Raw genomic sequence first — 112,634 nt, forward strand, 5'->3', positions numbered from 1 at the left:
GCGGCATGGCTGGATCAGGCTTGCGCCCATTGTCCAAAATTCCCCACTGCTGCCTCCCGTAGGAGTCTGGGCCGTGTCTCAGTCCCAGTGTGGCGGATCATCCTCTCAGACCCGCTACGGATCGTCGCCTAGGTGAGCCTTTACCTCACCTACTAGCTAATCCGACATCGGCCGCTCCAATCGCGCGAGGTTCCGAAGAATCCCCCGCTTTCCCCCTCAGGGCGTATGCGGTATTAGCGTAGCTTTCGCTACGTTATCCCCCACGACATGGGCACGTTCCGATGCATTACTCACCCGTTCGCCACTCGCCGGCAGGCCGAAGCCCCCGCTGCCGTTCGACTTGCATGTGTAAAGCATGCCGCCAGCGTTCAATCTGAGCCAGGATCAAACTCTTAAGTTCAATCCAGCAAAGTACTCAAAATACTGACTTACATCAGCATGAGCACCAATCATTGTGATACCTATGCGACCAAAGTCGCCGACCACAACAACCAAGCACCCACACTTATCGGTTGTCCAAGTTTTTAAAGAATCGCTGCGCTGCCGCAGCGAAGAAGCGAGATTATGTAGAACCTACATCACCCTGTCAAGCATCTCGCGAATCTTTTTTGCGCCGCCCCGCCAAAAACACGGAACAACAAGACCCGCAACACCCGACTGCCTCTCCCTTCCCGCCCCGCTGCGCCTGAACTCAAGCACCGCTGCGCTGGAAGAGGTGCGCATTATAGACAACCAAATCCTGACGTCAAGAAAAAAACAACAAAAAACCTCTCCGACCAATCCAGGAACACCCGCACCAGCACACCAGCCGCAAGCACCACGCCGCGCAAAACCACAGGCCATCCACGCCAAGCACACTCGACCTGCGTCGCCCTCGCACGACGCCAACCAAAGAAATCCCCGCCCCCCCCCTTGCATCCGACAACCGCGAACGGCCGGTCGGATCGGCCAAGGAGCGCCTAAGGACTTACAGAACCTGGAACACCTGCAGTTGATAACCGGCTTCGCGCCGGAGAACACCGAGCGAGCGTAGTTTATGGACCGCCCCCGCGGTCTTGACGAAGACCGGCTCGGCGAGCGCAGGCGCATTGGCGGGCATCAAGACGCGCAAGGCCTCGCCCTTGCTCGGGAGATCGCACAGGATGCCGTCCACGCTGGCGCGACCGTCATCGATCACGCCGAGCGTCGGACTGCGAGCCAGCAACTCGATGCCCAGACCCGCGTGCGCAGCCCACATGCGCAACCGGCGCACGATGCCAAGCTGCCAGCCTTCGCCGTCCACGAAATGGATGCCGAGGAGTTCACCGATGTCTGGCCACGCGCGCGTCGGGTCGCTGTTGGCGACAATCTGCAGGCCGCTGCGACTGAAATCGACCACCCTCCAGTTTCGCGGCACCGGCAAGGGCTGCCCGCCGATCACCGCGGCACAGGCGTGCAATCCCCGCGCGATATCTGCGCTCGCCTCCTGGGCGTAACGGCGTCGTGTGCGCACCGGAGGGGTATGCGACCACTGCATGCGCAGGTATTCGACGGCTGCGCGGGCATGCTCGAGTGGCAGGCGCCCGAACGGAGCGGGCACGATCGAGCGCGCGAGCTGCCTCGAGAACTCGGTCAGCAACTCCCCCGCCGCCCACGGGGCGAAACGCCACTCGCCATCCCGGTGCTTGCCCATCTGGCGCACCGGGATGGTTCCCTCCTCGGGGATGACCACATACTGCGGAACATCCGCCGCGCGCCGATCGAGGGAGAGAAACGGAAGGCAAATATCCACCACGTGCCCGAGCGCGACGCCCATCTCGAGCTCGACCTGATCGAGGTTGATGCTGTAGTGGGCGACCGCGCGCAGGTATTCGCGCCCGATGCTGTGCAAGTCTCCGCCGACGACGCTGTCGCGGGCCTGCGGCGAGGAAGAGAACAACTGGCCGATGCGCCCCCAGAGCACCTCCTCGGGGCCGAAGCGATCGCAGGCGGACCACTTCAGCGCCTCGACCACGCTGCTCGCGAGACGCAACCGGATCTCTTCGGAGGCGGCCACCGAGTTCGACGGCGAGAGACACCAATAGCCATCGCACACTGCCATCCAGGCATCCCGGACCCCTGCGAGCCAACGCACCCACCACGCGTGGTCACGCTCGGGCGCGGCGCCTGCCAGAGCGCGCACCCCGACCGGCGCCGAGCGCTCGACTGCTTCACGCAAGGCGTCGTCGAAGCTGGACACCACATGCAAGCCCGCGACCTCCGTCTTCTGGCTTCCCGGTTTGTACAATGCCCGCAGCGTCGCAGTCGCCGCCTCCAGGCCCGCGACCGGGTTGCCTCCACCAGCGAGCACACCGGCAGGCGTGTAGTCGAGCGTCCTGGGCTGGTCCAAAGGGCTTTCTCCGCACAAACCGCGCCCTGCCTGTGTTCCCCAGGGAAAACAGGCGTCGCACGAAAGATTTCGTCACATTCTGAACCAGCGTCCACGGCGATGTCCACCGCATACACGCCGGGACGAAGCGATCGTATCGCCACCGCCATCACAGATCCTTCGCCCTGCACAGTAGAATCTCGCCTTTTCCGGGAGCGACGATGCGACAGTACCTCGACCTGATGCGCCATGTGCTCGAGCACGGCGACCCCAAGACCGACCGCACCGGCACCGGAACCCTGTCGGTGTTCGGCTGGCAGATGCGCTTCCGCCTGCAGGACGGTTTTCCGCTCCTGACCACCAAGAAGCTGCACACGCGCTCGATCATCCACGAGTTGCTGTGGTTCCTGCAGGGCGACACCAACATCCGCTACCTGAGAGAAAACGGCGTGTCGATCTGGGACGAATGGGCGGACGCCGACGGCGAGCTTGGCCCGGTGTACGGCAAGCAGTGGCGGCGCTGGGAGACCGCAGACGGGCGCAGCGTCGACCAGATCGCACGCGTCGTCGAAAGCATCCGGCGCACCCCGGATTCGCGCCGCCATCTCGTCTCGGCATGGAATCCGGGCGAAGTCGACGCCATGGCCCTGCCGCCCTGCCACGCGCTCTTCCAGTTCTACGTCGCCGGCGGTCGCCTGTCGTGCCAGCTCTACCAGCGCAGCGCGGACATCTTCCTCGGCGTGCCCTTCAACATCGCCTCCTATGCCCTGCTCACCCACATGGTGGCGCAGGTGTGCGAGCTCGAAGCGGGCGATTTCGTGTGGACCGGTGGCGACTGCCACCTCTACAGCAACCACCTGAGGCAGGCGCGGGAGCAGCTCGAGCGCGCCCCGCGCCCCCTGCCGACGCTGCGCCTGAACCCCGCAGTGCGCGACCTCTTCGGCTTCCGCTTCGAGGACATCGCGCTCGAAGGCTACGACCCGCATCCGCACATCAAGGCCCCGGTGGCGGTATGAAGAAGCCCGAGATCGTCCTCATCGCCGCGGTCGCGCGCAACGGCACGATCGGCCGCGATAACGAGCTGCCCTGGCGGCTGAAGGCCGACCTGCAGCATTTCCGTGCCCTCACCCTGGGGCACCCGATCCTGATGGGGCGCAAGACCTGGCAATCGCTCGGCCGCCCGCTGCCAGGACGGCGCAACCTCGTGGTGAGCCGTACGCCGGATTACCGTGCCGAAGGCGCCGAATGCTTCGCCGACCCCGCGGCCGCGATCGCCGCGGCCGGCGAGGCCCAGACACTGTTCGTGATCGGCGGCGCCCAACTTTACGCCCAGCTGCTTCCCCTCGCCGACCGCCTCGAGCTCACCGAGGTGAAAGCCGACGTCGAGGGCGATGCGCACTTCCCCGCCGTCGATCCGGCGCGGTTCGTCGAGGAGCGTCGCGAGACACACCACGCCGACGCCGACAACGCCTTCGACTTCGATTTCGTGCGCTACTGCCGGCGCTGAGCCCGACGGCCGCGCCGACTGCCCTGCCGCAGAAACGACAAGGGCCGCATCGCGCGACCCTCGTCATTCGACACCCCCTGCGGCGGGAGCGGCTCAGCCCTTCACGCAATCCACGTGGTAGCGCCCGTCCTCGCCCTTGACCAGGCCGTGGATGTCGGTCTCGAAGCCGGGGAAGCGGGCGTTGAAGTCGCGCGCGAACTTGAGGTAGCGCACGATCGTCGCGTTGAAGCGCTCGCCCGGGATCAGCAGCGGGATGCCCGGCGGATAGGGCGTGACCAGCATCGCGGTGACGCGGCCCTCGAGCTCGTCGAGCGCCACGCGCTCGATCTCGCGGTGCGCCATCTTGGCGAAGGCGTCGGCGGGCTTCATCGCCGGCACCATGTCCGACAGATACATCTCGGTGGTCAGTCGGGCGACGTCGTTGGCCTTGTAGAAGCTGTGGATCTGGTCGCACAGATCCTTGAGCCCGACGCGCTCGTAGCGCGGATGCTTGGCGATGAATTCGGGCATCACGCGCCACAGCGGCTGGTTGCGGTCGTAGTCGTCCTTGAACTGCTGCAGCTCGGTCACCATCGTATTCCAGCGGCCCTTGGTGATGCCGATGGTGAACATGATGAAGAAGGAGTACAGGCCGGTCTTCTCGACGATGATGCCGTGCTCCGCGAGGTACTTGGTGACGATCGCCGCCGGGATGCCGGTGTGTTCGGCGAAGTCGCCGTCCATGTTCAGGCCCGGGGTGATGATCGTTGCCTTGATCGGGTCGAGGATGTTGAAGCCCTCGGCCAGGTTGCCGAAGCCATGCCAGCGCTCGCCGGCCTTCAGCGTCCAGTCGTCGCGCTCGCCGATGCCCTCCTCGGCCAGGTACTCCGGCCCCCAGACCTGGAACCACCATTCGTCGTCGCCGAATTCGGCGTCCACCTTGCGCATCGCGCGACGGAACTCCACCGCCTCGGAGAGCGATTCATTGACCAGTGCGGTGCCGCCCGGCGCCTCCATCATCGCCGCCGCCACGTCACAGGACGCGATGATCGCGTACTGCGGCGAGGTCGAGGTATGCATGAGGTAGGCCTCGTTGAAGATGTCGCGGTCGAGCCTGCGGGTCTGCGAGTCCTGCACCAGGATCTGCGAGGCCTGGCTGAGTCCGGCGAGCAGCTTGTGGGTGGACTGGGTGGCGAACACCATCGACTCGCGGCAGCGCGGACGATCGGCGCCGATCGCGTGATAGTCGCCGTAGAAGTCGTGGAAGGCGGCGTGCGGCAGCCAGGCTTCATCGAAGTGCAGGGTGTCGATCTCGCCGTCGAGCAGCTCCTTGATGGCCTCGACGTTGTACACCACGCCGTCGTAGGTCGACTGGGTGATGGTGAGGATGCGCGGCTTCTTGTTCTTCGCCTCGCGCGCGAAGGGGTTGGCCTCGATCTTCTTGCGGATGTTCTCCATTGAGAACTCCTCCAGCGGGATCGGGCCGATGATGCCGTAGTGGTTGCGCGTCGGCGTCAGGAACACCGGCACCGCGCCGGTCATGATGATCGAGTGGAGGATGGACTTGTGGCAGTTGCGGTCGACGACCACGATGTCGCCGGGCGCCACCGTGGTGTGCCAGACCATCTTGTTCGACGTCGACGTGCCGTTGGTGACGAAGTACAGGTGGTCGCAGTTGAAGATGCGCGCCGCGTTGCGCTCCGAGGCCGCCACCGGCCCGGTGTGGTCGAGCAGCTGGCCGAGTTCGTCGACCGCATTGCACACGTCCGCGCGCAGCATGTTCTCGCCGAAGAACTGGTGGAACATCTGCCCCACCGGGCTTTTCAGAAAAGCAACGCCACCCGAGTGCCCCGGGCAGTGCCACGAGTACGAGCTGTCGGCCGCGTAGTGCACCAGCGCGCGGAAGAAGGGCGGCGCCAGCGAATCGAGATAGTTCTTCGCCTCGCGCACCACGTAGCGCGCGATGAACTCCGGCGTGTCCTCGAACATGTGGATGAAGCCGTGCATCTCGCGCAGCACGTCGTTGGGGATGTGGCGCGTGGTGCGCGTCTCGCCGTGCAGGAAGATCGGGATGTCGGCGTTGCGGAAGCGGATCTCGACGACAAACGCGCGCAGGTCGGCGATCGCCTTGGCCGAGGCCTCGGGCGAGGAGAACTCCTCGTCGTCGATCGACAGGATGAAGGTCGAGCCACGGCTCTGCTGCTGCGCGAAGGACGTCAGGTCGCCGTAGCTGGTGACGCCGAGCACTTCCATGCCCTCTTCCTCGATCGCCTTGGCGAGCGCGCGGATCCCCAGTCCCGAGGTGTTCTCCGAGCGGAAGTCCTCGTCGATGATGATGATGGGGAAGTGGAATCTCATCCTGGTCGTCTCCAGCGGGTCCGTGCGGGCCGGGTAAAGCCGGCAGTGTACTCCGGCGAAGATTGCCCGCGCGTTACCGAAATTGGTTCGAAAAAGCACAAGGGGCCGTCAGGCGGCCCCGTGGAGGAAGGTCGGCGAAGCGAAGGCGCTCAGATCTTGGGCAGGGTGACGCCGGTCTGCCCGAGGTACTTGCCGCCGCGATCCCTGTACGAGGTCTCGCACACCTCGTCCGACTCGAAGAACAGCATCTGCGCCACGCCCTCGTTGGCGTAGATCTTCGCCGGCAGCGGCGTGGTGTTGGAGAACTCGAGGGTCACGTGGCCTTCCCACTCGGGCTCGAGCGGGGTGACGTTCACGATGATGCCGCAGCGCGCGTAGGTGCTTTTGCCCAGGCACACGGTCAGCACGCTGCGCGGAATGCGGAAGTACTCGACCGTGCGCGCGAGTGCAAAGGAGTTCGGCGGGATGATGCACACGTCGCCGGTGAAGTCGACGAAGTTGCGCGCATCGAAGTCCTTGGGGTCGACGATGGTCGAGTTGATGTTGGTGAAAATCTTGAATTCGTTCGCCACGCGCACGTCGTAGCCATAGCTCGAGGTGCCGTAGGACACGATGCGGCCGGTGTCGTTGCTGCGCACCAGTTCCGGCGCGAAGGGCTCGATCATGCGGGCCTGTTCGGCCATGCGGCGGATCCACTTGTCGGACTTGATGGACATGGGCGCGTCTTCCGGCGGGTTGCGGTGCGGGCGGCGGAGGCCGTCCGTGAAAAGCCGCGTAGTGTAAGGCAGGCAAGCGGCGGACGAAAGGCGGAGGGAAAACGAATCGCGGCCGGATCGCGCGAAGTTGGCGCACGGCGGGCACGCTCGACGTGCGCGCCCGCCGCTACGGACGGGCGCGGCCTGCGCAATCAGGCGGACTTGAACACGATGTTGGGGAACTTGTGCGTCATGTCCTTCGAGCGCTCGGCGATGCGCACCGCCACCTTGCGCGCGATCTGCTTGTAGATCGAGGCGATGCGGCCATCCGGATCGGCGACCACGGTGGGCGCGCCGCTGTCGGCCTCGGTGCGGATCTGGATGTCGAGCGGCAGCGCACCGAGGAAGGGCACCTTGAAGTCCGCGCACATCTTCTCGCCGCCACCCTGGCCGAAGATGTGCTCCTCGTGGCCGCACTTCGAGCAGATGTGGATGCTCATGTTCTCGACCACGCCGAGGATGGGCACGCCCACCTTCTCGAACATCTTCACGCCCTTGCGCGCGTCAAGCAGCGCGATGTCCTGCGGCGTGGTGACGATCACCGCGCCGGTCACCGGCACGCTCTGCGACAGGGTGAGCTGGATGTCGCCGGTGCCCGGGGGCATGTCGATGACGAGGTAGTCGAGGTCGTCCCAGGCGGTGTCCTTGAGCATCTGGTTGAGCGCCTGCGTGGCCATCGGGCCGCGCCACACCATCGGCGTATCGGGGTCGATCAGGAAGCCGATCGACATCGCCTGCAGCCCGAAGGCCTGCAGCGGGGTCATGGTCTTGCCGTCCTCCGACACCGGGCGCTGGTCGCCGATGCCCAGCATCTGTGGCTGCGAGGGACCGTAGATGTCGGCGTCGAGCAGGCCGACGCGGGCACCTTCGGCCGACAACGCGAGCGCGAGGTTCACCGCGGTCGTGCTCTTGCCCACGCCGCCCTTGCCCGAGGCCACCGCGATGATGTTGCGCACGCCCGGCAGCAGCTTGACGCCCTGCTGCACCGCGTGCGCGACCACCTTGCTAGACACCGTCACGGCGACGCGCTCCACGCCCGGCAGCTTGGCCACGGCCTCGCTCAGCAGCGCGCGGATCGGATCGTGCTGGCTCTTCGCCGGGTAGCCGAGCTCGACGTCGAAGCGGACCTCGCCACCCTGCACCGACAGGTTGCGGATGCTGCGCCCCGCCACGAAATCCTTGCCGGTGTTGGGATCGATCACCTGCTTGAGCGCTTCGGTTACGGTTTGCTGATCAAGACTCATCGCGTTTTCCTCGAAAATCGGTGCACCCGCCGCCGGGTGGAAGCGGCAGAATCATACCGGAGCGCAGCGCCGGACTCATCCGCGTTCTGCGCAGGGTTTCTCGCCCGCCCCCGCACCCGACCCCGTTCGACGAATTTCCCGCGCGCCGCATGCAGGCGCCACATGCACATGACTTTGCGCAATTCCCGCCACAGACCCGGCTTCCCGACGGCCCTCGTGTCCGCCACCCTGCTCGCCGGCCTCCTCGCCGCCTGCGCCAGCCCTGGCGGCAATGGCACGGCCACCGACGCGATCCACCGCCATGCGCTGGTGCGGACCGCACCGCCCGAACCGTCCTGGGCCGCACTTCGCGAGCAGCTCGCCAAGGCCACCACCGGCCTCGCGGGAGTCGAGATCGGCAGCGCCGGCGACACGGGCTTCCGCGTGCAGATCCCGGTCGCCGACGGCTTCGCCAGCGGCAGTCCGGCAATCCGTCCGACGCTCGGACGCGCGCTCGACGCGCTCGCGCCCGCGCTCGCGGCCGAGGCCGGAGTGGCGGTGCGGGTGGTCGGCCACACCGACAGCCAAGGCAGCGAGATGGTCAACCTGCGCCTGTCGATCGCGCGCGCGGAGGCAGTGGTGGCGTGGCTGCGCGAGCGCGGCATCGCCCTCGACCGCCTCGCCGCCGACGGTCGCGGCGAGGCCGATCCGCTCACGTCCAACGCCACCGAGGAAGGCCGCGTGCGCAACCGCCGCATCGAGCTGATCCTCTCGCGCATGCCCTGAGCGCGCGCCACGGCGCGGCATCGCGTGCCGCTTTGCTAAACTCTCGACTTTATCCGGCACCGGTTCCCGCACCCATCATGTCCCGCAAGCTCCTCGTCACCAACGCCCTGCCCTACGCCAACGGCGACATCCACCTCGGCCACCTCGTGGGCTACATCCAGGCCGACATCTGGGTGCGCTACCAGCGCATGCGCGGCCACTCGGTGCACTACGTGTGCGCGGACGACACCCACGGCACGCCGGTCATGCTGCGCGCCGAAAAGGAAGGGCTCACGCCCGAGCAGCTCATCGAGCGCGTGCACGGCGAGCACCTGCGCGACTTCACCGCCTTCGGCGTCGCATTCGACAATTACCACTCGACGCACAGCGCCGAGAACCGTTTCTATGCCGAGGACATCTACGCCAGACTGAAGGCGGGCGGCCTGATCGACACACGCTCGATCGAGCAGTACTACGACCCGGTCAAGGAGATGTTCCTCCCCGACCGCTTCATCAAGGGCGAGTGCCCGAAGTGCGGCGCCCCCGACCAGTACGGCGACAACTGCGAGGCCTGCGGCGCGGCCTACGCCCCCACCGAGCTCAAGAACCCCTATTCCGCGGTGTCCGGCGCCAAGCCGGTGCTGAAGACCTCGGAGCACTACTTCTTCCGTCTGTCGGACGAACGCGCGGTCGCCTTCCTGCGCGAATGGACGCGCGGAACCAACGCCGCCGGCGAGCGCCGCCTGCAGATGGAAGCCGCCAACAAGATGAAGGAGTGGCTCGGAGAAAACGCAACTGAGGAAGGCGAGAACACGCTCTCCGACTGGGACATCTCGCGCGACGCACCCTACTTCGGCTTCGAGATTCCGGGTGCGCCGGGCAAGTACTTCTATGTGTGGCTGGACGCACCGATCGGCTACCTCGCCAGCTTCCGCAACCTCGCTGCCAAGCGCGCCGCCGCGGGCGAGACGATCGCCGTCGAGGACTACACCGACGCCGCCCGCGCCGCCGCGGCCGGCACCGAGATGGTGCACTTCATCGGCAAGGACATCCTCTACTTCCACGCCCTGTTCTGGCCCGCGATGCTGAAGTTCGCCGGCTACGCCACGCCCAGCCGGCTGTGCGTGAACGGCTTCCTCACCGTCGACGGCGCCAAGATGAGCAAGAGCCGCGGCACCTTCATCACCGCGCACTCCTACATCGCGCAGAAGCTCGACCCCGAGTGGCTGCGCTACTACTTCGCCGGCAAGTCGAACGGCACCATGGAGGACGTCGACCTCAACCTCGACGACATGATCGCCAAGGTCAATTCCGAGCTCGTGGGCAAGTTCGTGAACATCGCCAGCCGCTGCGCCGGCTTCATCGGCAAGCGCTTCGACGGCCGCCTGGGTGAGGCCGACGCCGCCGCCTGTGCCGAGTTCGCCGCCGCCTGGAGCGAGGGCCGAGTCGCCACCGCGTTCGAGGAGCGCGACTACAGCCGCGCGCTGCGCGAGGTCATGCGCCTGGCCGACCTCGCCAACCAGTACGTGAACGACCACAAGCCCTGGGAACTCGCCAGGCAGGAAGGCCAGGAAGCCCGCCTGCACACGGTGTGCAGCACCGCGCTGACCATGTTCCGCGACCTCACCCGCTACCTGAAGCCGGTGCTGCCGGCGCTCGCCGCGCAGGTCGAAACCTTCCTCGCCATCCCGGCCATGGACTGGCAGGGCGACTGGGCGGCGCTGCCTGCCGGCCATGCCATCCAGGCCTACAGCCACCTGATGACCCGCGTCGAGCGCAAGCAGATCGACGCCCTGCTCGAGGCCAACCGCGAGTCGCTCGCCCCGGCGACGGCGGTGCCCGCGAAGACAGACGAGCCTGCCAAGGACACCGAGGCGGCGTCCTCGCAGCAGCGCCACGCCGAGAAACAGCAGCATTCGGCCCAGGCTGCGGAGACCGCCTCGCCGCATATCACGATCGACGATTTCACCAAGGTCGAGCTGCGCATCGCGAGGATCGTCGATGCCCAGCACGTCGAAGGCGCCGACAAACTGATCCGGCTTGCGCTCGACATCGGCGAGGCCGACGAGTCCGGCAACCCGAAACCGCGCCAGGTCTTCGCGGGCATCAAGTCGGCCTACGACCCGGCGACGCTCATCGGGCGCCTGACGGTGATGGTCGCCAACCTCGCACCGCGCAAGATGAAGTTCGGCATGAGCGAGGGCATGGTGCTCGCCGCCTCCGACGCTGCCGGCAACACGCCAGGGATCTTCCTGCTCTCACCCGACGCCGGCGCGCACCCCGGCATGAAGGTGAAGTAAGCCGCACCGAGTCGCCGTCATGCCGCTCACACCCTCGAAACGCTGGATCGTCCTGCATCACGCCGGCCGAGGGTGACCGTCTCCGCGCTCCGCGCCGCCTGCCTGCCCTCGATGGCGGCGGCGCCGCCCGGGCCTCGCGCCCCGTCCTGAACCAGTACGCAGCGGAGACAACATGAAACTCGACTTCCGTCCCAAGCTCTTCGACACCCTGCCCGGCTACAGCCGTGCGACCTTCGTCGGCGACCTCTCCTCGGGCATCACCGTGGGCGTGCTCGCGCTGCCGCTCGCGATGGCGTTCGCGATCGCCAGTGGCATGTCGCCTACCGCGGGCATCTGGACCGCGATCGTCGCCGGCTTCCTGATCGCCTTCCTTGGTGGCTCCAAGGTGCAGATCGGCGGGCCCACCGGCGCCTTCATCCCGATCATCTACGCCATCGTCGCCGACCTCGGCGTGCAGAACCTGCTCATCGCCACCATGATGTCGGGCGTGCTGCTGTTCGCCATGGGCGCGCTGCGCCTGGGCAACATGATCCGCTTCATCCCGCTGTCGGTCGTGATCGGCTTCACCAACGGCATCGCGGTGGTGATCTTCATCTCGCAGATCAAGGACTTCCTCGGCCTGCAGATCGCCGACCTGCCGGGCGAGTTCTTCGCCAAGATGGGGGCGCTCGCCGCGGCGCTGCCCACGCTGCACCTGCCCACGGTGGCGGTGGCGCTCGTGTCGCTCGCGATCCTGGTGGCGTGGAACCGCCAGGCCGTGAAGACCGCGTGGATGCGCCGCCTGCCCGGCCCGCTCGCGGTACTGATCATCCTGACCGCGATCAACGCCCTGATCGCGCTCCCGGTCGACACCATCGGCAGCCGCTTCGGCGGCATCCCGCAGGAAATTCCGCCCTTCGGCCTGCCGGAACTGAGCCTGTCCACGCTCGGCAAGCTGATCGCGCCGGCGATCACGATCGCGCTGCTCGGCGCGATCGAGTCGCTCCTCTCGGCGCGCGTCGCCGACAGCCAGATCGACGACCGCCACGACCCCAACCAGGAGCTGATGGCGCAGGGCATCGCCAACGTCGCCGCGCCGCTCTTCGGCGGCTTCGCCGCCACCGGCGCGATCGCGCGCACCGCGACCAACATCCGCACCGGCGGACGCACCCCGATCGCCGGCATGATCCACGCCGGCGTGCTGCTCGCGATCGTGCTCGCGCTCGCCCCGCTCGCCAGCCACATCCCGCTCGCCACGCTGTCGGCGATCGTGGTCATCGTGTCGATCAACATGGGAGAGTGGCACGCCTTCGCGCCGAAGGAGCTCGCGCGCTACTCGCTCAACTACCGCACCATCCTGCTCGGCACCTTCTTCATCACCGTGGTGTTCGACCTCACCCTGGCGGTCGAGATCGGGATGGCGCTCGCGAGCCTATTCTTCATCTACCGCATGTCCGACCTCACCCGCATCGACCGCGTGCCGCTGGAAGACTTCTATGGCGTCGAAGCCTTGTCCCACCCCGACGGCACGCCGCGCATCGTCGCCTACAAGCTCAAGGGCAGCCTCTTCTTCGGCGCCGCCAACAAGCTCGAGAACCTGCTGCTCGGGCTGCCCGGCCACCCCGAGGTGGTCGTGCTGGACCTCGACAAGGTGATCAACATCGACACCACCGGCCTGGACATCCTGCAGACCCTGCACCGCAACCTGCAGAAGCGCGGCGCCCACCTCGTGCTGTGCGGACTCAACTCGCAACCCGGCTCGATCGTGTTCCGCTCGGGCTTCAGCGACAAGCTCGGCGACGACAACATCGCCGCCAACCTCACCGAGGCGCTGATCCGCGCCCAGCGCCTGAGCGGGCGCGAGCCGGAGATCGCCTATGCCTGAGCGGAAATCGCCCACGCCTGAACAGCACTCGAGCATGCCCGACGGGAAATCACCGCTGCCCGCTGCAAGCGCGCCGGCGGCGGACGCCATCGCCCGCCGCCTGCGCATCCACGGCAGGGTGCAGGGCGTCTGGTATCGCGGCAGCGCGACCGCCGAGGCGGCGCGCCTCGGCCTCTCGGGCTGGGTGCGCAACCGCAGCGACGGAACGGTCGAGGCGCTCGCGATCGGCCCGCTCGTCAAGGTCGAAACCTTCGTCGCCTGGGCCCACCGGGGCCCGGAGAATGCGCGCGTGTCGCGGGTGGAGGTGTTCGAGGCCGAACTCGAGCGCCTCACCGGCTTCGAGCAGCGTCCGACGGTTTGAGCACAGCCCGACCCGAACGAAGCGCCCTCGACTTCCGCGACGGCGACGCGGCGCGCCCGTTGCGCGCCGTGGGAGTTCATGCGCTGTGATCGCGACTTGCGTCGCTCCTACGAAAACCCGCAGACCCCCAGCGCATGTTCGATTCCCGTGGGAGCGACGCAAGTCGCGATTGCAGCGCCTCCATTCCACGCCGCAGTCGTCACCGCACCGGGCGGCGCCTCAGGGGTACACCACCTCGACCGCCTCGCCCGGCAGCCATTCGCGCAGGCTCTCCAGCAGCGCGTCGTCCAGGCGCACGCGCCAGCCGTCGCCGAGCGGGAGCTCGGCTTCGGCGGCGGCGTTGCGATAGCGGACGCGGATCGGGCAGCCGCCCTCGCGGAAGGGCTCGAGCAGGGTCTGCAGCTTGCCGGCCGCGCCCGCCGCACCGCCGCTGGCGGCAAGCTCGCCGTCGATGCGTAGCGACAGCGCGCGTGCGAAACGGCTGCGCGCCTCGCCGAGGGTGAGCAGGCGGTCGGCGTTGATGCGCAGGCCACCGGAGAAATCGTCGTTGCTCACCTTGGCCTCCACCACCAGCACCTCGTCGGTGACGATCTTGCCGCGGCTCGCCTCCAGCACCTCGGAATACACCGTGACCTCGCGCGGCTCGGTACCGTCGTCGAGCAGCACGAAGGCCATCTTGCCGCGGTTGCCGACCTTGGTGCGCTGCTCCATCACCACGCCGGCCAGCATGGTGATGTCGCGCGAGGGCTCGAGCTGCGCCAGCGTGCGGCGCACGAAGCGGCGCACCTCGGGCTTGAAGGCGTTGAAGGGATGGCCGGAGAGGAAGAAGCCGATCGCGAGCTTCTCTTCCTTGAGGCGCTCGCGCTCGGTCCACGCACGCACCTTGGCGAACTCGGGCGCCGCGCCCGCGGCCTCCGGCATCAGGTCGAAGAGCCCACCCTGCATCGCGTTGGCCGCCGCCTGTTCGGCCGCCTCCATCGCCAGCGCGACGGTCGCCATCAGCTGCGCGCGGTCCAGGCCCTTGTGGCCCGGCAGGGTGTCCATCGCGCCGGCGCGGATCAGCGCCTCGATGACGCGGCGGTTTACCATGCGGCGATCGACGCGCTCGCAGAAATCGAACAGGTCGCGGAAGTCTCCGCCCTTCTCGTGCGCGGCGAGGATCGCGCGCACCGCAGGCTCGCCCACGCCCTTCACCGCGCCCAGGCCGTAGCGGATGATCTTGCGATCCACCGGCACGAAGCGGTAGTCGGAGGCGTTGACATCCGGCGGCAGCACCTTGATGCCGTTGGCGAGCGTGTCTTCGTAGAAGATCTTGACGGTATCGGTGTTGTCCAGGTCGGACGACATCGTCGCCGCCATGAAGGCCGCGCAGTGGTGCGCCTTGAGCCAGGCGGTGTGGTAGGTGACCACCGCGTAGGCCGCGGTGTGCGACTTGTTGAAGCCGTACTCCGCGAACTTGGTCATCAGGTCGAAGAGCTGCTCGGCGAGCGCCGGGTCATAGCCCTTCTGCTTCGCACCCTCGGCGATGGTGGCGCGGTGCTTGGCCATCTCGTCGGCCTTCTTCTTGCCCATCGCGCGGCGCAGCATGTCGGCACCGCCAAGCGTGTAGCCCCCGATGATCTGGGAGATCTGCATCACCTGTTCCTGGTACACGATCACGCCGTAGGTCGGCTCCAGGCAGGCCTTGAGGTCGGGGTGGAAGTAGTCGATCTCCTGCTGGCCCTTCTTGCGCAGGATGAAGTCGTCCACCATGCCCGAGCCGAGCGGGCCGGGACGGTAGAGCGCGAGCACCGCGATGATGTCCTCGAAGCGGTCGGGCGCGAGCTTCTTGAGCAGCTTCTTCATGCCGTCCGATTCGACCTGGAAGATCGCCGTGGTGTTGGCGTCCTTGAGGATCTGGTAGGCGGCGGGATCCTCGAAGCCCAGGCTCATCAGGTCCGGACGGCTGCCCTCCAGGCGCGCCACGTACTCCAGCGCGAGCTCGATGATGGTCAGGTTGCGCAGGCCGAGGAAGTCGAACTTGACCAGGCCCACGGCTTCGACGTCGTCCTTGTCGAACTGCGACACCGGCGTGGCGTCGTCGCCGTCGGCGATGTAGAGCGGACAGAAGTCGGTGAGCTTGCCGGGCGCGATCAGCACGCCGCCGGCGTGCATGCCGACGTTGCGGCTCAAGCCCTCCAGCGGCTGCGCCAGGCTCCACAGGTCGCGCACCGACTCGCCGTCGTTGCCGTCGGCCATCATCTCGCCGATCTGCGGCTCCATCTCGTAGGCCTTGTTCAGCGAGACGGGCTTGGCGCCCTCGATCGGGATCAGCTTGGAGAGGCGGTCGCACAGGCCGTAAGGCAGATCCAGCACGCGGCCGACGTCGCGCACCACCGCCTTCGAGGCCATGGTGCCGAAGGTGGCGATCTGGCTCACCGCGTCCTTGCCGTAGCGCTCGCGCACGTACTCGATGACGCGGTAGCGGTTGTCCTGGCAGAAGTCGATGTCGAAGTCGGGCATCGACACCCGCTCGGGGTTGAGGAAGCGCTCGAACAGCAGCGCGTACTCGAGGGGGTCGATGTCGGTGATCTTGAGCGAGTAGGCCACCAGCGAGCCCGCGCCGGAGCCCCGCCCCGGTCCGACCGGCACGCCGTTGTTCTTGCCCCACTGGATGAAGTCGGCCACGATCAGGAAGTAGCCGGGGAAGCCCATCTGGATGATGGTGTCGGTCTCGAACTTCAGCCGCTGCTCGTAGCGCGGGCGCTGACGCTCGCGCTCCTCCGGGTGCGGGTAGAGCTGGGCGAGGCGCTCCTCCAGCCCCTTCTTCGCCTCCGCGACGAGGAAGTCGTCGAGCGTCATGCCCTCGGGCGTCGGGAACAAGGGCAGGAAGTTCTTGCCGAGTTGCACGGTGAGCGAGCAGCGGCGCGCGATCTCGACCGCGTTCTCGAGCGCCTCGGGCAGATCGGCGAAGAGCTCGCACATCTCCGCCTGGCTCTTGAGGTACTGCTCCTCGGTGAAGTCGCGCGGCCGGCGCTTGTCGGCGAGCACGTAGCCCTGCGCGATGCAGACGCGCGCCTCGTGTGCCTTGAAATCCTCGCGCTTGAGGAACTGCACCGGGTGGGTCGCCACCACCGGCAGGCCGAGCCGGCCGGCGAGTTCCACCGCGTGGCGGATGTAGGACTCGGTGCCGGGATGCCCGGCGCGCTGGATCTCGATGTAGAAGGCGTCCGGAAACAGCCGCGCCCAGTCGGCCGCGAGCTGTTCGGCGAGCGCGAGGTTGCCGGCCGCGATCGCCGCGCCGATGTCGCCGCTCATCGCACCCGACAGGCACAGCAGCGCGCTTGCGGCACCATTCTCGAACCACTCGCGGCGCATCTCGGCGCGGCCGCGGTGCTTGTTCTCGAGGTAGGCGCGCGTCAGCAGCTCGCACAGCTGACCATAGCCCGCGCGGTTCTTGCAGATGAGCAGCACGCGCTGCGGCTTGTCGCGCTCGGCCTCGTTGCGGATCCAGGCGTCGACGCCGACGATGGGCTTGATGCCCTTGCCGCGCGCGCCCTTGTAAAACTTGACCATGCCGAACAGGTTGGCGAGATCGGAGACGCCGAGCGCCGGCATGCCGTCGGCCGCGGCGGCGGCGATCGCCTGGTCGAGCTGGACGATGCCGTCGGTGATCGAATATTCGGAGTGCAGGCGGAGATGCACGAAGCGCGGAGCGCTCGGCACGATGGGCGCTTCGGCCATGGAGGGGGCAGCAGGATTCATGGCGCGGATTTTACCCGACGCCGCCCGCCCCCGCCGCCGACACTCAGGGCAACAGCACCGTCGAGCCGGTGGTCTTGCGCGCCTCGAGGTCGCGGTGTGCCTGGGCCGCGTCCTTCAGCGCATAGCGCTGCAGGATCTCGATCCTCACCTGGCCGCTGCGCACCACCTCGAACAGCGCCGCGGCGCGTTCGACGAGCTCCGCGCGGCTGGCGATGTAGTCGGGCAGGCCGGGCCGAGTGACGTAGACCGAGCCCGCCTTGTGCAGCAAGGCGCAATCGAAGGCGGCGACCGGACCGGTGGCGTTGCCGTAGCTCACCATGGTGCCGCGGCGGCGCAGACAGGCGACCGAATCGAGGAAGGTGTCGCGCCCGACCGAATCGTACACCACCGCGACGCCTTCGCCGCCAGTGAGCGCGCGCACGCGCTCGGGGAAGTTCTCGCGCGAGTACACGATGACGTGGTCGCAGCCGAGCACGCGCGCGCGCTGCGCCTTGTCATCGTTGCCCACGGTGCCGATCACGGTTGCGCCGAGCTGCTTCGCCCACTGCACCAGGATCGAGCCGACCCCACCCGCCGCCGCATGCACCAGGATGGTCTCGCCCGCCTTGACCGGGTAGGTGGCGTGCAACAGGTATTGTGCGGTAATGCCCTGCAGCATCATCGCCGCGCCCTGCTCGAAGGAGATGTCGTCCGGCAACGGCACCAGGTGGCGCGCCTCGATGTTGCGCGCCTCGGCATAGGCATCGAGCGGGCCGCTGGTATAGGCCACGCGGTCGCCCACCTTCAGCTCGGCGACACCGTCGCCGACCGCCTCCACCACGCCCGCCCCCTCCATGCCCAGCCCGGACGGCAGCGTCAGCGGGTACAGGCCACTGCGGTGATAGGTGTCGATGAAGTTGAGCCCCACCGCATGGTGGCGCAGGCGCACCTCGCCGGTCGCGGGTGGCGGCAGCTCGACGGCCTCCCACTGCAGGACTTCGGGGCCGCCGGTGCGGTGGATTCGGATCGCATGGGTCATCGGATTCTCCTCGGGATTCCTTGCGCGCAGCGTCGGAGGGAGCCCGGCCACGCGGCGTCGGGTGATCTTAGCGTACCAGCGAGACCCCGATGCGGTACTGCGCTTCCTTGTTCTCGTCGTACTCGAGCAGGGTCTCGCCATAGCCCTTGAAGGCCTGCAGATGGACGAAGGCGCCCACCCCGGAGAACACGCTGCGCCGGATCGGATAGGACAGGTCGTACTGGGTGCCCATCTTGCCCTCGGTGCCGCGCCGGATCAGCGTGGAGAACAGCCAGCCGTCGTCGCGGCCGAGGCGCAGGCCGAGCTCGGCGTGGCCGCGGTAGCGCGCGATGTCGGGATTGTCCTCCCGATCGAGGTAGGTCCACGCCTTGGGCACGACGCCGAGGTAGGAGCCGGACTCGTCCAGGCGCAGGCGCGCGTCGGCGCGCACGAAGAGCGTGTCGATGCTGCGCGAGGGCATGTCCTCCTTGCCGTTCGATTCGTGCTCGTAACCGCCGGAGAGTGCCAGCGAACCGCGCTTTTGCGGGTCGTCGAGCGCGAAGCGGTAGAACAGCGAAGGGCGGAAGCTCGAATCGCGGAATGGCTTGGATTCCGACTGCAGGTCCCACAGCGAGGTCTGGGTGAAGCCGAAGTAGAGCCCGCTCGCCACCGGGATCGTCTCCGCCACCACGCCCTGCTCGTCGAAGATGCGGTAACGGAAGCTGAACTGGAAGCGCGCAGATACCGGGTCGCGTCCGCCGATGAGGAAGTACATCGGCTCGTGGAAGCCGAAGCCCGACGGCTCGACCGGCGCCGCATCGGACGGCACCGCCGCCACCGGCGCCATCGGCGCCACCGCGGCCGCTGGGGCGACCGCCGTCGTGCCGGCCGCGGCGACCGGCGGGATGGCGGTCGACGCGGTGGCCGCCGTAGCCACATCGGCCGCCGTCCCGGCGTCGAGCAGCACGCGGGCCGAAGGCCGCCCGACGAGCGCGAGCGCCGCCACCCCGGTGACCTCCATCGGCCAGCGTGCGAAATAGCGGCGCTGGCCGCCCCCCGCCGCGGGCCTGCCGATCGCCACCAGCTCGACCGCGATGCGCGGCCCGCCACCCGACAGCTCGATGCTCGCCGGCAGCCGCGCCGGCCAATCCGCCGCGCGGCCCTCGCCGATCACCACGACTTCGAAGCGCTGGCCCGGCACGACCTGCGGGCTGGAGGTGGCGAGCAGCCAGTCGGCGGCGAACGCGGCCGGCGCGGCCAGGGCGAGCGCGCCGGCGAGCAGCAGCGGGCGCGGGGAGGAAGTTTTCGGCATGGCGATCGCCTGGCGGGAACGAAGGAAACAAAGCGGGGCAGCCCCTCGCAGGACTGCCCCCGGGAAAACGCCGCGCGAACCTCCTCGTGCGAGGCTCGTGCGGAGGCGGCGCCGAGCGGCGCCGCCGGCAGGCATCAGGCCCCGGCGTTGCGCGACTCCTTGGCATCGACCACGGCGAGCGCGGTCATGTTGACCAGGCGGCGCACGGTGGCCGAGGGGGTCACGATGTGCACCGGTTTGGCCGCGCCCAGCAGGATCGGACCCACCGAGACGCCGTCGCCATTGGCCACCTTCATCAGGTTGAACGAGATGTTGGCGGCGTCCAGGTTGGGCATCACCAGCAGGTTGGCCTCGCCCTTCAGGCCCGAATCCGGATGCAGCTTGTCGCGGATCTCCTCGGAGAGCGCGGCATCGCCGTGCATCTCGCCATCGACGTTGAGGTCGGGCGAGGTCTCGCGCAGGATCTCGCAGGCGCGGCGCATCTTGCGCGCCGAAGCCGAGTTCGAGCTGCCGAAGTTGGAATGCGACAACAGCGCCACGCTCGGCTCGATACCGAAGCGGCGCAGTTCGTCGGACGCCATGCGGGCGATCTCGGCGACTTCCTCCGCACTCGGGTTCTCATTCACATAGGTGTCGGTGATCGCCAGCATGCGCTTGGTGAGCAGCAGCAGGTTCATCGCCGCGAACTGCTTGGCGCCCGGCGCCAGCCCGATCACGTCCGCCACCTGCTTGAGGTGGTAGTCGTAGGAGCCGAAGGTGCCGCACACCAGCGCATCGGCATCGCCGCGGCGCAGCATCATGACCCCGATCAGGGTGGTGTCGCGGCGGATCTTGGCTTTGGCCAGGTCGGGGGTGACCCCGTCGCGCTTCATGAGCTTGTAGTACTCGGTCCACAGCTCGCGATAGCGCGGGTCGAACTCCGGATTCACGATCTCGAAGTCGCGCTCGGGCTTGAGGTTGAGGCCGATCTTCTTGATCCGCATCTCGATGACCTCGGGGCGACCGATGAGGATCGGACGCGCCAGGCCTTCGTCCAGCACCACGCGCACCGCGTGCAGCACGCGCTCGTCCTCACCCTCGGCGTAGATAACGCGCTTCTGCTCCAGCGGCACCGCCTTGGCGGCCGAGAACACCGGCTTCATGACGATGCCGGACTGGTAGACGAAGGCGTTGAGGCTGGAGGCGTAGGCCTCGAGGTCGGCGATCGGCTTGGTCGCCACGCCCGAATCCATCGCCGCCTTCGCCACCGCGGGCGCGATCTTGACGATCAGGCGCGGATCGAAGGGCTTCGGGATGATGTACTCGGAACCGAAGCTGAGCTCCTGGCCGCCGTAGGCGCTGGCGACGATGTCGCTCGCCTCGGCCTCGGCCAGCTCGGCGATCGCCTTCACGCAGGCGAGCTTCATCTCCTCGTTGATCGTGGTCGCGCCGACGTCGAGCGCACCCCGGAAGATGAAGGGGAAGCACAGCACGTTATTGACCTGGTTCGGGAAGTCCGAACGGCCCGTGGCCACGATGCAGTCCGGACGCACGGCCTTGGCGTCGGCAGGCAGGATCTCGGGGTTCGGGTTGGCGAGCGCGAAGATCAGCGGCTTGGCAGCCATCTTCGCCACCATCTCGGGCTTGAGCACACCCGCGGTCGACAAGCCCAGGAAGACGTCGGCGCCGGCGATCACGTCGCCCAGCGCGCGGCCCTCGGTCTTCTGCGCGTAGCGCGCCTTGGTCGGCTCCATGTTGGGCTCGCGGCCCTCGTAGATGACGCCCTTGGAGTCGCACACATAGATGTTCTCGCGGCGCAGGCCCACGCTGACCATCATGTCGAGGCAGGCGATCGCCGCGGCACCGGCGCCGGAGCACACCAGCTTGACGTCGGCGATGTTCTTGCCGACCACCTTGAGACCGTTGACCAGGCCGGCAGCCGAAATGATCGCGGTGCCGTGCTGGTCGTCGTGGAAGACGGGGATCTTCATGCGCTCGCGCAGCTTCTTCTCGATGTAGAAGCACTCGGGCGCCTTGATGTCCTCGAGGTTGATGCCGCCGAGCGTGGGCTCGAGCGCGGCGATGATCTCGATCAGCTTGTCGGGGTCGTTCTCGGCCAGCTCGATGTCGAAGACGTCGATGTTGGCGAACTTCTTGAACAGGCAACCCTTGCCTTCCATGACCGGCTTGGAGGCGAGCGGGCCGATGTTGCCCAGGCCGAGCACCGCGGTGCCGTTGGTGACCACGGCGACGAGGTTGCCGCGACTGGTGAGCTCGAAGGCTTCGGCAGGGTCGGCGACGATCGCGTCGCAGGCCGCGGCCACGCCGGGCGAATAGGCGAGCGCGAGATCGCGCTGGTTGGTGAGGCCCTTGGTGGGCACCACCGAGATCTTGCCGCGCGTCGGCGAGCGGTGATAGTCGAGCGCTGCGGTGATGAAATCCTGATCCATGTTCTCCCCTCTCGTGTCTATGAGGTAATCGATATGAGGTCGTCGAGGCCGGGCCGGAATCGCGACGCAGCACCCGCCCGCCCGGGGCTTGCAGCCCGGGACGGAGGACCTGCTCGGGAATCGAACGCAGACCTGCTTGTTCTTGTTGGCGTCGTCCGGCTCGGGATCGCCAGCGACCGACGCCCCCGAAGTGTACTCCAGCACCCCGGCCTTGGACACGCCCGCCGCTTATGCGCAGGATCACCCTGGAATCGGGCTTTGCCGGTGCCTGGCGCGCCGGAGGCGCCGGTTTTTGGCAGAATGCGGGGCCGGCGAGCAGCCGCGCGCACATGACGACAGGGGAGAAGGCGATGCGACGGGTGGTATTCAATCAGAAGGGCGGTGTCGGCAAGTCGACGATCACCTGCAACCTCGCGGCGATCGCCGCCGCCCAGGGCAAGCGCACCCTGGTGGTGGACCTCGACCCGCAGGGCAACTCCACCCAGTACCTGCTCGGTGCCGGCGTGGACGTCCTGGATGCGACGCTCGCCGATTTTTTCGACCAGACGCTCAACTTCAAGCTCAACCCGCGCGGCACCAAGGACTTCGTCGTCGCCACCCCCTTCGAGCGCCTGCACGTGATGCCCTCGCATCCGCAGCTCGAGGAGCTGCAATCCAAGCTCGAGTCGCGCTACAAGATCTACAAGCTGCGCGATGCGCTGGAGGAGCTGGCGAAGGACTTCGACTGCGTCTTCATCGACACCCCCCCGGCGCTCAACTTCTTCACCCGCTCGGCGCTGATCGCCGCCGATGCCTGCCTGATCCCTTTCGACTGCGACGAGTTCTCGCGCAAGGCGCTGTACTCGCTGCTCGCGAACGTGGAAGAGATCAAGGCCGACCACAACCGCGCCCTCGAGGTCGAGGGCATCGTGGTCAACCAGTTCCAGCCGCGCGCGAGCCTGCCGCAAAAGGTGGTCCAGGAACTCATCGACGAGGGTCTGCCGGTGCTGCAGCCCTACCTGTCGGCCTCGATCAGGATCAAGGAATCGCACGAGCAGGCCAAGCCGATGATCCACCTCGACCCCAAGCACAAGCTGTCGCAGGAGTTCGTCGCGCTGCACGACACCCTGGCGCGCAAGTACGGCACCTGAGCCTCGCGCTTTCCGCAGGAGCGACGCGAGTCGCGATCCCGGCGCCGTGCCGACGGAACCGTGGCAATCGCGACTTGCGCCGCCTCCTACGGGGCGACCGCGCGCTTCGACGTTTCCTGTAGGAGCGACGCGAGTCGCGATCCGGGCGCGAACCGGGCGCCGTGCCGACGGAACCGTGGCAATCGCGACTTGCGTCGCTCCTACGGGGCGACCGCGCGCTTCGACGTTTCCTGTAGGAGCGACGCGAGTCGCGATCCCGGCGCGAACCGGGTGCCGTGCCGACGGAACCGTGGCAATCGCGACTTGCGCCGCCTCCTACGGGGCGACCGCGCGCTTCGACGTTTCCTGTAGGAGCGACGCGAGTCGCGATCGGCGGCTCAGGACCGACCGCCGCGCTCCACCTCCTCCCTCGCGCCCGCGGGCGCTCCGATCGCCGCAAGGCGCGCGAACTCCGACTCCTCCAGCCACTCGCCCCACACCGCCATCAGCACTGCCAGCACCACCGGCCCGAGGAACAGGCCGACCAGCCCGAACGCGGCCAGCCCGCCGAGCACGCCGAACATCACCAGCAGGAAGGGGATGCGGGTGGCATTGCTGATCACCAGCGGACGCACCAGGTTATCCACCCAGCTCACCACCAGCGCGCCCCACAGCAGCAGCCCGATGCCCTCGACGGTGTTGCCGGTGAGCAGCAGCCAGGCGCCGATCGAGCCCCACGCGAAGGGCGTGCCGAAGGGGATCATCGCGATCACGGCGGTGATCGCCCCCATCAGCACCGGTGCCGGCACGCCCGCCCACCAGTAGCCCAGCCCGGCGACGAAACCCTGGCCGATCGCGGTCGCGATCAGGCCCCACACCACCGCCTTGGTCATCCCGCCCACCGCGGAGAGATAGGGGTCCAGGCGCTCGCCGAGGAAGCGGCGCAGCACCGCCACCACCTGCTCGAGCACGCGCTCGCCGTCGCGGTAGAGGAAGAACACGGTGATGAGTGCGAAACCCAGCTTGGCCGCGTTGCGCCCGACGTCGCCGATCAGCGTCAGCGCGAGGTCGCTGCCCTGGCGCACCCACTCGGTGAGTTGCGCGCGCAGCGCCTCCGGCTCGCGGGTGAGCTCGCCCACCATCGCCTGCAGGTCGTCGCCGATCCACGGCAGCGTGCGGACGAACTCGGGCAGCACGAAGGCGCCCTCGCGGATCTGCGCGGTCACCGCGGCGATCGCGACACCGACCTCGGTGCGCAGCAGCATGCCGATCCACAGCGCGGGCAGCACGAAGGCGGCGCTCAGCAAAAGCGTCATCAGCAGAGCGCTGATCGTGGGATAGCGCGGTAACCGCGAGCGCAGCTGGCGGTAAGGCGTCCACGTGGCATAGGCGATGATCACCGCCCACGCCACCGGCACGATGAACAGGTGCAGCACCGCATAGCTCAGCAACAGCAGGCCGCCGAGCAGGAAGCCGAGGATGACGCGGCGGACGACCTTCTCCGCGACCTGGTCGATCATGCGGTCTCGCCCCGATCTTCCGGGCTGGCCTCCTGCTCGGCGCCGATCTCGTCGGCCGGCTCGGGCAGGCGGCTCGCCAGCACCTTGTCGATACGCTTGCCGTCGAGGTCGATCACCTCGAAGCGCCAGTTCTCCCAGGTGGCGATGTCGCCGGTGCCCGGCAGGCGGCCGAGCAGCCACATCACCATGCCCGACAGCGTGTGGTAGCGCCCCTTCTCCTCTTCCGGCACGGTCTTGATGCCCAGGCGGTCCTTGAGCTCGACGATCGGGATCAGGCCGTCGAGCAGCCAGGAGCCGTCCTCGCGCTGCACCGCCCAGGCCTCCTCGGTGTCGTGCGGCAGGAACTCGCCGGTCACCGACTCGATCACGTCGTGCAGCGTGACCATGCCCTGGATCTCGCCGTACTCGTCGATCACGAACACGGTGTAGGTGCCGGAAGAGCGGAACTGATCGAGCAGCTCCATGCCGGTCAGCGACTCGGGCACGTACACCGCAGGCTGCAGCTCCCTGGCGAGGTCGATCGGCTCGCCGCGCAGGGACTGGTTGAAGAGCTTCTTGGCGCTGGCAATGCCGAGGATGTCGTCGAGCCCGCCGCGGCACACCGGGAAGCTGGAGTAGGACGAGGACGCCACCAGCTCGAGGTTCTCCTCCAGCGGCCGCTCGAGGTCGAGCGACACGATGTCCGCGCGCGGCACCATCAGCGAGCCGATCTGGCGGTCGTCGAGGCGGAACACGTTGCGCACCATGTCGTGCTCGCTCTTCTCGATCACGCCGGCCTCGGAGCCCTCGACCAGCATGGCGTGGATCTCCTCCTCGGTCACGCTCGGCCCGGTGCTCTCGCGCTGGCCCATGATGCGCAGCAGCAGCGCGGTGGAGCCGGCGAGCAGGTAGACGAAGGGCCGCGAGGCGATCGACAGCACATTCATCGGCCGCGCCACCAGGCGGGCGATCCCCTCGGGGTCGATCTGCCCGATGCGCTTGGGCACCAGCTCGCCGACCACGATCGACACATAGGTGATCACCACCACGACCAGCACGGTGGAGCCGATCTCGCTCACCCGCTGCTCCATGCCGAGCACCTGCAACCAGTCGGAGAGCGGGCCGGCGAGCGCGGCCTCGCCGACGATGCCGTTGAGCACGCCGATCGAGGTGATGCCGATCTGGATCGTCGACAGGAAGCGGGTCGGGTCCTCGCCGAGCTTGATCGCCACCTCGGCCGCGCCGTCGCCCTCCTCGGCGAGCCGCGCGAGCCGTGCCCGACGCGCGGTGACGAGCGCGATCTCGGACATGGCGAAGACGCCGTTGAGGACGATGAGGCCGATCAGAAAGAGGATTTCCATGGGTTCGAGGTGGTTGAGAGAGGGGCGCCGGCGGGCCCCCGGGCATGACGGGCGGGCCGAACGCCGCCGATGATGCCCCAGCGGACACGGGGTGTCGACCGCGCGACCACGCGCCACGCTCGCCCGCTGCTGCAGCGCAACACCACGAACCCCTTGCTCGCGGCGACCCGAAACGCCGGCGTTGACACTCCCGCAGTGCAACAGACACAATCCCGTTCATCAAGGGGAGTAGCTTTTCCGCTCCGGCATCGTCAATACGGCAGATCGGTCTTCAGACCGTCTCCCGGTGCCGGGGGCAACGAACGGATCCATTCGTTCGTTGCAAGCGAGACCTTGCCCGATGGGCAAGGTCCGTGCATCGCAGCGCGCCAGGGTCTGTGTCCGTCGGGAACAGACCTTTTTTGTTTTCTGCGGAGCGCGCGATGGAATCGATCGGAACGTGGTGGATGTGGGCGGCCTTTGCCGCCATCGTGGGAACGATGCTGCTTGTCGACTTGTTCGCCTTCGGTGGCGGCAAGCAACACCGGGTGTCGTTGAAGGAGGCGGCAGGCTGGTCGCTCGCCTGGGTCACCGTGGCGATGCTGTTCGCCGCCGGGCTGTGGTGGTATCTCGACGGCACGCTCGGGCGTGCGGTCGCCAACGAGCAGACGACCGCCTTCGTCACCGGCTACCTGGTCGAGAAGTCGCTGGCGGTCGACAACGTCTTCGTGTGGATGATGATCTTCAGCTTCTTCGCGGTGCCGCTCGAGTTGCAGCGCCGCGTGCTGCTGTACGGCATCGTCGGCGCGATCGTGCTGCGCACGATCATGATCTTCGCAGGCAGCTGGCTGATCAGCGAGTTCCACTGGCTGCTTTACGTCTTCGGCGCCTTCCTGATCGTCACCGGCATCAAGATGGCGTGGTTCTCCGAGCACGACCCCGACCTGGACAAGAACCCGCTCATCCGCTGGATCCGCAATCACTACCCGATCACCGAGAAGCTCGAGGGCGAGCGCTTCTTCGTCGTGCGCGACGGCGTGCGCATGATGACGCCACTCTTTCTCGCCCTGGTGCTGGTCGAAATCTCCGACGTGATCTTCGCGGTCGACAGCATCCCGGCGATCTTCGCGATCACCACCGACCCCTTCATCGTGCTGACCTCGAACCTGTTCGCCATCCTCGGCCTGCGCGCGATGTACTTCCTGCTCGCCGACCTCGGCGACCGCTTCGAGCTGCTCAAGTACGGACTGGCGGCCATCCTGGTCTTCATCGGCACCAAGATGCTGATCGTGGAGTGGGTGAAGATCCCGGTGCTGGTCTCGTTGTCGGTGGTCGCCACCATCCTGGCCTGCTCGGTGTTCGCGAGCCTGTGGTACACGGCGCGCAAGGAGAAGGAAGCCGCCAGGATCAACGCGGGCTGACGCGCAGCGGGCGGGTTGGGGGCGCCGGGCGCCGCGTCGCCGCCCCCATCCCGCCATCGCGACTTGCGTCGCTCCCACGAGAACCAGCCCGAAATGTCGGGCTGCACGGTAGGAGCGACGCAAGTCGCGATCCCGCCGGAAAAGCAGGTGCCGCCCCCCCTGAATCCCCTACCCCTACCGCCCCCCTACCTCCCCCCGACCCGACATGACCGTCACCCTGCAACGCCTCGTCGAATCCGCCGCCTTCCAGCGCTTCATCGTCATGGTGATCGTCATCAACGCGATCACCCTCGGCCTCGAGACCTCGCCCACCGCCATGCAACAGGCGGGCGGACTGCTGCTCGCGCTCGACCGCGCCGCGCTCGCGGTGTTCGTGGTCGAGCTCGCGCTCAAGCTCTACGTCTACCGCCTGCGCTTCTTCCGCAGCGGCTGGAACGTGTTCGACTTCACCATCGTCGCGATCACCCTCGCCCCCACCGGCGAAGGCCTGCAGGTGCTGCGCTCCTTGCGCATCCTGCGCGCGCTGCGCCTGGTGTCGGTGGTGCCCTCGATGCGCAAGGTCGTCAATGCGCTGCTGCGCGCCATCCCCGGCATGAGCTCGGTGCTCACCCTGCTGCTGCTCGTGTTCTACGTCGCCGCGGTGATGAGCACCAAGCTCTTCGGCGCGAGCTTCCCGGAGTGGTTCGGAAGCATCGGCGAATCCTTCTACACCCTGTTCCAGGTCATGACCCTGGAGTCGTGGTCGATGGGCATCGCCCGCCCGGTCATGGAGGCCTATCCCTACGCGTGGATCTTCTTCGTCCTCTTCATCCTGCTCACCACCTTCGCCGTGCTCAACCTCTTCATCGCCATCGTGGTCGATTCGATGAGCGCGGTCGAACACGAGGAGCAGGAGCAGACCCGCGAGCTGGTCGGCGTGGACCACGACGCGGTGGTCGCCGAACTGCGCGCGATCCGCGCCGAGCTGGCCGCGCTGCGGGGGGCCGGTGGCGAGCGCCCACCCACCGCCTGACGCGGCACCGACCGCCTCAGCGCTTGACCTCGAGCAGCTCGATCACGAAGTTCAGCGTGCTGTCGGGCGGGATGCGGCCGGGCACGCCGCGACTGCCGTAGGCGGTCTCCGGCGGACATACGATGCGCACCGCGCCGCCCGGCCTCATCTGCTGCAGCACTTCCTTCCAGCACGGCACCAGCGCCTCCAGCGGCAGCTCGGCCGGGCGGCCGCGGCCGTAGGAGCTGTCGAACTCCTTGCCGTCGGCGAGCGTGCCCTGGTAATGCACCCGCACCACGTCGGCCAGCGTCGGCGGCGCGCCGGTCTCGCCCACGCGGTAGATCTCGACGGTGACGCCCGAGGGCAAGGTCGTGGTCTGCGGCCCGGCTGCGATCGCAGCGGCAAGGGGAAGCAGGGCGAGGAGGGAAAGCAGTCGGCGCATGTCGGACTCCGGAGATTCAGATCTTGATGATGGTGTCGCTGTAGAGCGCCACGAAACGATCGTGCGTGACCAGGCGCATCGGCTCGACCAGTGCTTGTGCCACCAGAAGACGGTCGAAAGGGTCCTGATGATGCGCGGGCAAGGTCTCGACCGCCACGACGTGCTCGGGCTCGATCGCCAGGAGGCGATACCCCGAGGCGGTGAAATAGCACACGGCATCCCGGCTGGACACCGGCATGTCTCCACGCCCGAGCGCATGCTTGATGGCGATCTCCCAGACGCTTGCGACGCTGACCCATACCGTCGTTTTGGGCGACAGGATCAGATCGCGCGCGGCCTGCGGCAGCCTGGGGTGGTCGGTGATGGCCCACAGCGCGACATGCGTATCCAGAAGCAGATTCAAGATCAGCCTCCGGCGAGGAACAGCCTGGCGACGTCCTCGTTGCTGGCGTCGATGTCGTCGGGCACCTCGAACCTGCCCTTGGCCACCCCGATGCGCGGCCCCACGGACGCGCTCTCCATCGGAACGAGCCGCGCGGCAGGACGGCCGTTGCGGGCGATGACGATCTCGCGCTCCCGGCCGGACTCGATCGCCTCCACCAGGCGGGACAAGGATGACTTTGCCTGCAGCATATTTACGGATTGCATGGAGGCCTCCTCAGACACTTGTTTAGTCTAGTCTGGCTAATCTTTTCCTGCAAACGAGCGTTCGCGGGATTCTCCATTGCACCGACGGCACCGCCTGCGCCGGAGCCCGTCTCGAAAAACGACGCCCGGCAATCGCCGGGCGTCGTCCTGCATGCAAGGCCGGATCGCAAACGCGCGCCGCTCGCGCTCGCCGCGCTGAAGATCGCGCTTACAGCTTCCCGGCCACCCAGTCCTTCACCCCCGCCAGCGCCGCCGCCAGGTTCTCCGGCTGGGTGCCGCCGGCCTGGGCCATGTCGGGGCGGCCGCCGCCCTTGCCGCCGACCTGCTGGGCGACGAAGTTGACCAGCTCGCCAGCCTTGACCTTGGCGGTGTGGTCGGCGGTGACGCCCGCGATCAGGCTGACCTTGCCGTCGGCGACCGCGGCGAGCACGATCGCGGCCGACTTGAGCTTATCCTTGAGCTTGTCCATGGTGTCGCGCAGGGTCGGCGCGTCGGCGCCTTCGAGCAGGGCGGCGAGCACCCTGATGCCTTTGATCTCGACCGCCTGACTCACCAGCTCGTCGCCCTGGCTGGCCGCGAGCTTGCTCTTGAGGCGGGCCAGTTCCTTCTCCAGCGCACGAACGTTGTCGAGGATGCCGGCGACGCGCTCGGCGACCTCGTCGGGCTGGACCTTGAGCAGCGCCGACATGCCCTGCACGCGGCGCTCCTGCTCCTGGGCGTAGCGCAGCGCGTTCTCGCCGGTGATCGCCTCGACGCGGCGGATGCCGGCGGCGACACCGCCCTCTCCGACGATCTTGAACAGGCCGATGTCGCCGGTGCGCGCCACGTGGGTGCCGCCGCACAGCTCCTTCGACGTGCCGATCGACAGCACACGCACCTCGTCGGCGTACTTCTCGCCGAACAGCATCATCGCGCCCGACTTCTGCGCCGCCTCCAGCGCCATCACCTCGGCCTGCGTGGCGGCGTTGGCGAGGATCTCGCGGTTGACGATCTCCTCGACCTCGCGGATCTCCTCGGCGCTCATCGGCGCGGTGTGGGCGAAGTCGAAGCGGGTCTTGTCGGGATCGACCAGCGAGCCCTTCTGCTGCACGTGGGCGCCAAGCACTTCCCGCAGCGCCTTGTGCATCAGGTGGGTGACCGAGTGGTTGCGCGCGGTGGCGGCGCGCGCGGCGACGTCCACCCGCGCGACCACGCCCTGCCCGACCGCCAGCTTGCCGGTGCGCACCACGCCGTGATGGCCGAACACCGCGGCCTGGATCTTCTGCGTGTCTTCCACGCCGAAGATGCCGGCGGCGGCGCGCAGCTCGCCGCGGTCGCCGACCTGGCCGCCGGACTCGGCATAGAACGGGGTGTGGTCGAGCACGACCACACCCATCTCGCCCTCGAGCAGCTCATTGACCCGGACGCCGTCCTTGTACAGCGCGAGGATGTTGCCCTTCTCTTCCAGCAGCGTGTAGCCGTGGAAGGTGGTCTCGGGGCCGTCGTATTCCAGGTTGGCCGCCATCTTGAACTTGCCCGCGGCGCGCGCCTGCTCCTTCTGGCGCGCCATCGCGGCGTCGAAGGCGAGCGCGTCGACGGTGACCTCACGCTCGCGGCAGATGTCGGCGGTGAGGTCGAGCGGGAAGCCGAAGGTGTCGTGCAGCTTGAAGGCGGTGTCGCCGTCGAAGACCTTCTTGCCCGCCGCTTCCATCGCGGCGAGCTCGGCCTCGACGATGGCCATGCCGTTCTCGATGGTGGCGAAGAAGCGCTCTTCCTCCTGACGCAGCACGTCCATGATGCGGCGCTCGCCGTCCTTGAGCTCGGGATAGGCGCTGCCCATCTCGGCAACCAGGTCCGGCACCATCTTGTGGAAGAAGGCGGCGCGCGCGCCGAGCTTGTAGCCGTGGCGGATGGCACGGCGGATGATGCGGCGCAGCACATAGCCGCGACCCTCGTTGCCCGGGATCACGCCGTCGGCGATCAGGAAGGAACAGGCGCGGATGTGGTCGGCCAGCACCTTCAGCGAGGGCGAGTCCATGTCGGCACTGGAGGTCTCGCGCGCGGCCGCCTTGATCAGCGCCTGGAAGAGGTCGATCTCGTAGTTGGCGTGCACGTGCTGCAGCACCGCCGAGATGCGCTCCAGGCCCATGCCGGTGTCCACCGAGGGCTTGGGCAGCGGATGCATCACGCCCTGCTCGTCGCGGTTGAACTGCATGAACACGTTGTTCCAGATCTCGATGTAGCGGTCGCCGTCTTCCTCGGGCGATCCCGGGGGGCCGCCCCAGATGTGGTCGCCGTGGTCGTAGAAGATCTCGGTGCACGGGCCGCAAGGGCCGGTGTCGCCCATCATCCAGAAGTTGTCCGAGGCGTAGCGCGCGCCCTTGTTGTCGCCGATGCGGATCACGCGCTCCGCCGGCACGCCGACCTCCTTCGTCCAGATGTCGTAGGCCTCGTCGTCCTCGGCGTACACCGTGACCCAGAGCCTGTCCTTGGGCAGCTTGAAGACCTCGGTCAGCAGCTCCCAGGCGTAGGCGATGGCGTCGCGCTTGAAGTAGTCGCCGAAGCTGAAGTTGCCGAGCATCTCGAAGAAGGTGTGGTGGCGCGCGGTGTAGCCGACGTTCTCGAGGTCGTTGTGCTTGCCGCCGGCGCGCACGCACTTCTGCGAGGTGGTGGCGCGGGTGTAGGCACGCTTGTCGAAGCCGAGGAACACGTCCTTGAACTGGTTCATGCCGGCGTTGGTGAACAGCAGCGTCGGGTCCTCGTGCGGCACGAGCGAGCTGGAGGCCACGATCTGGTGGCCCTTGGATTCGAAGAACTTGAGGAAGGCGTCGCGGATTTCGGCGGATTTCATGTCAGGTCGTGGCCAGGACGTTGTTGAATCGGGAGCGATCGGGGAGACGATAGACGTCGAAGTCCCGGTCGAGTGTCAGGATGTCGCGCACCCCACTTTCGAGCGCGAGCACGATCAGCGACCCGTCGGCGATATCCATCGGCAGGTCGCGGTATTTTTCGGAGAGCTGGCGGATCAGCGAGACGGCGCCCGCGCCGGGGGTCGTCACCTCCACGCCACCACGCTCCACCCATTGCAGGAAGGCGAGCTGGCGATCGACCGAATGACCGAGCATATGACCGACTTCGGTCAGCACCGGCCAGGTGGTCAGCAGCGCCCCCTCGTAGTTCTCGATGAAGCGGCGCACGCGTACGTGGTTGCACTCGGCGGGCTCGAACAGCGCGATCAGCGGCCCGGAGTCAGCGATCGTTCTCAGCACGCAGCCGCTCCACGATGGTGCTACGGACGCGGTCCTTGCTGGTGAGATCGAGCGTCGCCGCCGTGGCGGACGGATCGCCGAACAGGTCCTTGCCGAGCTCGTAGGGCGTCTTGCGCGGCGCAAGCCGGGCGAGGTATTCGCGCAGGCTGGCCTTGACCAGCTCGCTCTTGCTGCGGCCGGTCTGCGCGGCGGCACGCGCGAGTTCGGACTCGAGCTCGGGATCGAGACGGATCGACAGGGTCATGGGGCCGGCCTCCTGTATTACACAACGTAATGCATCGTATGACGCGCTGCGATCGAAGTCAATTTCCGCCCGTGACGCCTATAATTATGCGTTACGACAACCACCCCGGACACGAGGACAACATGGGCAATCGGCTCTCCAAGATCTACACCCGCACCGGCGACGCCGGCACCACCGGCCTGGGCGACGGCAAGCGCGTCTCCAAGAACAGCCTGCGCATCCACGCCCTGGGCGAGGTCGACGAGACCAACGCCATCATCGGCCTGCTGCTGTGCGAGGAGCTGCCCGAGGACGTGCGCGTGCTGCTGACCAACGTGCAGCACGACCTCTTCGACCTCGGCGGCGAGGTGTGCATCCCGGGCATGAGCATGATCACCGGCAAGCAGGTGACACACCTTGAAGAAGAGCTCGACCGCTTCAACGAACCGCTCGAGCCGCTCAAGGACTTCATCCTGCCCGGCGGCACCCGCGCCGCCGCCTACGCCCACCACGCCCGCACGGTGTGCCGCCGCGCCGAGCGCGCGCTGGTGGCGCTGGCACTCGAGGAGTCTGTGAATGACGCCCCGCGCCAGTACCTCAACCGCCTCTCCGACCTCCTCTTCGTGCTCGGCCGCGTGCTCAACCGCGCCGGCGGCCGCGGCGACGTGCTTTGGCAGAAGCGGAAGAATGCCTGAGGGCCGCCTCCCGCAGCCACGTCGTTTCTCGTAGGAGCGACGCGAGTCGCGATTGCGGCGCTTGGAATCCGCGCCTCCGCCCCGGAAGCGCCCGATCGCGACGGGCGTCGCTCATGCCGGCGCGCCCGGACGGGGTGCAGCGCGTGCCGCTCCCCGGCTTCACCCCTGCGACGCCTCCTCTCCGCTCACCGCCTGGGCGGCGAGGAGTTCGCGGAACAAGGCCGAGCTCTGCGCCAGCTCCCAGGCGCGGCCGACCGCCTCGATGCGGCCGGCGCGCATCAGGATGACCTCGTCGAAACGATCGAGCAGGTGCAGGCGGTGCACCGAGGACACCAGCGCCGCGTCCGGGAAATGCGCGAACAGGCGCTGGTAGACGCGCGCCTCGGTCTCCGGGTCCAGGCTGCTGGTGGGTTCGTCGAGCAGCAGCAGGCTGGTGCCTGCGGCGGCGAGCACGCCACGGGCGAGCGCGAGGCGCTGGCGCTGCCCGCCGGACCAGTTCGCGCCCCCCTCCACCACCCGCGTGTCCAGCCCCTGCGCCAGGCCCTCGACCACGGAGTCTGCGCACGCCGCATGCAGCGCGGCCTCGATGCGCTCGGGCGTGCGACCGGCACCGAGCAGCAGGTTCTCGGCCAGCGTGCCGTCGAACATCTCGGCCTGCTGCGGGATCAGGGTGGCGAGATGGCGCAGACGCGCCGGCATCGCCGCCAGCCCCCCGGCGTCGCTCGGCAAGCCGCCAGCGCTGGGAACGCGCTCGCCGACGACCGCCGCGGTGGCGGCTGCGGGCACCGCCTCGCCGTCGATCGACAGGACACCCGCCGTGGGCGCGTCCAGCCCGGCGAGCAGGCGCAGCAGGGTGGTCTTGCCCGCGCCGCTCGGGCCGACCAGGGCATAGCGGCGGCCGCGCACGAGCGCCAGGCGGTCGAGCTCGAGCGCGCTCGCGCGCCCGTCGCCATGGGCGAAGCACACGCCCTCCAGGCTCAGCGTGCGCCAGCCCGAGGCGGCGATGTCCTCGCCGTCGGCCGGACGCGGCGCCGGCGCGGCGGACAACAGCGGCTCGGCTGCGGCGTAGTCGGCACGCTGGCGCGCGAGCGACTGGAAGTGCGCCGCGATCGCGGTGATCACCCCGCCGGCCTGCTGCGAGTACTCGTACACCATGAAGACCTTGCCGAGCGCGATCGTGCCGGCCGCCGCCGCAGCCCCGCCCGCGGCCGCGCCGAAGCCGAACACACCCGCGGCCTCGGCCGCATACACTCCGACCAGCACGCACCACAGCGCGCTCGCGAGCAGATCCACCGCGCACCACTTGGCCTCGTTGAGCACGATGCTCTTCTTCAGCGGCCCGAACACCGCCGCCAGGCGCTCGCCGATCAGCCGCGCCACGCCCTCGCCGCGGCGCAGCGCGAGCACCGACAGCACGTTGCCGAGCACATCGACCAGGGTCGCGGAGTAGGCGCGCTCGGCGCGGTTCTCCTCCACCGCCACGCGCATCATCACGCGGTCGAAGCGGGTGATGAGCAGGCCGATGAGGCCGTAGCCGACCAGGGCCACCGCACCCACCAGCGGCGAGATCAGCCACAGCGCCACGATCGGCCCCACCAGGCGCACGGTGTTCTGCAGGTAGATGAACTGGCTCTGCGCGAAGTCGTAGAGCGCGTGCGTGCTCTGCTGCATGCGGTGGGTGGTCTCGCCGGAGTGGTGGCGCTCGTGCCAGGCCAGCGGCGCGGCGAGCAGGCGCCCCACGAGCAGCGCCGACAGGCGCTCACGCACCTTGAGCGCCACGTTGCGTTCGAGAATGCGCCCCGGCCCGTGCAGCAGCCAGCTCGCGACGATGGCCGCGAACACCATGCCGAGCCAGCGCCCGGCCTCGCTCATGCCCTCCAGCCCGCCGGACTGGATGTGGTTGATCGCGTTGCCCGCCAGCCAGGGCACGGCGAGCTTGAAGAGCTGAGACGCGAGCAGCAGCAGGAAGGCGTAGAGAAGCAACTGGCGCGCGCCTGCGGCGTGCTCCCACAGCGCGCGGTAGAGCGCGCCGATGCCCACCGGCTGCTCGCCGGCGACCGCAGGCGGCTGCGGCGCGGGCGGGGGTTCGGCCGCGGCCGCGCTGGTTTCGAGGTCGGGCATCGCAGGCTCCGCGTCAGTGGGGTTCCGCCGCTGCGCGCGCGGGATCGGGGTTGGGATCGGATTCGGGATCGAATAGCGGGATCTGCGCCGGCCGCTCGCCGCCCTCGTCCTCGGCGAAGCGCACGCCGACGCCGAGCAGGCGCACCGGCAGCGCCTTGCGCGCATGCGCCTCGTCGAGCAGGCGCAGCCAGGTGGCCTGGTCGGGCGCGCTGGCGATGCACTCGGCGGTGGTGCGGCTGAAGTCGGAAAAGCGCACCTTGACGAAGGCCTTGTGCACCGGCGGGCGATCGCGCGCGCGCTCGAAGCGGCGGAGGAAGTCTTCCAGCAGCGCCAGCAAGCCCGCTCGGCAGGCGGCGAGGTCGTGCAGGTCGGGCGTGTAGGTGGTCTCGACCGAAAGCGACTTGCGCACGCGGTCGGGCTGCACCGGGCGCTCGTCGATGCCGCGGCACAGGCGGTGCAGGCTGGCGCCGAAGCTGCCGAACTCGCGTGTGAGCTCCGCCACGCTCCAGGCGCGCAGGTCGGCGCAGGTGTGCGCGCCCAGGCGGGCGAGCCTGGCCGCGGTGACCTTGCCGACGCCGAAGATCTTCTTCACCGGCAACGCGGCGACGAAGGCGTCGACGTCCTGCGGCCGCACCACGAACTGGCCGTCGGGCTTGTTCCAGTCGCTCGCCACCTTGGCGATGAACTTGTTGGGGGCGATGCCCGCCGACGCGGTGATGCCGACCTCGGCGCGGATGCGCGCGCGGATCTCCTGCGCCATCAGCGAGGCCGAGCCGCGGCAGCGCTCGACCCCGGTCACGTCGAGGTAGGCCTCGTCGAGCGAGAGCGGCTCCACCAGCGCCGTGTAGTCGTGGTAGATCGCCAGGATGCGGCGCGAGGCCTCGCGGTAGCGCTCGAAGTCGGGCGCCAGCAGGACGAGCTGCGGGCACAGCTGCAGCGCACGCGCGGTGGGCATCGCCGAATGCACGCCGAAGGCGCGCGCCTCGTAGTTGCAGGTTGCGATGACGCCGCGCGTCTCGGCGCGCCCGCCCACCGCGACCGGCCTGCCGCGCAGCGTGGGGTCGTCGCGCATCTCGACCGACGCGTAGAAGCAGTCGCAATCGCAGTGGATGATCTTGCGCATGCGCCCGCGCGCGTGAGGAGTCGGGAGTGAGGCGCCAGGGGCGGACGGACCCGCCGGGGGCAGGCCGAGCGAACGGCGCCCGCGCTCAGAACTCGGCGGCGCGCTTGACGCGGCGCTGGCGCACACCCTCGGCGAGGATGTCGAGCACGTCGATGCTGTCTTCCCAGCCGATGCAGGCGTCGGTGACGCTCTTGCCGTACTCGAGCTCCTTGCCCGGGACGAGGTCCTGGCGGCCTTCCTTGAGGTGCGACTCGACCATCACGCCCATGATGCGGTCGTCACCGGCGGCAAGCTGGGCGGCGACGTTCTTCGCCACCTCGATCTGCAGGCGGTGCTGCTTGCGGCTGTTGCCGTGGGAGAAGTCGACCATGACCTTGTTGCACACTCCGGCCGCGGCGAGCTCGCGGCTGGCGGCCTCGACGCTGTCGGCGTCGAAGTTGGGCTCCTTGCCGCCGCGCAGGATGGCGTGGCAATCCTCGTTGCCGCGGGTCGACACGATCGCCGAGTGCCCGGCCTTGGTCACCGACAGGAAGTGGTGCGGCGCCTGCGCGGCCTTGATCGCGTCGGCGGCGATGCGCAGGTTGCCGTCGGTGCCGTTCTTGAAGCCTACCGGGCAGGACAGGCCGGAGGCGAGCTCGCGGTGCACCTGGCTCTCGGTGGTGCGCGCGCCGATCGCGCCCCAGGCGATCAGGTCGGCGATGTACTGCGGGGTGATCATGTCGAGGAACTCGGTGCCGGCGGGCAGGCCGATCTCGTTCACCTCCCACAGCAGCTTGCGTGCCAGACGCACGCCGTCGTTGATGCGGAAGCTGTTGTCCAGCCCGGGATCGTTGATCAGGCCCTTCCAGCCCACGGTGGTGCGCGGCTTCTCGAAATACACCCGCATCACGATCAGCAGGTCGTCCTTGACGCGCTCGGCCTCGGCCTTGAGCTTGTGCGCATACTCCAGCGCCGCCTTGGCATCGTGGATCGAGCACGGGCCGATCACCACCAGCAGACGATCGTCGGCGCCGTACAGGATGCGATGGATCGCCTGGCGCGCCTCGTAGGCAACCTCGGCCGCCTTCGGCGTGGCAGGGTATTCACGCAGCACGTGCGCGGGCGGCACGAGCTCCTTGATCTCCTGGATGCGGACGTCGTCGATGTGGAGTTTGATGGAGGCGGACATGCGAGGCTCTTTCTCGGATCTTTGCTGGGATGCCTGATTCTAGCGGAAAGGCGAGCATGGCTGGACGCAATGCAGACTATAGGCCGGATGGGATGAACCGATCGGCGCGGCGCGCGTCTGTTCGTACACTGCCGCCCGCCGCGCACCACCGAATCCTCCGTTCCAGACGAGTCCGCAATCATGCTGATCCACAAGCCCGCCGACGTCCCGCCCTCCGAAATCACCCCGCGCAGCCTGTTCGAGCGCCGTCGCAACTTCCTCGCGCGCAGCGGCACCGGGCTGGTGGCGGGCGCGGCGCTGTGGCACGGCCTGCCCGGCGCCGCGCGCGCATCGACCCGGCTGCAGACCGTGCCCTCGGCACTGAGCACGACCGAACCGCTCAGCGAGCGCGACGCGGTCACCGGCTACAACAACTTCTACGAGTTCGGCACCGACAAGGCCGATCCGGCGCGCAACGCCCACAAGATGGAGGTGCGCCCGTGGACGGTGCGTGTGGAGGGCCTGGTCGGCAAGCCGCGCCGCTTCGACATCGACGAGCTGCTGCGCCTGGCACCGCTGGAAGAACGCATCTACCGCCTGCGCTGCGTCGAAGGCTGGTCCATGGTGGTGCCCTGGGTGGGCTTCCCGCTCGCCGCGCTGCTGAAGGAGGTCGAGCCCCTGGGCAGCGCCAAGTACGTCGAGTTCGTCACCCACTACGATCCGAAGATCATGATCCGCGACGTGCTCGACTGGCCCTACACCGAGGGCCTGCGCCTGGACGAGGCCTTGCACCCGCTGACCCTGCTCGCGGTAGGCGTGTACGGCGAGGCGCTGCCCAAGCAGAACGGCGCGCCGCTGCGCCTGGTGGTGCCGTGGAAATACGGCTTCAAGAGCGCCAAGTCGATCGTCACCATCCGCCTGACCGAGAAGGAGCCGGCGACCGCGTGGAACAAGTTCGCGCCGCAGGAGTACGGGTTCTACTCCAACGTGAACCCCGAGGTGCGCCATCCGCGCTGGAGCCAGGCTACCGAGCGCCGCATCGGCGAGCTGCGCAAGCGCCCGACGCAGATGTTCAACGGCTATGCGGAGCAGGTCGCGAGCCTGTACCAGGGCATGGACCTGAAGAAGTTCTACTGAGCACTGCATCCCGCCGACCGCAACGATGAATCTTTCCCTCAGAAGCCCCTCCGCGGGCACGATCGTCGCCTTCAAGGCGATCGTGTTCGCCCTCTGCCTGCTGCCCGCAGTGAACCTTGCGCTCGGCTGGCAGGCGAACGCGCTCGGCGCCAACCCGATCGAGACGATCACGCGCGCGAGCGGGGAATGGACGCTGCGCCTGCTGCTGATCACACTCGCCGTAACGCCGCTGCGCCGCTTCAGCGGCCTGCACTGGCTGCTGCGCCTGCGCCGCATGCTCGGCCTCTTCGCGTTCGCGTACGCGCTCGGGCACTTCGCGATCTATCTGTGGCTGGACCAGTTCTTCGACTGGAACGCGATCGCCCTCGACATCCTCGACCGCCCCTTCATCACCGTGGGCTTCGCCGCCTTCGTGCTGCTCATTCCGCTCGCCGCGACCTCGAACAGCTTCGCGATCCGACGCCTCGGCGGGCGCCGCTGGCAGTCGCTGCACCGCTCTGTCTATGCGATCGCGATCTTCGCCGTGGTGCACTTCTGGTGGCTGGTGAAGGCGGACATCGGGCGTCCGCTGCTCTACGCGAGCATCCTCGCCGTGCTGCTCGGCCTGCGCGGCTGGTGGCGCGAACTCGAACGCCGGCGGCAGCTCTCGGTGCCGCCGCCGGCGAAGCACCTGGAGAAGAAGGTGATCCGGCTGGTGCCGCGGCAGTAGGCGGCACCGCGGCGCCGTCGGGCCCGGCGGCGCCACGCCTCAGCGCGGAGCCAGGCGCCAGAGCGAGGTCGTTTCCGCCGCGCGCGCCGCATGCAGCGGATCGTCCGCATCGGCCGCCTTGCCGTGGCGCGGACGGATGTCCTCGCGTCCGAGGACGCGCAGTCCCGCGGCCTCGATCCAGCCGAGAAGCTCGGCGCGACTGCGCAGGCCGAGGTGTTCGGCGAGGTCCGACAGGATCAGCCAGCCCTCGCCACCTTCCTCCACGTGTTCCGCCAGGCCGGCGAGGAAGCCGCGCAGCATGCGGCTGTCGGGGTCGTAGACCGCGTACTCGATCGCCGAGCTCGGCTTGGCCGGCACCCAGGGCGGGTTGCACACCACCAGCGGCGCGCGGCCGGGCGGGAAGAGATCGGCCTGGAGCAACTGCACGCGGCCGGCGGAAACCTGAAGTTCGGGCGCAGCGGCGCCCGGGATCGTGCAGGAGGTTGTGCCCGGGGCGCCCTCCTCCGCCGCGGCCCCGGCCAGCAACCCGAGGCGCGCGAGGTTCTGCTGCGCGCAACCCAGCGCACGCGGCGACACGTCGGTGGCCACCACGCGCGCCACCCCGCGGCGCGCGAGCAGCGCGGCGATGACGCCGGTGCCGGTACCGATGTCGAAGGCGAGCGTGGTCGCGGGCAGCGGCGCGCGCGCGATCAGGTCCAGGTATTCGCCGCGGATCGGCGAATAAACGCCGTACCAGGGGTGGATGCGCTCGCCGAGCGCAGGGATGGCGACGCCCTTGCGCCGCCACTCGTGCGCGCCGACGAGGCCGAGCAGCTCGCGCAGCGACATCACGAAGGGTGCCGCAGCGAGGTCCGCATCCGCTGTGCCGGCGACCGCCTCGGCGACGACTTCGGCGACCTCGGGCGCGCGCCGCAGCGGAATGCGCACGCCGGCCTCGAAGGGGATCAGCAGCATGCCCAGGGCGCGCGCGCGCTGCGCCTGCGCCATGCGGTGGAGGTGGAAGGCCTCGGCGGGCGTGGCCGGCGCCTTGCCCGGCTTGGCCGCCCTGCCCGGTTTCCGCGCGCGCGCGTCGGCGCGGCGCGCCATCGCCTGCAGCAGCTGGCGGGCGTTGTGGTAGTCGCCGCGCCACAGCAGGGCGCTGCCCTCGCAGGCCAGGCGCCAGGCCGCATCGGCCTTGGTGGTGTCGTCGGCGATCACCACCCGGCGCGGTGGCGCCTGGCCGCTCTCGGAACGCCAGCGCGCACTGCAGCGGCGCACGCTGCCGTCGTCCGCAAGCTCTTCCCAGGTCAGCGTCGCCGCTGCGCTCGAGGTGCTCACGCCTGCTTCGGCCGCATCGCGTGCTTGGGGCGGAAGGCCTTGATCATCGCGTCGTCGGTCTCGACATACGGACCGCCGACGAGGTCGATGCAGTACGGCACTGCGGCGAAGATGCCGACGTGGCGCACGCTGCCGTCGGCGTCGCGCACGCCTTCGAGGGTTTCGCGGATCGACTTGGGCTGGCCGGGCAGGTTGATGATGAGGCACTTGCCGCGGATCACCGCGACCTGGCGCGACAGGATCGCGGTGGGTACGAAGTTCAGGCTGATGCGGCGCATCTCCTCGCCGAAGCCGGGCATCTCCTTGTCACCGATCGCGAGCGTGGCCTCGGGGGTCACGTCGCGCACCGCCGGACCGGTGCCGCCCGTGGTGAGCACGAGGTTGCAGCCGGCCCGGTCGACCAGCTCCACCAGGGTGCGCTCGATCAACGCACGCTCGTCGGGGATCAGCCGGGTCTCGGCGCTCCACGGCGACGTGAGCGCCCTGCCCAGCCAGTCTTTCAGCGCGGGGATGCCCTGGTCTTCGTAGGTGCCCTCGGAGGCGCGGTCGCTTATCGACACGAGGCCGATGCGGATGTGTTCGCTCATGAGTTCGGTCCCTGTTCTGCGGCGTCCTCGTCGGACGGGGTCTCCGCCGCCTCGGCGGCGGCGTCGCGGGCTTCCTGCAGCTCGCGCAGCACGCGGAAGATCTCGCGGAAGGACTTCGGCGGCTTGGCGGCCTCGCGCTCCTTGAGCGCGTTGCGGCGCAGGGTGCGCAGGTATTGCAGGTCGGCCTCGGGCCAGGTCTCGGCGATGGTGCCGATGGTCTGCTCGTCTTCGAGCAGCTGCTCGCGCAGGCGCTCGAGGCGGTGCATCTTCGCCACCTCGGCGGCGGAGTTGCCGGCGAAGATGTCGAGTTGGGCCTGAATGGGCTCGGGGTCGATCTTGCGCATCAGCTTGCCGATGTACTGCAGCTGGCGGCGGCGCGCCTCCATCTTGAAACCCTGGGCGGCGCGGATGGCCTCGTACAGGGTCTCGGGCAGCGGCACCTTCTTGAGGCGCTCGGGCGAGAGCGCGACGAGCTGCTCGCCGAGGTCCTGCAGCGCCTGCATCTCGCGCTTGCGGCTGCTCTTGCTCGGCGGCTCGGGAAAATCGTCCTCGTCCGCGGGGTCGGAATGGTGGTGGCGCATTGCTTGCATGGGGGGCTGGCTCGATCGGGGTAAGATTATAGCCTTTGCACGCACCCGGCCCGCCCATGTCCAGCCAAGGCTTCTCCTTCTCGCAGGCGCATCTCGCCGAGATCGCCACCGACATCCTGAAATACGCCCGCAAGCACGGCGCCTCGTCGTGCGAGACCGACGTCTCCGAGGGCTTCGGCCAGTCGGTCGCGGTGCGCCGCGGCGAGGTCGACACCATCGAGTACAACCGCGACAAGGGGGTGGGCGTCACGGTGTACCTCGGCCAGCAGCGCGGCTACGCGAGCACCTCCGACTTCTCGAAGAAGGCGCTCAAGGCCACGGTGGACGCCGCGCTCTCGATCGCGCGCTTCACCGCGCCCGACCCCTGCGCCGGGCTGGCCGACGCGGCGCTGATGGCGAAGGCGAAGGACATGCCCGAGCTCGACCTCTTCCATCCGTGGAACATCGACGTCGCGCAGGCCATCGAACTCGCCCGCCGCTGCGAGGACGCCGCCTTCGCGGTCAGCCCGAAGATCGGCAACTCGGAGGGCGCCAACACCTCGATCCAGCAGTCGCACTTCGTGTCGGCGAACAGCCACGGCTTCCTCGGCGGCTACGCCACCACCCGCCACGGTCTGTCGTGCTCGGTGATCGCCGGCGAGGGCGACGCCATGCAGCGCGAATACTGGTACGACTCGCGGCGCGACCCTGCCGAGCTGATGGTGGCCGAGGAGGTTGGCCGGCGCGCCGGCGAGCGCGCGCTGGCGCGCCTGGGTGCGAAGAAGATCCGCACCTGCGAGGTGCCGGTGCTGTTCGAGGCGCAGCTCGCGGTGGCGCTCGTCGGCAACTTCGTGCAGGCGGTGAGCGGCGGCTCGCTCTACCGCAAGTCGAGCTTCCTGCTCGACAGCCTCGGCAAGCAGGTGTTCTCGCCGGTGGTGAGCATCGCCGAGCGCCCGCACCTGAAGAAGGCCTTCGGCTCCAGCCCCTTCGACGGCGACGGCGTGGCCACCCGCGACCGCGAGGTGGTCACCGACGGGGTGCTGAACGGCTACTTCCTCTCCGCCTATTCGGCGCGCAAGCTCGGCCTGCAGACCACCGCCAACGCCGGCGGCTCGCACAACCTGATCGTGAAGCCCGGCGAGCAGGACCTCGCCGGACTGATCCGGCAGATGGACCGCGGCCTGCTCGTGACCGAGCTGCTCGGCCACGGCGTGAACTACGTCACGGGCGATTACTCGCGCGGTGCGGCAGGCTTCTGGGTGGAGAAGGGCCGCATCAAGCACGCTGTCGAGGAGATCACCATCGCCGGCAACCTGCGCGACATGTTCCGCGGCATCGTCGCGGTGGGTAACGACGCCCTGCCGCGCGGCGCCAAGCTGTGCGGCTCGGTGCTGATCGAGCGCATGAAGGTCGCCGGGCGCTGAGCCGGTGTCCGGACTTCATCCCGCCAGCGCGGTACCTTTCCGTCCCGTTGCGCGAGCGGCGTCTATAATCGTTCGCTGAATTCGCTGGAATCCACCCCCGAACACAAGGAGAAATCGTGGAACGTCGTTCATTCCTCAAGAAGGCCAGCGTCGGCCTTGCCGCCGGTGCCGCCGCAGGCGTCGCCTCCACCGCGGCCGTCGCCGCCCCCGCCGTCCAGACCGGCCTGCCCGAGATCAAGTGGCGCATGACCTCGAGCTTCCCCAAGAGCATCGACACCCTGTACGGCAGCGCCGAACTGCTCGCCAACCGCCTGCGCGAGATCACCGGCGGCAAGTTCGACATCCGCATCTTCCCGGCCGGCGAGATCGTCCCCGGCCTGCAGGCGCTCGACGCGGTGCAGCAGGGCACGGTCGAGATGTGCCACTCGTGCTCCTACTACTACGTCGGCAAGGACAAGACCTTCGCCTTCGGCACCGCCGTGCCCTTCGGCATGAACGCGCGCCAGATGGACGCCTGGATCATCGGCGGCGGCGGCCAGGAGCTGCTCGACGAGTTCTACGGCACTTACAACGTGTATTCCTTCCTCGGCGGCAACACCGGCGTGCAGATGGGCGGCTGGTACCGCAAGCAGATCAACACCCTGGAGGACATCAAGGGCCTGAAGATCCGCATCGCCGGCATCGCCGGCGAGATCATGTCGCGCATGGGCGCGATCCCGCAGCAGATCGCCGGCTCGGACATCTACCCCTCGCTCGAGAAGGGCACCATCGACGCCGCCGAGTGGGTCGCCCCCTACGACGACGAGAAGCTCGGCTTCTACAAGGTCGCGCCCCACTACTACTCGCCGGGCTGGTGGGAGCCGGGCCCGGTGGTGCACTTCTATGTGAACAAGGCCGAGTGGGACAAGCTGCCCAAGGAATACCAGGCCGCCTTCCGCGCCGCCTCGCGCGAGGCGCACATCCAGATGACCGCGATGTACGACCACAAGAACCCGCAGGCGCTCGCCCGCCTGCTCGCGCAGGGCGTCAAGCTGCAGAACTTCTCCAACGAGATCATGAAGAAGGCCTTCGACATCTCGCGCGAGCTGTACGCCGAGGAGGCCGCGAAGAACCCGGCGTGGGCCAAGATCTACGCCGAGTTCGAGAAGTACCGCAAGTCGCAGAACGCGTGGTTCAGCGTCGCCGAGGCGGGCTTCGACCGCTTCATGCAGTCGGTGCGCTGACGGGCTTCAGGCTTCAGGCGCAAAAAAAGCCGGGCATGCCCGGCTTTTTTCATGGTGCGCGCACTCAGTCGCCCTGCAGTTTCCGCATCAGGTCGGCGTTCGAATCGCCCGCCGCTGCGGCCCCGCCGCCGCCCTGCAGCAGTTGCTCGAGGTCGAGTTCCTGCTGCTGCGCCGGCTTGGCGCCCGCGTCGCCGTAGGACACCAGGCCGGGGAAGGCGATGATGAGGCCGACCATGACAAGCTGGATGATCACGAAGGGCACCGCACCCCAGTAGATCGACGCCGTCTTCACCTTCTCCGACGCCACCGAGCGCAGGAAGAAGAGCGCGAAGCCGAAGGGCGGATGCAGGAAGGAGGTCTGCATGTTCACCGCCAGCAGCACGCCGAACCAGATCAGGTCGATGCCGAGCTTGTCCGCCACCGGCGCGAGCAGGGGCACGATGATGAAGGCGAGCTCGAAGTAGTCGAGGAAGAAGGCGAGCACGAAGACGAGCAGGTTCACCGCGACCAGGAAGCCGGTCTGCCCGCCGGGCAGCGAGGTCATCAGGTGCTCGACCCAGAGGTCGCCGTTGACACCGCGGAAGGTGAGGCCGAACACGCTGGAGCCGATCAGGATGAAGACCACGAAGCACGACAGCTTGGTGGTCGAATCCATCGCCTGCCTGAGCAGCGGCAGCGACAGGCGCCGGCGCGCGAGCGCCATCAGCACCGCGCCGAGGGCCCCCATCGCACCGCCCTCGGTCGGCGTCGCGACGCCGATGAAGATGGTGCCGAGGACGAGGAAGATCAGCCCGAGCGGCGGGATCAGCACGAAGGTCACGCGCTCGGCCATGCGCGACAGCAGGCCGATGCCGAAGATGCGGTTGACCATCGCTGCCACGAACGCGATGCCGATCCCGGCCATCGCCGACACCACCACCACCTCGTCGCGCGGTGCATCGGCGCGATAGATCTGGCTGGCGAAGAGCCAGGCGCCGGCGCCCGCGACCACGGTCAGCAGGGCCAGCGAGCGCAACCCGCTGGCGCCATCGGGCTCGCGCAGCGTCCGCGCCTCGGGCGGCATCGCCGGCGCGAGCGACGGCCGGAAGATCGCCACCACCGCGACATAGACCACATACAGGCCGGTGAGGACCAAGCCCGGGACCAGCGCGCCTTGATACATGTCGCCGACGCTGCGGCCGAGCTGGTCGGCCATCACGATCAGCACCAGCGAGGGCGGGATGATCTGCGCCAGCGTCCCGGAGGCGGCGATCACGCCGGTGGCGAGGCGATGGTCGTAGCCGTAGCGCATCATGATCGGCAGCGAGATCAGACCCATCGAGATCACCGAGGCCGCGACCACGCCGGTGGTCGCCGCGAGCAGCGCGCCGACGAAAATCACCGCGAAGGCGAGGCCGCCGCGGATCGGCCCGAACAACTGACCGATGGTGTCGAGCAGATCCTCGGCCATGCCGCTGCGCTCGAGGATCAGCCCCATGAAGGTGAAGAAAGGCACCGCGAGCAGGGTGTCGTTGGCCATGATGCCGAAGATGCGCTCCGGCAGCGCCTGGAACAGCGCACCGTGGAGCAGGCCGAGCTCGATGCCGACGAGGCCGAACAGGATGCCGTTGGCCGCGAGCGCAAACGCCACCGGAAAGCCGAACAGCAGGAAGAGGATCATGGACGCGAACATCAGCGGCGCCATGTTGGCGACGACGAACTCGGTCATGGCTCCACCCTCCCCTCGCGCTGCGCCTTGATCGCTGCGACCAGGTCCGCGGTCGCTGCGCCGGAGGACTTCTTCTGCAACGGGTCGGGGCCGTGGCCGGCGAGGAAGGCGATGCGCTTGACCAGCTCGGAGAAGGCCTGCAGCACGAGCAGGCCGAGACCGAGCGGCAGCATCATCTTGACCGGCCAGCGGATCAGGCCGCCGGAGTTCTGCGACATCTCGCCCGAGGCGAGCGAGGTCATCACGATCGGCCACGACAGCCACAGGATCAGCCCGGCCATCGGCAGCAGGAAGAACAGGATGCCGACGATGTCCACGACGTTCTGCCCACGCGGCGACAGCCGGCTGGTGAGGATGTCGATGCGCACGTGCTCGTTGCGCAGGAAGGTGTAGCCCGCGGCGAGCATGAAGATCGCGGCGAACAGGTACCACTGGATCTCGAGCAGGGCGTTGGAACTTGTGTTAAACAGCTTGCGGACGAGGGCGTTGCCGGCGCTGATCACCACGGCGACCAGCACCAGCCACATCACGGCGCGTCCGACCCGTTCGTTGATCCAGTCGATCAAGCGGGATAAGCGCAGCAAAGAAGACACGGGAAAACTCCGGAAACCGGGGCGGGACGCCGCCCGGTGCCGCTTTGCGAGCCGGCAGGCCTTAAAATCTCGATTATCCCACAAGGGCCGCCCTCGCCGGGCGACAGCTTGCCGATCACGATGAAAACACGAAACTCGACACAATCCGCACTTGCTTGCCGGATCTGCCTCGTACGCCACGGCGAGACCGCCTGGAATGCCGAGCGCCGCCTGCAGGGCCACATCGACGTGCCGCTCAATCCGCGCGGCCTGTCCCAGGCCGAGGCCACCGCGCGCAGCCTCGCGCGCGCCGGCGAACGCTTTGCCGCGCTCTACAGCAGCGACCTGCAGCGCGCGCGCCAGACGGCCGACGCGGTCACGCGCGCGCACGGCCTCGCCGCCACCCACGACGCACGCCTGCGCGAGCGTCACTACGGGGTGCTGCAGGGACTGACCTTCGAGGAAGCGGAACACCAGCAGCCGCAGGCCTGGCAGCACTTCAGGAAGCGCGATCCGCAAGTGGCGCTCGACGGCGGCGGCGAGAGCCTGCACGGGCTCGCCGCGCGCGTGCATGCGGCACTGGAGGAGATCGCCGCACGCCACGCCGGCGAGTCGGTGGTGGTGGTGACCCACGGCGGCGTGCTCGACATCGCCCACCGCCTGGCCACCGGCAAGACGCTCGAGGGCGTGCGCGATTTCGCGATCCCGAACGCCGCGCTCAACTGGATCGAACACACGGCCGGAAGCTGGCGGTTGATCGCATGGGCCGACGAGCGTCACCTCGCCGACGCATTGGACGAACTGCCCGGAACCTGATGCGAAGCGCATCGAAAATGACGTAGACGACCGCCATTAGGGTTTTCCGTGGATTACGGCCCGGAATCGGGTCTTCCTATAATCGCATCGAAGGTTTCGATCACACATCACACCTCACGCGACAAGGAGACACCGTGGAACGTCGTAAATTCCTGCAGGGCGCCGGCATGGCCGGCATTCTCGCCGCCGGCACCGCACCGGCCATCGTCAACGCTCAACAGCAGATCCGCTGGCGCCTGGCCTCCAGCTTTCCGAAGTCCCTGGACACCGTGTTCGGTGCAAGCGAGGCATTCGCCAAGTACGTTTCCGATGCAACCGGCGGCAAGTTCGTGATCTCGGTGCACCCGGCGGGCGAACTCGTACCCGCCTTCGGCGTGGTCGATGCCGTGCAGCAGGGCACCATCGAGTGCGCACACACCGCGCCCTACTACTTCTTCGGCAAGGACGAGACCTTCGCCTTCGACTGCACCATCCCCTTTGGCATGACCTCGCGCGCGATGAGCGCGTGGATGTTCGAAGGCAACGGCCTCAAGCTGATGCGCGAGTTCTACGCCCAGTTCAACATCGTGAACTTCCCCTGCGGCAACACCGGCGCGCAGATGGGCGGCTGGTTCCGCAAGGAGATCAAGTCGGTCAAGGACGTCGAGGGCCTGAAGATGCGCATCGGCGGCTTCGGCGGCCGTGTGCTCGCCAAGCTCGGTGCGGTGCCGCAGAACATCCCCGCCGGCGAGATCTACCAGTCGCTGGAGAAAGGCACGATCGACGCCGCGGAATGGATCGGTCCTTACGACGACCTCAAGCTCGGCCTGCACAAGGTGGCGCAGAACTACTACTTCCCGGCGTGGTGGGAAGGCAGCACCCAGTTCTCGGTATATATCAACGACAAGCAGTGGAATGGCCTGTCGGCCGAGTACAAGGCGATCGTCGAGCAGGCCTCGCGCGCCGCGCACGTCACCTGCCAGGCGCGCTACGACGCCCGCAACCCGAGCGCGCTCAAGCAGCTGATCGCGGAAGGCGCCAAGCTGTCGCGCTTCCCGAAGGACTTCATGGACGCCGCGTTCAAGGCCTCGCGCGAGGTCTATGCAGAACTGAACGAGAAGAACGCCAACTGGAAGAAGGTCTACCCCGACTACAGCCGCTTCCTCGCCGACCAGGTGCAGTGGGAGTCGGTCGCAGAAGGCAACTACGCGCAATACCTGGCTTCGCAGAAGCTGTGACGATCGGATGTCCGGGCGCAGCTGCTTGCGTTCCGGACATCGCTCGCGGCACCCCCGCCCCCTCCCTCACGCCGAGCGAAGCCCTGGCCCCGCTCGGCATTTTTGTGCACGCAAGCCTCGAGGCGAGCCAAATGGACACCCTCCTCCGAATTTCACACGGCATCGATGCCGTGAGCCGCTTCTTCGGCAAGTTCATCATCTGGCTGGTGCTCGCCGCCGCGCTGATCAGCGCCTCCAACGCGGTCGCACGCAAGGCCTTCAACATCGGCTCGAACGCCTTCCTCGAGATCCAGTGGTACCTCTTCGCCGCGGTCTTCCTGCTCGGCGCCGGTTACACCTTCCTGCAGAACGCTCACGTCCGCATCGACGTGCTCGCCGGCAAGCTGTCGATGCGCACGCGCATGTTCATCGACATCGCCGGCATCATCGTGTTCCTGTTGCCGATGTGCTGGTTCATGATCCAGTTCGCCTGGCCGGTGGTGGTGGGCGCCTACGTCTCGGGCGAGATGTCGTCCAACGCCGGCGGCCTGATCCGCTGGCCGGTGTATGCGCTGGTGCCGCTCGGCTTCGGGCTGCTCGGCCTGCAGGGGATATCGGAGCTGATCAAGCGCTTCGCCTTCCTGCAGGGCAAGGCGCCCAATCCGCTGCTGCATGGCGCGCACGAAGGCAACGAGTCGCACGACGCGACGCACGACCACCCCCATCATGATCAGGCCGGCGAGGTGCAGAAATGATCGAACTCTTCACCGCCCACGCCCCCGAACTGATGTTCGGGTCGCTGCTGCTCTTCCTGCTCACCGGCTTCCCGGTCGCGTTCGCCCTCGCCGCCTGCGGCCTGCTGTTCGGCTTCATCGGCGTCGAGATCGGTCTGCTTTCGCCCAGCATCTTCCAGGCACTGCCGCTGCGTGTCTTCGGCATCATCCAGAACGACACCCTGCTGGCGATTCCCTTCTTCACGCTGATGGGCCTGGTGCTCGAGCGCAGCGGCATGGCCGAGGAACTCCTCGACACCGTCGGCCAGGTGTTCGGGCCGGTCCGCGGCGGCCTCGCCCTGGCGGTGATCTTCGTCGGTGCCCTGCTCGCGGCGACCACCGGCGTGGTCGCGGCCGCGGTGATCTCGATGGGCCTGATCTCGCTGCCCATCATGCTGCGTTATGGCTACAGTCCGGCGATCGCCAGCGGCGCGATCACCGCCTCCGGCACGCTGGCGCAGATCGTGCCGCCCTCGCTGGTGCTGATCGTGATCGCCGACCAGCTCGGCCGCAGCGTCGGCGACCTCTACAAGGGCGCCTTCATCCCGGCCTTCATCCTGATCGGCCTCTACGCGCTGTTCATCGTCGGCCTGGCGATCTTCAAGCCGGCCATGGTCCCCGCACTGCCGCCGGAGGCGCGCACCTACCGCGAGCCGGACGGCAGCTCGGGCATGCGCTCGCTCGGGGTGTTCACCCTGTTCGTCACCGTCGTCGCGGTCACCTTCGGCATGTACTACGGCGAGATCCTGTCCGCCCTCAAGGGCGCCGAGGTCAAGCCGGCGATGGACGAGACCATCGTCGTAGCGCTCACCGGCGGCACCCTGTTCGCCTTCGTCGCGGCGATGATCAACAAGCTCACCGGCATGGGCTTGCTGTCGCGCATCACCGAGCGCGTGACCTTCGTGCTGATCCCGCCGCTGGCGCTCATCTTCCTGGTGCTGGGCACGATCTTCCTCGGCGTGGCCACACCGACCGAGGGCGGCGCGATGGGCGCGGTGGGCGGCATGATCATGGCCTACTCGCGCGGCAAGCTCGACATGGCGATGCTCAAGCACGGCCTCGAGGCCACCGCGCGACTGTCGTGCTTCGTGCTGTTCATCCTCATCGGCTCGACGATCTTCAGCTTCACCTTCACCGCAGTCGATGGGCCGATCTGGGTCGAGCACCTGTTCGACAAGCTGCCCGGCGGCGAGATCGGCTTCCTGGTGTTCGTGAACACGGTGATCTTCGTCCTCGGCTTCTTCATCGACTTCTTCGAGATCGCCTTCATCCTGGTCCCGCTGCTCGCGCCGGTGGCCGACAAGCTGGGCATCGACCTGGTGTGGTTCGGCGTGCTGCTGGCGATGAACCTGCAGACCTCCTTCCTGACCCCGCCCTTCGGCTTCGCGCTCTTCTACCTGCGCAGCGTGGCGCCGGCGAAGGACTACCTCGACCGCGTGACGAAGAAGCGCGTGGCCGGCGTCAAGACGATGGACATCTACGCCGGCTCGATCCCCTTCGTGCTGATGCAGATCATCATGGTGGTGGCGCTGATCGCATTCCCGGGCCTGGTGACCTTCACGCTGGACAAGAAGATGGAGGTGGATCTCGACACCATCGAGATCAAGGTCGAGGGCAGCGGGGGCGGCGATGGCGGCGGCTGGGGCGCACAGCAGTCCGACAGCTGGGGTGGCGGGGCATCGCCTGCGGACCCCCCCGGCAGCGCAGCGCCGGAGGGCAGCGGCACGCCCCCTTCAGGAGAGCCCGCAGCGGCCGCAGGCAACGAGGGCTACGGCACGCAGCAGCGCGGCTGGTAAGGCCGCCGCCTCCCTGCCGGCGGCGGGCGTCCGACGGGCGCCCGCCGCTTTTTCGTGCATCGCCGCATGCTAGAATCGCGCGTCCGAATCCCCTCGATTCCGCCCAACCCCATCCGGTAAGCAGACGCCATGTTCTCTTCGCAAGACACCCTCGCCAAAGTCGATCCCGAGCTGTGGTCCGCCATCCAGGCCGAAAACAAGCGCCAGGAAGACCACATCGAACTGATCGCCTCCGAAAACTACGTCTCCCACGCGGTGATGGAAGCCCAAGGCTCCCAGCTCACCAACAAGTACGCCGAGGGTTACCCGGGCAAGCGCTACTACGGCGGCTGCGAACACGTCGACATCGCCGAGCAGCTGGCCATCGACCGCCTCAAGGCGCTGTTCGGCGCCGAGGCCGCCAACGTGCAGCCGAACTCCGGCTCGCAGGCCAACCAGGCCGTGCTGATGGCCTTCGCCAAGCCGGGCGACACCATCATGGGCATGAGCCTGGCCGAAGGCGGCCACCTCACCCACGGCATGCCGCTGAACATGTCCGGCAAGTGGTTCAACGTGGTCGCCTACGGTCTCGACGCCAAGGAAGAGATCGACTACGACAAGATGGAAGCGCTGGCGCGCGAGCACAAGCCGAAGATCATCATCGCGGGCGCCTCGGCCTACGCGCTGCGCATCGACTTCGAGCGCTTCGCGAAGATCGCCAAGGAAGTCGGCGCGATCTTCTGGGTCGACATGGCGCACTACGCCGGCCTCATCGCCGCGGGCTTCTACCCCAACCCGGTGCCGCACGCCGACGTCGTCACCTCGACCACCCACAAGACCCTGCGCGGCCCGCGCGGCGGCATCATCCTGATGAAGGCCGAGCACGAGAAGGCGCTCAACTCGGCGATCTTCCCCGGCCTGCAGGGCGGCCCGCTGATGCACGTCATCGCGGCCAAGGCGGTGGCCTTCAAGGAGGCGGCCTCGCCCGCGTTCCGCGACTACCAGGAGCAGGTGATCGCCAACGCCCGCGTGATGGCACGCGTGCTGTCCGAGGAGCGCGGCCTGCGCATCGTCTCCGGCCGCACCGAGAGCCACGTCTTCCTGGTCGACCTGCGCAACAAGAAGATCACCGGCAAGGCCGCCGAGGCGGTGCTGGGCAGCGCCCACATCACGGTGAACAAGAACTCGATCCCGAATGACCCCGAGAAGCCCTTCACCACCTCGGGCATCCGCCTCGGCTCGCCGGCGATGACCACGCGCGGCTTCACCGAGATCGAGGCCGAGAAGATCGCCCACCTGATCGCCGACGTGCTCGACGCACCGCAGGACGAGACGGTGATCGCGCGCGTGCGCGGCCAGGTGGCCGAGCTGTGCGCGAAGTTCCCGGTCTACGGCAAGTAAGCCGTTCGGCGGAGCGGGCGCCGCAATGGCACCCGCCCCGCCCGGCGCCGCCTTCCGGCCATGAAATGCCCCTTCTGCGCTGACCCCAACACCCAGGTCACCGACACGCGCGAGAACGAGGACGGCGATGTCGTCCGGCGTCGCCGTCGCTGCGTCAAGTGCGACAAGCGCTTCACCACGTATGAGCGCATCGACCTCAAGATGCCTCACATCGTCAAGCGCAACGGCAACCGCACCGAGTTCGACCACGCCAAGCTCGCCGGCAGCATGAAGCTGGCGCTACGCAAGCGCCCGGTCACCATCGAGGCCATCGACGCTGCGGTGGACCGCATCGAGGCGCGCCTGCTCGCCATGGGCGAACAGGAAGTCCCGAGCGAGAAGATCGGCGAGCTGGTCATGAAGGAACTCAAGAAGCTCGACAAGGTGGCCTACATCCGCTTCGCGTCGGTGTATCGCAACTTCGCCGACGTCGACGAGTTCGCCGAGGTGATCCGCGAGGTGCAGACGCGCCCGCGGCGCGGCAAGGCCGACAAGGGCGGAGCGGACCCCGGACATGACCTTTTCGGCGGCTGACCACGCCGCCATGGCGCGCGCGCTGCAGCTCGCCGCCCGCGGCCTCGACACCACCTCGCCCAACCCGCGCGTGGGCTGTGTGATCGTGCGCGACGGCACGACCGTCGGCGAGGGCTGGCACGCGCGCGCCGGCGAGGCCCACGCCGAAGTCCACGCGCTGCGCCAGGCCGGAGCGGCTGCGCGCGGTGCCACCGCCTACGTCACTCTGGAGCCGTGCTCGCACTTCGGCCGCACCCCACCCTGCGCCGACGCGCTGATCGAGGCCGGCGTGGCGCGCGTGATCGCCGCCATGGAAGACCCCAACCCGCTCGTCGCCGGGCGCGGTCTCGCCCGCCTGCGCGCTTCCGGCATCGCCGCCGCGCACGGCCTGCTCGCCGAGGCGGCGCAAGAGCTCAACATCGGCTTCGTTTCACGCATGACGCGCGGTCGGCCCTGGGTGCGGCTCAAGGTCGCCGGCACGCTCGACGGCAAGAGCGCGCTCGACAACGGCGTCAGCCAGTGGATCACCGGCCCGGCCGCACGCCGCGACGGCCACCGCTGGCGCGCGCGCGCATGCGCGATCCTGACCGGCATCGGCACGGTGCGCGAGGACGATCCGCAACTCGGCGTGCGCGACGTGCCCTGCGAACGCCAGCCGCTGCGCATCCTGGTCGATGCGCGCCTGGAGGTGTCGCCGCAGGCCCGCATCCTGCAGGGCGAACCCATCCTGATCGCCACCGGCAGCACGGATCAAGCCCGCATCGACATGCTGCGCGCGGCCGGCCACGAGATCGTCTTCGTGCCCAACGCGGCCGGCAAGGTGGATCTGGGTGCGCTGCTGCGCCTGCTGGGCGAGCGCGGCATCAACGAGCTGCACGTCGAGGCCGGCTTCAAGCTCAACGGCTCGCTGCTGCGCGAGGGCTGCGTGGACGAGCTGCTGATCTACCTGGCGCCGATGCTGGTCGGCGACGCCGCGCAGGGGCTCTTCAACCTGCCCGCGCTCACCCGCCTGGAAGGCGCCACAAGGCTGGACATCCGCGACCTGCGCCGCATCGGCCCCGACCTGCGCCTGATCGCGCGACCGCTAGCGCAGGGCTGATTCCACCGCTCCGGCGCATCGCGCCGTCCCGCACACCGCGCAGCCGGGGTCGCGCCCGAGCGCGACACTGCGCCATTCCATCGACAAGCCGTCGAGCAGCAGCAAGCGGCCGTCGAGCGTGCGCCCGCAACCAATGAGGACCTTGAGCGCCTCGGCAGCCTGGATGGTGCCGACGATGCCGACGATGGGGGCGAACACGCCCATCACCGCACAGCGCACCTCCTCGATGTCCTCGCCTTCCGGGAACAGGCAGTGGTAGCAGCCGCTGTCGGGCTTGCGCAGGTCGAACACCGAGACCTGACCGTCGAAGCGGATCGCCGCGCCCGACACCAGCGGCTTGCGGTGCTTCACGCAGGCGCGATTGATGGCGTGGCGGGTGGCGAAGTTGTCGGTGCAGTCGAGCACCACGTCGGCGCGCCCCACCTCGGCCTCGAGTGCCTCGCCCTCCAGGCGCGCCTGGATCGGCTCGAGCCGGGTCTGCGGGTTGAGCCGGTGCAGCGTGGCACGTGCCGAGGCGACCTTGGGCAGGCCGACCATGTCGGCCGAGTGCATGATCTGGCGCTGCAGGTTGGTGAGATCGACCGTATCGTGGTCGGCGAGCACGAGGGTGCCGACCCCGGCGGCGGCAAGGTACATCGCCGCGGGCGAGCCCAGCCCGCCCGCGCCGACCACCAGCGCGCGCCCATCGAGCAGGGCCTGCTGGCCTTCGACGTCGATCTCGGGCAGCAGGATGTGGCGGCTGTAGCGCAGCAGCTGGTCGTCGTTCATCGCCCGATTACTTGTATTCGCGCAGTTCGAGCGGGGTGTCGTCGTGGTCGCCATGCACGTGGTGGTCCCAGGCCTGGATGTAGACCTCGTTGGACTGCTTGATCAGGCGTTCGGGCGACAGCAGGTTGTGGCGCTGGGTCTCCTCGCTGAAATACACGAGTGCCCGCACCAGCTTGATGTAGAGCGAATTCTCCAGCGCAAAGCCGGCCTCGCGCAGCGCGTCCTCGAGCGACTCGAGCGAATAGTCGAGCACCGAGTAGCGCACCACGATTCCCAGCGGATCGTCGGTGCGCTCGAGCTGCAGGCCCTTGAGCAGTTGCAGCGACTTCCAGGCGCGCTCCACCTGCCCGGGCGGGAGCGGCTTGAAGCGGATCTCGCGATGCTTGTGGATATCGGCGCCCGGCAAGGGCCGGTCGTGATGCCGGCCCGCCAGCTTGTAGGCAGTTTCCCTGCGCATGATCGTCCCCCCGGCCGGACTCCCGGCTTACTGTTTCGCCGCCGCAGGCTGCGCGACCCCGGCCGCCGCGGCCTGTCCCCCGGCCGCTTCGGCCTCGACGGCCGGCGCGGCGTGGGCGATGTCCTCGCCCTTGAGCAGGCGGATCGCCTGCTTGAGCTGGTGGTCGTTGTCGCCCGCGAGCTCGAAGCGCGCGGTCTCGGCCGCGGTTTCTTCTGCCGGCGCGCCGTCCGCCTTGCCGGCAGCGGCCTTCGCGGCCTCCACGGCGCCCTTGTCGTTCTCGAGATGCCCCAGCAGATCGGCCTCGCGCACGCGGCGGCCGGACCCGTTGGCGGTCTCCTCGACGACGATGTCGGGCGCGATGCCCTTGGCCTGGATCGAGCGCCCGCTCGGCGTGTAGTAGCGTGCGGTGGTGAGCTTGATCGCGGTGTTGTTGTTGAGCGGCAGGATGGTCTGCACCGAGCCCTTGCCGAAGGTCTGCGTGCCGATCACCCTGGCGCGCTTGTGATCCTGCAGCGCGCCGGCGACGATCTCCGAGGCCGAGGCCGAGCCCGCGTTCACCAGCACCACCATCGGCACGTCGCGCGCATAGGCCGGCAGGCGGCGCAGGAAGTCGTCGCGGGTGCCGCGCAGGTAGTCGGCCTGGATGGCGCGGTACTCGCGCTTGGCGTCCTCGGTGCGGCCGTCGGTGCTCACCACGAGGGTCTCTTCGGGCAGGAAGGCCGCCGACACGCCCACGGCGCCGTGCAGCAGGCCGCCAGGGTCGTTGCGCAGGTCGAGTACCAGGCCCTGCACCGGGCCCTGAGCGCCGAGCTTGGCCAGGTGCTCGACCACCGACGCGGCGGTGTTCTCCTGGAACTGCGCGATGCGCAGGTAGGCGTAGCCGGGCTCCACCACCTTGGACTTGACGCTCTGCACCTTGATGACTTCGCGCGTCAGCTTGATCACGATCGGCTGCGACTGCCCCTTGCGCATGATCGTGAGGATGATGTCGGTGCGCGGCTTGCCGCGCATGCGCTTGACCGCGTCGTTGAGGCTCATGCCCTTGACCGGGGTGTCGTCCAGCTTGACGATCAGGTCGCCCGCCAGCACACCGGCGCGGAAGGCCGGAGTATCCTCGATCGGCGAGATCACCTTGACGAAGCCGTCTTCCATGCCGACCTCGATGCCGAGACCGCCGAATTCGCCCTGGGTGCCGACCTGGAGGTCCTTGAAGGCCTCGGCGTCGAGATAGGCGGAGTGCGGATCCAGCCCGGAGAGCATGCCGCTGATCGAGTCGGTGATCAGCTTCTTGTCCTCCACCGGCTCGACGTAGCCTTGCTTGATCGCGTTGAAGACGTCGGCATAGGCGCGCAACTCGTCGACCGGCAGCGGCAGGGGCGCGCTGCGGTCGGCGTTGGCGGAGAAATTGAGGCTGATCATGATCCCGGCCACCATGCCGGTCATGACGAGGCCGAACTGTTTCAGCTTGCTGCTGCGCATGAGAACTCCAGTAGTGCGCCGACCGCCCCGGTCGGCCGTCCCGTCTAGTTGAGCCGCATCCATTGCATCGGATCGAGCGGCTGCCCCTGGTGACGGATCTCGAAGTATAAACCCGAATCGTTGCCCACCCCGGCGGCGCCCACGCTGGCGATCGGCTCGCCACCGCCGACGCGATCGCCCACTTCCTTGAGCAGGGAATCGTTGTTGCCGTAGATGGTCAGGTAGTCGCTGCCGTGGTCGACGATGATGAGGTTGCCGTACCCGCGCAACCAGTCCGAGAAGACCACTTCCCCGCCGGCCACCGAACGCACTTCGGCACCGTTGCCGGCGCGGATGAACACGCCCTTCCAGGTGGTTCCACCCTCCGCCCTTGGAGCACCAAAGCGGCCCACGAGTTCTCCGCGCACCGGAAAGCGCAGCTGCCCACGCAGCTGGTTGAAGCGCACGCCGGTGGGCGTGGCACTGGCGGCGTCGCGGACCTCGCCGACCACCGGCTCGGGGCGCTGCGCACGCTCCACCCGTGCCGGCGGCGGCGCCTCGAGGCGTGGCACCGGCGCCGGCTCCGCGCGCGCTGCGGTCTCGCCACGCTGTTCGTGCTCGGCGCGTGCCCGCGCCGCACGGCGCTCCGCCTCGCGCTGCGCGGCTTCGCGACGTTCGGCCTCGCGCTGCGCGGCGGCGCGGCGTTCGGCCTCGCGCTGCTCCGCTTCACGGCGTGCGGCCTCGCGCGCGGCGGCGAGGCGGGCGCGGCGAGCGAGGGTCTCGATGAGCTTGCCGAGACGCTGTTCGTCCTGCTGCAGCGCATCGACCTCGCTCTTCTTCGCCTGCAGCTCGCGGCTCACCTCGGCGAGCGCGGCCTTGCGCCGCGACTGCTCGGTCTGCAGCTGCTGCTGGCGGTCGCGCTGCTCGCTCTCGAGCGTGGCGAGACGATCGCGGCGGGCGCTGATCTCGTCGGCGCGGCGCCGGGTCTCGGAGAGGTCGGTGCGCAGGCCTTCGATGAGCTCCAGGCGGGCGCGACCAAGGTGCTCCAGGTAGTGCGCGTCGCGCGCGAGCTGGTTGGGGTCGCGTGCCGACAGCAGCGGCGCCACACCGTCGGCCGCGCCATGCACGTAGTGGCGACGCACCCAGTCGGCGAGCTCACCGCGGCGGGCGTCGATGCGCGCGGCGGTCTCGCGCTGCTCGCCTTCGAGCACCGCGAGCCGCTTCTCGGCATTCCTGCGCTCGCCCTCGATGCGGGCGAGCTCGCGTACGGCGCGCGACACCGAACGCTCGGAGTCGACCAGCGCCTTCTGCGCGCTGGTGCGATCGGCCTCCGCCTTCGCCATCTCCTCCTGCAACTCGCGGATACGCTGCTTGAGCTCGTCGAGGTCGGAGCGCCGCTCGGCGATCTCGCCGCCGGCCTGGGCGAAGGCCGGGCCGGGCACGACAAGGAGGGCGGCGAGCGCGGCGATGCACGCGCCTGCGATCGGCGACTTCAGGCTTCTGGGCGACAACGGGGTGGGATCCGCGGAGAGTTGCGAGGGGCGAGCAATGCTGGACGGGGGCGAGGACGGAGGGCAGTCGGACAAGGGACCCGATGCGGTGAAGGGTGCGCGAGGCGGCGGCTCGTGACCGGCACGCGGCCGCTCGGACGCGAGATCTCTCATGCATCGGGACAACGCGTTATTTTATACTAGCGCTTTGGTTCTGCCGGCCCCATCGTGGACAAAGACGCAATCACCACCCTGATCGACAAGCACGAACACATCGAGACCGCCGCCCGCGCGCTCAAGGCGATCGCGCATCCCCTGCGCCTGAAGATCCTCTGTGTGCTCGGCAGCGGCGAAGAATGCGTGCAGGACATCGTCGACGCGGTGGGAACCTCGCAGAGCAACATCTCCCAGCATCTCGCCATCCTGCGCGACAAGGGTGTGCTGCAGACGCGCAAGGACGCCAACCGCGTCTATTACCGCGTCGGCGACGAGCGCACCCTGCAGCTGATCGTGCTGATGCGCGAGGTCTTCTGCGCCGACGACGACGCCGAACGCTGACCCCCCAACCCCGCAACCGGAGCATCCCCTTCGTGGAATTCCTGCAACACAACTGGTACTGGGCGGCGCTCGCCGCCGCCTCGGGCACCTGGCTGATGGTCGAACTCGTGCGCAGCCGCGGCGACGACACCCAGCTCTCGCCCGTGGAGGCGACCCTCCTCGTCAACCGCGAGGACGCGATCGTCATCGACGTGCGCGAGCAGGGCGAGTACGCCCAGGGCCACATCCCCAACGCGCGCCACATCCCCGCCGGCGAGATCGAGCGCCGCGGCAAGGAGATGGAAAAGTGGAAGGACCACCCGGTCATCCTTTGCTGCACCACCGGCGCGCGCTCGAACAGCGCCGCAGGCGCGCTGCGCAAGGCCGGATTCAACCGCATCTACAACCTGCGCGGCGGCATGATGGAGTGGCAGAAGGCGGGGCAGCCCGTCAGCCGCAAGAGGAAGTGAGCATGCAGCCTCCGATCCGCATGTACGCGACCGCCACCTGCCCCTACTGCATCCGCGCCGAGCAATTGCTGCTCGACAAGGGCGTGGTCGGGCTGGACAAGATCCGCGTCGATCTCGACCCCTCGCGTCGCGAGGAGATGATGAAGCTGAGCGGACGCCGCACCGTTCCGCAGATCTTCATCGGCGACTACCATGTGGGCGGCTGCGACGATCTCCTCGCCCTCGAGCGCGGCGGCAGGCTCGCTGCGCTGCTGCGCGGCGAGAGCGCCTGAGCGCGGGTTCGTACCCGCGGCACGCGAGACGCCCCCGCCCCCCATCTCCGACGCTCCCCGCCGAGCATCCTTTTTCCCCGCGGCCGCAGGCGCGGCCGTACCCACCCAAACCGGAACCCGATTCATGAGCGAAAACACCCAACCCGTCTTCTCGATCGAAAAACTCTACGTCAAGGACCTCTCGGTCGAGGTGCCGGGTGCCCCGCAGATCTTCCTCGAGCGCGAGACCCCGCAGGTGAACGTGCAACTGCGTACCGAAGGCCAGGTGGTCGAGGAAGGCGTGTACGAAGTCACCCTGACCGTCACCGTCAACGCCCGCATCGGCGAGGAACGCAACCTCTTCCTGGTCGAGGTCGCGCAGGCCGGCATCTTCCAGATCCGCAACCTCCCCGAGGGTGAGCTGGAGCCGGTGATGATGATCGGCTGCCCCAACATCCTCTTCCCCTACGCCCGCGAGGCGGTGTCGGACGCGGTCACCCGTGCCGGTTTCCAGCCGGTGCTGCTTTCGCCGGTCAATTTCGAATCGCTCTACCAGGCGCAACGCCAGCAGGCCATCGAGCAGGCGAACGGCGAAGTTCCCATCCAGTGAGGCGTCCCGCATGAAGCGCGCGCGCCGTCCGTCCCCGCAGATACCTTCGGCGCCGCTCGGCCGCGCGCTCCTGATGCTCGCCGTGTCCGCCCCCCTGAGCGGCGCGGCCTTGCCGGTCGCCGCGCAGGCGATCGAATACCGCTCGGTCGCGGCTTCGACCCTGCTGCGCGAGCAGCCGGCGCCGGATGCCGAGGCGCTGTTCCGCCTGCGCCCGGGCACACCGGTCGAGATCGTCGTGCGCGAGGACGGCTGGATGCGCGTGCGCGACCCTGCCGGCGGGTTCGGCTGGGTCGAGGGCGGCGCCCTCGTCACGCGCCGGACGGTCATCGTCACCGCGGAGCGCGCGATCGTGCGCCGCGCCGCGCAGGAGACCGCCGCGCCCGCCTTCGAAGCCACGCGCAACGTCGTCCTCGAACTGCTCGAACCCGCCAGCGAGGGCTGGGCGCGCGTGCGCCACGTCGAGGGCTTCGAAGGCTACGTGCACGCCAGCGAGGTATGGGGACTGTGAGCCGCCGCCGCATCGCCGTGTTCGGCGCGGGCGCCTGGGGCACCGCGCTCGCCCAAGCCTTTTCCGCCAGCCACGAGGTGGTCCTGTGGGGCCGCGACCGCGGCCAGCTCGAAGAGATCGCCCGCATCCACGAGAACACCCGCTACCTGCGCGGTGTCCGCCTGCGCGACACGCTCGCGGTCGAGGCCGACTTCGCGCGCGCCGCAGCGCAGGCCGAGCTGCATCTGGTCGTCACCCCCCTCGCCGGCCTGCGCACCACGGTGCGCGAGCTGCGTCGGCTCGCTCCCGGGCGTGCGCTGCTGTGGGCCTGCAAGGGCTTCGAGGCCGGCACCGGCAAGCTGCCGCACGAGATCGTCGCCGAGGAGTGCGGCGCCGGGTCCGCGAGTGGCGTACTCACCGGCCCGAGCTTCGCCGCCGAGGTCGCGCGCGGCCTGCCCGCGGCGATCGCGCTGGCGGCACACGACGCCGATTTCGCCCGCCACTGGGTGGGCGTGCTGCACCAGCCCCGCCTGCGCATCTACGCCAACACCGATCTGGTGGGCTGCGAGGTCGGCGGCGCGGTCAAGAACGTCATGGCGATCGCCGCCGGCGTCTCCGACGGCATGGGCTTCGGACTCAATGCGCGCGCCGCCCTGATCACCCGCGGCTTGGCCGAGATCGCCCGCCTCGCGCGTGCGCTCGGCGCGCGCGGCGAGACCCTGATGGGCCTGGCCGGCATGGGCGACCTGATTCTCACCTGCACCGGCGACCTCTCGCGCAACCGCCGCGTCGGCCTGGCGCTGGCCGAGGGCAAGGGCCTCGCCGACATCCTGCGCCAGCTCGGCCACGTTGCCGAGGGCGTGTCGACCGCACGCGAGGTGGTCGGCCTCGCCCGCCGCCATGGCGTCGAGATGCCGATCTGCGAAGCCATCGACGCTCTCCTCCATCACGGACTCGACGCGCGCGGCGCCGTGGAGCGCCTGCTCGCACGCGACCCGCGCGCGGAGTGAGCGCGCGCGGCGCGGCTCGGCTCAGTCGCCCTGCGCGACGGCGCCGGCAAAGTCGTGCTGGCGCCAGCCCTCGTACACCACCACCGCCACCGCGTTCGACAGATTGACGCTGCGGTTGGTCGGGCGCATCGGGATGCGCACCCGCCGCTCGGGCGCGAACTCGCGCAGGATCTCCTCGGGCAGGCCGCGGCTCTCGGGACCGAAGAGCAGCGCATCGCCAGGCTGGAAATCCACACGGTCGTGACGCCGGCTCGCACGCGTGCTCATGGCGAACATGCGCCGCCCGGCGAGCACCTCGCGGCAGTGCGCCCAGTCGGGATGCACGGTCAGGCAGGTGAGATCGTGGTAGTCCAGGCCGGCGCGGGCGAGCTGCTTGTCCGACAGGTCGAAGCCGAGCGGCGCCACCAGATGGAGGCGGCAGCCGGTGTTGGCGGCGAGGCGGATCACGTTGCCGGTGTTGGGCGGGATCTCGGGCTGGTAGAGGACGATCTCGAACATCGCTGGATAGCCAAGGTTGGCCGGGTGCAGGTGCATGGCCGGGCGGAAATCGGCTGCGGCAAGACCGCTCCGCAAGCCGAAGCGAGTGCAGCGGAGCCGCCGGCCGGCGAGTCTAGCAGGCCGCCACCACCGCGGGCTCAAGAGGGCGAAGGCGTGCGCGCCACGACCAGGTTGCCGACCCAGCTCGCCCCTCGCCCCTTGAGGCAGCGCGCAAGCTCGTCGAGCGTGGCGCCGGTGGTCATCACGTCGTCGACCACGATCACCCTGCGCCCGCTCAGGTCCTCCACGCACTCGAAGGCGCCGCGCGGGCTGCGCAGGCGGGCCTCGCGGTCGAGCCCGGCCTGCGCCGGCAGGTCGCGCAGCTTGCGCACGACGGCGAGCCCGAGCGGCAGGTCGCGCGCACGCGCGAATCCGCGCGCCAGCTCCACCGCCTGGTTGAAGCCGCGCTCGGCGAGCCTGCGCGGATGCAGCGGCATCGGCAGCACGAGATCGGCCCCCGCGCCGTCTTCCGCAGCGAAATCGGCGCCGCATCGGGCCAACGCATCGCCAAGGTAACGGCCCACCGCGAGCTGGTGGCGGTACTTGAGGGCATGGATCATCGCGTCGACCGGGAAGGCGAAATCGAACACCGCCCGCGTCGCATCGAAGGCCGGCGCGCTGCGCCGGCAGGCGCCGCAACGGCCACCATCCAGGCCGGGCAGGCCGCATTGCGGGCACGCGGTGGAAGGACGCCGCGGCAGCTCGTCGGCACAGGCGGCACAGACGGCCTCGCCGCCGCTCGTCGCACCGCAGACGAAGCAGTCCTGCGGCGCGAGCACGTCCATCGCATGGTTGAACAGGACGCGGAGGGGATGCAGTGAATTTGACAAGATTTCCACCGATGGAAGAACATGCGGGCCTCGTAATTCGTAATTACAGCCTGGAAAGCATTACATGACAACGACTTCCGCGACGATCGAACGCCCCGCAGCGCCCCCGTCCCGCCACCAGTGGGCGACCGCCGAGGTCGAGGCGCTCTTCGAGCTGCCCCTGCTCGAGCTCGTCTTCCGCGCCCAGCAGGTGCATCGCAGCCACTTCGACCCGCAGGAAGTGCAACGCTCCACCCTGCTCTCGATCAAGACCGGCGGCTGCTCGGAAGACTGCGGCTACTGCTCGCAGTCCGCCCGCCACGACAGCGGTCTCGCCCGCCAGCGCCTGCTCCCGGTCGACGAGGTGCTCGCCAACGCGCGCGCGGCCAAGGCGCGCGGCGCCAGCCGCTTCTGCATGGGTGCCGCCTGGCGCGGGCCGAAGGACCAGGACCTCGCCCCGGTGCTCGAGATGGTGCGCGAGGTGAAGGCGCTCGGCCTGCAGACCTGCGTGACCCTGGGCATGCTGAAGGAAGGCCAGGCCGAGCAGCTCGCCGACGCCGGCCTCGACTACTACAACCACAACCTCGACACCGCACCCGACTTCTACGGCCGGGTGATCACCACCCACACCCTGCAGGACCGCCTCGACACCCTCGACAAGGTGCGCGGCGCCGGCATCAACGTATGCAGCGGCGGCATCGTCGGCATGGGCGAGAACCGCCGCCAGCGCGCCGCGCTGATCGCCCAGCTCGCCAACCTGCCGGCGCCGCCCGAGTCGGTGCCGATCAACAACCTGGTCCAGGTCCCGGGCACGCCGCTCGCGGGCGCCGGGGCGCTCGACCCCTTCGAATTCGTGCGCACGATCGCCGCCGCGCGCATCACCATGCCGAGCAGCTACGTGCGCCTGTCCGCCGGCCGCGGCGAGATGAGCGACGAGCTGCAGGCGCTGTGCTTCCTGGCGGGCGCCAACTCGATGTTCTACGGCGAGCGCCTGCTCACCACCGACAACCCCGACGCCGACCGCGACGACCGCCTGTTCGCGCGCCTCGGCCTGCGCGCAATTTGAGCGGCGAGCGCATGGACACCCCCACCCCCGGCCAGGACGTCAGCGCCCGGGACGCCCCCCCCGGGCAGGCCCCCGCCGCGCCGGGCTTCGCCCTCGACCGCAGCCTGCTGCGCCGCCGCTTCGAGCGCGCCGCGCCGCACTGCGACGGCGCCGACGCGCTGGCGCGCGAGGTCGCGCGGCGCATGGACGAGCGCCTCGACTACATCCGCCTGAGTCCGCAGCGCGTGCTCGACCTCGGCTGTGGCACCGGGGCAGACCTGCCGCGCCTGGCCGAACGCTTCCCCGCGGCCACCCTGCTCGCTGCCGACTTCGCGCCCGCGATGCTCGCCCGCGCGCGCGCGCGCCTGCGCCCGCAGGGCGGCGGGCTGCTGCGCCGCCTGATCGGCGGGCGCCCCGCCGCGGCGCCGCATTTCGTCGCCGACGCGTGTGCGCTGCCGCTGGCGCACGCCAGCCTCGGGCTGGTGTGGTCCAACCTGATGCTGCCGGCGCTCGACGACCCGCTGCCCGCCTTCCGCGAGGTGCACCGCACGCTGCAGGTGGACGGGCTCTTCATGTTCTCGACGCTCGGCCCCGACACCCTGCGCGAGCTGCGCGCCGCGCTGCCCGCCACGGCGGGTGAGCGGGTGCACCGCTTCATCGACATGCACGACCTCGGCGACGCGCTGGTGCAGGCCGGCTTCAGCGACCCGGTCATGGACATGGAGATGCTGACCCTGACCTACGCCGACCTCGACGGCCTCTTCGCCGACCTGCGCGCGAGCGGTGGCAACAACGCCGCCAGCACTCGCCCGCGCGGGCTCTCCGGCCGGACCGGCTGGGAGGCTGCGCGCGCCGCCTACGAGCGCCTGCGCCACGACGGCCGCCTGCCGGCGAGCTTCGAGATCATCCAGGGCCACGCCTGGAAGCCCGCCCCGAAGACCACCGCGGACGGACGCGCCATCATGCGCTTCCAGCCCCGCCCGCCCGCGCGCTGAGCCCCTCCTCCCCGCACGATCCTGCCCCGAGCGAAGAAGATGTCCTCCCGTCCCGTCTGGCTGTTCGACCTCGACAACACCCTGCACAACGCCAGTCCGCACATCTTCCCGCACATCAACCGCAGCATGACGCGCTACCTCGAGCAGCACCTCGGGCTCGCCCTCGACGAGGCCAACGCGCTGCGCATGCAGTACTGGCACCGCTACGGAGCCACCATGCTCGGCCTGATGCGCCACCACGGCACCGACCCCGACCACTTCCTCGTCGAGACCCACCGCTTCGACCGCCTGCACGAGATGATGGTGTTCGAGCGCGCGCTGCGCGGCATGCTGCGCGCCCTGCCGGGGCGGCGCATCGTGTTCTCCAACGCACCGCGCCATTACGCCGAGGCTGTGCTGGAGATCATGGGCGTGCGCCGCCTGTTCGAGGACGTGGTCGGCATCGAGGATCTCGACTACCACCCCAAGCCCGGCATCCGCGCCTACCGCGGCCTGCTCCAGCGCCGGCGCCTGAACGCCGCGCAATGCATCATGCTGGAAGATTCGGCCGTCAACCTGCGCACCGCCAAGCGCCTCGGCATGCGTACCGTGCTGGTGGGCGGCGGGCTGCGCACGCCGGCCTACGTGGACCTGCGCATCCCCAACATCCTCGCGCTGCGCCGCCAGCTCGGGCGGCTGCAGGTGCGCTGAGAAGAAGAACGCGTGCGGCCAGGAGCGCGCGCGACGGCGCTCGAGGCTGGCCGGCACGTCCGCGCTGGCTCAGTCGCGCAGCGCACGCTCCATCAGGCAGGCGTCCTCGCCATAGCCCGCCGGCAGCACCGCCGGCAGCGCGGCGAAGCCTTGGCGTGCCCAGAACGGCACCGCATCGGCGAGCGCCACCAGGCGCAGTCCGCGATGCCCCGCGGCGGCCGACCAGTCGCGCACGCGACCGAACAGCGCTGCCGCCACGCCCAGCCCGCGCGCCGCCGGCACCACCGCGAGGTCATGAACGAAGCCATGCCCGGCGCGTGCCGGCAAGGCTCGCAGCGGCGCATGCAGGGGCGGCGCGTCGGCATCGTCCCAGGGATGGGCGAACACGTAGCCCACCGCCGCACCGTCCGCCTGCGCGAGCCAGCACGCCTGCGGCGCGAGTTCGAGCTTGCGCCCGAGCACCGCGGCCGACTCCTGGTAGCCGTCGCCGTAGGCCGCGCGCTGGATCGCCAGCACGTCCGGCAGGTCGGCCGCGCACAACGGCCGCAGGACCGGCCGCGCCGTCATCAGGCGCCGGCCTTAAGCCAGCGCGCCGCGTCGAGCGCGAAATAGGTCAGGATGCCGTCGGCGCCGGCGCGCTTGAAGGACAGCAGGGCCTCGAGCGCGCACGCCCTCTCGTCCAGCCAGCCGTTGGCCGCGGCGGCCTTGAGCATGGCGTACTCGCCGCTGACCTGGTAGGCGTAGGTCGGCACCTGCAGCTCCTGCTTCACGCGGCGCACGATGTCGAGGTAGGGCATGCCGGGCTTCACCATGAACATGTCGGCACCCTCGGCGATATCGAGCTCGACCTCGCGGAGGGCCTCGTCGCTGTTGCCCGGGTCCATCTGATAGGTGTGCTTGTTGCCCTTGCCGAGGTTGCCGGCCGAGCCCACCGCGTCGCGGAAGGGGCCGTAGAAGCTCGAGGCGTACTTTGCAGAGTAGGCCAGGATGCGGGTGTGGATGTGGCCCGCGCCGTCCAGCTCGGCGCGGATGCGGCCGATGCGGCCATCCATCATGTCGGAAGGCGCCACGACATCGGCGCCGGCCTGGGCGTGGCACAGGGCCTGCTTGGCGAGCGCCTCCAGGGTCTCGTCGTTCATCACGTAGCCGCGCGGGTCGGCGGGGTCGATGAGACCGTCCTGGCCGTGGCTGGTGTAGGGATCGAGCGCCACGTCGGTGATCACGCCCAGGTCGGGGAAGTTCGCCTTGAGCGCCTGCACGGTGCGCGGCACCAAGCCCTCCGGATTCCAGGCCTCCTCGGCGCCGGGGGTCTTGCCGGCGCGGTCGATCACCGGGAACAGCGCGAGCGCCGGCACGCCCAGGCGCATCGCCTCCTCGGCCACGCCCAACAGCCGGTCGATGCTCACACGCTCGACACCGGGCATCGAGGGCACGGCCTCGCTGCGGTCGGTGCCGTCGAGCACGAACACCGGATAGATCAGGTCGTTGGCGGTGAGTACGTGCTCGCGCATCAGACGGCGGGAAAATTCGTCACGGCGCATGCGGCGCATGCGGGTCGCGGGAAAGGCTCCAGTGGGTCGCATCTCGGTCTCTAGCAGGTCGTTGTGGAACGTGCGGCGGGGACGTGCGGCGGCGGGCGCCGACCGCAGGGCGCGCGCGGATCACCTCACGCACGGCCAGCGCAACCGCGCACGCCGGCAGGGCCGTGCGCGCGGCTTGCGGAACTTTCACGTCAGGAGCTCATCTTAGCAGGCAGATGGCGCCGTGCCCCCAGGCCGGCCATCTCCCGCTTCACCTCCCTGAGCGGGTGCCTCACGCCTGGTGAGGCATTTTCGCCCCCGACTACGTCCCCTGGTCGGGGGCTTTTGTTTATGCGCCCGGCGGCGCATCGACCGCGCCGGCAGGCCTGTCGGCGAGGTCGCCGCCCACCGTGCCGGCTGGCACCAGCCAGCCGCCGATCACGCGCTCGACCTCCTCCACCCCGCTCTTCTTCAGGCTGGAAAACAGCTGCACGGTGACCTGCGGCCCGAGCGGCTCGAGCGCGCGACGCACCTCCTGCAGGGTCGCCGCGGCGGCGCCGCGCGAGAGCTTGTCGCTCTTGGTGAGCAGCACGTGCATCGGCCTGCCCGAGGGCGCGAACCAATCGATCATGTTGCGGTCGAGAGGCGTGAGCGGATGGCGGCTGTCCATGATCAGCACGAGTCCGATCAGGCTCTCGCGGGTACGCAGGTAGGTCTCGATCAGCCCCGACCACTGGCGGCGGATCTTCTCGGGCACCGCGGCGTAGCCGTAGCCGGGCAGATCGACGAGCAGCGCGCCGTTGTTGAGACGGAAGAAGTTGATCAGCTGCGTGCGCCCGGGCGTCTTCGACACGTAGGCCAAGCGCACGTGACCGGCGAGGGTGTTGATCGCGCTCGACTTGCCGGCGTTGGAGCGCCCGGCGAAGGCGATCTCCGCGCCCGAGGGCGGTGGCAGGCCCGAAGGCTTGGCGATCGAGATTTCGAATGTTGCGTTGCGGAACAGAGGCATGGAGGAAGATCACTGAAAACCGCGCCTTGCGCGGCGAACAGACCTCATCGCATCGCGCAATCAGGCGTTCGTGTATTAGAATACCGCGTTTGAAACAATCACTCACGGCTTTCCGAGGACATCATGATCAAGCGTTCCCTGCTGCTCTCGTCGCTTCTGCTGGTCGCCGGCGGCCTTCAGGCCCAGGACCAGGCCCCGGACCTCGAAAAGGCCAAGCAGACCGCCGAGACGGTCTGCGCGGCCTGTCACAGCGCCGACGGCAACAGCCAGCTCCCGGCCAACCCCAAGCTTGCCGGCCAGCACGAGGATTACCTCTTCAAGCAGCTGCGCGAGTTCAAGGGCTGGAACGGCAATCCGCCGGTGCGTGAGAACGCGATCATGGGCGCGATGGTCGCCGGCCTCGAGGAAGCCGACATGCGCGGCCTCGCCAAGTACTTCGCCAGCTTCGAGCAGAAGCCTGAGCCGGCCAAGAGCCTCGGCACCATCGACCTCGGCCAGAAGATCTGGCGCGCGGGCATCCCCGCCAAGGGCGTCCCCGCCTGTGCCGCCTGCCACGGCCCCGCCGGAGCGGGCATGCCGGCGCAATATCCGCGCCTGTCCGGCCAGTTCGCCGAATACACCGAAGCGCAGATGAAGGCCTTCCGCGACGGCGTGCGCGCAAACGACCCGAACGGCATGATGCGCACCATCGCGCTCAAGATGACCGATCCGGAGATCAAGGCCGTCGCCGACTACGCGACCGGCCTGCGCTGACCCTGCGCCAGCCCTGCGCAGCCCCCACCGCCGAGCCGCGTGGGGGCGGGCGGGGGCGATCGTCTGCATCGCGCGCCAGCGCCGCACGCCCTGCGACGCTGGCGTCCGTCTTTCTCCGAGGTCCGGATGCATAGCGGCATCGCGCGCGCCCTCTTCGAGCTCTTCAGCTCGATGCGTTTTGCCATCTCCCTGCTGACGATCCTGTCGATCGCGTCGGTGGTGGGAACGGTCGTTCGCCAGAACGAACCCTTCAACGCCTATCTCAACCAGTTCGGTCCGTTCTGGTTCCCCGTCTTCGAGAAGCTCGGCCTGTACTCCGTGTACAACGCCGGCTGGTTCCTCGTCATCCTCGCCTTCCTGGTGCTGTCGACCACGCTGTGCATCGTGCGCCAGACCGCGCCGATGCTGCGCGAGATGCGCAGCTTCCGCGAGCGCGCGCGCGAGGCCTCGCTGCGCAGCTTCGCCCACCGCGTCAGCCTCGTGCCCGCGCAGCCCCTCGCCGACGCGGTGGAGCGCGCGCAGGCCTACCTCGCGCACGCCGGCTTCACCAGCCGGGTCGCCGACAACGGCGAAGGCACCCTGCTCGCCGCCCGCCAGGGCAGCGCCGGACGCATCGGCTACTTCCTCGCCCACGGCGCGATCGTGCTGATCTGCATCGGCGGCCTGCTCGACGGCAACCTGCCGCTGCGCCTGCAGGTGTGGCTGGGCGACAAGCACACCACCGCGGGCGACCAGGTCATCGCAAACATTCCACCGTCGGCCCGTCTCGGCACGGGCAACCCGAGCTTCCGCGGCGACGTCTTCATCCCCGAGGGCCGCAGCACCAGCTTCGCGGTGCTCGGCCTGGCCGACGGCATCCTGCTGCAGGAACTGCCCTTCAACGTCACGCTCGACAAGTTCCACATCGAGCACTACCAGAACGGCATGCCCAAGCGCTTCGCCAGCGACATCCGCATCACCGACCGGTCGAGCGGCCAGACGACGCGGCACACCATCGAGGTCAACCACCCGCTCACCGTCGACGGCATCACCCTCTACCAGTCGAGCTTCGAGGATGGCGGCTCGAAGCTGGCGATCAAGGCGCGCAGCCTGCTGCCTGGCCGTCCCGGGGTGCTGCGCGAGATCGAGGGCGTGGTGGGCGAAAGCCTGGCGTTCGCCGACGGCGCCGCGGGCTTCTCCTATACGCTGGAATTCACCGACTTCCGGGCCTTCAACGTCGAGGACATGCGCGGCAACGAGGGCGGGCAAGGCGACGAAGGCGAGGCCGCGCCGCGCGGCATGGACAAGCTGCAGCGCCACCTCGGCAGCGGCGCCAAAGGCGCGGAGGTGCGCGACCTGCGCAACATCGGCCCCAGCTTCACCTTCAAGCTGCGCGACCCCGCCGGCCAGGCGCGCGAGTTCCACAACTACATGCTGCCGATCGAGCAGGGCGGGCGCTGGTTCCTCTACACCGGCCTGCGCGACGCGCAGGCCGACGCCTTCCGCTACATGCGCATCCCCCTCGACGAGCGCGGCGGAGTGGATGCCTGGTTCGCGATCCGCGACCGCCTGCTCGACCCCGCGCAGCGCGACGCTCTGGTCGCCCGCTTCGCCGCGCGCAGCTTCCCCGCCGGTCGCGGCCAGGACGCGATGCGCGAGGCCCTGGTGCAGTCGGCCCGGCAGACCCTCGGGCTGTTCGCCGAGAAGGGCTACGAGACACTCGGCGGCTTCATCGAGAAGTCCGTGCCCGAGGCCGAACGCGGCCCGGCCGCCGACGTGCTGGTGCGCATCCTGCAGGGGCTCGCCTGGGAGGCATGGATGCTGCACCGCGAGGCCGGTGGCGAACCGCCGCTGCAGCTCGACCCGGCGCGCGCCACCTTCGTCAACGACACCATCGCGGCGATCTCCGACAGCCAGTTCTACGGCGCGCCTGCCTGGCTTCAGCTCGACGGCTTCGAAGAGCGTCACGCCACCGTGCTGCAGGCGACGCGCTCGCCGGGCATGCCGCTCGTCTATCTGGGCGCGCTGCTGTTGGTGCTGGGCGTGTTCGCGATGCTCTACATCCGCGAACGTCGCCTGTTCGTGCTGGTGAAGCCGAACGAGGCGCTGGTCGCGATGTCTTCCAATCGCAGGGCGCTCGACGTCGACGAGGCCTTCCGCCAACACGTCGAAGGCCTCGCCGCCATGCTCGGCGCCCCCGTGCCCGCATCCGAACCCCGAGAAAGTGCATGATGGAAATCGCCCGCCCCTCCCCCGCCACCCCGGCCGGTCCGGCCCCCGCCGCGCTCCGGCCGCACACGCCGCTGCTGCGCCGGCTCGGCGCCTTCGACTGGCTGTACGCGCTCGCGCTGATGCTGGGCGCGGCCTTCGCGCTCGTCCGCTACCACCCGGTGATGGACGTATACGACGATCTCATCCTGGTGCTGCAAGTGCCGGTGCTCGCCGTGATCGGCTGGCAGTGGAAGCCCTTCCGCGCCTTCCTCGCCGCGGTGGCGCTGCTTGCGCTGGCGAGCATCGCGCTCTACCAAGGCGATCTCGCGCGCGCCGAGCAGACCTTCCTGCTCAAGTACCTGATCTCCAGCCAGACCGCGATCATGTGGATGAGCGCGCTGATCTTCATCGCCACGGGCGCGTACTGGCTGGGCCTGCTCGCACGCAGCGACTTCGCCGAGCGCACCGGCTCGGCGCTGACCTGGATCGCCGCGGTCATGGGCACCACCGGCCTCTTCGTGCGCTGGTACGAGTCCTACCTGCTCGGCCCCGAGATCGGCCACATCCCGATCAGCAACCTGTACGAGGTCTTCGTGCTGTTCGCGCTGATGACGGCGCTGCTCTACCTCTACTACGAGGGTCGCTACGCCACGCGGCGCATGGGCGCCTTCGTGATGATCGTGATCTCGGCCGCGGTGGCCTTCCTGCTCTGGTACACCTTCACCCGCGAAGCGCACGAGATCCAGCCGCTGATCCCGGCGCTGCAGTCCTACTGGATGAAGGTGCACGTGCCGACCAACTTCATCGGCTACGGCGCCTTCGCGGTCTCGGCCATGGTCGGCACCGCCTACCTGCTCGCCGAGCGCGGCATCCTCGCCTCCCGCCTGCCGCCCTTGCGCGTGCTCGAGGACGTGATGTACAAGGCGATCGCGATCGGCTTCGCCTTCTTCACCATCGCCACCATCCTCGGCGCGCTGTGGGCGGCCGAGGCCTGGGGCACCTACTGGCAGTGGGACCCGAAGGAGACCTGGGCGCTGATCGTGTGGCTCAACTACGCGACCTGGCTGCACATGCGCCTGACCAAGGGCCTGCGCGGCGCGGTGCTGGCATGGTGGGCGGTGGTGGGCCTGCTCGTCACCACCTTCGCCTTCATCGGCGTCAACATGTTCCTGACCGGCCTGCACTCCTACGGTGCGCTGTGAGCGCGCCGGGGCTCGCAGCGCGGTCGCCCATCGAGGACGGACCCGAAGCATGAATCCCAATCCCGCAGGCGGCGACGACCGCAGCTTCCTCGCCGTCGATGCCGCGCGCGCCGCGATCCTCGGCGCGCTCACCCCGATCGCCGGGCGCGAGCGCGTCGCGGTACGCGCCGCGCTCGGCCGCGTGCTCGCCGAGGACGTGATCGCGCCGTGCAACGTGCCCGCGCACGACAACTCCGCGATGGACGGCTACGCGGTGCGCGCCGCCGACCTCTCGGCCGATGGCGAGAGCGCGCTCGCGGTGGTCGGCACCGCCTTCGCAGGCCGACCCTTCTCGGGCATGGTCAGCGCCGGCCAGGCCGTGCGCATCATGACCGGCGCCACCATCCCTCAGGGCGCCGACACCATCGTCGTGCAGGAAGTCGCCCGTCGCGAGCACGAGCGCGTGTTCATCCCCATCGGGCAGAAGAAGGGCCAGAACCTGCGCCGCGCCGGCGAGGACCTCGCCGAGGGCGGGGTCGCGATCCCCGCGGGCAAGCGCTGCGGTCCCGCCGAACTCGGCCTGATCGCCTCGCTCGGCATCGCCGAGGTGTGCGTGCGCCGCCGCCTGCGCGTGGCGGTGATGTCCACCGGCGACGAGATCGCCTCGATCGGCCGCCCGCTCGGCCCCGGCGAGGTCTACGACAGCAACCGCTACACCCTGCACGGCGTGCTCACCCGCCTGGGCTGCGAGCTCCTCGACCTCGGCGTCGTGCCGGACCGCCCGGAGGCGCTCGAGGAGGCCTTCCGCGAGGCCGCCCAGGCCGCCGACGTGATCATCACCAGCGGCGGCGTGTCGGTCGGCGAGGCCGACTTCATCCGCGAGATGATGAACCGCATGGGGGAGGTGGCGTTCTGGAAGCTCGCGATCAAGCCCGGGCGGCCGATGGCCTTCGGCCGCATCGGCGATGCGGTGCTGTTCGGGCTGCCCGGCAACCCGGTGGCGGTGATGGTCACCTTCTACCAGTTCGTGCAGGACGCGCTGCTCCAGCTCATGGGCGTCGCACCGCTGCCCGCGCCCGAGCGCTTCCCCGTGCGCGCCGCCTTCTCGATGCGCAAGCAGCCGGGTCGCGTCGAGTACCTGCGCGGCCGCCTGCAGCGCAGCGGCGAGGCGCTTGCCGTGGCGCCCGCCGGCGCCCAGGGCTCCGGCGTGCTGAGCTCCATGTCCGAGGCCGACTGCTTCGTCGTGCTGCCGGCCGACTGCACCGCCGTGAGAGAAGGCGACACCGTCCTCGTGCAACCCTTCCACGGCATCGTCTGAGCGGCCGGCTTCCCCCTCCCCCTTTCCCCTTCCCACCTCATCCCTTCCTCGCGCACATGACCCAGGACGAACTCAAGAAAGCCGCCGCCTACGCCGCTCTCGACCACGTGGTCGAAGGCAGCATCGTCGGCGTCGGCACCGGCTCCACCGTCAACCACTTCATCGATGCGCTCGCCGGCATGCGCGATCGCATCCGCGGCGCGGTCTCCAGCTCCGAAGCGAGCACGCAACGCCTGCGCGCGCACGGCATCGAGGTGTTCGACCTCGACGGCATCGAGTCGCTGCCGGTGTATGTAGACGGCGCCGACGAGATCGACGGCGGCTTCGCGATGATCAAGGGCGGCGGCGGCGCACTGACCCGCGAGAAGATCGTCGCCGCAGTGTCCGAGCGCTTCGTGTGCATCTGCGACGCGAGCAAGAAGGTCGAGGTGCTCGGCCGCTTCCCGCTGCCGATCGAGGTGATCCCGATGGCCCGCAGCCACGTCGCCCGCGAGCTGCGCGCGCTCGGCGGCGAGCCCAGGCTGCGCGAGGGCTTCGTCACCGACAACGGCAACCTGATCCTCGACGTGCATGGGCTGTCGATCACCGACCCCGTCACCATCGAGATGCGGATCAACCAGATCGTCGGTGTGGTCACCAACGGGCTCTTCGCCGTGCGCGGCGCCGACGTGCTGCTGCTCGCCGCCCCCGGCGGCGTGCAACGGCTGGACGCACGGTGAGCGACCTGCATGGCAGCCGTGTTGCAGGCAACAAAACCTTAACAATCGCCTGTTAGCCTGCGCGCTTCCCGGACTGGATCGTGGCGAACATGACAGAACACACTCTCAGACAGTACGACATCGAACTCGAAGAAATCCGCCGTGGCGTCCTCAACATGGGCGGCCTGGCGGAGGCGCAGGTCGTCAAGGCGATCGAGGGCCTGCGCAGCGGCCAGCTCGACCTGCTCGACACCGTGATCGAAGGCGACAAGCCGATCAACCTCGCGCAGGTCGAGCTCGACGACGACTGCAGCCACATCATCGCCAAGCGCCAGCCGGCCGCCGGCGACCTGCGCCTGGTGCTGGCGGTGATCAAGATCGCCTCCGACCTCGAGCGCATCGGCGACGAGGCGAAGAAGATCGCCAAGGCGGCGCGCCGCCTGCACAGCGCCGAAACCCCCTTCGTGCCGCGCGTGGGCCTCACCCAGGCGGTGGAGCTCGCGCTCGAACTGCTGCGCGCCTCGCTTGACGCCTTCGCGCGGGTGAATCCGGAAGGCATCGAGGACCTGCGCCGCAAGGACGCGGAGATCGACGCCGGCTTCAAGGGCGTGATGCGCCAGCTCATCACCTACATGATGGAAGACCCGCGCACGATCTCGAGCTGCCTCGAGATGCTCTTCATCGCCAAGGCGATCGAGCGCGTCGGCGACCACGCGATGAACATCGCCGAGCACGTGGTGTTCGTGGCGCGCGGCGAGGACGTGCGCTTCGAGAAGTCGCAGGCGCAGCTCGGCAGGGGCTGAGGCGTCAGGCATGAAAAAGGGGAGCTTGCGGCTCCCCTTTTTTACATCGGCGATCCGGGCTTACGCCTGCGGCGGGACGTAGCCGGCCACCTGGTCGGCGCCACCTTCGAAGAAGTGCTTCTCCATCTGCTCGGCGAGGTACTTGCGCGCGCGCGCGTCCATCAGGTTCAGGCGGTTCTCGTTGATCAGCATGGTCTGGTACTTGACCCACTGCTGCCAGGCTTCCTTCGAGACGTTCTCGAAGATGCGCTTGCCGAGCGCGCCGGGCACCGGTGGCAGGTCCAGGCCTTCGGCCTCGCGACCGAGTTTCACGCAGTTCACCATGCGAGCCATTGTTCAATCCTCTCTGCTTGCGGGTTCATCGGGGTTCGAGGACGGCATTCTAGCCGATTCGTCGGCCCGCCTCCCGGACACCGCGGCGCGATTGCGCCCCTCCGACTTGGCGCGATAGAGCGCCTCGTCGGCGGCGGCGACCAGGGCCTCGCCCTCGCGCGCGTTGTCGGGAAAGCGCGCGATGCCCACGCTGGCGGTGACGCGCGCCGCGCGGCCCTCGAAGACGAAGCGCATCGCGCCCACCGTCTCCACCAGGCGGTGGGCGAGTTCGCACAGGCCCTCCGTGCTGCCCTCGGGCACGAGCAGGGCGAACTCGTCGCCGCCGATGCGGAACAAGGTCTCGTTGCGGCGCACGGTGCGCCCGAGTTCCCGCGCGAGGCGAACGAGCACCTCGTCGCCGGCCTGGTGGCCGAAGGAGTCGTTGATCGGCTTGAAACCGTCCAGATCGAAGGCGAGGAGGCCGAGCCGGCTGCCGCGACGCCCGGCGTCCGCGAGCATGCGACCGAGTTCTTCATGGAAGCGACGGCGATTGTAGAGACCGGTGAGTTCGTCGCGTTCGGCGAGCTCGACGAGCTGCATCGAGGTGCGCCGCGCCACGGTCACGTCCTCGTAGATCCACAGCCGGCCGATGCGCCGCCCGGCTTCCCCGCCCGCGACCACCGCCGAACGGTCGGTGGCGATGCGCCCGTCGGCGAACCGGAACTCGTACTCTTCGCTGATCGACTGCTTGGCCCGCACGGTGCGATGGATGTGGGCGAGATAGCCCGCCGGATCGGCGAGCACGACCGGCGCACGCTCCTTGAGCACCGCGTCGCGGCAGCCGACGAGCACGGTGTCGGGGGGATAGCCCCAGATCGCCAGCATCGCACGGTTGTGGTAGAGCACGCGGCGGTCGTGGTCGATGAACAGGATGCCGAGCCGGATCAGGTTCAGCAGCGCAGCCAGGCGCTGGCGCTCGTCGTTGCTGCGCACGAGGTAGAGCTCGCGCAGCGCCTCCTGGCGGCGCAGCTCGGCCACCGTCTCAAGCAGGGTGAATTCGGTCTCCTTGCGCGCCTGGATGTGCTCGGCCGACAGGCGCAGGCCGCCGTCGGCGCGCGGCCGCCAGTGCGTCTGCACCCAAACCGCCCGCCCATCCCGTGCGCGCAGGCGCAGCTCGAAGGCCTGGGCGGATTCCTCCGCAGCGACCCGCTGCGCCATCCGCCGGCAGAACACGCGATCGTCCTCGAACACCAGGAGTTCGAAGGGGTCGGCCGCCGCGACGCAATCCGCCGCCGTGAAGCCGGTAAGCGCCTCGATCGAGGGGCTGATCCAGCGCAGCGCGAGCCCGGGCAGGAAGATCGCCTCGACGCTGCGCACGCCGAGCGCGATCTCGGCGAGCAGTTCGGCGTCCTCCGCCTTGCCGGGTGCCGGGCAGGCGCTCATAGCGGCTTGACGAACACCTTCGAGCGACGCTGGAAGTTGTAGAGTTCGCGCTTCTGCCGCGGCAGGGCCTCGGGGCCGATCTCGCTGAAGCCGCGCTCGCGGAACCAGTGCGCGGTGCGGGTCGTGAGCACGAACAGGCGCTCGAGCCGCTGCACGCGCGCGCGCCGCTCGATGCGCTTGAGGAGCTGGTCGCCGAGACCGGCGCGGCGATACTCCGGCGTCACCGCCAGGCAGGCGAGCTCGGCGGCGTTGTCCTCGCTGAACGGATACAGCGCCGCGCAGCCCACCAGCACGCCGTCGTGCTCGACGACGGTGAAGCGCTCGATCTCCTGCTCCAGCAGCTCGCGCCCGCGCCGCACCAGGGTGCCGTCGGCCTCCATCGGCGAGATCAGCGCGACGAGAGCGGCAACGTCCTCGACCGTGGCCTCGCGCAGGCGGAACAGCGGGTCGCGCGACACCACCGTGCCGACGCCCGCATGCGTGAAGAACTCGAGCAGCAGGCCGCCGTCGAGGTCGTGATCGATCAGGTGGCAGCGCGCCACCCCCTTCTTCACCGCACGGATCGCGCACGGCAGGAACAGGTGCAGGTCTTCGGTGAGCCCCTCGCCCGTCTCGAGCTTGCCCTGCGCCTCGTCGGCGGTGACCGACTCGACGAGCTGGCCATCCTCGCCGAGCAGGCCGGGCGCATCGCACAGGTAGATCAGCTTCTCGGCCTTGAGCGCCACCGCCACCGCCTCGGCCACCTCCTCCATCGCGAGATTGAAGATCTCGCCCGCGGGCGAGACGCCGAGCGGGGTGATCAGCACCACGTTCTGCTGGTCGAGGTCGGCGTTGATCTCCTCGGCGATGATCTTGCGCACCGCGCCGGTGTATTGGTAATCGACGCCATCGACAACGCCCACCGGCCGCGCGGTGATGAAGTTGCCCCCGGTGACGCGGATGTAGCTGCCCGCCATCGGGGTGTTGGGCAGGCCCTGCGAGAGCAGCGCCTCGACCTCGAAGCGGGTCACCGCCATCGCCGACTTGACGCATTCGAGCGCATCGGCGTCGGTCACGCGCAGGCCGTGGTGGAAACGCGGCTCGAGCCCGCGGCGGGCGAGCTCGGCATCGATCTGCGGTCGCGCGCCATGCACCAGCACCAGGCGGATGCCGAGCGCGGCGAGCAGGTTGCAGTCGTAGGCAAGGCTTTGTGCGCGCTTGCCGGCGGCGACCTCGCCGCCGAAGCCGACGACGAAGGTGCGGCCGCGGAAGGCGTGGATGTAGGGCGCCGCGCCGCGCACCCAGGCCACGAACTGGGCCGTGGCGTCATCCACGCGTGGAACGGCCGGGGAAGGAGAGGAGGTTTCGGGACTGGAACTGCTGTTTTCGGCGCTCACGCATTCACCGCTGTTGGGGCCGGACACACATGGGGCGACCCGGCGGACTGGAATCGACGACGGATTCTAGCCCGGCCGGGCACCGGCGTGGAACGCGGGCGCGCGCGTTCAGCCCTTGTACGGTCCCGCCCCCAAGCCGATCGGCGCCGGCGCGGCGGCGACGAGCCTGGAGAAGATCTGCGCGAAGTCCTCCTCGCCCGCCCGGGCACTGGCGCGCGTGCCGCCGAGGGGATCGTCGGCGATGAAGCCGGCGTTGGCGCGCGCCCAGTCCTCTGCGGTGAAGTGCTTGCGGATCTGCGGCAGCACCTCGCGCTCCTCGGTCATCATGTGGTTGCGATAGAACGCGGCGTAGTCGTTGAAGGCGGTCTTGAAGGCCTCGAAGCCGCCGACGGGGTCCTGCGCGTAGCCCTTGACCGCGGCCTCGAGCACCGCGATGCGGGCGTCGGCCTGGGCGTGTTCGGCCTCGAGCCGGTCGAGCGCGGCGTCCGCGTCGTGCGTGCGGGCACGCAGCGGCCCGAACAGGAAGGCATCTTCCTTGGGGTGGTGGCGCTTCTCGGGGTAGGCGTCGAGGTAATGCACCATCGCCTCGAGCAGCTTGTGATCCGGGCGCAGGCGGCCGGCATCGATCTCGCCGATCATGTGCCGGATGGCGTGGATGATCGCCGCCAGCGACTGGTGTTCGTCCATCAGGATGCGCATCGCGTCCATGGTCTTGTCCTTTTCCGTGGGGAGCTGAGGGCGGGTGGCTCAGGTCGACAGCATCGCCTGGTGCTTGCCGCCGAGCCCGAGGTAGGCCTCGATCACGCGCGGATCGTCCGCGAGCTCGTGCGCCGGGCCCTGCATGGCGATCTGGCCCGTCTCGAGCACGTAGGCGTAGTCGGCCACCTGCAGCGCGGCGCGCGCGTTCTGCTCGACGAGCAGGATCGACACCCCGCGCCGGCGCAGCTCGCTGATGATGCGGAAGATCTCGCGCACGATCAGCGGCGCCAGCCCCAGGCTGGGCTCGTCGAGCATCAGCAGCTTGGGCTTGGCCATCAGCGCGCGGCCCACCGCAAGCATCTGGCGCTCGCCGCCCGACATGGTGCCTGCGGCCTGGCTGCGGCGCTCCTTGAGGCGCGGGAAGAGCGCATAGACCTCCTCGAGCGTCTGCGCGTGATCGCGCTTGCCCATGCGATAGCGCTGGAAGGCGCCCAGCACCAGGTTGTCCTCGACGCTCATCTCGCCGAAGAGCTCGCGCTTCTCGGGCACCAGGGTCATGCCGCGCGCGACCATGCGTTCGACCTCGGGCACGCCTTCCACGCTGCCGTCGAAGGCGACCTGGCCGCGCGAGCCGAGCACGCCCATGATCGCCGACAGCATCGTCGTCTTGCCCGCGCCGTTGGGGCCGATCACGGTGACGATCTGGCCCTCGCCGACGGTGAGGCTGGCATCGGTGAGCGCCTCGACCTTGCCGTAGGACACGCACAGGTCCTTGACCTCGAGCACCGGGTTCTTCGCGTCCGCGTTAGAGGATGCGGCGCTGCCTTGCGTCTGCTTATTCATCGCGTTCTCCCCGCTCATTCCACACCGCCCAGATAGGCCTCGAGCACCGCCGGGTTCTGCTGGATCTCGTCGGGCAGGCCCTCGGCGATCTTCTGGCCGAACTCCATCACCACCACGCGATCGACCAGGCTCATCACGAAGTCCATGTCGTGCTCCACGATCAGGGTCGCCATGCCCTCCGCGCGCAGCTTCCGGAGCAACTCGCCGAGCGCCTCCTTCTCCCTGAAGCGCAGGCCGGCCGCGGGCTCGTCGAGCAGCAGCAGGCAGGGGTCGGCGCACAGCGCACGCGCGATCTCCAGGATGCGCTGCTGGCCCAGGGCGAGGCTGCCGGCCTCCTCGTACATGTACTCGGCCAGGCCCACGCGCTCGATCTGACGGGCGGCTTCCTTGAGGATGCGGGCCTCTTCCGCGCGGTCCAGGCGCCAGGCCGAGCTCAACACGCCCTTGTCGCTCCTGAGGTGGGCGCCGATCGCCACGTTCTCGAGCACGCTCATCGTCGGCAGCAGCTTCACGTGCTGGAAGGTGCGGCTCATGCCCATGCGGGCGATCTCGCGCGAGTCGTGGCCCGCCACCGGCTTGCCCAGGAACAGCACCTCGCCCGAGGTCGGGGTGTCGACGCCCGAGATCTGGTTGAACATCGTGCTCTTGCCCGCGCCGTTGGGGCCGATGAGCGCGAGGATCTCGCCTGCGCGCACCTCCAGGCTCATGTTGTTGTTGGCGATCAGGCCGCCGAACCGGCGCGTGACGTCCTTGGCCTCGAGGATCAGTTCGCCCGCCTTCGGCAGGGTGCGCCGCGGCAGCGGTTCGGCGTCGGGGTCGATGGTCTTGCGGAGCGCACGCACCGGCACCAGTTTCTTGAGGATCGGCCACAGGCCCTCGCGGGCGCGGTGCAACACCAGCACCATCAGCAGGCCGAACACGATGGTCTCGAAGTTGCCGGTGGCGCCGAGCAGGCTGGGCAGCCAGTTCTGCAGCCACTGCTTGAGCACGGTGATGACGCCCGCGCCCACGATCGCTCCCCACACGTAGCCGGCGCCGCCGACCACCGCCATGAAGAGGTACTCGATGCCGATATGCACGCCGAACGGGGTCGGGTTCACGAAGCGCTGCATGTGCGCATACAGCCAGCCCGAGGCGCACGCCAGCAGCGCCGCGATCACGAAGATCACCATGCGCGAGCGCGAGGTGTCCACGCCCATCGCCTCTGCCATCACGCGGCCGCCCTTGAGGGCGCGGATCGCACGCCCCTCGCGCGAGTCGAGCAGGTTGTGGGTGGTGAGCATGGCGACGAGCAGGAAGGCCCAGATCAGGTAATAGATCTCGCCGCCCTCGTCCAGCGTCCAGCCCAGCAGCCCGATGGCCGGAATGCCGCTGATGCCGGTGTGGCCGCCCAGGCTCTCCATGGTGCCGAAGAGGAAGTACAGGCTGATGCCCCACGCGATCGTGCCCAGGGGCAGGAAGTGCCCCGAGAGCTTCAGGGTGAGCGAGCCGATCAGCACCGCGACCAGGGCGGTCAGCAGCAGCCCGACCGCCAGGGTGAGCCAGGGCGAAGTCCCCGCCCAGGCGAGCCATCCCGGCAGGTCGGTCGCGGTGGTGAGCGCCGCGGTGGTGTAGGCGCCCAGACCCACGAAGGCGGCCTGGCCGAAGCTGGTCAGTCCGCCCACCCCGGTGAGCAGCACCAGGCCGAGCGCGACCATCGCATACAGGCCGATGTAGTTCAGCAGCGTCACGTAATACGGCGACAGGATCGCCGGCACCAGCAGCAGCAGGGCGAGAAAGGCCCCCAGGACCAGACGGTCGGTTCTCATTCTTCTTCCTCCACGTGGTGGCTACGCAGCGAGCGCCACAGCAGCACGGGAATGATCAGGGTGAACACGATGACTTCCTTGTAGGCGCTGGCCCAGAACGACGCGAAGGCTTCGAGCAGCCCCACGGCGAGCGCACCCACGGCGGCCAGCGGATAACTCGCCAGGCCGCCGATGATGGCGGCGACGAACCCCTTGAGGCCGATCAGGAAGCCGGTGTCGTAGTAGATCGTGGTGATCGGGGCGATCAGCACGCCCGAAAGCGCACCGATGAAGGCGGCGAGGAAGAACGTCAGCTTGCCGGCGAGCGTGGGCGAGATCCCCATGAGCTGTGCACCGACGCGGTTGATCGCGGTGGCGCGCAAGGCCTTGCCGTAGAGCGTGCGTTCGAAGAACTGGTACAGCGCCACGATCAGCAGCACCGACACCACCACCACCCACAGCGTCTGCGCGGAGACCATCAGCGGGCCGAGCTCGAGGCTGAACTCGCTGAACGCCGGCGTGCGCTGGCCTTCCGCTCCGAAGAACAGCAGTCCCAGGCCCACCATCGCGATATGCAGCGCCACCGAGACGATCAGGAGCACCAGCACCGGCGCCGATGCGATCGGCTGGTACATCAGGCGGTACATCATCGGCCCCATCGGCACCACGATCGCCAGCGTCAGCAGCACCTGCACCGCCAGCGGCAGCTCGTTGACCGCCAGCCCGCCGACCACCGCGGCGAGCGCCAGCGGATAGCCCAGGTTCCAGCCCGCCACGCTCGCGGCACGCCGGCCCTGCCCCGCCTTGAGCGCGAGCCCGCCGTCGAGCACCGTGACCAGCGCTCCCATCGCCACCAGCATCCACACCGTGGCCGGCAACACGCCCGACTGCATCATCGCCAGCGTCAGCGCCCCGTAGGCCACGAACTCGCCCTGCTGGATGAAGATCACCCGCGTGACCGCGAACACCAGCACCAGCGCCAGCGCCAGCAGCGCGTAGATCGCGCCGTTGGTGATCCCGTCCTGCGACAGGATCAATGCAATTGACATATCCATGGAAATGCCTCGTCTCGGCGGTGCCTCGCGGACCGCCGTGATTGATTCGATGTGTCGGAAATCCCCGACAGACGCGCGGCGGGACGCCAGGCGCCCCGCCGCGGAGGGGGATGCTTACTTCAGCAGCGACCAGGTGCCGTTGCGGATCTCGATCATCACGCGCGAGCGGTCGTCCAGGCCGAGGTGATCGTCGGGGCTCATCGTGTAGATGCCGGTGGCGCCGGCGACTTCCTTCACGCCCTCGAGCGCATCGCGCAGCGCCGTGCGGAACTCCGCCGAGCCCGGCTTGGCCGCCTTGAGCGCGGCAGGGACGGCCGCCTGCAGCAACACCCCGGCATCCCACGCATAGGCCCCGAAGCTCGACACCGAGCCCGCGCCGTTGGCGGCCTCGTACTTCTCCACGTAGGCCAGCGCGCTCGCCTTGACGGGGTGGCTGTCGGGCAGGCTGCGCGCCATCTGCACCGGGCCGACCGGCAGCAGCGTGCCTTCGCAGTCCTTGCCGCAGATGCGCAGGAAGTCGTTGTTGGCCACGCCGTGGGTCTGGTAGATCGGCCCCTTGTAGCCGCGCTCGCGCAGCGTCTTCTGCGGCAGCGCCGAGGGCGTGCCCGAGCCGGCGATGAACACCGCGTCCGGCTTCACCGACATCAGCTTGAGCGCCTGGCCGGTCACCGAGGTGTCGGCCGGGTTGAAGCGCTCGCTGGCGGCGATCTCGATGCCCTTGGCTTCGGCCAGCTTCTTGAACTGCTCGTACCAGCCCTCGCCGTAGGCGTTGGCGAAGCCGATGAAGGACACCTTCTTCACCTTGTTGGCGACCATGTGCTCGACGATCGCCGACGCCATCTGCTGGTCGTTCTGGGGGGTCTTGAAAACCCAGCGCTTCTTGTCGTCCATCGGCGCGACGATGCGCGCCGACGCGGCCATCGAGATCATCGGCGTCTTCGTCTCGGCGGCGACGTCGACCATGGCCAGCGAAGCGGGGCTGGTGGTGGAGCCGATGATCACATCGACGCCGTCCTCGACGGTCAGCTTGCGGGCATTCTTGACCGCCGTGGTGGTGTCGGAGGCGTCGTCGAGCACGATGTAGCTCACCTTTTCGCCGCCGATGGTGGCCGGCAGCAGCGCGATCGTGTTCTTTTCCGGGATACCCAGCGAAGCGGCGGGGCCGGTGGCCGAGAGCACGACACCGACCTTGATCTCGGCATGGGCGGCAGTGGCGGCGAAGGCGAGGCCGAGGGCGGCCAGCAGGGTGTTACGCAACTTCATGGTGTCTCCTCCAGTGGTTGTGCGGTGCGAGGGGGCCGGCGCGCCGGGGGCGCAGCGCTCGGGGCGCGCAAGTTCTGCATTGCAGAACGCGTTCTAGTTATTAGAATTGATACAAAAGATCCCGTCAAGCAGAAACTTTGTATCAATTCCAAAAGTATCCGGCTCCTGCTGTGCGCAACCTCCCGCCGCACCCACCCCTCAGGTCGCGTGGTTGCCCGACTCGACACCCGGGAGGAGGGTCGCGCCGAGTCGCCGCGACAGCGCGTCGCAGGCCTCCTTCAGCGCCTGGAGCACGGGACTGTGCGGGAGTAGATCCAGCGTGCCCTCGACGCCCACGAGGGCGATGCTCATGTTGATCTCGTTCTTGAAGTTGAACACCGGGGCCGCCGCAGCCTCGACGCCGCGGGCGAAATAGCCGCTGGAAATCACCGCCACACCCCGCGCGCGGACCTCGGCGAGCAGCCGGCGCGCGTCGTCGAGGGTGGCAATGCCCGCGGGCACCCGACCGGATTCGAGCTCGGCGCGCAGCAGCGCTTCGGTCTGCTGCTCGGGCAGCCATGCGGCGAAGACGCGCCCGGCGGCCGAGCTCAGCAGGCTGAGGCTGGTGCCGGTCAGCACATTGACGGTGATCGGACGACGGGGACGCTCCCAGCGCACGACGACCGGCCCTCGATCGCTCCAGACGGCGAGCGCGACGGTCTCGTTGGTGAGATCGCGCAAATCGCCGATCGCGCTCAAGCCGAGACGGATCCGGTCGACGCGGTCGAGGGCGACCAGGCCGAGGTTGAGGGCGAAGGGACCGAGGTCGTAGCGCGAGGTGAGCCGGTCCTGTTCGACGAGTCCGCTGCGGATCAGGCTGACCAGGTAGCGGTGCGCCTTCGAGGGCGGCATGTCGGCGGCCTGGGCGATGTCCTTGAGCATCATGGAGCGCTTGCCGGTGACCATGGCGCGGAGGATGCTCATGCCCACCTCGAGAGATTGCACGCCGTGCTTGCCGTCGAGTTCGTCGCTCATCGAAGCCCCCTCACCGATAAAATTACTTATTGAAGAAATCTTTCCTTTATATGTAACATAAGTCCGAGCGGAGGAGAACAAGGATGAATCAGCTGAAAGTCTATGCGATCGACGGCATCGTGCCGGTGGTGGATCCGACCGCCTACGTGCACCCGTCGGCCGTGCTGATCGGCGACGTGATCGTGGGCCCGGACTGCTACGTCGGGCCTTGCGCAAGCCTGCGCGGCGACTTCGGGCGACTGATCCTGGAGCGCGGCTCGAACCTGCAGGACACCTGCGTGATGCATGGCTTTCCCGGCACCGATACGGTGGTCGAGGAGGACGGACACATCGGCCACGGCGCCGTGCTGCACGGCTGCAGGGTGGGCCGCAACGCCTTGGTCGGCATGAACGCCGTGATCATGGACAACGCGGTGATCGGCGAGTCATCGATCGTCGCCGCGGCGGCCTTCGTCAAGGCCGGCGTCGAGATGCCGCCGCGCATGTTGATCGCCGGCATGCCGGCCAAGGCGATCCGCGCGCTCTCCGAGGAGGAGATGCGCTGGAAGAGCTCGGGAACCGCGACCTACCAGGACCTCACCCGCCGCAGCCTGGCCACGATGGAAGAGACCGTGCCGCTCGCGGCGGTCGAGCCCGGGCGCAAGCGCATCCACATGCCGGACGTGGTGCCGCTGGTGGAACTGCGCAGGCGGGAAGGCTGAGGCCGGCGGCGCACGCAGGGCGGCACGGCCATGAACGCGTCCCGCACGCCCCCGCCCCGGTCGCCGCGCGCCGACCGGCGGGAAGAGGCTGGCGGCGCTCAGGCGGCGCCGCGCAGCGGGTCGGCGTCCTGGAAGCGCGCGAGAAGGCGGGGCGACGCCTCGGGCGTGCGGCCGTCGGCGAGGCGGAGGTGAGCGTCGATATGGCGCTCGGACGGCACCAGCAGCCGACGGTAGAGTTCGCGGCACAGCAGCCGCGCACGCTGCCCCGGCCAGTCGCTCGCCAGCAGCACGTCGGGCAATCCGGGATCGCGCAGCAGCAGGCGGCGGTAGTCGTGGATCAGCAGCATCCGCATGAGGAAGGCGTTCTCATCCCCGGACTCGCTGGCGCCATCGCGGAGCTGGGCCAGCACGGGCTGGTAGCAGTCGACGAATTCGCGATAGGTCTGCGCCAGGCGCTCGAGATTCCATGCCGCATGCACCAGGTCGGCGTCGCTGGCCGCCGCACCCAGGGCCGCATCCGCAGCCATCAGGGGCTTGAGCCGCGGCAGCAGCCCACCCAACCCCTCCCCGACGAGCGCGTCGAAGGCGGTGATGAGGTCCGCGCTCGGATGCACGAAGCAGTCCCCGTCGAGGGCGCCGAAGCCCTGCCAGAACAGCGCCCTGCGCAGGCGTTCGCGGTCCTTGGCCGCAAGCTCGCCGACGGCGAGGATCAGCCGCCAGCGACGATCCCAGCCCTGCGCAGCGGAAGCGTAGATGCGGCGCGACGCCTCCTCGATACGCTGCAGACCGGAAGGCGTCAGCATATAGTCCGTACGGCGGCCGCAAGGCTCGCTGACCAGCCATTCATCGCGCGCAAGCCGAAACACCGATGTGCGGACGAGACGCTCGTTGAGCCCAAGCGGCTCGAGCAAGCGGATCAGGCTGCCCAGCCAGATGCGTCCGCCTCGGGGCAGCACGGCGTCGCCGAAGACGGAAATGATCAGCGACCCGGCCTGCACGCGATCTTGCTTGCGGAACGCTTCAAGGCGATCTTGGATGGAAGTGGTCACGGACGAGCTTGTTCGCGCTGCGGTTGGGGGCAAGAAGTCTATCGATTCCGGGCAGATGCGCCTAGCGCCGGAGCGCGCTTTCGAGGCCGCCGCACTCGCGTACGCAAGGCTCGAGGACGAGCGCCACGCCGATTCCGCGGGCACGAAGCCTGGATGCGTGCGGGCGAGTGCGCGGGAGGGCAAGGCAGCAAGGAGATTAATACGATACTTATACTAGATTTTTCTATGTCTTCTTGTATCAAATCAAGTCCAGAGCAGCGGACGCCCCGGGTTTTTCGACTGGCTACGGCTGCCGGAACACCCCGATAATTTTCACATATCCAACTGTTTATAAAAGACTTCCTTATATCTAAACGTGTTTCGCCTATCAAAACTTGAGGTGATCACCCCCTCCAGAATAGATACCTAGTATTGACATTTATCAAATCGATTTGTATCGTTTGAAGCACAAGACCACCCACTCGGAGAGACCCATGCCCCACCCCTTGCTCGAAAAGCACCGCGCCACCCTCGAAAGCGCCCTCGACGCCATCGCCACGCGCGGCTACTGGTCTGCCTTCCCCGAGATGCCGAGCCCCAAGCTCTATGGCGAGGCGGCGCCGGACGAGGGCAAGCGCGCCTTCGAGGCGCACCTGGGCAAGCCGTTCGAGCTCGGGCAGCCGGGCCAGACGGGCTGGCATGGCGGCGAGAGCTCGCCCTATGGCGTGGCGCTCGACGTGCGCTATCCGGTGTGCGACCCGGAGACGCTGATCGCCGCCGGGCTCGAGGCGATGAAGGGCTGGCAGGCGGTGGGCGCCGACGGCCGCACCGGCATCTGCCTGGAAATCCTCCAGCGCCTGAACAAGCAGAGCTTCGAGATCGCCCACGCGGTCATGATGACCACCGGCCAGGGCTGGATGATGGCCTTCCAGGCCGGCGGCCCGCACGCCCAGGATCGCGGCCTCGAGGCCGTGACCTACGCCTGGCGCGAGCAGAGCTTCGTGCCGGCCGAGACCACCTGGGAGAAGCCCCAGGGCAAGAACCCGGCGCTGGTCATGAAGAAGCACTTCCAGATCGTCGGCCGCGGCGTGGGCCTGGTGATCGGCTGCGGCACCTTCCCGACCTGGAACACCTACCCGGGCCTGTTCGCCGCGCTCGCCACCGGCAACGCGGTCATCGTCAAGGCGCACAGCAATGCCATCCTGCCGGCGGCGATCACCGTGCGCACGATCCGCACCGTGCTCGCCGAGAACGGCATCGACCCCAACCTGGTGAGCCTGTGCGTGGCCACCCAGCGCAGCGTCACCCAGGCGCTCGCCACCCACCCGGCGGTGCAGTCGGTCGACTTCACCGGCAGCAACGTGTTCGGCCAGTGGCTGATCGACAACTGCCGCCAGGCCCAGGTCTATGCAGAGCTCGCCGGCGTGAACAACATCGTCATCGACTCGACGGACTCCTACAAGGCGATGCTGGGCAACCTCGCCTTCACGCTCTCGCTGTATTCCGGCCAGATGTGCACCACCTCGCAGGCGATCTTCGTGCCCGCGGGCGGGATCGACACCGAGGACGGCCACAAGAGCTACGACGAGGTCTGCGCCGACCTCGCCCGTGCGGTCGAGCGCTTCCTGTCCAAACCCGAGGTCGCCCACGCCGTGCTCGGCGCGATCCAGTCCGCCGACACCGCCGAACGCATCGACATCGCCAACAGCGGCGCGCTGGGCAAGGTCGTGCTGGCCTCGCAGAAGCTCGACAACCCCGAGTTCCCGGGCGCCAAGGTGCGCACCCCGGTGCTGCTCGCCTGCGACGCCGCCGACGAGAAGGCCTACATGGAAGAGCGCTTCGGCCCGATCAGCTTCATCGTCAAGGTCGCCGACACCGCCGCAGGGATCGCGCTCTCCGAGCGTGTGGTCAGGACCCACGGCGCGCTCACCGTCGGGCTCTACTCCACGAGGCAGGACGTCATCGACGCGATGACCGAAGCCACCTGGCGCGGCAAGGTCGCGCTGTCGATCAACCTCACCGGCGGCGTGTTCGTGAACCAGTCGGCGGCCTTCTCCGATTACCACGGCACCGGCGGCAACCCGTCGGCCAACGCCTCGTATTCGGATTCCGCCTTCGTCGCCAACCGCTTCCGCGTCGTCCAGCGCCGCTACCACGTCTGAGGATCCGTCCGTGGAATACAACAACATCCAGTTTGCAGTGGAGGCGGGCGTCGCCCGCCTGACGCTGAACCGCCCCGACAAGCTCAACAGCTTCACCGGCGAGATGCACGCCGAGCTGCGCGACGCGCTCGACCGCGTCCACGCCGACAAGGCCGCGCGCGTGCTGGTGCTCACCGGCGCCGGCCGCGCCTTCTGCGCCGGCCAGGATCTGGCCGATCCCGACATGGCGTCGGTGGGCGGCAAGATGCCCGACATCGGCAACGTCGTCGAAAAGAACTACAAGCCGCTCGTGCTGCGCCTGCAGAACCTGCGCGTGCCCACCATCGCCGCGGTCAACGGCATCGCCGCCGGCGCCGGCGCCAGCGTGGCGCTCGCCTGCGATCTGGTGGTGGCGGCGAAGTCGGCCTCCTTCCTGCAGGCCTTCAGCAAGATCGGACTCGTACCCGACACCGGCGGCACCTGGTTCCTGCCGCAGCGCGTCGGCATGGCGCGCGCGATGGGCCTGGCGATGCTCGCCGACAAGCTGCCCGCCGAGAAGGCCGCCGACTGGGGCCTGATCTGGGCGGCGTACGACGATGCCGAGTTCGCTGCAAAGGTGGACGCGCTCGCCGCGCAGCTCGCCGCCATGCCGACCAAGGCCCTGGTGCGCACCCGCCAGGCCATGCACGCCGCGGCCGGCCATACGCTGGAGCAGCAGCTCTCCTTCGAGGGCGGCTTCATGCGCGAGCTGGGCTGGAGCCCCGACTACGCCGAAGGCGTCGCCGCCTTCATGGAAAAGCGCGCACCGAAGTTCACCGGGGAATGAGCGTGACCGACACCCAGATCTCCAAGTCCGCCGCGCAGCCGCTGCCCGCCTCGGCTGTCGTCGCCGTGGTCGGCACCGGCGCCATGGGCGCCGGCATCGCCCAGGTGGCGGCCGCGGCCGGCCACGTGGTCAAGCTGCTCGACAACCGTCCGGGCGCCGCCGCCAAGGCGATCGAAGGCATCCGTGCCCAGTTCGGCAAGCTCGCCGACAAGGGCAAGATGAGCACCGAAGCCGCGCAGGCGGCCGCTGAACGCCTGATCGCCGTCGACCAGCTGGCCGAGCTCGCCGACGCCGCACTGGTGGTCGAGGCCATCGTCGAGAACCTCGAAGCCAAGCAGAAGCTGTACGGCGACCTGGAGAACATCGTCGGCGCCGACTGCATCTTCGGCACCAACACCTCGTCGATCTCGGTGACCTCGATCGGCGCCGCCCTGCAGCGCCCCGAACGCCTGGCCGGCCTGCACTTCTTCAACCCGGCGCCGCTGATGAAGCTGGTCGAGATCGTCTCCGGCCTCGCCACCGCGCGCGTGGTCGCCGACACCCTGTTCGCCACCGCCGCGGCCTGGGGCAAGACGCCGGTGCATGCGCGCTCGACGCCGGGCTTCATCGTCAACCGCGTCGCCCGTCCCTACTACGCCGAGGCGCTGCGCATCCTCAACGAAGGCGGTGGCGACTGCGCCACACTCGACGCGATCATGCGCGACGCCGGCGGTTTCCGCATGGGGCCGTTCGAGCTGATGGACATGATCGGCCACGACGTCAATTTCGCCGTCACACGCTCGGTGTGGAACGCCTTCTACAACGATGCGCGCTTCACGCCCTCGCTGATCCAGCAGGAGCTGGTCGACGCCGGCTTTTTCGGTCGCAAGTCGGGCCGCGGCTTCTACGACTACCGCGAGGGCGCCGCGCGCCCCGCACCCCAGGTCGCGGTGGCGCAGCACGCACCGGACGAGATCGTGCTGCACGGCCATTCGGCCGCCGTGCATGCGCTCGCCGACCGCCTCTTCGAGCGCAACATCCCCCATACCTGGGGCGAAGCCAACGACGGTCGCATCGCCGAGACGGGGGGCGCGGTGATCTTCGTCACCGACGGCCGCACCGCCACGCAACGCGCCACCGAGATGGGCATCGCCAACGTGGTGCTGATCGACCTCGCACTGGACTACGCCACCGCCGGCCGCATCGCGGTCGGCGCCGCGATCAACTGCTTCGCGCCCGCGGTCGGCGCCGCGATCAGCCTGCTGCAGGCGGCCGGCTTCGAGGTCTGCCGCCTGGGCGACACCCCGGGACTGGCAGTGATGCGCACCGTCGCGATGCTCGCCAACGAAGCGGCCGACGCGGTCAACCAGGGGGTGTGCGATGCCGCCGGCGCCGATGCGGCGATGAAGCTCGGCGTCAATTACCCGCGCGGACCGCTGGAATGGGCCGACCGCGTCGGCCTGCCGGCGATCTGCGCCGTACTCGCCAACCTCGCCCGCTTCTACGGCGAGGACCGCTATCGCGTGTCCCCGCTGATCCAGCAGCGCGTGTTCGCCGGAAAGAAGATCCATGACTGATGCGCAGCCCATCCCGACCGATCCGCAGGCCCTGGCCGAGGCCGTGACCGCGGCGATGTGGTCGCGCGACCGTACCGCCCAGGCGCTCGGCATGCGCATCGAGCACGTCGGTCCCGGCCGCTCCAGGGTCAGCATGACGGTGCGCGGCGACATGGTGAACGGCCACCACATCTGCCACGGCGGCCTCATCTTCACCCTGGCCGACACCGCCTTCGCCTACGCCTGCAACGCCTACAACCGCAACACCGTGGCGTCCGGATGCAACATCGACTTCGTCGCCACCGGGCGCGAAGGCGACACCTTGCAGGCCGAGGCCGTGGAGCGCACGCTGGCCGGTCGCACCGGCGTCTATGACGTCACCGTGCGCGACAGCGCAGGCAACACCATCGCCCTGTTCCGGGGCAAGAGCTACCGTATCTCCGGCGAGGTGATCGCCGGACTCGCCGCAGAGAACGCCTAGACGGGTCCGCGCGGCCCCAAGCACACGTAGAGAGACAGAGGAGACCACACCATGCCCGTGAAGAGCCCCCGCCCCGGCGACCTCGACCCGATCGAGACCGCCAGCCGCGACGAAATTTCCGCCCTGCAGCTGCAGCGCCTGCAGTGGTCGGTGCGCCACACCTACGACAACGTCGCGCCCTACCGCAAGCGCTGCGAGGAAGCGGGCGTGCACCCCGACGACCTCCAGTCGCTGGCCGACCTCGCGAAGTTCCCCTTCATGACGAAGACGGACCTGCGCGACAACTACCCCTTCGGCCTGTTCGCCGTGCCGCGCGACAAGGTCGCCCGCCTGCACGCCTCCAGCGGCACCACCGGCAAGTCGGTCGTCGTCGGCTACACGAAGCGCGACCTCGACAACTGGGCCGACGTGGTCGCCCGCTCGCTGCGCGCGGCCGGCGTGCGTGCCGGCGACATGGTGCACAACGCCTACGGCTACGGCATGTTCACCGGCGGCCTCGGCGCCCACTACGGCATCGAGCGTGCCGGCTGCACCGCGGTGCCGATGTCCGGCGGCCAGACCGAGAAGCAGGTGCAGCAGATCATGGACTTCCGCCCCGACGCGATCATGGTCACGCCGTCCTACTCGCTGGTGATCGCCGAGGAGTTCGAGCGCCTGAACATCAAGCCCGAGGACATCTCGCTGAAGATCGGCATCTTCGGCGCCGAGCCCTGGGGCGAAGGCATGCGCAGCGAGATCGAGCGCAAGCTCGGCATCGACGCCATCGACATCTACGGCCTCACCGAGGTCATGGGCCCGGGCGTGGCCAGCGAGTGCATCGAGACCAAGGACGGCCCGGTGATCTGGGAAGACCACTTCTATCCCGAGATCATCGATCCCGACACCGGCGAAGTGCTGCCCGACGGCGAGGAAGGCGAGCTCGTGTTCACCTCGCTCACCAAGGAAGCCTTCCCGGTCATCCGCTACCGCACCCGCGACCTCACCCGCCTGCTGCCGCCGACCGCGCGCTCGTTCCGCCGCATCGGCAAGATCACCGGGCGCTCGGACGACATGCTGATCGTGCGCGGCGTGAACGTGTTCCCGACCCAGATCGAGGAGCAGATCATGCGCGACCGCCGCCTGTCGGGGAACTACCAGATCGTGCTCACGCGCGACGGCCATCTCGACAACGTCGAGATCCGCGTCGAGGTCCAGCGCGAACTCTCCGGCAAGCTCAGCCGCACCGAGACCGAGAACATCGCACGCGAGCTGCAGCACCACATCAAGACCATCATCGGCATCTCCACCAAGGTGAACGTGATGGAGTTCGAAGCCATTCCGCGCACGCTGACCGGCAAGGCCCGCCGCGTCATCGACCAGCGCCCGAAGCAACTGTAAGGAGCTGGCCATGACTCAAGCATTCATCTGCGACGCCATCCGCACCCCCATCGGCCGCTACGGCGGCACCCTGGCCTCCGTGCGTGCCGACGACCTCGGCGCCGTGCCGCTCAAGGCCCTGATGACCCGCAACCCCCAGGTCGACTGGACCGCGGTCGAAGACATCATCTACGGCTGCGCCAACCAGGCCGGCGAGGACAACCGCAACGTCGCGCGCATGTCCGGCCTGCTCGCCGGGCTGCCGATCGAGGTGCCCGGCACCACGGTCAACCGCCTGTGCGGCTCGGGCATGGACGCCATCGGCCTGGCCGCGCGCTCGATCAAGTCGGGCGAGACCGAGCTGATGATCGCCGGCGGCGTCGAGAGCATGTCGCGCGCGCCCTTCGTGATGGGCAAGGCCGAGTCGGCCTTCTCGCGCAGCGCCGCGATCTACGACACCACCATCGGCTGGCGCTTCATCAACCCGCTGATGAAGAAGCTGTACGAGACGCACTCGATGCCGCAGACCGCGGACAACGTCGCCGCCGACTTCGACATCTCGCGCGCCGATCAGGACGCCTTCGCGCTGCGCTCGCAGCAGCGCTGGGCCGCCGCCCACGCCGCCGGTCGCTTCAAGGACGAGCTGGTGCCGGTGGTGATCCCGCGCAAGAAGGGCGACCCGATCGTCTTCGACACCGACGAGCATCCGCGCCCCGAAACCACGCTGGAGATGCTGGCCAAGCTCAAGGGCGTCAATGGCCCCGAGCTCAGCGTCACCGCCGGCAACGCCTCGGGCGTCAATGACGGCGCCTGCGCGCTGCTGCTGGCCTCCGACGCCGCCGCCGCGAAGCATGGCCTGACCCCGCGCGCCCGCGTCGTCGCCATGGCCACCGCCGGCGTGGCGCCGCGCATCATGGGCTTCGGCCCCGCGCCCGCGGTGCGCAAGGTGCTCGCCAAGGCGGGCCTCACGCTCGATCAGATGGATGTGATCGAACTCAACGAGGCTTTCGCGGCACAAGGCCTCGCCGTGCTGCGCGACCTCGGCCTCGCCGACGACGAAGAACGCGTGAACCCCAATGGCGGCGCCATCGCCCTGGGCCACCCGCTGGGCATGAGCGGCGCCCGCCTGGTCACCACGGCGGCCTACGAGCTGCAGCGCCGCAATGGCCGCTACGCGCTGTGCACGATGTGCATCGGCGTCGGCCAGGGCATCGCGATGATCATCGAGCGCGTCTGAGGCACGGGACAGTCCATGAACTACGAAACCCTCGCCATCGAGCGCCGCGGCGCCGTCGCGACGATCTGGATGGATCGGCCGGCAGTGTTCAACGCCTTCAACGAGCAGCTCATCGCCGAGCTGGCGGCCGCCTGCGCCGAACTCGACGCCGATGCCGGCGTGCGCGTGGTGGTGCTGGCCGGGCGTGGCAAGCACTTCTCGGCCGGTGCCGACCTCAACTGGATGCGCCGCGCCTCGGACAGCACCGAGGCGGAGAACCTCGCCGACTCGCGCAAGTTCGCCGCCATGCTGCGCACGCTGTCGGGGATGTCGAAGCCGACCATCGCGCGCGTGCAGGGCGCGGCGCTCGGTGGCGGCACCGGCCTCACCGCCGCCTGCGACATGGCGATCGCCGCGGACGATGCCAGCTTCGCGACCTCCGAGGTCAAGTTCGGCATCATCCCCGCGGTGATCAGCCCCTACGTGCTGCGCGCCATCGGCCCGCGCCACGCCCTGCGCTACTTCCAGAGCGCCGAACGCTTCGGCGCCGCCGAGGCCAAGGCCATGGGCCTGGTCGGCGAGGTCGTCACGCTGGATGAACTCGACGCCGCGGTCGATCGCCTCGTGCAGGCCCTGCTCGCCTGCGGCCCGCAGGCCCAGCTTGCCGCCAAGCAGCTGATCGCCGCGCTGGCCGGGCGTCCGATCGACGACGCCGTCGCCGAGGAGACCGCCGGCCGCATCGCGCGCCAGCGCGCCACCGCCGAAGCCCGCGAAGGCTTCACGGCCTTCTTCGAGAAGCGCTCGCCGGCGTGGATGCAATGAACACCCGCCGCGCCCCGGGCGTGGCGGACCTTTGAGGAGGAGGCGGGGTCACAGCCATGCGCACCCCGCGTTCCGTGCCGGTATTTCCCGGTGCGGTGTTTGCTAGGAGGAAACACATGTACACCCAGGCAATGGACATTCCGGACGATTCCGGAAAGAAACTCGCAGCGGTCTCCAATGCGACGAGCGAGCAGGAAGCCGCCTTCGAGGCCCGCATCGACGCCGACGGGCGCATCGAGCCGCAGGACTGGATGCCCGAGGCCTACCGCAAGACGCTGGTGCGCCAGATCAGCCAGCACGCCCACAGCGAGATCGTCGGCATGCTGCCGGAGGGCAACTGGATCTCGCGCGCGCCCAGCCTCAAGCGCAAGGCCATCCTGATCGCCAAGGTCCAGGACGAGGGCGGCCACGGCCTCTACCTGTACTCCGCCGCCGAGACGCTGGGCACCAGCCGCGACCAGATGCTCGAAGGCCTGCACTCGGGCAAGGCCAAGTACAGCTCGATCTTCAATTACCCGACGCTCAACTGGGCCGACGTCGGCGTGATCGGCTGGCTGGTCGATGGCGCGGCGATCATGAACCAGGTCCCGCTGTGCCGCTGCTCCTACGGCCCCTACGCGCGCGCCATGGTGCGCGTGTGCAAGGAGGAATCCTTCCACCAGCGCCAGGGCTACGAGGCCCTGCTGGTGATGATGAAGGGCACCGACGAGCAGCGCGCGATGGTGCAGGACGCGGTCAACCGCTACTGGTGGAAGTGCCTGGCCATGTTCGGGCCGCCGGATGCCGACAGCCCGCACAGCGCGCAAGGCATGCGCTGGGGCATCAAGCGCATCAGCAACGACGACCTGCGCCAGAAGTTCATCGACGCCACCGTGCCGCAGGCCAAGGTGCTGGGCGTGACCCTGCCCGACCCCGACCTCAAGTGGAACGAGGCGCGCGGCCACTACGACTACGGCCAGATCGACTGGGCCGAGTTCTGGAACACCGTCGAAGGCAACGGACCGTGCAACAAGGAACGCCTGGCCACCCGGGTCAAGGCACACAACGATGGCCAGTGGGTCCGCGACGCGGCCCAGGCCTATGCCCGCAAGCAAAAAGAACGCGCACTGAAGGAGGCAGCATGAACACCCCCGCACTCAAGGATTGGCCCCTCTGGGAAGTCTTCGTCCGCAGCAAGCAAGGCCTCGAGCACAAGCACTGCGGCAGCCTGCACGCGGCCGACGCGGCCCAGGCCCTGCACATGGCGCGCGACGTGTACACCCGCCGCCAGGAAGGCGTGAGCATCTGGGTGGTGCCCTCGGTCGCCATCACCGCCAGCAACCCGGACGACAAGGGCGAGCTCTTCGACCCCGCCGCCGACAAGATCTACCGCCATCCGACCTTCTACGAGATCCCTGAAGAAGTGGGGCACATGTAATGAGCACGCCGATCGACTACCTGCTGCACCTGGCCGACAACGCCGTCGTGCTCGGCCAGCGCAACGCCGAATGGTGCGGGCACGGCCCCATCCTGGAAGAAGACATGGCGCTGGCCAACGTCAGCCTCGACCTCATCGGCCAGGCGCGCCTGCTGTACCAGCGCGCCGCCGAGCTGAAGGGCGGCGACGCCACCGAGGACAAGCTGGCCTATTTCCGCGGCCCGCACGAGTTCCGCAACTACACGCTGCTGGAGCTCCCGCACCACGGCGCGCTGGTCGGCTACGCCGCGGCCGACCGCGACTACGCCACCACGATCGTGCGCAACTTCCTGTATTCGGCGCTGATGGTGCACGTGTGGGACGGCCTGCAGCAGTCCGCCGACGCCAGCCTCGCCGCGATCGCCGCCAAGTCGCTGAAGGAAACCAGCTACCACCTGCACCACTCGCGTGACTGGCTGGTGCGCATGGGCGACGGCACCGAGGAGTCGCACGCCCGCGCGCAGGCGGCGGTGAACCACCTCATGCCCTACACCGAGGAGTTCTGGACCACCAGCCCGGCCGAAGGCGCCGCGGTGGCGGCCAAGATCGGCATCGACGTATGGGCGCTGCGCCCGGCCTGGGACGCGCTCGTCAACGAGGCGCTGGCCGAAGCCACCCTGACCCGCCCGAACTTCCACGGTTACGTGACCGAGGGCAAGATCGGCCTGCACTCCGAGCATCTGAGCTACCTGCTCGGCGAGATGCAGGGTCTGGCCCGCGCCCACCCGGGCGCCACCTGGTAAGGGCGAAGGCCATGAGCAGCGTCGTGGACAAGGTCTGGGCCACCCTGGAGCCCCTGACGGACCCGGAGATCCCGGTGGTGACCCTGCGCGAGCTGGGCATCCTGCGGGATGTGCGGGAGACGGCGGAGGGCATCGAGGTGGTCATCACCCCGACCTACAGCGGCTGCCCCGCCATGGGGCAGATCGAGGACGACGTGCGTGCGAGCCTGGAACAGGCCGGCATCGCGGCGCGGGTGATCACCCAGCTCGCGCCGGCCTGGACCACCGACTGGATGAGCGACGAGGCCAAGGAAAAGCTGCGCGCCTATGGCATCGCCCCGCCCCACCGCACCTGCGGCAGCAGCGGCGGCGCCGAGGTCAGCGTGCTGAAGTTCGTGCGCCGGCAGCCGACCGCGGCGGTCGCCTGTCCGCAGTGCGGCTCCACCCACACCGTCGTCACCTCCGAGTTCGGCTCCACGGCCTGCAAGGCGCTGTACAAGTGCCTCGACTGCCAGGAGCCCTTCGACTATTTCAAACCCTATTAAGAGCCGGAGCCCAGACGCCATGTCAGCCCCCCGTTTCCAAGAACTCGCCATCAAGCGCGTGAGCCCCGAGGCCGCCGGCGCGGTGGCGATCACCTTCGCCATCCCCGAGGCCGAGCGCGAGCGCTTCGCCTTCGAGCCGGGCCAGTTCCTCACCCTGCGCGCCACCATCGATGGCCAGGACGTGCGCCGCAACTACTCGATCAGCAGCCCGCGCAGCCGCCTGGCACGCGAGGGCGAGCTCGAGATCGGCATCCGCCCGGTGGAAGGCGGCCTGTTCTCGAACTGGGCCACGCGCGCCATCAAGGCCGGCGACACCCTGCAGGTGATGCCGCCCGACGGCCGCTTCGTGGTCAAGAAGAAGCGCGCCATCCACCGCGTCGGCTTCGCCGCCGGCTCGGGCATCACCCCGATCCTGTCGATCGCCGCGAGCACGCTGGAAGAACAGCCGGACTCGAAGTTCACGCTGATCTACGGCAACCGTCGCATGTCCACGGTGATGTTCAACGAGGACCTGCAGGACCTCAAGGACCGCTACCGCGACCGCCTGACCATGATCCACGTGCTGTCGCGCCAGGCCCAGGAAGTGGACCTGCTGCAGGGGCGCATCGACGGTCCCAAGGTGCGCGCGATCATCGACGCCCTGCTGCCGGTAGGCAGCATGGACGAGGTCTTCATCTGCGGCCCCGACGAGATGATCACCGCCACCGAGACCGCGCTGGTCGAGGCCGGCGTGCCCGCCGACCGTATCCGCACCGAGCGCTTCACCGCCAACCTGCCCGCCGGCGCCCACCCGGTCGGCGCCTCGAGCACCGCCGAGGCCGTCGCGGCCGCGACCAAGGACATCACCATGGTCCTGGTGCTCGACGGCAAGGAGCACGAGATCGCGATCGGCCCCGACGAGCACCTGCTCGACGCCGGCCTCAATGCCGGCCTCGACCTCCCTTTCTCGTGCAAGGCCGGCGTGTGCTGCACCTGCCGCGCCAAGGTGACGGAGGGCGAAGTCGTGATGGACAAGAACTTCACCCTCGAGGCCGACGAAGTCGCGCAGGGCTACGTGCTGAGCTGCCAGGCGCGCGCCACCACCAAGCGCCTCAAGATCAGCTTCGACGAGCGCTGACACGATCTGCGGGCCGACGGCGTCCGCGCGCGCAGCAGCTTCCGACGGCCGTCTCGACGGCCGTTTTCCTTCGCGGACGGAGACGCGGCCGCGCGCCCCTGACGCAGGTCAACGCCGAAAGGGCGGCGGCCTGCTATCCCTTTAGACCTCATCCACTTTCCAGCGCGAAGATCATGGCCGGCTCCCACGCTCTCAGCACCGCCTTCGAACCGTCCTCGATCGCCGTCATCGGCGCGTCCGACGCACCCGGGTCCGTCGGCCGCGTCATCTTCCGCAACCTGGTCGAAGGCGGCTATCGCGGCACCCTGTACGCGGTCAACCCGAAGTACGGCAGCATCCAGGACCATCCCTGCCACCGCTCGGTCGAGGACATCGGCCGACCGGTCGATCTCGCCATCATCGCCACCCCCGCACGCATGCTGCACAGCGTCACCGCACAGTGCGGGCGCAGCGGCGTACGCAACGCGGTCATCATCAGCGCCAGCGGGAACGCACTCGAGCGCCGCATCGTCGAGACCGCGCGCGAGACCCGGCTGCGCCTGATCGGGCCCGGCAGCCTGGGCATCGCACGCCCCGGCAGCGGGATCAATGCCGCGCTCACCCGCATCGCCGTCAAGCCCGGCGAGATCGCCCTGATCTCGCAGTCGGGCGCGATGTGCTCGGTCGTGCTCGACTGGGCGTTGACCAACGACGTCGGCTTCTCTTCGGTCATCTCGCTCGGCGGCACGGTGGACATCGACTACGGGGAAACGCTGGAGTACCTGATCCACGACACGCAGACGCGCTACATCCTGCTGCACGTCGATCACATCCGCAACGCCCGCCAGTTCATGAGCGCACTGCGCTCGGCCGCGCGCGTCAAGCCGATCATCCTGCTCAAGGCCGGCCGCCACGGTCGCAGCGACAACAACGCCGCCGACGCGGACAACGCCGGCCTCGCCGACGTGGTCTTCGACGCGGCGATGCGCCGCGCCGGCGTGGTGCGGGTGCAGAACATCGACCAGCTCTTCTTCGCCGCCAAGGCCTTGTCCTGCGGCTTTCGACCGCGCGAGGACAGCCTCGCCATCGTCTCCAACGGCAGCGGCCCGGCCGATCTCGCCGCCGACCGCGCCAAGGACCTCGGCACCGGACTCGTCGGGCTGGGCTCGCCGACGGTCGCCACGCTCGAGCGCCTCGGCGGACGCGAGCGGCACTCCCACAACCCGCTCGACCTCGGCGGCGACGCCAGCGCGCAGCTGTACCGCGACGCCATCCTCGCCCTCTCCGAGGACGCCGCGGTTTCCAACGTGCTGGTGATCCTGTCGCCGCACGCGCTCGTCGATCCGGTCGAGGTGGCGCAGGACATCATCGACCTCGCCGCCCAGGTGCGGCTCCAGCTGTGCTGCTGCTGGATGGGCGGCGGCCAGGTCGCCGAGGCGCGCGCGCTGCTCGCCCGGGCCGGGCTGCCGGTGTTCAGTTCGCCCGAGGCGGCGATCGAGCTGTTCCACAACATCTCGCGCTTCCACCACAACCAGACCCTGCTGCTGCAGACCGCCGGCGGCGGCAGCGCCGCCGCCTACCGCCGCACGGGTGGTGCGCGCGTGCTGATCGAGACCCTGCTCAACCAGCGTCGCCATATCCTCTCGGCGATGGAGTCCAAGGCGCTGCTGCGCAGCTTCGGCATCCCGGTCACGCACACCACCGTCGCCCGCGACGCCACCGAGGCCTTGTTCGTCGCCGAGCAGGCGGGTTTTCCGGTGGCGATGAAGGTCGACGCTCCCGAGCTGGCGAGCAAGTCCGAATCCGGCGGCGTGCGCCTCAACCTCAACACCGCCGAGTCGGTGTGGAGCGCCTTCCACGACATCGTCGACGCGGTGCGCCTGCGCCACCCCGAGGTGCAGATCAACGGCGTGTCGATCGAGCCCTATCTGTACCGGCCGCAGGCGCGCGCCTTCCGCATCCAGGTGCATCGCGACGCGATCTTCGGTCCGGTGATCAGCCTCGGCGCGCAGGACGCCTCCGCGCCGCGCACCTTCGCGCTGCCACCGCTGAACCCCGTGCTGGCCCGCGACCTCATCGACTCGGCCATCCCGGCGGCCGCACAGGGCCCGCGCAGCCAGGGCGGCGCGCTCAACCGCGCCGCCATCGAGCAGGTGCTGGTGTCGGTGTCCGACCTCGTGTGCGAGCTGCCCTGGGTGCGCGAGCTCGCGATCGACCCCTTGTTCATCGACGGCGACGGCGCCATCGCGGCCGATGCCCGCGTCGTCATCGACCAGGGCCTTCCCGCCGGCAGCGACCGCTACGCGCACATGGCGATCCACCCCTATCCGCTGCACCTCGTCCAGGACTGGAAGGTCGGCGACGGTCGTGCCGTGCGTACGCGTCCGGTGCGCCCGGAGGATGCCAACCTGGTGCTGGGCTTCTTCGACGGACTGAGCGCCGAGACCCGCTTCATGCGCTTCATGGAAGAGCTGCAGGAGCTCAGCCCGGCGCTGGTCGCACGCTTCACGCAGATCGACTACGACCGCGAGATGGCGCTGATCGCCACCACCATCGACGACGCCGGCGCCGAGCACATGGTGGGCAGCGCCCGCTATTCCCTCGCCGCCGACGGCGAATCGGTCGAGTTCGCCCTGGTCGTGGCCGACGACTGGCAACGCCACGGACTGGGCCGCCGCCTCATGGGTGCTCTCATCGAGGTCGCGCGCGGCAAGGGCTATCGCAACATCTTCGGCGACGTGCTGGGCAAGAACGCCAAGATGCTGCGCCTGATGCACGGCCTCGGCTTCCTCGTGCAGCCCCACCCGGAAGAGAGCGCGTTGCGCCGGGTGGTGAAGGTGCTGCATGGCAAGTAGCGCGTCCGCAGCGGCGCAGACGGCCGCTCAATAATCGCCCCAGCGCGCCTGCAGCGCCGCCACGGCGGCGAGGCCCGCGGTCTCGGTGCGCAGCACGCGCGGCCCGAGCCGCACGCGCCGGCAACCGGCGGCGTCGAAGGCCGCCATCTCGCCCTCGCTCCAGCCACCCTCCGGCCCGACCAGCAGGTGCACCTCGTCCTTCGGCTCGGGTTCGTCGGCAAAGCCCTTGGCCCCGCCGGGCGCAAGCACGTAGCCGGGCGCAGCGCGATGCGCGCCCAGCCAGTGTGCGAGCGGCTGCAGGGGGCGGATCTCGGGGACGCGGTTGCGCCCGCACTGCTCGCAGGCCGCGATCGCGACCTGCTGCCAGTGCGCGACGCGCTTGTCGGCACGCTCGGCCGCCAGACGCAGCACCGAGCGCTCGGCCTGCACCGGCTGGATCGCATGCACGCCGAGCTCCACCGCCTTCTGCACCACCCAGTCCATCTTGTCGCCCGAAGCCAGCGCCTGCACCAGCACGATGCGCAACGGCGACTCGCGTTCGACCGCACGCGCCTCGCCGAGCCGAGCGAACACCGCCTTGCCGCGCACGGCCAGGCGCGCATCGACCTCTCCGCCGCTGCCGTCGAACAGCACCACCGCCTCGCCATCGCGCAGGCGCAACACCCGCAGCGCATGGTGGGCGAGCGCCTCGGGGAGCGCCACCTCGCCGCCCGCGGGCAGGCGATCCGGAAAGTGGAATCGTGAAATCATCGTAAGATTATAGGCCCAGCTCCCCTCGCCCCCTGCCCCTCTCCCGCCGCCCGCCGGCAAGGAGCCCGCCATGCCCACCGCCGCCCACCGCCTCGCCCGTGCCCGCGCCCTCGAATCGATGGTGCGCGACATCGCGCGCGCCGAGATCCTTCCGCGCTACCTGAAGTCCGCGCGCAACCGCAAGGCCGACGGTTCGCTGTTCACCGAGGCCGACATGGCCTCGCAGCAGCGCTTCAGCGAGGCCCTGCCCGCCTTCCTGCCCGGCGCCGTGCTCGGCGAGGAGATGACCGCGGCCGAGCAGGCCGCGCTGTGGAAGGAAGGCGCGCGCGGCCTGTGGTGCATCGACCCGATCGACGGCACCACCAACTTCGCCAACGGCATCCCCCTGTTCGCGGTGTCGATCGCCTATCTGATCGACCACGAGCCGGTGATCGGCGTGGTGTACAACCCGATCACCGACGAATCCTTCTACGCCGCCCGCGGCGCCGGCGCCTTCCTCAACGGCACCGAGCTGCCGCTGCGCGCAGGCGCCACCGAGTTGCGCGACGCCGTCGCCGGGGTGGACTTCAAGCGCATCAGCCACCACCTCGGCGACGAGCTCGCGGTGCGTCCGCCCTACTACTCGCAGCGCAACTTCGGCTCCAGCGCCCTCGAATGGTGCTTTGTCGCCGCCGGCCGGCTCGACGTCTACCTGCACGGCGGGCAGATGCTGTGGGACTACGCCGCCGGCCGCCTGATCCTCGCCGAAGCCGGCGGCATCGCCGAGGCGCTCGACGGCGGCGTGCTGATGTCCGGCCCGGCGATCAAGCGCGGCGTCATCGCCGCCACCAGCCCGGCGCTGTTCGCCGAATGGTCGGCCTGGGTCAAGGCGCGCTCCTGATGGCTCGCACCGCGCTTTATTGCGGTGCAGAATCCGTGTCGAAACCGACTCGCCAGCGGCGGAACCCATCATGTCCATGAAGCACCCGATCATCGCCGTCACCGGCTCGTCCGGCGCCGGCACCACCACGGTCAAGCACACCTTCGAAGCGATCTTCCACCGCGAGAACGTCAACGCCGCCATCGTCGAGGGCGACAGCTTCCACCGCCACACCCGCGCCGAGATGAAGACGCTGATCGAGGAAGCCGAGCGTGCGGGCCTGCGCGGGATCAGCCACTTCGGCCCCGAGGCCAACCTGCTCTCCGAGCTCGAGAGCCTCTTCCGCGCCTACGGCGAGGCCGCCACCGGCCGCCGCCGCTACTACATCCACAACGAAGCCGAGGCGATGCGCTGGAACCTGCCGCTCGGCACCTTCACCGAGTGGGAAGATCTCCCGGTCGGCACCGACTGCCTGTTCTACGAGGGCCTGCACGGCGCACTCGTCACCGACGAGGCCGACATCGCCAGCCACGTCGACCTGCTGATCGGCGTCGTGCCCATCATCAACCTCGAGTGGATCCAGAAGCTGCACCGCGACACCAAGCTGCGCGGCTACACCGCCGAGGCCGTGCAGGACACCATCCTGCGCCGCATGCACGACTATGTGCACTACATCGTCCCGCAGTTCGCCCGCACCCACATCAACTTCCAGCGCGTGCCGGTGGTCGACACCTCCAACCCCTTCATCGCGCGCGACGTGCCCACCCAGGACGAGTCCATGGTGGTGATCCGCTTCAAGGACCCGCGCGGAGTCGACTTCCCCTACCTGCTGCGCATGATCCACGACGCCTTCATGAGCCGCGCCAACACCATCGTGATCCCCGGCGGCAAGCTCGACCTCGCCATGCAGCTGATCCTCACCCCGCTGATCTGGAAGCTGATGGAACGCCGCCGCCAGTGGGTGTGAGGCGCGACGGAATTCCCCGGCAGCCTGCCTCGGCAGCACACCGACCAGCCCCCCAGCCCCACTCCGCGCGAGGTCGCGGGGTCGGGGTGGTGTGGGCCAACTTCAGGAGCGCCGAGGTGGAGGGCGTCGCGGGGGAAACAAGGCGACGCATGTTTGAGGAGCGCAGCGACGAGTTTGCGTCGCCGCCCCCGCGGCGGCCTCCGCCGAGGGCAGCCCGGAGCGCAGCGAAGGGCCGCGAGTGCAGGCGGCGCACACCATCCCGACCCCGCGACCGAATCGACGCCGCCCCTCCTCGGACCCCGTGACCGATTCCAAGCCGCGCCCACCGCCCCGCGAAAGCCCCTCGCCCGGCGCAACATTGCCGCAACGCAACATTGGCATCCCCGGGGTCTTTTAAGGGATAATTCCGAACTTTCCCGATGGCGGCCTCCGGCCCGAAAACAGCATGCAGTCGACCCGCAACGTCCAGCCCCCGGTCTTCAACCCCATCACCGGCGCCATCCGCGCCCTCGCGATGGACGCGGTGCAGCAGGCCAACTCCGGCCATCCCGGCGCGCCGATGGGCATGGCCGAGATCGCCGAGGTGCTGTGGCGCCACCACCTGCGCCACAATCCGGCCAACCCCAAGTGGGCCGACCGCGACCGCTTCGTGCTCTCCAACGGCCACGGCTCGATGCTGATCTACGCGCTGCTCCACCTCACCGGCTATGACCTGCCGATCGAGGAGCTCAAGCGTTTCCGCCAGCTCCACAGCAAGACCCCCGGCCACCCCGAATACGGCTACGCCCCCGGCATCGAGACCACCACCGGTCCGCTCGGCCAGGGCATCACCAACGCCGTCGGCATGGCGCTCGCCGAGAAGATCCTCGCCGCCGAGTTCAACCGCCCCGGCCACGAGGTGGTCGACCACCACACCTATGTCTTCCTCGGCGACGGCTGCCTGATGGAAGGCATCTCGCACGAAGCCTGCTCGCTCGCCGGCACCTGGGGCCTGGGCAAGCTGGTCGCGTTCTACGACGACAACAACATCTCCATCGACGGCCATGTCGACGGCTGGTTCACCGACGACACCCCGAAGAGGTTCGAAGCCTACGGATGGCAGGTCATCCGCGACGTCCAGGGCCATGACCCGGTCGCCATCGAGGCCGCCCTCCAGCAGGCCAAGGCCAACACCGCCCAGCCCACGCTGATCTGCTGCAAGACCATCATCGGCGCCGGCGCGCCCAACAAGCAGGACAGCCACGACGTGCACGGCGCCCCGCTCGGCGCGGCCGAGATCGAGGCCGCACGCGCCCACATCGGCTGGAACCACCCGCCCTTCCACATCCCGGCCGACGTCTACGCAGCCTGGGACGCGCGCACCAAGGGCGCCTCGCTCGAGGCGCAATGGAACGCCGCCTTCGCCGCCTACCGCGCCGCCCACCCCGAGCTCGCCGCCGAGTTCGAACGCCGCATGGCCGGCGAGCTACCCGCCGACTGGGACGCCCACGTCACCGCGGTGCTCGCCAAGGTCGTCGACAAGGCCGAGACCATCGCCACCCGCAAGGCCAGCCAGAACGCCATCGAGGCCTACGCACCCAGGCTGCCCGAACTCCTCGGCGGCTCGGCTGACCTCGCCGGCTCCAACCTCACGCTGTGGTCGGGCGCGAAGGGCGTCAGCAAGACCAGCGGCGGCAACTACGTCTATTACGGCGTGCGCGAATTCGGCATGGCGGCGATCGCCAACGGCATCAGCCTGCACGGCGGTCTCATCCCCTACACCGCCACCTTCCTGATGTTCAGCGAGTACGCGCGCAACGCCCTGCGCATGGCCGCACTGATGAAGGTGCGCCAGATCTTCGTGTTCACGCACGATTCGATCGGCCTCGGCGAGGACGGTCCCACCCACCAACCGGTGGAACAGACCGCCACGCTGCGCCTGATCCCCAACATGGACGTGTGGCGTCCCTGCGACACCACCGAGTCGGCCGTGGCGTGGGCGAACGCGATCGAGCGCAAGGATGGCCCGACCAGCCTGTGCTTCTCGCGCCAGAACCTTCCCTTCCAGGCACGCACTTCCGATCAGGTCGCGGCGATCCGCAAGGGTGGCTACGTGCTGTCGGAGGCCCCGGCCGGCGTGAATGGCGGCAAGCCGCAGGCGGTGATCCTCGCCACCGGCTCCGAGGTCGCGCTCGCCATGGCCGCGCAGAAAACCCTCGCCGAGCAGGGTGTCGCGGTGCGCGTGGTGTCCATGCCCTCGACCAACGTCTTCGACCGCCAGGACGCCGCGTACAAGGCGAGCGTGCTGCCCGCCGGCCTGCCGCGCGTCGCGGTCGAGGCCGGCACGACCGACGGCTGGTACAAGTACGTCGGGCTCGAAGGCCGCGTGATCGGCATCGACCGCTTCGGCGAGTCGGCCCCGGCGGGCGAGCTCTTCAAGTATTTCGGCATCACCGCGGAGGCGGTGGTGCAGGCAGTGAAGTCGGTGCTCTGACGAGACCCTGGCGCGGGAGCGGTTCCGGAAACGGATCGCTCCCGCTGCACATCAGGACACGGTCCCGCACGGACCGGCAGGGCATCGGCAAACACAAATCACGCGGTTTTCCACCGTTATCTCAGGGAGAAGCAAGGATGAGCATCAAGGTCGCCATCAACGGTTTCGGTCGTATCGGTCGCTGCACGCTGCGCGCCATCTACGAGCAGGGCCTGCAGAACGAGTTCGAAGTGGTCGCCATCAACGCCTCGGGCGATCTGGCCACCAACGCCCACCTGCTCAAGTACGACACCACCCACGGCCGCTTCGCCACCTCGGTCGAGACCGAGGGCGAGAACGTCATCATCATCGACGGCAAGAAGATCCCCTTCTACTCCACCAAGGACCCCAAGGGCGTGAACTGGGGCAGCCACGGCGTGGACGTGCTGCTCGAATGCACCGGCGCCTACACCACCAAGGCCAAGGCCCAGGCCCTGCTCGACCAGGGCGCCCGCCGCGTGCTGATCTCCGCCCCGGGCGGCGACGACGTCGACACCACCATCGTGATGGGCGTGAACGAGGAAGTGCTGCGCGGCGACATGACCGTGGTCTCCAACGCCTCGTGCACCACCAACTGCCTGGCCCCGGTCGCCAAGATCCTGGCCGACAGCGTCGGCATCAAGCAGGGCCTGATGACCACCATCCACGCCTACACCAACGACCAGGTGACCGTGGACGTGCGCCACAAGGACCTGCGCCGCGCCCGCGCCGCCGCCGCCAACATCATCCCGACCAAGACCGGTGCCGCCAAGGCCGTCGGCCTGGTGCTGCCGCAACTGGTCGGCAAGGTCGATGGCTTCGCCCTGCGCGTGCCCACGATCAACGTCTCGCTGGTCGACCTCACCTTCACCGCCGAGCGCGCCACCACCAAGGAAGAGATCAACGCGCTGATGACCGCCGCGGCCAACGGCCCGCTCAAGGGCATCCTGGCGGTCAACACCGAGCCGCTGGTGTCCTCCGACTTCAACCACACCACCGTGTCCTCCACCTTCGACGCCACCCAGACCCGCGTCATCCAGGGCGAGGACGGCTCGGTGCTGGTCAAGGTGCTGGCCTGGTACGACAACGAGTGGGGCTACTCCTGCCGCATGCTCGACGCCGCGCGCGCCTTCTGCAACGCCAAGTAAGCGCCAGGCGACACACGGACATCCAGTCGAACCGACGCCCTGCCCCGCAGGGCGTTTTTCCGGGAACGAGCGAATCATGCAAGTCAAGAAACTCACCGAACTCGACGTGCGCGGCAAGAAGGTCTTCATCCGCGCCGACCTCAACGTGCCGCAGGACGACGCCGGCAACATCACCGAGGACACCCGCATCCGCGCCTCGCTGCCCTCGATCCAGTACTGCCTGGACAACGGCGCCGCGGTGATGGTCACCTCCCACCTCGGCCGCCCCACCGAAGGCACGGTCGGCCCCGACGACACCCTGGCCCCGGTCGCGGTGCGCCTCGGCCAGCTGCTGCACCGCCCGGTGCGCCTGGTGTCCGACTGGGTCGAGGGCGGCTTCGAGGTCAAGCCGGGCGAGGTCGTCCTGCTCGAGAACTGCCGCTGCAACAAGGGCGAGAAGAAGGACAACGAAGAGCTGGCCAGGAAGATGGCCGCGCTCTGCGACGTCTATGTCAATGACGCCTTCGGCACCGCCCACCGCGCCGAGGCCACCACCCACGGCATCGCCCGCTTCGCCCCGGTGGCCTGCGCCGGCATCCTGATGGGCGCCGAGATCGACGCGCTCGGCAAGGCCCTGCAATCCCCGCAGCGCCCGCTGGTGGCGATCGTGGGCGGCTCCAAGGTCTCGTCCAAGCTCACCATCCTGAAGTCGCTCGCCCACAAGGTGGACCAGCTCATCGTCGGCGGCGGCATCGCCAACACCTTCCTGCTCGCCTCCGGCAAGCGCATCGGCGAGTCGCTCGCCGAGCCCGAGCTGGTCAAGGAAGCGCAGGCGATCATGGACATGATGAAGGCGCGTGGCGCCGAGGTGCCGCTGCCGGTCGACGTCGTCGTCGCCGACGAGGTCTCCGCGCTGGCGCGTGCCAACCGCATTCCGGTGGAAGAGGTCGGCGCGCACGACCGCATCCTCGACGTCGGCCCGAAGACGGCCGCCAAGCTCTCCGAGATCATCGCCAACGCCGGCACCATCGTGTGGAACGGCCCGGTCGGCGTGTTCGAGCTGCCCCAGTTCGCCGGCGGCACCAAGATGATGGCCTCGGCGATCGCGCACTCCGAGGCCTTCTCGATCGCGGGTGGCGGCGACACCCTGGCGGCGATCGCCAAGTTCCACATCGCCGAGGACGTGGGCTACATCTCCACCGGCGGCGGCGCCTTCCTCGAGTTCCTCGAAGGCAAGACCTTGCCCGCGATCGCGGCGCTGGAAGCGCGCGTCAAGGACTGAGCCCCGATCCGTCACCGCCGGATCGCGACTGGCGTCGCGCCTGCAAGACCCGCGGCGTCTCGGGTGGGGTGCAGGAGCGACGCCAGTCGCGATTGCGGCGCCTGGAATTCAGGCCGCGCTGGCCTATTGCGCTGGATCGCGACTGGCGTCGCTCCTACAAGCAATTCCAGGCGCTGGCCGGAGCGCGACGGTTGTCGTGGGAGCGACGCAAGTCGCGATCGGGCGCTCCGGCGGGCGACGCACGGCCTGCAAATACCGCGTGGCCGGGATCGCGACTGGCGTCGCTCCTACGCGTCCTGCGGCGCCGCGGATGAGGTGTAGGAGCGACGCGAGTCGCGATTGCGGCGCTCGATTCATCCCCGCCGCAGCCAGCGTACCCCTTGCCCGGCCATCTTGCGGCGCAGCCAGGCGAGCTGGGTCTGCAGGGGCAGCTCCTTGGGACAGAGGTCGTTGCAGGCAAGCAGGCTCATGCAGCCGAAGATGCCCTCGTCGTTGCCGACGAGCTCGTAGAAGTCGGCGGCGTCGCGCGTATCCGCCGAGTCGAGGCGGAAGCGCGCGATCTTCACGAGACCGACCGCGCCGACGAAGCCCTCGCGCATCTGCGCGGTGGCGCAGGCGGCGATGCAGCAGCCGCATTCGATGCAGCGGTCGAGCTCGTAGACCGCCTCGGCCAGCGCGGGCTCCATGCGCGCCTCCAGGCGATCGAGATCGGGCTCCGCGTCGAGATGCACCCAGGTCTGCAGGCGCTCGGCGAGCTCGCGCATCCAGCTCCCGGTATCCACCGACAGGTCCGCCACGAGGCGGAACACCGGCAGCGGATAGAGGCTGAACGCCGCCGGCAGCGTGCTCGTCAGCGTGCGGCAGGCCAGCCCGGGGCGGCCGTCGATCACCATCGCGCACGCCCCGCACACGCCGGCGCGGCACACGAAGTCGAAGTTGAGGTCGGGCGCCTGCGTGTCGCGGATCGCGTTGAGCGCGATGAAGAGAGTCATGCCCGGCCGCTCGTCAAGCTCGTAGTCGACCAGGCGCGGCACGCTCCGGGGGTCGCGCGGGTTGTGGCGGAAGATCGAGATCTTCAGGCGGCGGCTCATCGCGGCGCTCCCTCTTCGATGTCGGCGATGCGTTCGTTGTCGCCTCGATAGCGTTCGGGCAGGCGTGCGCGGAAATCCAGCAGCGCGGCCTGCAGCGGGGCACCCCCCGCGCCTTCGAGACGGGCACGGATGGACTCGAGCTCGGCCTCGCGCAGCGCGGTGGCCGGATGCTCGACGATGTTGCGCGTGCCATAGCCGCGGAATCCGGGCGGCAGCTCCATGCTCTCGACCCGGATCGGCTCGTATTCCAGCACCGGCGTGGCGGCGCCCACCGGCCACCAGGCCAGCGTGCGCCGCAGCCAGTCGCGGTCGTTGCGTGCCGGGTAGTCTTCGCGCGCGTGCGCACCGCGGCTCTCGCGGCGCTCGAGCGCGCCCTGCGCGGCGCACAGCGCCAACGCCAGCATGCGCGGCAGCCGGTAGGCGGCCACCAGCTCCGGATTGGCGTCGAGGTGGCGGCTGGCGATGCCGACCCGCTGCGCGCGCGCGTGCAGGTCGACCAGCGTGGCGACCGCCGTGCGCAGCCCCGCCTCGTTACGGAACAGGCCGACGTGCTCGGTCATGGTCGCCTCCATCCCGCGCCGCAGCGAGGCGACGTTGTCCGCGCCCGGCGCGGGCGCCGGACGCGCCGTGATCGCCTCCAGGGCAGCGCGCTCGCGGCCGACGAACTCGCGCGCCAGCCCGGGCGAGAACTGCAGCGCGCCGGCGTGCGACTCGACGAAGTCGGCGACGTATTCGCCCACCAGCATGCCCGCCACCACCGTCTCGGCGAGCGAGTTGCCGCCCAGGCGGTTGAAGCCGTGCAGGTCCCAGCACGCCGCCTCGCCCACCGCGAACAGGCCGCGCAGCGCGGGCGACTCGCCGCGGTGGTCGGTGCGGATGCCGCCCATCGAGTAGTGCTGGGTCGGCCGCACCGGGATCCAGTCGCGCGCCGGGTCGATGCCGAGGAAGTGGCGGCAGATGTCCTTCACCTCGCGCAGCTTGTGGTCGATATGGGCGGCGCCGAGCACCGCGATGTCCAGCCACAGGTGCTCGCCGGCGGCCGACTTGACGCCCTTGCCGCGGCGCATGTGCTCGGCCATGCGGCGCGAGACCACGTCACGCGAGGCCAGCTCGGCCTTCTCCGGCTCGTAGTCGGGCATGAAGCGGTGGCCGTCGACGTCGCGCAGCAGGCCGCCGTCGCCGCGGCAGCCCTCGGTGACGAGAATGCCGGCGGGCACGATCGCGGTGGGGTGGAACTGCACCGCCTCCATGTTGCCCAGGCGTGCCACCCCGGTCTCGAGCGCGATCGCAGCACCCATGCCCTCGTTGATGATCGCGTTGGTGGAGATGCCCCAGATGCGGCCGAAGCCGCCCGTGGCGATCACCGTGGCGGCGGCCAGGATGGCGTACAGCTCGCCCGTCTCCAGGTCGCGCACCACCGCGCCCTGGCAGCGCCCGCCGTCGTGGACCAGCGCCACCGCCTCGCTGCGGTCGCGCACCGGGACGCGCTCGGCGACCGCGCGGTCGCCGAGCGCGTAGAGCATGGTGTGGCCGGTGCCGTCGGCGGTGTAGCAGGTGCGCCACTTGCGCGTGCCGCCGAAGTCGCGCGCGGTGATGAGGCCGT

General features: G+C 68.9%; 101 protein-coding genes and 1 rRNA gene (1 of these 102 running past the window's edge). 55 read left to right on the plus strand and 47 right to left on the minus strand.

What is annotated here, in order from left to right:
* Together PO78_RS06120 and PO78_RS06125 are read right to left on the minus strand one after the other, a co-directional pair.
* Window positions 1-400 (minus strand): 16S ribosomal RNA (locus tag PO78_RS06120); the annotation flags it as partial.
* Between the two features lie 567 nt (window positions 401-967).
* Window positions 968-2,368 carry a hypothetical protein gene (locus tag PO78_RS06125; protein ID WP_012585094.1) on the minus strand — a complete coding sequence of 467 codons (1,401 nt, stop codon included), beginning with the start codon at window positions 2,366-2,368 and terminating at the stop codon, window positions 968-970.
* 200 nt (window positions 2,369-2,568) lie between these two features.
* Here PO78_RS06125 and PO78_RS06130 point away from each other — a divergent pair, with 200 nt between their 5' ends.
* Window positions 2,569-3,363 carry a thymidylate synthase gene (locus PO78_RS06130; protein WP_004312322.1) on the plus strand — a complete coding sequence of 265 codons (795 nt, stop codon included), beginning with the start codon at window positions 2,569-2,571 and terminating at the stop codon, window positions 3,361-3,363.
* On the plus strand, window positions 3,360-3,854 hold the full coding sequence (locus tag PO78_RS06135) for a dihydrofolate reductase (RefSeq protein ID WP_004312324.1): 495 nt from the start codon (window positions 3,360-3,362) through the stop codon (window positions 3,852-3,854). Before PO78_RS06130 ends, PO78_RS06135 begins: the two co-directional genes overlap by 4 nt.
* 93 nt (window positions 3,855-3,947) lie before the next feature.
* On the opposite strand, the gene PO78_RS06140 is transcribed toward PO78_RS06135, so the two are convergent.
* The 3 genes from PO78_RS06140 to apbC form a co-directional block, all read right to left on the minus strand.
* On the minus strand, window positions 3,948-6,191 hold the full coding sequence (locus tag PO78_RS06140) for an arginine/lysine/ornithine decarboxylase (protein ID WP_004312326.1): 2,244 nt from the start codon (window positions 6,189-6,191) through the stop codon (window positions 3,948-3,950).
* A gap of 149 nt (window positions 6,192-6,340) precedes the next feature.
* Window positions 6,341-6,907 carry a dCTP deaminase gene (gene dcd, locus PO78_RS06145; RefSeq protein WP_004312328.1) on the minus strand — a complete coding sequence of 189 codons (567 nt, stop codon included), beginning with the start codon at window positions 6,905-6,907 and terminating at the stop codon, window positions 6,341-6,343.
* 191 nt (window positions 6,908-7,098) lie between these two features.
* Window positions 7,099-8,190 carry an iron-sulfur cluster carrier protein ApbC gene (gene apbC, locus PO78_RS06150; protein ID WP_004312329.1) on the minus strand — a complete coding sequence of 364 codons (1,092 nt, stop codon included), beginning with the start codon at window positions 8,188-8,190 and terminating at the stop codon, window positions 7,099-7,101.
* Window positions 8,191-8,358: 168 nt separating this feature from the next.
* Between apbC and PO78_RS06155 the strand changes: the two genes are divergently transcribed.
* The 4 genes from PO78_RS06155 (at window position 8,359) to PO78_RS06170 (ending at window position 13,459) form a co-directional block, all read left to right on the plus strand.
* A complete protein-coding gene (locus tag PO78_RS06155; protein ID WP_374617178.1) occupies window positions 8,359-8,955 on the plus strand; it encodes an OmpA family protein in 597 nt (198 codons plus the stop codon).
* Between the two features lie 77 nt (window positions 8,956-9,032).
* Window positions 9,033-11,234, plus strand: coding sequence for a methionine--tRNA ligase (metG, locus tag PO78_RS06160; protein ID WP_043742798.1), 2,202 nt, complete (start codon window positions 9,033-9,035; stop codon window positions 11,232-11,234).
* A gap of 172 nt (window positions 11,235-11,406) precedes the next feature.
* Window positions 11,407-13,098 (plus strand): SulP family inorganic anion transporter, encoded by a 1,692-nt coding sequence (locus PO78_RS06165; RefSeq protein WP_004312333.1) that lies wholly within the window; start codon window positions 11,407-11,409, stop codon window positions 13,096-13,098.
* Window positions 13,091-13,459: an acylphosphatase gene (locus PO78_RS06170; RefSeq protein ID WP_370695913.1), complete on the plus strand. Its 369-nt coding sequence runs from the start codon at window positions 13,091-13,093 to the stop codon at window positions 13,457-13,459. Before PO78_RS06165 ends, PO78_RS06170 begins: the two co-directional genes overlap by 8 nt.
* Window positions 13,460-13,678: 219 nt before the next feature.
* On the opposite strand, the gene dnaE is transcribed toward PO78_RS06170, so the two are convergent.
* The 4 genes from dnaE to PO78_RS06190 all read right to left on the minus strand — a co-directional run bounded on the left by dnaE (window position 13,679) and on the right by PO78_RS06190 (window position 21,941).
* Window positions 13,679-17,203: a DNA polymerase III subunit alpha gene (gene dnaE / locus PO78_RS06175; RefSeq protein WP_043742799.1), complete on the minus strand. Its 3,525-nt coding sequence runs from the start codon at window positions 17,201-17,203 to the stop codon at window positions 13,679-13,681.
* 43 nt (window positions 17,204-17,246) lie between these two features.
* On the minus strand, window positions 17,247-18,221 hold the full coding sequence (locus PO78_RS06180) for a quinone oxidoreductase family protein (RefSeq protein WP_043742800.1): 975 nt from the start codon (window positions 18,219-18,221) through the stop codon (window positions 17,247-17,249).
* A 67-nt stretch (window positions 18,222-18,288) separates the two neighbouring features.
* On the minus strand, window positions 18,289-19,512 hold the full coding sequence (locus tag PO78_RS06185) for a phospholipase A (protein ID WP_043742802.1): 1,224 nt from the start codon (window positions 19,510-19,512) through the stop codon (window positions 18,289-18,291).
* Window positions 19,513-19,646: 134 nt separating this feature from the next.
* Complete coding sequence (locus PO78_RS06190; protein ID WP_043742803.1) at window positions 19,647-21,941, minus strand: NADP-dependent malic enzyme; 2,295 nt, start codon at window positions 21,939-21,941, stop codon at window positions 19,647-19,649.
* A gap of 350 nt (window positions 21,942-22,291) precedes the next feature.
* Here PO78_RS06190 and PO78_RS06195 point away from each other — a divergent pair, with 350 nt between their 5' ends.
* On the plus strand, window positions 22,292-23,071 hold the full coding sequence (locus tag PO78_RS06195) for a ParA family protein (protein ID WP_004323553.1): 780 nt from the start codon (window positions 22,292-22,294) through the stop codon (window positions 23,069-23,071).
* 377 nt (window positions 23,072-23,448) lie between these two features.
* Here PO78_RS06195 and PO78_RS06200 read toward each other — a convergent pair whose 3' ends face one another.
* Window positions 23,449-24,570 carry an AI-2E family transporter gene (locus PO78_RS06200; RefSeq protein WP_004323554.1) on the minus strand — a complete coding sequence of 374 codons (1,122 nt, stop codon included), beginning with the start codon at window positions 24,568-24,570 and terminating at the stop codon, window positions 23,449-23,451.
* A complete protein-coding gene (locus tag PO78_RS06205) occupies window positions 24,567-25,910 on the minus strand; it encodes a hemolysin family protein (RefSeq protein WP_004323555.1) in 1,344 nt (447 codons plus the stop codon). Before PO78_RS06205 ends, PO78_RS06200 begins: the two co-directional genes overlap by 4 nt.
* 422 nt (window positions 25,911-26,332) lie before the next feature.
* Between PO78_RS06205 and PO78_RS06210 the strand changes: the two genes are divergently transcribed.
* Complete coding sequence (locus PO78_RS06210; protein ID WP_012585088.1) at window positions 26,333-27,310, plus strand: TerC family protein; 978 nt, start codon at window positions 26,333-26,335, stop codon at window positions 27,308-27,310.
* A 205-nt stretch (window positions 27,311-27,515) separates the two neighbouring features.
* Window positions 27,516-28,322: an ion transporter gene (locus PO78_RS06215; RefSeq protein WP_043742805.1), complete on the plus strand. Its 807-nt coding sequence runs from the start codon at window positions 27,516-27,518 to the stop codon at window positions 28,320-28,322.
* Window positions 28,323-28,338: 16 nt separating this feature from the next.
* On the opposite strand, the gene PO78_RS06220 is transcribed toward PO78_RS06215, so the two are convergent.
* The 6 genes from PO78_RS06220 to PO78_RS06245 form a co-directional block, all read right to left on the minus strand.
* Window positions 28,339-28,743 (minus strand): FKBP-type peptidyl-prolyl cis-trans isomerase, encoded by a 405-nt coding sequence (locus tag PO78_RS06220; RefSeq protein WP_043742807.1) that lies wholly within the window; start codon window positions 28,741-28,743, stop codon window positions 28,339-28,341.
* Between the two features lie 16 nt (window positions 28,744-28,759).
* The gene (locus tag PO78_RS06225) at window positions 28,760-29,146 is read right to left on the minus strand and encodes a type II toxin-antitoxin system VapC family toxin (RefSeq protein ID WP_004324309.1); all 387 of its coding nucleotides are present in this window, start codon (window positions 29,144-29,146) and stop codon (window positions 28,760-28,762) included.
* A gap of 2 nt (window positions 29,147-29,148) precedes the next feature.
* Entirely contained in the window at window positions 29,149-29,391 is a 243-nt protein-coding gene (locus PO78_RS06230) for a type II toxin-antitoxin system Phd/YefM family antitoxin (protein WP_004324311.1), read from the minus strand.
* Window positions 29,392-29,599: 208 nt separating this feature from the next.
* Window positions 29,600-32,221 (minus strand): alanine--tRNA ligase, encoded by a 2,622-nt coding sequence (gene alaS, locus PO78_RS06235; protein WP_043742809.1) that lies wholly within the window; start codon window positions 32,219-32,221, stop codon window positions 29,600-29,602.
* Between the two features lies 1 nt (window position 32,222).
* Window positions 32,223-32,639: a type II toxin-antitoxin system VapC family toxin gene (locus tag PO78_RS06240; RefSeq protein WP_043742811.1), complete on the minus strand. Its 417-nt coding sequence runs from the start codon at window positions 32,637-32,639 to the stop codon at window positions 32,223-32,225.
* Window positions 32,620-32,883: a ribbon-helix-helix protein, CopG family gene (locus PO78_RS06245; RefSeq protein ID WP_004324317.1), complete on the minus strand. Its 264-nt coding sequence runs from the start codon at window positions 32,881-32,883 to the stop codon at window positions 32,620-32,622. Before PO78_RS06245 ends, PO78_RS06240 begins: the two co-directional genes overlap by 20 nt.
* 122 nt (window positions 32,884-33,005) lie before the next feature.
* Between PO78_RS06245 and PO78_RS06250 the strand changes: the two genes are divergently transcribed.
* Window positions 33,006-33,557: a cob(I)yrinic acid a,c-diamide adenosyltransferase gene (locus tag PO78_RS06250; protein ID WP_004324319.1), complete on the plus strand. Its 552-nt coding sequence runs from the start codon at window positions 33,006-33,008 to the stop codon at window positions 33,555-33,557.
* Window positions 33,558-33,716: 159 nt separating this feature from the next.
* Here PO78_RS06250 and PO78_RS06255 read toward each other — a convergent pair whose 3' ends face one another.
* The 3 genes from PO78_RS06255 to aroG form a co-directional block, all read right to left on the minus strand.
* On the minus strand, window positions 33,717-35,678 hold the full coding sequence (locus PO78_RS06255) for an ABC transporter ATP-binding protein (protein WP_043742813.1): 1,962 nt from the start codon (window positions 35,676-35,678) through the stop codon (window positions 33,717-33,719).
* A gap of 13 nt (window positions 35,679-35,691) precedes the next feature.
* Window positions 35,692-36,801: a DNA polymerase IV gene (dinB, locus tag PO78_RS06260; protein WP_004325141.1), complete on the minus strand. Its 1,110-nt coding sequence runs from the start codon at window positions 36,799-36,801 to the stop codon at window positions 35,692-35,694.
* A gap of 85 nt (window positions 36,802-36,886) precedes the next feature.
* Window positions 36,887-37,969 carry a 3-deoxy-7-phosphoheptulonate synthase AroG gene (gene aroG, locus PO78_RS06265; RefSeq protein ID WP_004325143.1) on the minus strand — a complete coding sequence of 361 codons (1,083 nt, stop codon included), beginning with the start codon at window positions 37,967-37,969 and terminating at the stop codon, window positions 36,887-36,889.
* 180 nt (window positions 37,970-38,149) lie between these two features.
* Between aroG and msrP the strand changes: the two genes are divergently transcribed.
* Together msrP and PO78_RS06275 are read left to right on the plus strand one after the other, a co-directional pair.
* Window positions 38,150-39,085, plus strand: coding sequence for a protein-methionine-sulfoxide reductase catalytic subunit MsrP (msrP, locus tag PO78_RS06270; RefSeq protein WP_004325145.1), 936 nt, complete (start codon window positions 38,150-38,152; stop codon window positions 39,083-39,085).
* A 25-nt stretch (window positions 39,086-39,110) separates the two neighbouring features.
* Complete coding sequence (locus PO78_RS06275; protein WP_004325147.1) at window positions 39,111-39,794, plus strand: sulfite oxidase heme-binding subunit YedZ; 684 nt, start codon at window positions 39,111-39,113, stop codon at window positions 39,792-39,794.
* A 39-nt stretch (window positions 39,795-39,833) separates the two neighbouring features.
* Here the strand turns inward: PO78_RS06275 and PO78_RS06280 are convergent, their stop codons facing one another.
* The 3 genes from PO78_RS06280 to yjgA are packed head-to-tail and all read right to left on the minus strand — an operon-like array spanning window position 39,834 to window position 42,279.
* Window positions 39,834-41,084 carry a methyltransferase domain-containing protein gene (locus PO78_RS06280; protein ID WP_043742949.1) on the minus strand — a complete coding sequence of 417 codons (1,251 nt, stop codon included), beginning with the start codon at window positions 41,082-41,084 and terminating at the stop codon, window positions 39,834-39,836.
* 23 nt (window positions 41,085-41,107) lie between these two features.
* Entirely contained in the window at window positions 41,108-41,698 is a 591-nt protein-coding gene (gene mog, locus PO78_RS06285) for a molybdopterin adenylyltransferase (RefSeq protein WP_004313539.1), read from the minus strand.
* Window positions 41,695-42,279, minus strand: coding sequence for a ribosome biogenesis factor YjgA (gene yjgA / locus PO78_RS06290; RefSeq protein WP_004313537.1), 585 nt, complete (start codon window positions 42,277-42,279; stop codon window positions 41,695-41,697). The genes mog and yjgA overlap by 4 nt, the downstream gene beginning before the upstream one ends.
* Before the next feature lie 65 nt (window positions 42,280-42,344).
* Between yjgA and pmbA the strand changes: the two genes are divergently transcribed.
* Both pmbA and PO78_RS06300 read left to right on the plus strand, forming a co-directional pair.
* On the plus strand, window positions 42,345-43,691 hold the full coding sequence (gene pmbA / locus PO78_RS06295) for a metalloprotease PmbA (protein WP_012585083.1): 1,347 nt from the start codon (window positions 42,345-42,347) through the stop codon (window positions 43,689-43,691).
* 116 nt (window positions 43,692-43,807) lie between these two features.
* Window positions 43,808-44,914 (plus strand): TRAP transporter substrate-binding protein, encoded by a 1,107-nt coding sequence (locus tag PO78_RS06300; RefSeq protein WP_043742816.1) that lies wholly within the window; start codon window positions 43,808-43,810, stop codon window positions 44,912-44,914.
* A gap of 64 nt (window positions 44,915-44,978) precedes the next feature.
* Here the strand turns inward: PO78_RS06300 and PO78_RS06305 are convergent, their stop codons facing one another.
* Together PO78_RS06305 and PO78_RS06310 are read right to left on the minus strand one after the other, a co-directional pair.
* A complete protein-coding gene (locus PO78_RS06305; RefSeq protein WP_043742818.1) occupies window positions 44,979-46,622 on the minus strand; it encodes a TRAP transporter large permease in 1,644 nt (547 codons plus the stop codon).
* Window positions 46,619-47,215: a TRAP transporter small permease subunit gene (locus PO78_RS06310; RefSeq protein ID WP_012585081.1), complete on the minus strand. Its 597-nt coding sequence runs from the start codon at window positions 47,213-47,215 to the stop codon at window positions 46,619-46,621. The genes PO78_RS06305 and PO78_RS06310 overlap by 4 nt, the downstream gene beginning before the upstream one ends.
* 120 nt (window positions 47,216-47,335) lie before the next feature.
* Between PO78_RS06310 and PO78_RS06315 the strand changes: the two genes are divergently transcribed.
* The 7 genes from PO78_RS06315 to ribD all read left to right on the plus strand — a co-directional run bounded on the left by PO78_RS06315 (window position 47,336) and on the right by ribD (window position 54,806).
* Window positions 47,336-48,010 carry a histidine phosphatase family protein gene (locus PO78_RS06315; RefSeq protein ID WP_012585080.1) on the plus strand — a complete coding sequence of 225 codons (675 nt, stop codon included), beginning with the start codon at window positions 47,336-47,338 and terminating at the stop codon, window positions 48,008-48,010.
* A gap of 134 nt (window positions 48,011-48,144) precedes the next feature.
* Entirely contained in the window at window positions 48,145-49,227 is a 1,083-nt protein-coding gene (locus PO78_RS06320; protein ID WP_012585079.1) for a TRAP transporter substrate-binding protein, read from the plus strand.
* A 131-nt stretch (window positions 49,228-49,358) separates the two neighbouring features.
* Window positions 49,359-49,961: a TRAP transporter small permease subunit gene (locus tag PO78_RS06325; RefSeq protein ID WP_043742820.1), complete on the plus strand. Its 603-nt coding sequence runs from the start codon at window positions 49,359-49,361 to the stop codon at window positions 49,959-49,961.
* The gene (locus PO78_RS06330; RefSeq protein WP_043742822.1) at window positions 49,958-51,775 is read left to right on the plus strand and encodes a TRAP transporter large permease; all 1,818 of its coding nucleotides are present in this window, start codon (window positions 49,958-49,960) and stop codon (window positions 51,773-51,775) included. Before PO78_RS06325 ends, PO78_RS06330 begins: the two co-directional genes overlap by 4 nt.
* A gap of 129 nt (window positions 51,776-51,904) precedes the next feature.
* Window positions 51,905-53,155, plus strand: coding sequence for a serine hydroxymethyltransferase (gene glyA, locus PO78_RS06335; RefSeq protein ID WP_012585076.1), 1,251 nt, complete (start codon window positions 51,905-51,907; stop codon window positions 53,153-53,155).
* Between the two features lie 60 nt (window positions 53,156-53,215).
* The gene (nrdR, locus tag PO78_RS06340) at window positions 53,216-53,728 is read left to right on the plus strand and encodes a transcriptional regulator NrdR (RefSeq protein ID WP_004313518.1); all 513 of its coding nucleotides are present in this window, start codon (window positions 53,216-53,218) and stop codon (window positions 53,726-53,728) included.
* The gene (ribD, locus tag PO78_RS06345; protein WP_004313516.1) at window positions 53,709-54,806 is read left to right on the plus strand and encodes a bifunctional diaminohydroxyphosphoribosylaminopyrimidine deaminase/5-amino-6-(5-phosphoribosylamino)uracil reductase RibD; all 1,098 of its coding nucleotides are present in this window, start codon (window positions 53,709-53,711) and stop codon (window positions 54,804-54,806) included. The genes nrdR and ribD overlap by 20 nt, the downstream gene beginning before the upstream one ends.
* Here ribD and PO78_RS06350 read toward each other — a convergent pair.
* From PO78_RS06350 to PO78_RS06365, 4 genes are read right to left on the minus strand one after another with little or no spacing between them, the layout of a single operon-like run.
* A complete protein-coding gene (locus PO78_RS06350; RefSeq protein WP_012585075.1) occupies window positions 54,792-55,574 on the minus strand; it encodes a HesA/MoeB/ThiF family protein in 783 nt (260 codons plus the stop codon). The genes ribD and PO78_RS06350 overlap by 15 nt on opposite strands.
* A gap of 7 nt (window positions 55,575-55,581) precedes the next feature.
* Complete coding sequence (locus PO78_RS06355) at window positions 55,582-56,031, minus strand: hypothetical protein (protein ID WP_004313512.1); 450 nt, start codon at window positions 56,029-56,031, stop codon at window positions 55,582-55,584.
* A 27-nt stretch (window positions 56,032-56,058) separates the two neighbouring features.
* Window positions 56,059-57,510 carry a S41 family peptidase gene (locus tag PO78_RS06360; RefSeq protein ID WP_043742824.1) on the minus strand — a complete coding sequence of 484 codons (1,452 nt, stop codon included), beginning with the start codon at window positions 57,508-57,510 and terminating at the stop codon, window positions 56,059-56,061.
* A 44-nt stretch (window positions 57,511-57,554) separates the two neighbouring features.
* Window positions 57,555-59,000, minus strand: a complete 1,446-nt coding sequence (locus PO78_RS06365; protein WP_012585074.1) for a murein hydrolase activator EnvC family protein — start codon at window positions 58,998-59,000, stop codon at window positions 57,555-57,557.
* 207 nt (window positions 59,001-59,207) lie between these two features.
* Here PO78_RS06365 and PO78_RS06370 point away from each other — a divergent pair, with 207 nt between their 5' ends.
* The 6 genes from PO78_RS06370 to PO78_RS06395 all read left to right on the plus strand — a co-directional run bounded on the left by PO78_RS06370 (window position 59,208) and on the right by PO78_RS06395 (window position 62,344).
* Window positions 59,208-59,537, plus strand: a complete 330-nt coding sequence (locus tag PO78_RS06370; RefSeq protein ID WP_004326027.1) for an ArsR/SmtB family transcription factor — start codon at window positions 59,208-59,210, stop codon at window positions 59,535-59,537.
* 32 nt (window positions 59,538-59,569) lie between these two features.
* Window positions 59,570-59,986 (plus strand): rhodanese-like domain-containing protein, encoded by a 417-nt coding sequence (locus PO78_RS06375; RefSeq protein ID WP_004326028.1) that lies wholly within the window; start codon window positions 59,570-59,572, stop codon window positions 59,984-59,986.
* Between the two features lie 2 nt (window positions 59,987-59,988).
* Window positions 59,989-60,258, plus strand: a complete 270-nt coding sequence (gene grxC / locus PO78_RS06380) for a glutaredoxin 3 (RefSeq protein WP_004326029.1) — start codon at window positions 59,989-59,991, stop codon at window positions 60,256-60,258.
* 124 nt (window positions 60,259-60,382) lie between these two features.
* Entirely contained in the window at window positions 60,383-60,847 is a 465-nt protein-coding gene (gene secB / locus PO78_RS06385; protein WP_004326030.1) for a protein-export chaperone SecB, read from the plus strand.
* A 10-nt stretch (window positions 60,848-60,857) separates the two neighbouring features.
* Window positions 60,858-61,355 (plus strand): SH3 domain-containing protein, encoded by a 498-nt coding sequence (locus tag PO78_RS06390; RefSeq protein ID WP_004326031.1) that lies wholly within the window; start codon window positions 60,858-60,860, stop codon window positions 61,353-61,355.
* Entirely contained in the window at window positions 61,343-62,344 is a 1,002-nt protein-coding gene (locus PO78_RS06395) for an NAD(P)H-dependent glycerol-3-phosphate dehydrogenase (RefSeq protein WP_012585072.1), read from the plus strand. Before PO78_RS06390 ends, PO78_RS06395 begins: the two co-directional genes overlap by 13 nt.
* Window positions 62,345-62,365: 21 nt before the next feature.
* Here PO78_RS06395 and PO78_RS06400 read toward each other — a convergent pair whose 3' ends face one another.
* Window positions 62,366-62,842, minus strand: coding sequence for a tRNA (cytidine(34)-2'-O)-methyltransferase (locus PO78_RS06400; RefSeq protein ID WP_004326033.1), 477 nt, complete (start codon window positions 62,840-62,842; stop codon window positions 62,366-62,368).
* 137 nt (window positions 62,843-62,979) lie between these two features.
* Window positions 62,980-63,711: a ComF family protein gene (locus PO78_RS06405; RefSeq protein ID WP_041589632.1), complete on the minus strand. Its 732-nt coding sequence runs from the start codon at window positions 63,709-63,711 to the stop codon at window positions 62,980-62,982.
* Between the two features lie 64 nt (window positions 63,712-63,775).
* Here PO78_RS06405 and bioB point away from each other — a divergent pair, with 64 nt between their 5' ends.
* The 3 genes from bioB to PO78_RS06420 are packed head-to-tail and all read left to right on the plus strand — an operon-like array spanning window position 63,776 to window position 66,420.
* The gene (gene bioB, locus PO78_RS06410; protein ID WP_004329059.1) at window positions 63,776-64,756 is read left to right on the plus strand and encodes a biotin synthase BioB; all 981 of its coding nucleotides are present in this window, start codon (window positions 63,776-63,778) and stop codon (window positions 64,754-64,756) included.
* An 11-nt stretch (window positions 64,757-64,767) separates the two neighbouring features.
* Entirely contained in the window at window positions 64,768-65,730 is a 963-nt protein-coding gene (locus tag PO78_RS06415; protein WP_012585069.1) for a methyltransferase domain-containing protein, read from the plus strand.
* A 39-nt stretch (window positions 65,731-65,769) separates the two neighbouring features.
* The gene (locus PO78_RS06420) at window positions 65,770-66,420 is read left to right on the plus strand and encodes a pyrimidine 5'-nucleotidase (protein WP_012585068.1); all 651 of its coding nucleotides are present in this window, start codon (window positions 65,770-65,772) and stop codon (window positions 66,418-66,420) included.
* Between the two features lie 69 nt (window positions 66,421-66,489).
* On the opposite strand, the gene PO78_RS06425 is transcribed toward PO78_RS06420, so the two are convergent.
* The 3 genes from PO78_RS06425 to yihA form a co-directional block, all read right to left on the minus strand.
* Complete coding sequence (locus PO78_RS06425) at window positions 66,490-66,987, minus strand: GNAT family N-acetyltransferase (RefSeq protein ID WP_012585067.1); 498 nt, start codon at window positions 66,985-66,987, stop codon at window positions 66,490-66,492.
* Window positions 66,987-68,003, minus strand: a complete 1,017-nt coding sequence (gene hemB / locus PO78_RS06430) for a porphobilinogen synthase (RefSeq protein WP_004326638.1) — start codon at window positions 68,001-68,003, stop codon at window positions 66,987-66,989. Before hemB ends, PO78_RS06425 begins: the two co-directional genes overlap by 1 nt.
* A 286-nt stretch (window positions 68,004-68,289) precedes the next feature.
* On the minus strand, window positions 68,290-68,949 hold the full coding sequence (gene yihA / locus PO78_RS06435; RefSeq protein ID WP_012585066.1) for a ribosome biogenesis GTP-binding protein YihA/YsxC: 660 nt from the start codon (window positions 68,947-68,949) through the stop codon (window positions 68,290-68,292).
* A 123-nt stretch (window positions 68,950-69,072) separates the two neighbouring features.
* On the opposite strand from yihA, the gene PO78_RS06440 reads away from it, so the two are divergent.
* The 6 genes from PO78_RS06440 to phoU all read left to right on the plus strand — a co-directional run bounded on the left by PO78_RS06440 (window position 69,073) and on the right by phoU (window position 75,892).
* On the plus strand, window positions 69,073-69,702 hold the full coding sequence (locus tag PO78_RS06440; RefSeq protein WP_012585065.1) for a c-type cytochrome: 630 nt from the start codon (window positions 69,073-69,075) through the stop codon (window positions 69,700-69,702).
* A gap of 126 nt (window positions 69,703-69,828) precedes the next feature.
* On the plus strand, window positions 69,829-71,913 hold the full coding sequence (locus PO78_RS06445; protein ID WP_043742825.1) for a cytochrome c biogenesis protein ResB: 2,085 nt from the start codon (window positions 69,829-69,831) through the stop codon (window positions 71,911-71,913).
* Entirely contained in the window at window positions 71,910-73,094 is a 1,185-nt protein-coding gene (gene ccsB / locus PO78_RS06450) for a c-type cytochrome biogenesis protein CcsB (protein WP_012585063.1), read from the plus strand. Before PO78_RS06445 ends, ccsB begins: the two co-directional genes overlap by 4 nt.
* 49 nt (window positions 73,095-73,143) lie before the next feature.
* Complete coding sequence (gene moeA, locus PO78_RS06455) at window positions 73,144-74,391, plus strand: molybdopterin molybdotransferase MoeA (RefSeq protein WP_012585062.1); 1,248 nt, start codon at window positions 73,144-73,146, stop codon at window positions 74,389-74,391.
* A gap of 56 nt (window positions 74,392-74,447) precedes the next feature.
* Window positions 74,448-75,110 carry a ribose-5-phosphate isomerase RpiA gene (gene rpiA, locus PO78_RS06460; protein ID WP_004313976.1) on the plus strand — a complete coding sequence of 221 codons (663 nt, stop codon included), beginning with the start codon at window positions 74,448-74,450 and terminating at the stop codon, window positions 75,108-75,110.
* An 89-nt stretch (window positions 75,111-75,199) separates the two neighbouring features.
* Complete coding sequence (gene phoU / locus PO78_RS06465) at window positions 75,200-75,892, plus strand: phosphate signaling complex protein PhoU (protein WP_004313978.1); 693 nt, start codon at window positions 75,200-75,202, stop codon at window positions 75,890-75,892.
* A 60-nt stretch (window positions 75,893-75,952) separates the two neighbouring features.
* On the opposite strand, the gene PO78_RS06470 is transcribed toward phoU, so the two are convergent.
* The 9 genes from PO78_RS06470 to PO78_RS06510 form a co-directional block, all read right to left on the minus strand.
* Window positions 75,953-76,225: an oxidative damage protection protein gene (locus PO78_RS06470; protein WP_004313981.1), complete on the minus strand. Its 273-nt coding sequence runs from the start codon at window positions 76,223-76,225 to the stop codon at window positions 75,953-75,955.
* 3 nt (window positions 76,226-76,228) lie between these two features.
* Window positions 76,229-77,647, minus strand: coding sequence for a diguanylate cyclase (locus PO78_RS06475; protein ID WP_004313982.1), 1,419 nt, complete (start codon window positions 77,645-77,647; stop codon window positions 76,229-76,231).
* Window positions 77,644-78,960: an amino-acid N-acetyltransferase gene (gene argA, locus PO78_RS06480; RefSeq protein ID WP_004313983.1), complete on the minus strand. Its 1,317-nt coding sequence runs from the start codon at window positions 78,958-78,960 to the stop codon at window positions 77,644-77,646. Before argA ends, PO78_RS06475 begins: the two co-directional genes overlap by 4 nt.
* A gap of 171 nt (window positions 78,961-79,131) precedes the next feature.
* Window positions 79,132-79,731 (minus strand): hemerythrin domain-containing protein, encoded by a 600-nt coding sequence (locus PO78_RS06485; RefSeq protein ID WP_004313984.1) that lies wholly within the window; start codon window positions 79,729-79,731, stop codon window positions 79,132-79,134.
* Window positions 79,732-79,770: 39 nt separating this feature from the next.
* Window positions 79,771-80,565: an ABC transporter ATP-binding protein gene (locus tag PO78_RS06490; RefSeq protein ID WP_040829257.1), complete on the minus strand. Its 795-nt coding sequence runs from the start codon at window positions 80,563-80,565 to the stop codon at window positions 79,771-79,773.
* 14 nt (window positions 80,566-80,579) lie between these two features.
* Window positions 80,580-82,373 (minus strand): branched-chain amino acid ABC transporter ATP-binding protein/permease, encoded by a 1,794-nt coding sequence (locus PO78_RS06495; RefSeq protein WP_004313986.1) that lies wholly within the window; start codon window positions 82,371-82,373, stop codon window positions 80,580-80,582.
* Window positions 82,370-83,407 (minus strand): branched-chain amino acid ABC transporter permease, encoded by a 1,038-nt coding sequence (locus tag PO78_RS06500; protein WP_004313987.1) that lies wholly within the window; start codon window positions 83,405-83,407, stop codon window positions 82,370-82,372. The genes PO78_RS06495 and PO78_RS06500 overlap by 4 nt, the downstream gene beginning before the upstream one ends.
* A 114-nt stretch (window positions 83,408-83,521) precedes the next feature.
* Window positions 83,522-84,670, minus strand: a complete 1,149-nt coding sequence (locus tag PO78_RS06505; RefSeq protein WP_004313989.1) for an ABC transporter substrate-binding protein — start codon at window positions 84,668-84,670, stop codon at window positions 83,522-83,524.
* A gap of 198 nt (window positions 84,671-84,868) precedes the next feature.
* Complete coding sequence (locus tag PO78_RS06510) at window positions 84,869-85,684, minus strand: IclR family transcriptional regulator (protein WP_043742828.1); 816 nt, start codon at window positions 85,682-85,684, stop codon at window positions 84,869-84,871.
* Between the two features lie 83 nt (window positions 85,685-85,767).
* Here PO78_RS06510 and paaY point away from each other — a divergent pair, with 83 nt between their 5' ends.
* Window positions 85,768-86,385 carry a phenylacetic acid degradation protein PaaY gene (gene paaY, locus PO78_RS06515; RefSeq protein WP_012585058.1) on the plus strand — a complete coding sequence of 206 codons (618 nt, stop codon included), beginning with the start codon at window positions 85,768-85,770 and terminating at the stop codon, window positions 86,383-86,385.
* A 98-nt stretch (window positions 86,386-86,483) separates the two neighbouring features.
* On the opposite strand, the gene paaX is transcribed toward paaY, so the two are convergent.
* Window positions 86,484-87,434: a phenylacetic acid degradation operon negative regulatory protein PaaX gene (paaX, locus tag PO78_RS06520; protein WP_197068745.1), complete on the minus strand. Its 951-nt coding sequence runs from the start codon at window positions 87,432-87,434 to the stop codon at window positions 86,484-86,486.
* 473 nt (window positions 87,435-87,907) lie between these two features.
* Here paaX and paaN point away from each other — a divergent pair, with 473 nt between their 5' ends.
* The 13 genes from paaN to PO78_RS06590 all read left to right on the plus strand — a co-directional run bounded on the left by paaN (window position 87,908) and on the right by PO78_RS06590 (window position 102,464).
* Window positions 87,908-89,575 (plus strand): phenylacetic acid degradation protein PaaN, encoded by a 1,668-nt coding sequence (paaN, locus tag PO78_RS06530; RefSeq protein WP_004299889.1) that lies wholly within the window; start codon window positions 87,908-87,910, stop codon window positions 89,573-89,575.
* Between the two features lie 10 nt (window positions 89,576-89,585).
* Window positions 89,586-90,380 carry a 2-(1,2-epoxy-1,2-dihydrophenyl)acetyl-CoA isomerase PaaG gene (gene paaG / locus PO78_RS06535; protein WP_004299887.1) on the plus strand — a complete coding sequence of 265 codons (795 nt, stop codon included), beginning with the start codon at window positions 89,586-89,588 and terminating at the stop codon, window positions 90,378-90,380.
* Window positions 90,377-91,936 (plus strand): 3-hydroxyacyl-CoA dehydrogenase PaaH, encoded by a 1,560-nt coding sequence (gene paaH, locus PO78_RS06540; protein WP_004299885.1) that lies wholly within the window; start codon window positions 90,377-90,379, stop codon window positions 91,934-91,936. Before paaG ends, paaH begins: the two co-directional genes overlap by 4 nt.
* Window positions 91,929-92,396 carry a hydroxyphenylacetyl-CoA thioesterase PaaI gene (gene paaI / locus PO78_RS06545; RefSeq protein ID WP_004299883.1) on the plus strand — a complete coding sequence of 156 codons (468 nt, stop codon included), beginning with the start codon at window positions 91,929-91,931 and terminating at the stop codon, window positions 92,394-92,396. The genes paaH and paaI overlap by 8 nt, the downstream gene beginning before the upstream one ends.
* A gap of 51 nt (window positions 92,397-92,447) precedes the next feature.
* Window positions 92,448-93,773, plus strand: a complete 1,326-nt coding sequence (paaK, locus tag PO78_RS06550; protein WP_004299881.1) for a phenylacetate--CoA ligase PaaK — start codon at window positions 92,448-92,450, stop codon at window positions 93,771-93,773.
* Window positions 93,774-93,783: 10 nt separating this feature from the next.
* Entirely contained in the window at window positions 93,784-94,989 is a 1,206-nt protein-coding gene (gene pcaF, locus PO78_RS06555; protein ID WP_004299880.1) for a 3-oxoadipyl-CoA thiolase, read from the plus strand.
* Window positions 94,990-95,004: 15 nt separating this feature from the next.
* The gene (locus tag PO78_RS06560) at window positions 95,005-95,790 is read left to right on the plus strand and encodes an enoyl-CoA hydratase/isomerase family protein (protein ID WP_004299879.1); all 786 of its coding nucleotides are present in this window, start codon (window positions 95,005-95,007) and stop codon (window positions 95,788-95,790) included.
* A gap of 116 nt (window positions 95,791-95,906) precedes the next feature.
* Window positions 95,907-96,914, plus strand: a complete 1,008-nt coding sequence (gene paaA, locus PO78_RS06565) for a 1,2-phenylacetyl-CoA epoxidase subunit PaaA (RefSeq protein ID WP_004299878.1) — start codon at window positions 95,907-95,909, stop codon at window positions 96,912-96,914.
* Complete coding sequence (paaB, locus tag PO78_RS06570) at window positions 96,911-97,207, plus strand: 1,2-phenylacetyl-CoA epoxidase subunit PaaB (protein ID WP_004299876.1); 297 nt, start codon at window positions 96,911-96,913, stop codon at window positions 97,205-97,207. The genes paaA and paaB overlap by 4 nt, the downstream gene beginning before the upstream one ends.
* Window positions 97,207-97,989: a 1,2-phenylacetyl-CoA epoxidase subunit PaaC gene (paaC, locus tag PO78_RS06575; RefSeq protein ID WP_004299874.1), complete on the plus strand. Its 783-nt coding sequence runs from the start codon at window positions 97,207-97,209 to the stop codon at window positions 97,987-97,989. Before paaB ends, paaC begins: the two co-directional genes overlap by 1 nt.
* 11 nt (window positions 97,990-98,000) lie before the next feature.
* The gene (gene paaD, locus PO78_RS06580) at window positions 98,001-98,513 is read left to right on the plus strand and encodes a 1,2-phenylacetyl-CoA epoxidase subunit PaaD (RefSeq protein ID WP_004299873.1); all 513 of its coding nucleotides are present in this window, start codon (window positions 98,001-98,003) and stop codon (window positions 98,511-98,513) included.
* A gap of 19 nt (window positions 98,514-98,532) precedes the next feature.
* Window positions 98,533-99,630, plus strand: a complete 1,098-nt coding sequence (locus PO78_RS06585; protein ID WP_012585051.1) for a 2Fe-2S iron-sulfur cluster-binding protein — start codon at window positions 98,533-98,535, stop codon at window positions 99,628-99,630.
* A 173-nt stretch (window positions 99,631-99,803) separates the two neighbouring features.
* Window positions 99,804-102,464: a bifunctional acetate--CoA ligase family protein/GNAT family N-acetyltransferase gene (locus PO78_RS06590; protein WP_004299871.1), complete on the plus strand. Its 2,661-nt coding sequence runs from the start codon at window positions 99,804-99,806 to the stop codon at window positions 102,462-102,464.
* Between the two features lie 27 nt (window positions 102,465-102,491).
* On the opposite strand, the gene PO78_RS06595 is transcribed toward PO78_RS06590, so the two are convergent.
* Window positions 102,492-103,214 carry a 16S rRNA (uracil(1498)-N(3))-methyltransferase gene (locus PO78_RS06595; protein ID WP_043742833.1) on the minus strand — a complete coding sequence of 241 codons (723 nt, stop codon included), beginning with the start codon at window positions 103,212-103,214 and terminating at the stop codon, window positions 102,492-102,494.
* Between the two features lie 70 nt (window positions 103,215-103,284).
* Between PO78_RS06595 and PO78_RS06600 the strand changes: the two genes are divergently transcribed.
* From PO78_RS06600 to PO78_RS06620, 5 genes are all read left to right on the plus strand, one after another.
* Complete coding sequence (locus PO78_RS06600; protein WP_004299867.1) at window positions 103,285-104,094, plus strand: inositol monophosphatase family protein; 810 nt, start codon at window positions 103,285-103,287, stop codon at window positions 104,092-104,094.
* Between the two features lie 70 nt (window positions 104,095-104,164).
* The gene (locus tag PO78_RS06605; protein WP_004299865.1) at window positions 104,165-105,040 is read left to right on the plus strand and encodes a phosphoribulokinase; all 876 of its coding nucleotides are present in this window, start codon (window positions 104,165-104,167) and stop codon (window positions 105,038-105,040) included.
* A gap of 445 nt (window positions 105,041-105,485) precedes the next feature.
* Entirely contained in the window at window positions 105,486-107,513 is a 2,028-nt protein-coding gene (gene tkt, locus PO78_RS06610; RefSeq protein ID WP_043742835.1) for a transketolase, read from the plus strand.
* 137 nt (window positions 107,514-107,650) lie between these two features.
* On the plus strand, window positions 107,651-108,679 hold the full coding sequence (gene gap, locus PO78_RS06615) for a type I glyceraldehyde-3-phosphate dehydrogenase (protein ID WP_004299859.1): 1,029 nt from the start codon (window positions 107,651-107,653) through the stop codon (window positions 108,677-108,679).
* A 76-nt stretch (window positions 108,680-108,755) separates the two neighbouring features.
* Window positions 108,756-109,940 (plus strand): phosphoglycerate kinase, encoded by a 1,185-nt coding sequence (locus PO78_RS06620; RefSeq protein ID WP_004299857.1) that lies wholly within the window; start codon window positions 108,756-108,758, stop codon window positions 109,938-109,940.
* Window positions 109,941-110,293: 353 nt separating this feature from the next.
* Here the strand turns inward: PO78_RS06620 and PO78_RS06625 are convergent, their stop codons facing one another.
* Window positions 110,294-111,031, minus strand: a complete 738-nt coding sequence (locus PO78_RS06625; RefSeq protein ID WP_043742837.1) for a fumarate reductase iron-sulfur subunit — start codon at window positions 111,029-111,031, stop codon at window positions 110,294-110,296.
* On the minus strand, window positions 111,028-112,634 hold the 3' portion of the coding sequence (locus PO78_RS06630) for a fumarate reductase flavoprotein subunit (protein ID WP_043742838.1). It continues 397 nt past the right edge of the window; only the last 1,607 of its 2,004 coding nucleotides appear in the window; the start codon falls outside the window, past its right edge; its stop codon occupies window positions 111,028-111,030. The genes PO78_RS06625 and PO78_RS06630 overlap by 4 nt, the downstream gene beginning before the upstream one ends.

This window comes from Thauera sp. SWB20 (genome assembly GCF_000831325.1).
Classification (GTDB): Bacteria; Pseudomonadota; Gammaproteobacteria; order Burkholderiales; family Rhodocyclaceae; genus Thauera; species Thauera aminoaromatica.

Excerpts from the sequence above, each read along its gene's own strand:
- PO78_RS06505 (WP_004313989.1), bottom strand. The coding sequence starts at position 84,670 with ATGAAGTTGCGTAACACCCTGCTGGCCGCCCTCGGCCTCGCCTTCGCC.
- PO78_RS06170 (WP_370695913.1), top strand. The coding sequence starts at position 13,091 with ATGCCTGAGCGGAAATCGCCCACGCCTGAACAGCACTCGAGCATGCCC.
- PO78_RS06390 (WP_004326031.1), top strand. The coding sequence starts at position 60,858 with ATGAAGCGCGCGCGCCGTCCGTCCCCGCAGATACCTTCGGCGCCGCTC.
- PO78_RS06600 (WP_004299867.1), top strand. The coding sequence starts at position 103,285 with ATGCCCACCGCCGCCCACCGCCTCGCCCGTGCCCGCGCCCTCGAATCG.
- PO78_RS06325 (WP_043742820.1), top strand. The coding sequence starts at position 49,359 with ATGGACACCCTCCTCCGAATTTCACACGGCATCGATGCCGTGAGCCGC.
- paaA (WP_004299878.1), top strand. The coding sequence starts at position 95,907 with ATGTACACCCAGGCAATGGACATTCCGGACGATTCCGGAAAGAAACTC.
- PO78_RS06305 (WP_043742818.1), bottom strand. The coding sequence starts at position 46,622 with ATGACCGAGTTCGTCGTCGCCAACATGGCGCCGCTGATGTTCGCGTCC.
- moeA (WP_012585062.1), top strand. The coding sequence starts at position 73,144 with ATGAATCCCAATCCCGCAGGCGGCGACGACCGCAGCTTCCTCGCCGTC.
- PO78_RS06350 (WP_012585075.1), bottom strand. The coding sequence starts at position 55,574 with ATGAACGACGACCAGCTGCTGCGCTACAGCCGCCACATCCTGCTGCCC.
- PO78_RS06485 (WP_004313984.1), bottom strand. The coding sequence starts at position 79,731 with ATGGACGCGATGCGCATCCTGATGGACGAACACCAGTCGCTGGCGGCG.
- dnaE (WP_043742799.1), bottom strand. The coding sequence starts at position 17,203 with ATGAATCCTGCTGCCCCCTCCATGGCCGAAGCGCCCATCGTGCCGAGC.
- PO78_RS06245 (WP_004324317.1), bottom strand. The coding sequence starts at position 32,883 with ATGACCCTGTCGATCCGTCTCGATCCCGAGCTCGAGTCCGAACTCGCG.
- PO78_RS06250 (WP_004324319.1), top strand. The coding sequence starts at position 33,006 with ATGGGCAATCGGCTCTCCAAGATCTACACCCGCACCGGCGACGCCGGC.
- PO78_RS06190 (WP_043742803.1), bottom strand. The coding sequence starts at position 21,941 with ATGGATCAGGATTTCATCACCGCAGCGCTCGACTATCACCGCTCGCCG.
- paaN (WP_004299889.1), top strand. The coding sequence starts at position 87,908 with ATGCCCCACCCCTTGCTCGAAAAGCACCGCGCCACCCTCGAAAGCGCC.
- hemB (WP_004326638.1), bottom strand. The coding sequence starts at position 68,003 with ATGCGACCCACTGGAGCCTTTCCCGCGACCCGCATGCGCCGCATGCGC.
- grxC (WP_004326029.1), top strand. The coding sequence starts at position 59,989 with ATGCAGCCTCCGATCCGCATGTACGCGACCGCCACCTGCCCCTACTGC.
- yihA (WP_012585066.1), bottom strand. The coding sequence starts at position 68,949 with ATGCCTCTGTTCCGCAACGCAACATTCGAAATCTCGATCGCCAAGCCT.
- paaH (WP_004299885.1), top strand. The coding sequence starts at position 90,377 with ATGAGCGTGACCGACACCCAGATCTCCAAGTCCGCCGCGCAGCCGCTG.
- PO78_RS06155 (WP_374617178.1), top strand. The coding sequence starts at position 8,359 with ATGACTTTGCGCAATTCCCGCCACAGACCCGGCTTCCCGACGGCCCTC.
- PO78_RS06510 (WP_043742828.1), bottom strand. The coding sequence starts at position 85,684 with ATGAGCGACGAACTCGACGGCAAGCACGGCGTGCAATCTCTCGAGGTG.
- paaD (WP_004299873.1), top strand. The coding sequence starts at position 98,001 with ATGAGCAGCGTCGTGGACAAGGTCTGGGCCACCCTGGAGCCCCTGACG.
- PO78_RS06585 (WP_012585051.1), top strand. The coding sequence starts at position 98,533 with ATGTCAGCCCCCCGTTTCCAAGAACTCGCCATCAAGCGCGTGAGCCCC.
- PO78_RS06500 (WP_004313987.1), bottom strand. The coding sequence starts at position 83,407 with ATGGATATGTCAATTGCATTGATCCTGTCGCAGGACGGGATCACCAAC.
- dcd (WP_004312328.1), bottom strand. The coding sequence starts at position 6,907 with ATGTCCATCAAGTCCGACAAGTGGATCCGCCGCATGGCCGAACAGGCC.
- rpiA (WP_004313976.1), top strand. The coding sequence starts at position 74,448 with ATGACCCAGGACGAACTCAAGAAAGCCGCCGCCTACGCCGCTCTCGAC.
- PO78_RS06605 (WP_004299865.1), top strand. The coding sequence starts at position 104,165 with ATGTCCATGAAGCACCCGATCATCGCCGTCACCGGCTCGTCCGGCGCC.
- paaB (WP_004299876.1), top strand. The coding sequence starts at position 96,911 with ATGAACACCCCCGCACTCAAGGATTGGCCCCTCTGGGAAGTCTTCGTC.
- PO78_RS06495 (WP_004313986.1), bottom strand. The coding sequence starts at position 82,373 with ATGAGAACCGACCGTCTGGTCCTGGGGGCCTTTCTCGCCCTGCTGCTG.
- PO78_RS06185 (WP_043742802.1), bottom strand. The coding sequence starts at position 19,512 with ATGCCGAAAACTTCCTCCCCGCGCCCGCTGCTGCTCGCCGGCGCGCTC.
- PO78_RS06205 (WP_004323555.1), bottom strand. The coding sequence starts at position 25,910 with ATGGAAATCCTCTTTCTGATCGGCCTCATCGTCCTCAACGGCGTCTTC.
- alaS (WP_043742809.1), bottom strand. The coding sequence starts at position 32,221 with ATGAAATCCGCCGAAATCCGCGACGCCTTCCTCAAGTTCTTCGAATCC.
- PO78_RS06210 (WP_012585088.1), top strand. The coding sequence starts at position 26,333 with ATGGAATCGATCGGAACGTGGTGGATGTGGGCGGCCTTTGCCGCCATC.
- PO78_RS06140 (WP_004312326.1), bottom strand. The coding sequence starts at position 6,191 with ATGAGATTCCACTTCCCCATCATCATCATCGACGAGGACTTCCGCTCG.
- gap (WP_004299859.1), top strand. The coding sequence starts at position 107,651 with ATGAGCATCAAGGTCGCCATCAACGGTTTCGGTCGTATCGGTCGCTGC.
- PO78_RS06425 (WP_012585067.1), bottom strand. The coding sequence starts at position 66,987 with ATGACGGCGCGGCCGGTCCTGCGGCCGTTGTGCGCGGCCGACCTGCCG.
- paaY (WP_012585058.1), top strand. The coding sequence starts at position 85,768 with ATGAATCAGCTGAAAGTCTATGCGATCGACGGCATCGTGCCGGTGGTG.
- PO78_RS06130 (WP_004312322.1), top strand. The coding sequence starts at position 2,569 with ATGCGACAGTACCTCGACCTGATGCGCCATGTGCTCGAGCACGGCGAC.
- PO78_RS06595 (WP_043742833.1), bottom strand. The coding sequence starts at position 103,214 with ATGATTTCACGATTCCACTTTCCGGATCGCCTGCCCGCGGGCGGCGAG.
- pcaF (WP_004299880.1), top strand. The coding sequence starts at position 93,784 with ATGACTCAAGCATTCATCTGCGACGCCATCCGCACCCCCATCGGCCGC.
- PO78_RS06445 (WP_043742825.1), top strand. The coding sequence starts at position 69,829 with ATGCATAGCGGCATCGCGCGCGCCCTCTTCGAGCTCTTCAGCTCGATG.
- PO78_RS06420 (WP_012585068.1), top strand. The coding sequence starts at position 65,770 with ATGTCCTCCCGTCCCGTCTGGCTGTTCGACCTCGACAACACCCTGCAC.
- PO78_RS06215 (WP_043742805.1), top strand. The coding sequence starts at position 27,516 with ATGACCGTCACCCTGCAACGCCTCGTCGAATCCGCCGCCTTCCAGCGC.
- aroG (WP_004325143.1), bottom strand. The coding sequence starts at position 37,969 with ATGTCCGCCTCCATCAAACTCCACATCGACGACGTCCGCATCCAGGAG.
- glyA (WP_012585076.1), top strand. The coding sequence starts at position 51,905 with ATGTTCTCTTCGCAAGACACCCTCGCCAAAGTCGATCCCGAGCTGTGG.
- msrP (WP_004325145.1), top strand. The coding sequence starts at position 38,150 with ATGCTGATCCACAAGCCCGCCGACGTCCCGCCCTCCGAAATCACCCCG.
- mog (WP_004313539.1), bottom strand. The coding sequence starts at position 41,698 with ATGAGCGAACACATCCGCATCGGCCTCGTGTCGATAAGCGACCGCGCC.
- PO78_RS06255 (WP_043742813.1), bottom strand. The coding sequence starts at position 35,678 with ATGCCCGACCTCGAAACCAGCGCGGCCGCGGCCGAACCCCCGCCCGCG.
- tkt (WP_043742835.1), top strand. The coding sequence starts at position 105,486 with ATGCAGTCGACCCGCAACGTCCAGCCCCCGGTCTTCAACCCCATCACC.
- dinB (WP_004325141.1), bottom strand. The coding sequence starts at position 36,801 with ATGCGCAAGATCATCCACTGCGATTGCGACTGCTTCTACGCGTCGGTC.
- ribD (WP_004313516.1), top strand. The coding sequence starts at position 53,709 with ATGACCTTTTCGGCGGCTGACCACGCCGCCATGGCGCGCGCGCTGCAG.
- PO78_RS06470 (WP_004313981.1), bottom strand. The coding sequence starts at position 76,225 with ATGGCTCGCATGGTGAACTGCGTGAAACTCGGTCGCGAGGCCGAAGGC.
- PO78_RS06355 (WP_004313512.1), bottom strand. The coding sequence starts at position 56,031 with ATGCGCAGGGAAACTGCCTACAAGCTGGCGGGCCGGCATCACGACCGG.
- PO78_RS06620 (WP_004299857.1), top strand. The coding sequence starts at position 108,756 with ATGCAAGTCAAGAAACTCACCGAACTCGACGTGCGCGGCAAGAAGGTC.
- PO78_RS06395 (WP_012585072.1), top strand. The coding sequence starts at position 61,343 with ATGGGGACTGTGAGCCGCCGCCGCATCGCCGTGTTCGGCGCGGGCGCC.
- PO78_RS06195 (WP_004323553.1), top strand. The coding sequence starts at position 22,292 with ATGCGACGGGTGGTATTCAATCAGAAGGGCGGTGTCGGCAAGTCGACG.
- phoU (WP_004313978.1), top strand. The coding sequence starts at position 75,200 with ATGACAGAACACACTCTCAGACAGTACGACATCGAACTCGAAGAAATC.
- PO78_RS06590 (WP_004299871.1), top strand. The coding sequence starts at position 99,804 with ATGGCCGGCTCCCACGCTCTCAGCACCGCCTTCGAACCGTCCTCGATC.
- paaC (WP_004299874.1), top strand. The coding sequence starts at position 97,207 with ATGAGCACGCCGATCGACTACCTGCTGCACCTGGCCGACAACGCCGTC.
- PO78_RS06275 (WP_004325147.1), top strand. The coding sequence starts at position 39,111 with ATGAATCTTTCCCTCAGAAGCCCCTCCGCGGGCACGATCGTCGCCTTC.
- PO78_RS06165 (WP_004312333.1), top strand. The coding sequence starts at position 11,407 with ATGAAACTCGACTTCCGTCCCAAGCTCTTCGACACCCTGCCCGGCTAC.
- paaI (WP_004299883.1), top strand. The coding sequence starts at position 91,929 with ATGACTGATGCGCAGCCCATCCCGACCGATCCGCAGGCCCTGGCCGAG.
- PO78_RS06200 (WP_004323554.1), bottom strand. The coding sequence starts at position 24,570 with ATGATCGACCAGGTCGCGGAGAAGGTCGTCCGCCGCGTCATCCTCGGC.
- PO78_RS06560 (WP_004299879.1), top strand. The coding sequence starts at position 95,005 with ATGAACTACGAAACCCTCGCCATCGAGCGCCGCGGCGCCGTCGCGACG.
- PO78_RS06135 (WP_004312324.1), top strand. The coding sequence starts at position 3,360 with ATGAAGAAGCCCGAGATCGTCCTCATCGCCGCGGTCGCGCGCAACGGC.
- PO78_RS06180 (WP_043742800.1), bottom strand. The coding sequence starts at position 18,221 with ATGACCCATGCGATCCGAATCCACCGCACCGGCGGCCCCGAAGTCCTG.
- secB (WP_004326030.1), top strand. The coding sequence starts at position 60,383 with ATGAGCGAAAACACCCAACCCGTCTTCTCGATCGAAAAACTCTACGTC.
- bioB (WP_004329059.1), top strand. The coding sequence starts at position 63,776 with ATGACAACGACTTCCGCGACGATCGAACGCCCCGCAGCGCCCCCGTCC.
- PO78_RS06475 (WP_004313982.1), bottom strand. The coding sequence starts at position 77,647 with ATGAGCGCCTGCCCGGCACCCGGCAAGGCGGAGGACGCCGAACTGCTC.
- ccsB (WP_012585063.1), top strand. The coding sequence starts at position 71,910 with ATGATGGAAATCGCCCGCCCCTCCCCCGCCACCCCGGCCGGTCCGGCC.
- apbC (WP_004312329.1), bottom strand. The coding sequence starts at position 8,190 with ATGAGTCTTGATCAGCAAACCGTAACCGAAGCGCTCAAGCAGGTGATC.
- PO78_RS06220 (WP_043742807.1), bottom strand. The coding sequence starts at position 28,743 with ATGCGCCGACTGCTTTCCCTCCTCGCCCTGCTTCCCCTTGCCGCTGCG.
- PO78_RS06400 (WP_004326033.1), bottom strand. The coding sequence starts at position 62,842 with ATGTTCGAGATCGTCCTCTACCAGCCCGAGATCCCGCCCAACACCGGC.
- PO78_RS06490 (WP_040829257.1), bottom strand. The coding sequence starts at position 80,565 with ATGAATAAGCAGACGCAAGGCAGCGCCGCATCCTCTAACGCGGACGCG.
- pmbA (WP_012585083.1), top strand. The coding sequence starts at position 42,345 with ATGTCCAGCCAAGGCTTCTCCTTCTCGCAGGCGCATCTCGCCGAGATC.
- PO78_RS06330 (WP_043742822.1), top strand. The coding sequence starts at position 49,958 with ATGATCGAACTCTTCACCGCCCACGCCCCCGAACTGATGTTCGGGTCG.
- PO78_RS06360 (WP_043742824.1), bottom strand. The coding sequence starts at position 57,510 with ATGCGCAGCAGCAAGCTGAAACAGTTCGGCCTCGTCATGACCGGCATG.
- yjgA (WP_004313537.1), bottom strand. The coding sequence starts at position 42,279 with ATGCGCCACCACCATTCCGACCCCGCGGACGAGGACGATTTTCCCGAG.
- PO78_RS06315 (WP_012585080.1), top strand. The coding sequence starts at position 47,336 with ATGAAAACACGAAACTCGACACAATCCGCACTTGCTTGCCGGATCTGC.
- nrdR (WP_004313518.1), top strand. The coding sequence starts at position 53,216 with ATGAAATGCCCCTTCTGCGCTGACCCCAACACCCAGGTCACCGACACG.
- PO78_RS06415 (WP_012585069.1), top strand. The coding sequence starts at position 64,768 with ATGGACACCCCCACCCCCGGCCAGGACGTCAGCGCCCGGGACGCCCCC.
- PO78_RS06440 (WP_012585065.1), top strand. The coding sequence starts at position 69,073 with ATGATCAAGCGTTCCCTGCTGCTCTCGTCGCTTCTGCTGGTCGCCGGC.
- PO78_RS06625 (WP_043742837.1), bottom strand. The coding sequence starts at position 111,031 with ATGAGCCGCCGCCTGAAGATCTCGATCTTCCGCCACAACCCGCGCGAC.
- metG (WP_043742798.1), top strand. The coding sequence starts at position 9,033 with ATGTCCCGCAAGCTCCTCGTCACCAACGCCCTGCCCTACGCCAACGGC.
- PO78_RS06230 (WP_004324311.1), bottom strand. The coding sequence starts at position 29,391 with ATGCAATCCGTAAATATGCTGCAGGCAAAGTCATCCTTGTCCCGCCTG.
- paaK (WP_004299881.1), top strand. The coding sequence starts at position 92,448 with ATGCCCGTGAAGAGCCCCCGCCCCGGCGACCTCGACCCGATCGAGACC.